At 44.7% G+C, this 115343-nt stretch carries 115 protein-coding genes and 1 other annotated feature (1 of these 116 only partly in view); of the genes, 36 read left to right on the top strand and 79 right to left on the bottom strand.

Translation table 11 applies throughout. The annotated features are described in order from the left end of the window. From arsA to QMA04_RS07415, 4 genes are all read right to left on the bottom strand, one after another. Positions 1-1099, bottom strand: the 5' portion of a protein-coding gene (arsA, locus tag QMA04_RS07400; RefSeq protein ID WP_191715720.1) for an arsenical pump-driving ATPase. It extends 689 nt beyond the left edge of the window; only the first 1099 of its 1788 coding nucleotides appear in the window; it begins with the start codon at positions 1097-1099; the stop codon falls past the left edge of the window. Next, positions 1096-1473 carry an arsenite efflux transporter metallochaperone ArsD gene (arsD, locus tag QMA04_RS07405; protein WP_191715721.1) on the bottom strand — a complete coding sequence of 126 codons (378 nt, stop codon included), beginning with the start codon at positions 1471-1473 and terminating at the stop codon, positions 1096-1098. The genes arsA and arsD overlap by 4 nt, the downstream gene beginning before the upstream one ends. A 20-nt stretch (positions 1474-1493) precedes the next feature. Next, positions 1494-1913 carry an arsenate reductase (thioredoxin) gene (arsC, locus tag QMA04_RS07410; protein WP_290184874.1) on the bottom strand — a complete coding sequence of 140 codons (420 nt, stop codon included), beginning with the start codon at positions 1911-1913 and terminating at the stop codon, positions 1494-1496. Between the two features lie 66 nt (positions 1914-1979). After that, entirely contained in the window at positions 1980-2327 is a 348-nt protein-coding gene (locus QMA04_RS07415; protein ID WP_191715723.1) for an ArsR/SmtB family transcription factor, read from the bottom strand. Between the two features lie 171 nt (positions 2328-2498). Between QMA04_RS07415 and QMA04_RS07420 the strand changes: the two genes are divergently transcribed. Next, complete coding sequence (locus QMA04_RS07420; RefSeq protein ID WP_191715724.1) at positions 2499-2819, top strand: ArsR/SmtB family transcription factor; 321 nt, start codon at positions 2499-2501, stop codon at positions 2817-2819. An 84-nt stretch (positions 2820-2903) separates the two neighbouring features. Beyond that, on the top strand, positions 2904-4187 hold the full coding sequence (locus QMA04_RS07425) for an NAD(P)-binding domain-containing protein (protein ID WP_290184878.1): 1284 nt from the start codon (positions 2904-2906) through the stop codon (positions 4185-4187). A gap of 180 nt (positions 4188-4367) precedes the next feature. Here the strand turns inward: QMA04_RS07425 and QMA04_RS07430 are convergent, their stop codons facing one another. The 6 genes from QMA04_RS07430 to QMA04_RS07455 are packed head-to-tail and all read right to left on the bottom strand — an operon-like array spanning position 4368 to position 10962. Further along, positions 4368-5444, bottom strand: coding sequence for an ABC transporter ATP-binding protein (locus QMA04_RS07430; RefSeq protein ID WP_290184880.1), 1077 nt, complete (start codon positions 5442-5444; stop codon positions 4368-4370). Positions 5445-5456: 12 nt separating this feature from the next. Then, positions 5457-6272, bottom strand: coding sequence for an ABC transporter permease (locus QMA04_RS07435; protein WP_290184882.1), 816 nt, complete (start codon positions 6270-6272; stop codon positions 5457-5459). After that, positions 6272-7156 carry an ABC transporter permease gene (locus tag QMA04_RS07440; protein ID WP_290184883.1) on the bottom strand — a complete coding sequence of 295 codons (885 nt, stop codon included), beginning with the start codon at positions 7154-7156 and terminating at the stop codon, positions 6272-6274. The genes QMA04_RS07435 and QMA04_RS07440 overlap by 1 nt, the downstream gene beginning before the upstream one ends. After that, on the bottom strand, positions 7140-8387 hold the full coding sequence (locus QMA04_RS07445) for an ABC transporter substrate-binding protein (protein ID WP_290184884.1): 1248 nt from the start codon (positions 8385-8387) through the stop codon (positions 7140-7142). The genes QMA04_RS07440 and QMA04_RS07445 overlap by 17 nt, the downstream gene beginning before the upstream one ends. Positions 8388-8434: 47 nt before the next feature. After that, positions 8435-9082 carry a TVP38/TMEM64 family protein gene (locus tag QMA04_RS07450; protein ID WP_290184885.1) on the bottom strand — a complete coding sequence of 216 codons (648 nt, stop codon included), beginning with the start codon at positions 9080-9082 and terminating at the stop codon, positions 8435-8437. Then, positions 9079-10962 carry an FAD-dependent oxidoreductase gene (locus tag QMA04_RS07455; RefSeq protein WP_290184886.1) on the bottom strand — a complete coding sequence of 628 codons (1884 nt, stop codon included), beginning with the start codon at positions 10960-10962 and terminating at the stop codon, positions 9079-9081. Before QMA04_RS07455 ends, QMA04_RS07450 begins: the two co-directional genes overlap by 4 nt. Positions 10963-11151: 189 nt before the next feature. Between QMA04_RS07455 and QMA04_RS07460 the strand changes: the two genes are divergently transcribed. Then, positions 11152-11733, top strand: a complete 582-nt coding sequence (locus QMA04_RS07460) for a CDP-alcohol phosphatidyltransferase family protein (RefSeq protein WP_290184887.1) — start codon at positions 11152-11154, stop codon at positions 11731-11733. A gap of 16 nt (positions 11734-11749) precedes the next feature. Then, positions 11750-12841 carry an FAD-dependent oxidoreductase gene (locus QMA04_RS07465; RefSeq protein ID WP_290184889.1) on the top strand — a complete coding sequence of 364 codons (1092 nt, stop codon included), beginning with the start codon at positions 11750-11752 and terminating at the stop codon, positions 12839-12841. 90 nt (positions 12842-12931) lie between these two features. On the opposite strand, the gene QMA04_RS07470 is transcribed toward QMA04_RS07465, so the two are convergent. From QMA04_RS07470 to QMA04_RS07485, 4 genes are all read right to left on the bottom strand, one after another. Continuing rightward, a complete protein-coding gene (locus QMA04_RS07470; RefSeq protein ID WP_290184890.1) occupies positions 12932-13318 on the bottom strand; it encodes a hypothetical protein in 387 nt (128 codons plus the stop codon). 22 nt (positions 13319-13340) lie between these two features. Then, positions 13341-13643, bottom strand: a complete 303-nt coding sequence (locus tag QMA04_RS07475; RefSeq protein WP_290184892.1) for a hypothetical protein — start codon at positions 13641-13643, stop codon at positions 13341-13343. Between the two features lie 149 nt (positions 13644-13792). Next, on the bottom strand, positions 13793-14725 hold the full coding sequence (locus QMA04_RS07480) for a DUF5996 family protein (RefSeq protein WP_290184894.1): 933 nt from the start codon (positions 14723-14725) through the stop codon (positions 13793-13795). A 241-nt stretch (positions 14726-14966) separates the two neighbouring features. Next, positions 14967-16118, bottom strand: coding sequence for a hypothetical protein (locus tag QMA04_RS07485; protein ID WP_290184896.1), 1152 nt, complete (start codon positions 16116-16118; stop codon positions 14967-14969). A 332-nt stretch (positions 16119-16450) separates the two neighbouring features. Between QMA04_RS07485 and QMA04_RS07490 the strand changes: the two genes are divergently transcribed. Further along, positions 16451-17077: an RraA family protein gene (locus tag QMA04_RS07490; RefSeq protein ID WP_290184898.1), complete on the top strand. Its 627-nt coding sequence runs from the start codon at positions 16451-16453 to the stop codon at positions 17075-17077. 186 nt (positions 17078-17263) lie between these two features. Then, a complete protein-coding gene (locus tag QMA04_RS07495; RefSeq protein WP_290184900.1) occupies positions 17264-17740 on the top strand; it encodes a DUF948 domain-containing protein in 477 nt (158 codons plus the stop codon). Positions 17741-17818: 78 nt separating this feature from the next. Here the strand turns inward: QMA04_RS07495 and QMA04_RS07500 are convergent, their stop codons facing one another. Continuing rightward, entirely contained in the window at positions 17819-18337 is a 519-nt protein-coding gene (locus QMA04_RS07500; RefSeq protein ID WP_290184901.1) for a tubby C-terminal domain-like protein, read from the bottom strand. Positions 18338-18398: 61 nt separating this feature from the next. Here QMA04_RS07500 and QMA04_RS07505 point away from each other — a divergent pair, with 61 nt between their 5' ends. After that, a complete protein-coding gene (locus QMA04_RS07505; RefSeq protein WP_290184902.1) occupies positions 18399-18629 on the top strand; it encodes a hypothetical protein in 231 nt (76 codons plus the stop codon). A gap of 136 nt (positions 18630-18765) precedes the next feature. Here QMA04_RS07505 and QMA04_RS07510 read toward each other — a convergent pair whose 3' ends face one another. Further along, positions 18766-18969 carry a hypothetical protein gene (locus QMA04_RS07510; protein ID WP_290184904.1) on the bottom strand — a complete coding sequence of 68 codons (204 nt, stop codon included), beginning with the start codon at positions 18967-18969 and terminating at the stop codon, positions 18766-18768. A 210-nt stretch (positions 18970-19179) separates the two neighbouring features. Between QMA04_RS07510 and QMA04_RS07515 the strand changes: the two genes are divergently transcribed. From QMA04_RS07515 to QMA04_RS07525, 3 genes are all read left to right on the top strand, one after another. Beyond that, complete coding sequence (locus QMA04_RS07515; RefSeq protein ID WP_203339923.1) at positions 19180-19641, top strand: universal stress protein; 462 nt, start codon at positions 19180-19182, stop codon at positions 19639-19641. Positions 19642-19995: 354 nt separating this feature from the next. Further along, a complete protein-coding gene (cyoE, locus tag QMA04_RS07520) occupies positions 19996-20907 on the top strand; it encodes a heme o synthase (RefSeq protein WP_290184906.1) in 912 nt (303 codons plus the stop codon). Positions 20908-21184: 277 nt separating this feature from the next. After that, positions 21185-23608 carry a PAS domain S-box protein gene (locus QMA04_RS07525; protein ID WP_290184908.1) on the top strand — a complete coding sequence of 808 codons (2424 nt, stop codon included), beginning with the start codon at positions 21185-21187 and terminating at the stop codon, positions 23606-23608. Positions 23609-23698: 90 nt separating this feature from the next. On the opposite strand, the gene QMA04_RS07530 is transcribed toward QMA04_RS07525, so the two are convergent. The 6 genes from QMA04_RS07530 to QMA04_RS07560 form a co-directional block, all read right to left on the bottom strand. Next, on the bottom strand, positions 23699-24160 hold the full coding sequence (locus QMA04_RS07530) for a DUF3916 domain-containing protein (RefSeq protein WP_290184909.1): 462 nt from the start codon (positions 24158-24160) through the stop codon (positions 23699-23701). Positions 24161-24236: 76 nt separating this feature from the next. Continuing rightward, complete coding sequence (locus QMA04_RS07535; RefSeq protein ID WP_290184911.1) at positions 24237-24530, bottom strand: hypothetical protein; 294 nt, start codon at positions 24528-24530, stop codon at positions 24237-24239. 139 nt (positions 24531-24669) lie between these two features. Beyond that, positions 24670-24813, bottom strand: a complete 144-nt coding sequence (locus QMA04_RS07540) for a hypothetical protein (protein ID WP_290184913.1) — start codon at positions 24811-24813, stop codon at positions 24670-24672. 476 nt (positions 24814-25289) lie between these two features. Then, positions 25290-25868 (bottom strand): histidine phosphatase family protein, encoded by a 579-nt coding sequence (locus QMA04_RS07550; RefSeq protein WP_290184914.1) that lies wholly within the window; start codon positions 25866-25868, stop codon positions 25290-25292. Between the two features lie 338 nt (positions 25869-26206). Next, positions 26207-29041 carry a YhgE/Pip domain-containing protein gene (locus QMA04_RS07555; protein ID WP_290185241.1) on the bottom strand — a complete coding sequence of 945 codons (2835 nt, stop codon included), beginning with the start codon at positions 29039-29041 and terminating at the stop codon, positions 26207-26209. Between the two features lie 2 nt (positions 29042-29043). Next, complete coding sequence (locus QMA04_RS07560) at positions 29044-29550, bottom strand: RrF2 family transcriptional regulator (RefSeq protein ID WP_191715749.1); 507 nt, start codon at positions 29548-29550, stop codon at positions 29044-29046. An 85-nt stretch (positions 29551-29635) separates the two neighbouring features. Between QMA04_RS07560 and QMA04_RS07565 the strand changes: the two genes are divergently transcribed. From QMA04_RS07565 to QMA04_RS07575, 3 genes are all read left to right on the top strand, one after another. After that, positions 29636-30586: an MFS transporter gene (locus QMA04_RS07565; protein WP_290184916.1), complete on the top strand. Its 951-nt coding sequence runs from the start codon at positions 29636-29638 to the stop codon at positions 30584-30586. A gap of 158 nt (positions 30587-30744) precedes the next feature. Continuing rightward, positions 30745-31638: an SDR family oxidoreductase gene (locus tag QMA04_RS07570; protein ID WP_290184918.1), complete on the top strand. Its 894-nt coding sequence runs from the start codon at positions 30745-30747 to the stop codon at positions 31636-31638. A gap of 211 nt (positions 31639-31849) precedes the next feature. After that, on the top strand, positions 31850-32302 hold the full coding sequence (locus QMA04_RS07575; RefSeq protein WP_203339915.1) for a universal stress protein: 453 nt from the start codon (positions 31850-31852) through the stop codon (positions 32300-32302). A 325-nt stretch (positions 32303-32627) separates the two neighbouring features. Here QMA04_RS07575 and QMA04_RS07580 read toward each other — a convergent pair whose 3' ends face one another. Continuing rightward, positions 32628-33068, bottom strand: coding sequence for a hypothetical protein (locus QMA04_RS07580; protein ID WP_290184920.1), 441 nt, complete (start codon positions 33066-33068; stop codon positions 32628-32630). 362 nt (positions 33069-33430) lie between these two features. Between QMA04_RS07580 and QMA04_RS07585 the strand changes: the two genes are divergently transcribed. Beyond that, positions 33431-34327, top strand: coding sequence for a LysR family transcriptional regulator (locus tag QMA04_RS07585; RefSeq protein ID WP_191715754.1), 897 nt, complete (start codon positions 33431-33433; stop codon positions 34325-34327). Between the two features lie 67 nt (positions 34328-34394). On the opposite strand, the gene tcuA is transcribed toward QMA04_RS07585, so the two are convergent. Beyond that, positions 34395-35897: an FAD-dependent tricarballylate dehydrogenase TcuA gene (gene tcuA, locus QMA04_RS07590; protein ID WP_191715755.1), complete on the bottom strand. Its 1503-nt coding sequence runs from the start codon at positions 35895-35897 to the stop codon at positions 34395-34397. Positions 35898-36231: 334 nt separating this feature from the next. Here tcuA and yyaC point away from each other — a divergent pair, with 334 nt between their 5' ends. Then, the gene (yyaC, locus tag QMA04_RS07595) at positions 36232-36732 is read left to right on the top strand and encodes a spore protease YyaC (RefSeq protein WP_191715756.1); all 501 of its coding nucleotides are present in this window, start codon (positions 36232-36234) and stop codon (positions 36730-36732) included. Positions 36733-36775: 43 nt separating this feature from the next. On the opposite strand, the gene QMA04_RS07600 is transcribed toward yyaC, so the two are convergent. Together QMA04_RS07600 and QMA04_RS07605 are read right to left on the bottom strand one after the other, a co-directional pair. Continuing rightward, entirely contained in the window at positions 36776-38083 is a 1308-nt protein-coding gene (locus QMA04_RS07600; protein ID WP_290185243.1) for a CitMHS family transporter, read from the bottom strand. 184 nt (positions 38084-38267) lie between these two features. Continuing rightward, positions 38268-39131, bottom strand: coding sequence for a LysR family transcriptional regulator (locus QMA04_RS07605; RefSeq protein ID WP_191715757.1), 864 nt, complete (start codon positions 39129-39131; stop codon positions 38268-38270). Between the two features lie 129 nt (positions 39132-39260). Here QMA04_RS07605 and QMA04_RS07610 point away from each other — a divergent pair, with 129 nt between their 5' ends. Continuing rightward, entirely contained in the window at positions 39261-40388 is a 1128-nt protein-coding gene (locus tag QMA04_RS07610; RefSeq protein WP_191715758.1) for a 2-methylaconitate cis-trans isomerase PrpF family protein, read from the top strand. A gap of 119 nt (positions 40389-40507) precedes the next feature. Here QMA04_RS07610 and QMA04_RS07615 read toward each other — a convergent pair whose 3' ends face one another. After that, positions 40508-40849, bottom strand: a complete 342-nt coding sequence (locus QMA04_RS07615; protein ID WP_290184924.1) for a hypothetical protein — start codon at positions 40847-40849, stop codon at positions 40508-40510. Between the two features lie 83 nt (positions 40850-40932). Here QMA04_RS07615 and QMA04_RS07620 point away from each other — a divergent pair, with 83 nt between their 5' ends. Then, on the top strand, positions 40933-41217 hold the full coding sequence (locus tag QMA04_RS07620) for a hypothetical protein (RefSeq protein WP_290184926.1): 285 nt from the start codon (positions 40933-40935) through the stop codon (positions 41215-41217). Positions 41218-41355: 138 nt separating this feature from the next. On the opposite strand, the gene QMA04_RS07625 is transcribed toward QMA04_RS07620, so the two are convergent. The 3 genes from QMA04_RS07625 to QMA04_RS07635 form a co-directional block, all read right to left on the bottom strand. Then, the gene (locus tag QMA04_RS07625; RefSeq protein WP_290184928.1) at positions 41356-41754 is read right to left on the bottom strand and encodes a VOC family protein; all 399 of its coding nucleotides are present in this window, start codon (positions 41752-41754) and stop codon (positions 41356-41358) included. Between the two features lie 160 nt (positions 41755-41914). After that, positions 41915-43384 carry a glycoside hydrolase family 32 protein gene (locus tag QMA04_RS07630; protein ID WP_290184930.1) on the bottom strand — a complete coding sequence of 490 codons (1470 nt, stop codon included), beginning with the start codon at positions 43382-43384 and terminating at the stop codon, positions 41915-41917. Between the two features lie 521 nt (positions 43385-43905). Next, positions 43906-44667: an MBL fold metallo-hydrolase gene (locus QMA04_RS07635; protein WP_290184931.1), complete on the bottom strand. Its 762-nt coding sequence runs from the start codon at positions 44665-44667 to the stop codon at positions 43906-43908. A gap of 117 nt (positions 44668-44784) precedes the next feature. Here QMA04_RS07635 and QMA04_RS07640 point away from each other — a divergent pair, with 117 nt between their 5' ends. Further along, positions 44785-45195, top strand: coding sequence for an Lrp/AsnC family transcriptional regulator (locus tag QMA04_RS07640; RefSeq protein WP_290185244.1), 411 nt, complete (start codon positions 44785-44787; stop codon positions 45193-45195). A gap of 128 nt (positions 45196-45323) precedes the next feature. Here QMA04_RS07640 and QMA04_RS07645 read toward each other — a convergent pair whose 3' ends face one another. The 10 genes from QMA04_RS07645 to QMA04_RS07690 all read right to left on the bottom strand — a co-directional run bounded on the left by QMA04_RS07645 (position 45324) and on the right by QMA04_RS07690 (position 56855). Beyond that, positions 45324-46187, bottom strand: a complete 864-nt coding sequence (locus QMA04_RS07645) for an AraC family transcriptional regulator (protein ID WP_290184933.1) — start codon at positions 46185-46187, stop codon at positions 45324-45326. Between the two features lie 227 nt (positions 46188-46414). Further along, the gene (locus tag QMA04_RS07650) at positions 46415-47500 is read right to left on the bottom strand and encodes an MBL fold metallo-hydrolase (protein WP_290185245.1); all 1086 of its coding nucleotides are present in this window, start codon (positions 47498-47500) and stop codon (positions 46415-46417) included. Between the two features lie 334 nt (positions 47501-47834). Then, positions 47835-49748, bottom strand: a complete 1914-nt coding sequence (locus QMA04_RS07655) for an ABC transporter permease (protein ID WP_290184935.1) — start codon at positions 49746-49748, stop codon at positions 47835-47837. Beyond that, positions 49726-50538: an ABC transporter ATP-binding protein gene (locus QMA04_RS07660; RefSeq protein WP_191715774.1), complete on the bottom strand. Its 813-nt coding sequence runs from the start codon at positions 50536-50538 to the stop codon at positions 49726-49728. Before QMA04_RS07660 ends, QMA04_RS07655 begins: the two co-directional genes overlap by 23 nt. Before the next feature lie 102 nt (positions 50539-50640). After that, positions 50641-51663, bottom strand: a complete 1023-nt coding sequence (locus tag QMA04_RS07665; protein ID WP_290184938.1) for a sensor histidine kinase — start codon at positions 51661-51663, stop codon at positions 50641-50643. 12 nt (positions 51664-51675) lie between these two features. Further along, the gene (locus tag QMA04_RS07670) at positions 51676-52359 is read right to left on the bottom strand and encodes a response regulator transcription factor (RefSeq protein ID WP_290184940.1); all 684 of its coding nucleotides are present in this window, start codon (positions 52357-52359) and stop codon (positions 51676-51678) included. 220 nt (positions 52360-52579) lie between these two features. Continuing rightward, positions 52580-53005, bottom strand: coding sequence for a hypothetical protein (locus tag QMA04_RS07675; RefSeq protein WP_191715776.1), 426 nt, complete (start codon positions 53003-53005; stop codon positions 52580-52582). A gap of 130 nt (positions 53006-53135) precedes the next feature. Then, positions 53136-55010: an asparagine synthase (glutamine-hydrolyzing) gene (gene asnB / locus QMA04_RS07680; RefSeq protein ID WP_290184942.1), complete on the bottom strand. Its 1875-nt coding sequence runs from the start codon at positions 55008-55010 to the stop codon at positions 53136-53138. Positions 55011-55065: 55 nt separating this feature from the next. Then, positions 55066-55644, bottom strand: a complete 579-nt coding sequence (locus tag QMA04_RS07685; RefSeq protein ID WP_191715778.1) for a lipoprotein BA_5634 family protein — start codon at positions 55642-55644, stop codon at positions 55066-55068. Positions 55645-55949: 305 nt separating this feature from the next. Then, a complete protein-coding gene (locus tag QMA04_RS07690) occupies positions 55950-56855 on the bottom strand; it encodes a LysR family transcriptional regulator (RefSeq protein WP_290184945.1) in 906 nt (301 codons plus the stop codon). A gap of 105 nt (positions 56856-56960) precedes the next feature. Between QMA04_RS07690 and QMA04_RS07695 the strand changes: the two genes are divergently transcribed. Then, positions 56961-57995 (top strand): YeiH family protein, encoded by a 1035-nt coding sequence (locus tag QMA04_RS07695; RefSeq protein ID WP_290184947.1) that lies wholly within the window; start codon positions 56961-56963, stop codon positions 57993-57995. 79 nt (positions 57996-58074) lie between these two features. Here the strand turns inward: QMA04_RS07695 and QMA04_RS07700 are convergent, their stop codons facing one another. Together QMA04_RS07700 and QMA04_RS07705 are read right to left on the bottom strand one after the other, a co-directional pair. Beyond that, a complete protein-coding gene (locus QMA04_RS07700; protein ID WP_290185246.1) occupies positions 58075-58629 on the bottom strand; it encodes a GNAT family N-acetyltransferase in 555 nt (184 codons plus the stop codon). 80 nt (positions 58630-58709) lie between these two features. Beyond that, entirely contained in the window at positions 58710-59591 is an 882-nt protein-coding gene (locus tag QMA04_RS07705) for a DMT family transporter (RefSeq protein ID WP_290184949.1), read from the bottom strand. Between the two features lie 800 nt (positions 59592-60391). On the opposite strand from QMA04_RS07705, the gene QMA04_RS07710 reads away from it, so the two are divergent. The 3 genes from QMA04_RS07710 to QMA04_RS07720 are packed head-to-tail and all read left to right on the top strand — an operon-like array spanning position 60392 to position 62814. Continuing rightward, positions 60392-60547, top strand: coding sequence for a cytochrome c oxidase subunit 2A (locus QMA04_RS07710; protein ID WP_191715782.1), 156 nt, complete (start codon positions 60392-60394; stop codon positions 60545-60547). Positions 60548-60590: 43 nt separating this feature from the next. Beyond that, positions 60591-61058: a cytochrome c oxidase subunit II gene (locus tag QMA04_RS07715; RefSeq protein ID WP_290184951.1), complete on the top strand. Its 468-nt coding sequence runs from the start codon at positions 60591-60593 to the stop codon at positions 61056-61058. A 58-nt stretch (positions 61059-61116) separates the two neighbouring features. Further along, positions 61117-62814, top strand: a complete 1698-nt coding sequence (locus QMA04_RS07720; RefSeq protein ID WP_290184952.1) for a cbb3-type cytochrome c oxidase subunit I — start codon at positions 61117-61119, stop codon at positions 62812-62814. 125 nt (positions 62815-62939) lie between these two features. On the opposite strand, the gene QMA04_RS07725 is transcribed toward QMA04_RS07720, so the two are convergent. Next, positions 62940-64991, bottom strand: a complete 2052-nt coding sequence (locus tag QMA04_RS07725) for a GAF domain-containing sensor histidine kinase (RefSeq protein ID WP_290184954.1) — start codon at positions 64989-64991, stop codon at positions 62940-62942. A 170-nt stretch (positions 64992-65161) separates the two neighbouring features. Then, positions 65162-65545, bottom strand: coding sequence for a hotdog family protein (locus QMA04_RS07730; RefSeq protein ID WP_191715786.1), 384 nt, complete (start codon positions 65543-65545; stop codon positions 65162-65164). A gap of 303 nt (positions 65546-65848) precedes the next feature. On the opposite strand from QMA04_RS07730, the gene QMA04_RS07735 reads away from it, so the two are divergent. Genes QMA04_RS07735 through QMA04_RS07745 form a run of 3 tightly spaced genes read left to right on the top strand, consistent with a single transcriptional unit; the run spans position 65849 to position 67451 of the window. Beyond that, positions 65849-66274, top strand: coding sequence for a DMT family transporter (locus tag QMA04_RS07735; protein ID WP_290184957.1), 426 nt, complete (start codon positions 65849-65851; stop codon positions 66272-66274). Next, the gene (locus QMA04_RS07740; RefSeq protein ID WP_290184959.1) at positions 66268-66945 is read left to right on the top strand and encodes a Crp/Fnr family transcriptional regulator; all 678 of its coding nucleotides are present in this window, start codon (positions 66268-66270) and stop codon (positions 66943-66945) included. The genes QMA04_RS07735 and QMA04_RS07740 overlap by 7 nt, the downstream gene beginning before the upstream one ends. A gap of 11 nt (positions 66946-66956) precedes the next feature. Then, positions 66957-67451: a DMT family transporter gene (locus tag QMA04_RS07745; protein ID WP_191715789.1), complete on the top strand. Its 495-nt coding sequence runs from the start codon at positions 66957-66959 to the stop codon at positions 67449-67451. A gap of 94 nt (positions 67452-67545) precedes the next feature. On the opposite strand, the gene QMA04_RS07750 is transcribed toward QMA04_RS07745, so the two are convergent. Continuing rightward, on the bottom strand, positions 67546-69477 hold the full coding sequence (locus QMA04_RS07750; RefSeq protein ID WP_290185247.1) for a fructose-1,6-bisphosphatase: 1932 nt from the start codon (positions 69475-69477) through the stop codon (positions 67546-67548). A gap of 368 nt (positions 69478-69845) precedes the next feature. On the opposite strand from QMA04_RS07750, the gene QMA04_RS07755 reads away from it, so the two are divergent. Continuing rightward, positions 69846-70058 carry a hypothetical protein gene (locus QMA04_RS07755; protein WP_290184961.1) on the top strand — a complete coding sequence of 71 codons (213 nt, stop codon included), beginning with the start codon at positions 69846-69848 and terminating at the stop codon, positions 70056-70058. A gap of 145 nt (positions 70059-70203) precedes the next feature. Here QMA04_RS07755 and QMA04_RS07760 read toward each other — a convergent pair whose 3' ends face one another. The 5 genes from QMA04_RS07760 to QMA04_RS07780 all read right to left on the bottom strand — a co-directional run bounded on the left by QMA04_RS07760 (position 70204) and on the right by QMA04_RS07780 (position 77405). Next, complete coding sequence (locus QMA04_RS07760; protein ID WP_290184963.1) at positions 70204-70764, bottom strand: DNA-3-methyladenine glycosylase I; 561 nt, start codon at positions 70762-70764, stop codon at positions 70204-70206. A gap of 121 nt (positions 70765-70885) precedes the next feature. Then, positions 70886-72175: a threonine ammonia-lyase IlvA gene (gene ilvA / locus QMA04_RS07765; RefSeq protein WP_290184965.1), complete on the bottom strand. Its 1290-nt coding sequence runs from the start codon at positions 72173-72175 to the stop codon at positions 70886-70888. 304 nt (positions 72176-72479) lie between these two features. Next, entirely contained in the window at positions 72480-74906 is a 2427-nt protein-coding gene (parC, locus tag QMA04_RS07770) for a DNA topoisomerase IV subunit A (RefSeq protein WP_290184967.1), read from the bottom strand. Next, positions 74903-76873 (bottom strand): DNA topoisomerase IV subunit B, encoded by a 1971-nt coding sequence (gene parE / locus QMA04_RS07775; protein WP_191715793.1) that lies wholly within the window; start codon positions 76871-76873, stop codon positions 74903-74905. The genes parC and parE overlap by 4 nt, the downstream gene beginning before the upstream one ends. A 118-nt stretch (positions 76874-76991) precedes the next feature. Beyond that, the gene (locus QMA04_RS07780) at positions 76992-77405 is read right to left on the bottom strand and encodes a CoA-binding protein (protein ID WP_290185249.1); all 414 of its coding nucleotides are present in this window, start codon (positions 77403-77405) and stop codon (positions 76992-76994) included. A gap of 130 nt (positions 77406-77535) precedes the next feature. Between QMA04_RS07780 and plsY the strand changes: the two genes are divergently transcribed. Both plsY and QMA04_RS07790 read left to right on the top strand, forming a co-directional pair. Beyond that, on the top strand, positions 77536-78126 hold the full coding sequence (gene plsY, locus QMA04_RS07785) for a glycerol-3-phosphate 1-O-acyltransferase PlsY (protein WP_203339881.1): 591 nt from the start codon (positions 77536-77538) through the stop codon (positions 78124-78126). A 22-nt stretch (positions 78127-78148) separates the two neighbouring features. Next, the gene (locus QMA04_RS07790; RefSeq protein WP_191715795.1) at positions 78149-78448 is read left to right on the top strand and encodes a HesB/YadR/YfhF family protein; all 300 of its coding nucleotides are present in this window, start codon (positions 78149-78151) and stop codon (positions 78446-78448) included. Between the two features lie 250 nt (positions 78449-78698). Here QMA04_RS07790 and QMA04_RS07795 read toward each other — a convergent pair whose 3' ends face one another. From QMA04_RS07795 to QMA04_RS07810, 4 genes are all read right to left on the bottom strand, one after another. Beyond that, the gene (locus QMA04_RS07795; protein WP_191715796.1) at positions 78699-78998 is read right to left on the bottom strand and encodes a hypothetical protein; all 300 of its coding nucleotides are present in this window, start codon (positions 78996-78998) and stop codon (positions 78699-78701) included. Beyond that, positions 78982-79422 (bottom strand): acyl-CoA thioesterase, encoded by a 441-nt coding sequence (locus tag QMA04_RS07800; protein WP_191715797.1) that lies wholly within the window; start codon positions 79420-79422, stop codon positions 78982-78984. The genes QMA04_RS07795 and QMA04_RS07800 overlap by 17 nt, the downstream gene beginning before the upstream one ends. A 99-nt stretch (positions 79423-79521) precedes the next feature. Beyond that, the gene (gene acnA, locus QMA04_RS07805) at positions 79522-82236 is read right to left on the bottom strand and encodes an aconitate hydratase AcnA (RefSeq protein ID WP_290184971.1); all 2715 of its coding nucleotides are present in this window, start codon (positions 82234-82236) and stop codon (positions 79522-79524) included. Between the two features lie 141 nt (positions 82237-82377). Next, positions 82378-82881: a DinB family protein gene (locus QMA04_RS07810; protein WP_290184973.1), complete on the bottom strand. Its 504-nt coding sequence runs from the start codon at positions 82879-82881 to the stop codon at positions 82378-82380. Positions 82882-83090: 209 nt separating this feature from the next. On the opposite strand from QMA04_RS07810, the gene QMA04_RS07815 reads away from it, so the two are divergent. From QMA04_RS07815 to QMA04_RS07825, 3 genes are all read left to right on the top strand, one after another. Continuing rightward, positions 83091-83951, top strand: coding sequence for a site-specific integrase (locus QMA04_RS07815; RefSeq protein WP_191715800.1), 861 nt, complete (start codon positions 83091-83093; stop codon positions 83949-83951). A 272-nt stretch (positions 83952-84223) separates the two neighbouring features. Further along, positions 84224-84766, top strand: coding sequence for a cysteine hydrolase family protein (locus QMA04_RS07820; RefSeq protein WP_191715801.1), 543 nt, complete (start codon positions 84224-84226; stop codon positions 84764-84766). 90 nt (positions 84767-84856) lie between these two features. Then, positions 84857-85117 carry a GlsB/YeaQ/YmgE family stress response membrane protein gene (locus QMA04_RS07825; protein WP_146557340.1) on the top strand — a complete coding sequence of 87 codons (261 nt, stop codon included), beginning with the start codon at positions 84857-84859 and terminating at the stop codon, positions 85115-85117. Positions 85118-85157: 40 nt separating this feature from the next. Here QMA04_RS07825 and QMA04_RS07830 read toward each other — a convergent pair whose 3' ends face one another. Further along, the gene (locus QMA04_RS07830; protein WP_191715803.1) at positions 85158-85796 is read right to left on the bottom strand and encodes a lytic transglycosylase domain-containing protein; all 639 of its coding nucleotides are present in this window, start codon (positions 85794-85796) and stop codon (positions 85158-85160) included. Positions 85797-86069: 273 nt separating this feature from the next. Here QMA04_RS07830 and mscL point away from each other — a divergent pair, with 273 nt between their 5' ends. Further along, on the top strand, positions 86070-86459 hold the full coding sequence (gene mscL, locus QMA04_RS07835; protein ID WP_191715804.1) for a large conductance mechanosensitive channel protein MscL: 390 nt from the start codon (positions 86070-86072) through the stop codon (positions 86457-86459). Positions 86460-86467: 8 nt separating this feature from the next. Here the strand turns inward: mscL and QMA04_RS07840 are convergent, their stop codons facing one another. From QMA04_RS07840 to QMA04_RS07855, 4 genes are all read right to left on the bottom strand, one after another. Then, positions 86468-87031 carry an SCO family protein gene (locus QMA04_RS07840; protein ID WP_290184978.1) on the bottom strand — a complete coding sequence of 188 codons (564 nt, stop codon included), beginning with the start codon at positions 87029-87031 and terminating at the stop codon, positions 86468-86470. A gap of 94 nt (positions 87032-87125) precedes the next feature. After that, a complete protein-coding gene (locus QMA04_RS07845) occupies positions 87126-87254 on the bottom strand; it encodes a YvrJ family protein (protein ID WP_006831430.1) in 129 nt (42 codons plus the stop codon). A gap of 56 nt (positions 87255-87310) precedes the next feature. Beyond that, positions 87311-87526, bottom strand: a complete 216-nt coding sequence (locus QMA04_RS07850) for a DUF2922 domain-containing protein (protein WP_191715806.1) — start codon at positions 87524-87526, stop codon at positions 87311-87313. A gap of 21 nt (positions 87527-87547) precedes the next feature. Next, positions 87548-87766, bottom strand: a complete 219-nt coding sequence (locus tag QMA04_RS07855; RefSeq protein WP_191715807.1) for a DUF1659 domain-containing protein — start codon at positions 87764-87766, stop codon at positions 87548-87550. Between the two features lie 120 nt (positions 87767-87886). Here QMA04_RS07855 and QMA04_RS07860 point away from each other — a divergent pair, with 120 nt between their 5' ends. After that, positions 87887-88321, top strand: coding sequence for a DUF2621 domain-containing protein (locus QMA04_RS07860; protein ID WP_191715808.1), 435 nt, complete (start codon positions 87887-87889; stop codon positions 88319-88321). Positions 88322-88335: 14 nt separating this feature from the next. Here QMA04_RS07860 and QMA04_RS07865 read toward each other — a convergent pair whose 3' ends face one another. From QMA04_RS07865 to QMA04_RS07905, 9 genes are all read right to left on the bottom strand, one after another. Then, positions 88336-88836 carry a CcdC family protein gene (locus tag QMA04_RS07865; protein WP_191715809.1) on the bottom strand — a complete coding sequence of 167 codons (501 nt, stop codon included), beginning with the start codon at positions 88834-88836 and terminating at the stop codon, positions 88336-88338. Beyond that, a complete protein-coding gene (locus QMA04_RS07870) occupies positions 88829-89152 on the bottom strand; it encodes a thioredoxin family protein (RefSeq protein WP_191715810.1) in 324 nt (107 codons plus the stop codon). The genes QMA04_RS07865 and QMA04_RS07870 overlap by 8 nt, the downstream gene beginning before the upstream one ends. Positions 89153-89177: 25 nt before the next feature. After that, positions 89178-89888 carry a cytochrome c biogenesis CcdA family protein gene (locus tag QMA04_RS07875; RefSeq protein ID WP_191715811.1) on the bottom strand — a complete coding sequence of 237 codons (711 nt, stop codon included), beginning with the start codon at positions 89886-89888 and terminating at the stop codon, positions 89178-89180. A gap of 287 nt (positions 89889-90175) precedes the next feature. Beyond that, positions 90176-91960 carry an ABC transporter ATP-binding protein gene (locus tag QMA04_RS07880; protein WP_290184980.1) on the bottom strand — a complete coding sequence of 595 codons (1785 nt, stop codon included), beginning with the start codon at positions 91958-91960 and terminating at the stop codon, positions 90176-90178. Further along, the gene (locus QMA04_RS07885) at positions 91960-93714 is read right to left on the bottom strand and encodes an ABC transporter transmembrane domain-containing protein (RefSeq protein ID WP_290184981.1); all 1755 of its coding nucleotides are present in this window, start codon (positions 93712-93714) and stop codon (positions 91960-91962) included. Before QMA04_RS07885 ends, QMA04_RS07880 begins: the two co-directional genes overlap by 1 nt. A 362-nt stretch (positions 93715-94076) precedes the next feature. Continuing rightward, complete coding sequence (gene argH / locus QMA04_RS07890) at positions 94077-95450, bottom strand: argininosuccinate lyase (protein ID WP_290184982.1); 1374 nt, start codon at positions 95448-95450, stop codon at positions 94077-94079. After that, complete coding sequence (locus QMA04_RS07895; protein WP_191716058.1) at positions 95447-96682, bottom strand: argininosuccinate synthase; 1236 nt, start codon at positions 96680-96682, stop codon at positions 95447-95449. Before QMA04_RS07895 ends, argH begins: the two co-directional genes overlap by 4 nt. Before the next feature lie 141 nt (positions 96683-96823). Then, complete coding sequence (locus tag QMA04_RS07900; RefSeq protein WP_290184983.1) at positions 96824-97375, bottom strand: DUF3221 domain-containing protein; 552 nt, start codon at positions 97373-97375, stop codon at positions 96824-96826. A 157-nt stretch (positions 97376-97532) separates the two neighbouring features. Further along, positions 97533-98480: an MBL fold metallo-hydrolase gene (locus QMA04_RS07905; RefSeq protein WP_290184984.1), complete on the bottom strand. Its 948-nt coding sequence runs from the start codon at positions 98478-98480 to the stop codon at positions 97533-97535. Between the two features lie 118 nt (positions 98481-98598). Beyond that, positions 98599-98804: a binding site (T-box leader), on the top strand. 49 nt (positions 98805-98853) lie between these two features. Between QMA04_RS07905 and proC the strand changes: the two genes are divergently transcribed. Next, on the top strand, positions 98854-99657 hold the full coding sequence (gene proC, locus QMA04_RS07910) for a pyrroline-5-carboxylate reductase (protein WP_290184985.1): 804 nt from the start codon (positions 98854-98856) through the stop codon (positions 99655-99657). 46 nt (positions 99658-99703) lie between these two features. Further along, entirely contained in the window at positions 99704-100720 is a 1017-nt protein-coding gene (gene namA / locus QMA04_RS07915) for an NADPH dehydrogenase NamA (RefSeq protein ID WP_290184986.1), read from the top strand. Between the two features lie 388 nt (positions 100721-101108). Here the strand turns inward: namA and rnz are convergent, their stop codons facing one another. The 5 genes from rnz to mce form a co-directional block, all read right to left on the bottom strand. Then, the gene (rnz, locus tag QMA04_RS07920) at positions 101109-102068 is read right to left on the bottom strand and encodes a ribonuclease Z (protein WP_290184987.1); all 960 of its coding nucleotides are present in this window, start codon (positions 102066-102068) and stop codon (positions 101109-101111) included. A gap of 7 nt (positions 102069-102075) precedes the next feature. Next, positions 102076-103317: a DNA polymerase IV gene (locus QMA04_RS07925; RefSeq protein ID WP_290184988.1), complete on the bottom strand. Its 1242-nt coding sequence runs from the start codon at positions 103315-103317 to the stop codon at positions 102076-102078. 86 nt (positions 103318-103403) lie between these two features. Beyond that, positions 103404-104525, bottom strand: a complete 1122-nt coding sequence (locus QMA04_RS07930) for a M20/M25/M40 family metallo-hydrolase (RefSeq protein WP_290184989.1) — start codon at positions 104523-104525, stop codon at positions 103404-103406. Positions 104526-104548: 23 nt separating this feature from the next. Next, a complete protein-coding gene (locus QMA04_RS07935; RefSeq protein ID WP_191716059.1) occupies positions 104549-106090 on the bottom strand; it encodes an acyl-CoA carboxylase subunit beta in 1542 nt (513 codons plus the stop codon). A gap of 18 nt (positions 106091-106108) precedes the next feature. Then, positions 106109-106507 (bottom strand): methylmalonyl-CoA epimerase, encoded by a 399-nt coding sequence (gene mce, locus QMA04_RS07940; protein WP_290184990.1) that lies wholly within the window; start codon positions 106505-106507, stop codon positions 106109-106111. Between the two features lie 168 nt (positions 106508-106675). On the opposite strand from mce, the gene prli42 reads away from it, so the two are divergent. Next, a complete protein-coding gene (gene prli42 / locus QMA04_RS07945) occupies positions 106676-106771 on the top strand; it encodes a stressosome-associated protein Prli42 (protein WP_185960040.1) in 96 nt (31 codons plus the stop codon). Between the two features lie 384 nt (positions 106772-107155). Here the strand turns inward: prli42 and QMA04_RS07950 are convergent, their stop codons facing one another. The 6 genes from QMA04_RS07950 to QMA04_RS07975 all read right to left on the bottom strand — a co-directional run bounded on the left by QMA04_RS07950 (position 107156) and on the right by QMA04_RS07975 (position 115072). Then, on the bottom strand, positions 107156-108157 hold the full coding sequence (locus QMA04_RS07950; protein WP_191715823.1) for an aromatic acid exporter family protein: 1002 nt from the start codon (positions 108155-108157) through the stop codon (positions 107156-107158). 55 nt (positions 108158-108212) lie between these two features. Further along, the gene (locus QMA04_RS07955; protein WP_290184991.1) at positions 108213-108653 is read right to left on the bottom strand and encodes a BrxA/BrxB family bacilliredoxin; all 441 of its coding nucleotides are present in this window, start codon (positions 108651-108653) and stop codon (positions 108213-108215) included. A gap of 65 nt (positions 108654-108718) precedes the next feature. Then, entirely contained in the window at positions 108719-109786 is a 1068-nt protein-coding gene (meaB, locus tag QMA04_RS07960; protein ID WP_290184992.1) for a methylmalonyl Co-A mutase-associated GTPase MeaB, read from the bottom strand. Next, entirely contained in the window at positions 109786-111933 is a 2148-nt protein-coding gene (scpA, locus tag QMA04_RS07965; RefSeq protein ID WP_191715826.1) for a methylmalonyl-CoA mutase, read from the bottom strand. Before scpA ends, meaB begins: the two co-directional genes overlap by 1 nt. A gap of 1 nt (position 111934) precedes the next feature. Further along, positions 111935-113629 (bottom strand): methylmalonyl-CoA mutase family protein, encoded by a 1695-nt coding sequence (locus QMA04_RS07970; protein WP_290184994.1) that lies wholly within the window; start codon positions 113627-113629, stop codon positions 111935-111937. 99 nt (positions 113630-113728) lie between these two features. Then, complete coding sequence (locus tag QMA04_RS07975; protein ID WP_290184996.1) at positions 113729-115072, bottom strand: dihydrolipoamide acetyltransferase family protein; 1344 nt, start codon at positions 115070-115072, stop codon at positions 113729-113731. Positions 115073-115343 lie beyond the last annotated feature (271 nt).

The raw sequence follows: 115343 nt of genomic DNA on the forward strand, positions 1-115343 counted from the left end.
TCGTCAAGTGCACAGGATGGCCTTTTTCAGCCAGACCGACCGCAAGCAGCGATGCAACCGTTGTCTTGCCGACTCCGCCTTTGCCCATTGTCAAAATGACACGTGTATTGTTCACTGAATAATGGTCGACTAAATCCTTCAACTGTTCAAGTCCGGCTGGCAGTTGCTCCCCAATTTCCAGTGGTTCGGGACGCCAATCCGGTTGAGTGAACAAACGCCGCAAGTTCGTGATGCCGGTCAATGGGAATGCCACGAACGGCAGTCTGTGTGCCGGCAAGTTCTTCAAAGCTTGAGGCATTTGCTGCAAAGCCTGGTGATGCTGAAGGGCAAACGCCTGTGACACCGGGTCTTCGTTTTGTTTCGGAGAATAGATACCGTTCAAAATCAGCAGCTGATTCTCGATGCCGATGGATTGAAGCTCCTGGGACGCACGGGCAGCTTCCTTGAACGAAGCCGTGTCCGGACGCGCCACCAGGATCAATGCAGTCTGGCTCGGATCGGACAATGCATCCATAGTACTGGCATACAGTTCCTTTTTGGCATCCAGTCCAGCGAGCGGCCCGAGGCAAGACGCCCCATGTGTGGACTCATCCAAAAATCCGCTCCAGGCAGTCGGCAGCTTCAAGAGCCGCAAGGTATGGCCGGTCGGTGCCGTATCAAAAAGAATATGATCGTAATCGTCCATGACGCGTTTGTCGGCCAAGAGCTTGGTGAATTCGTCGAATGCCGCGATTTCTACCGTGCAGGCACCGGACAACTGCTCTTCCATCCCTTTGATGACCGCTTCCGGCAATTTGCCGCGGTAAGGCCCCACCACTGAATTCCGGTAGGCGCGCGCCGCTTCTTCCGGATCGAGGTTGCAGGCGAACAAGTTCTGGATCCCTTCTATCGCCTGTGGTTCGTTGGTCAGTTCCACATTAAAAACGTCCTGCAGGTTGGAAGCCGGGTCCGTACTTACCAACAGTACCCGTTTGCCGGAATCCGCTAAAGCGACAGCAGTAGCAGACGCAGTGGAAGTCTTGCCGACTCCGCCTTTGCCTGTGAAAAACAAAAATGGTGTTCCGCTGATATCAGCCGGTTTAAAGATATCGCCGGTCATTTTGCACCGGATGATGCAATTTTGACGTTCAGTGGAATCCCGGGTTGTTTAACCGGCTGCAATTCCGTTTCCTCCACTTTGAACCAGGCAGCAAATTCCTGGGCAGTCGGGTATTCTCCGGTTTTAGCCACTTCCCCATCAACGATTGTGAGCGGCAACGATTCGACACCTTTGTCGAACAATAGCGCATTGACCGTTTTATTTTCCACAAAAGCAGCAGGGTCAGTCCCTAAATTAAAACGCTTGATGTCGAAGCCTTTTTTCTCCAACGAAAAAACAGCGGCTGCCACTGCAGTCAGTTTCGGGTCTACTACCGGACCGCAAACACCGGTATCACAGCACATAGCTGGATCGTATATCGTCACTTTAGTCATCAGACATTCTCCTTTAACATTCAGTTTCCCGTTTTGGCAAAAGTTTCGATACGGGTGCCGATTGTATCACGGACTGTTTGGAACACTGTCCATTTTTCTTCATCTGTCCCTTGTGCTTTCGCTGGATCTTCAAAGCCCCAATGTTCACGTCTGACGTGAGGCGGAGTCATCGGACATTTATCGGCTGCATCGCCGCAAAGCGTCACAACGAAATCCGCGCTATTCAACAATTCTGGATCAATGATGTCAGAAGTTTGGGTTGAGATGTCGATGCCCACTTCATTCATGGCTTTTACCGCGTTCGGATTTAAGCCATGAGCTTCGATGCCGGCACTGTAAACATCCCACTCTCCAGCTAAATGTTGTTTCGCCCAGCCTTCAGCCATTTGGCTGCGGCAGGAATTTCCGGTACATAAAAAATAAATCGTTTTTTTCGGCATAATTAGGTTCTCCTCAATTGAGCAGCTTTTGGCAGCCGCTTATTTTTGTCTGCGATTCTCTTCTTATCAGCAGCAATCCACTGGAGCTTCTTTGGCGCGCAGCGCTAATAGCTGGGGGTCTGCCTCTTCAATATGGCTCAAAATATTCTGCAGCAGCGGCGCATGCACCGAATCCTGGTTCAAGGAATAAAAGCGCCATTGCCCTTTTCTGTTTTCTTTCACCAGTCCTGCTTGTTTCAGCTTACGCAGGTGCTGGCTGATGGCCGGCTGGCTCATGCCGAACATCTCGACAAACTGGCAGACACATAGTTCATTGGTCTCCACCAGCTTCATCATCAGCAGGCGTGTGGGATCGCTGACGGCTTTCAGGCAAGCCGTGACGTCAGCTGCAGTTGTTTTTGCTAAAGTCTCCATGAAGATCCACTCCTTTGATTTCAGTATATAACCATTTCGTTATATAAGTCAATTGCGATAAAGATTCAATCCTTAAATCAAGAAAATTTGATTTAAAGCTTGAAAACAGCTGTTTAGAGTTCTATACTTGATTCATCAAATAAAATTGATTTAATGAAAGGTGTGTTAAGCATGGCTTACCAGCTGGAAAAAGAACTCAGAGCTCCTGCAGATTACGAAACCTATGCCATACAATTCAAAGCTCTGGCCGATCCGAAACGGCTGGAATTGCTGAAACTGATCGGAAAGAAAGGTTCTGTCTGTGTCTGCGATCTTGTTGAAGAGATGGCAATGCCTCAATCAAAGCTATCCTACCATTTGAAGATTCTGTTGAATGCCGGCCTTTTGACTAAGGAAACCAAAGGAACATGGAGCTATTACGCGCTGGAATCCGTTGAAATGGAACGCCTGCTCCCTAAGCAGCTGTACAGCTCCCTCATCAACGTGACATGAATGTCCGATTCAGCCAATGATGTTTTGCATGGACAGAAAGCGATATAGGATCATCAATTTTTAAAATAAAAGGAGTCCTTTAAAATGACCACCACTTTACCCATAGCAATTATCGGGGGCGGACCTGCAGGGTTAGCAGCGGCCGCTCAGCTGGTCCAGTACAAGCAGCCATTCGTCTTATTTGAAGCCGGTTCCGGACTTGGGACACATTTTCTTGAATACGGCCATGTCCGTTTGTTTTCCACATGGCGCTATAATATTGACGCGGCTTCCAAAGCTTTATTCAAAGAGCATGGAATCGCTTTGCCGGATCCGGACCGGCTGCCTTATGGACGGGAAATCGCCCAGCAATACCTCCAGCCGCTTGGCCAACTGCCGGAACTGGAGCCTTTTATCCACTTGAACAGCCGAGTTGTTCATGTGCAGCGGCAAGGATTGGATAAAATGAAAACAGCCGGCCGTGAAGAAAAACCATTCGAACTGCTTATCGAAATCGGATCCGGTGAACGCCGGACCGTATTGGCACGTGCAGTCATCGATGCAACCGGTACGTGGCAAAACCCCAATCCGATCGTGTCTGGCGGTGTGGCGGACAAAACTTCAGGATTAGTGGATTACGGTATTCCAGCGATTCTTGGAGAGGACCAAAAGCATTATGAAAACAAACGGATTGCGGTAGTCGGCAGCGGCCACTCCGCTTTGAATTCCTTGTTGGATTTGGTCGGCCTGAAAGCGGCATTTCCAGAAACGCAGATTACATGGATTGTCCGGAAATCTTCGGTTGAAGAGGCTTTAGGCGGCGGAGACGCTGACCAATTGCCGGAGCGTGGAGCACTTGGGCAACGAGTCAAAGCATTGCTGGATGCTGGGCAAATCGATGTGCTGACATCCTGCTTTATCCAGTCCGCGCAGTTAGGCAATGGCCTGGCCATACTGACAGCATTTCGATATGGCGAAGAACTGGAGCTTGGCCCATTCGACCGGGTAATCGCCAATACCGGTTCCCGCCCAAGCTTTGATTTCTTGCGTGAGATCCGCTATGCATTTGATCCAGCTTCTGAAAGTGTGCCTGCACTGGCGCCGCTCATTGACCCGAACGTCCATAGCTGCGGCACGGTGCGGCCACATGGCGAACGGGAACTGCGCCAGCCGGAAAAAAACTTCTATATTATCGGTGCGAAAAGCTACGGACGGGCGCCTACCTTCTTGATGGCCACCGGCTTTGAACAAGCCCGTTCTGTCGTTGCCCACCTTTCAGGCGATTACGAAGCAGCAGTGCGCGTTGAATTGGATTTGCCTGAAACAGGCGTCTGCAGCAACCGGCCGTTAACATTCACCATTGCCGGAGCGGGAAATAACTGCTGTTAAATTAGAGCGAGAACAAATAATTCTATTCATTAAATTATTCACGAATAACAAATAATATCATCCAACAAATTATTCATTGAATTTTCGCAGTCTCGAAAACCCTGAGTGAATATATACGAATATCAATAAAAGCCGGCACTCATTTAGAGTACCGGCTTTTATTCATTATTATTCATAAACTTATTCAGAAGTTAAATGAATTGCATCCAGCTCAACCACCAACAGAATTTCCTGTCCGACGGCCATGCCCTCGGCTTCTTGGTTGGAAAAATGGCTTTCCAATTGATGTCCCTCAACTTGTACGGTTGCTGTATAGAATCCGTGGTTAAAGCGCAGCTGCTGTATCGTTCCCCTTAAGTACAAGGAATCAGGGGACTGCAAGTCATGGCGATGGGCTGCCTTCAACATTTCCGGGCGCAATACCATGTAGGAAGCACCTGACTTAATGCTCTCGCCTACCGGAAATTCAATGGCCTGATCCATTGAAGCGAAGCGGCCGTTTGCAACGTTCCCTTCAATGATATTTTTCAGTCCAAGGAATCTGGCAACTTTCTTGCTTTCGGGCTGTTCATAGATGTCTTTCGCCTTTCCAACCTGCAGCAAACGTCCTTCGCTCATGACTCCGATTCGGTCGGACAAATGGAAAGCTTCTTCACGGTCATGGGTAACGAACAGCACCGTAACACGAAATTCTTTATGGATGCGGCTGAGCAGGTCCCTCATTTCTTCCCGAAGGCCGGGATCCAAGGCACTGAACGGTTCATCCATCAGCAAGACACGCGGGTTGGATACCAAGGCTCTTGCCAATGCTACACGCTGCTGCTGGCCGCCGCTCAATTGATCCGGAAAGCGGCTGCCGAACCCGTCGAGCCCGACATGAACAAGCATGTCACGCGCCTGGGCCAAGCGCTGTTTTTTGCCGATTTTCTGCATTTTTAAACCGAAGGCCACATTTTCCTCCACTGTCATATGCGGAAACAGCAGGGATTGCTGAAACACCATGGCGAATCTTCTGGCTTCCGGTGGAACTGCCGTTACATTGGCGTCTCCTATCCAGATTTCGCCTGCGTCCGGCTCCACCAGGCCCGCCACCAGTTTCAAAAGCGTTGTTTTGCCGCACCCAGAAGGGCCAAGCAGAGAAAAAAACTCGCCTTCGTTTATGGTCAGCTCGACCGGCTTCAAAGAAAATGCCGGATTGTTCTTTTCTGGCGTCTGGCTGTATTGTTTTTCAAGATTGATGATGCGCAGATCGCTCATCGTCCCACTCCTTTAGCCCTTCTCTATGGCGGTTTTCTTGTTTTGATAGTATTTTTTCAAAGCGGTATCCATTACGGCCAAAGTCACGATGGCGATGCCCGCAAACAGCAAGGAATAAGCGGAAGCCACTGCCGGATCCCCACCACTGATGAACGGGAACAACAGTATCGGCAACGTCACCACTTGGCCGGACCCGATGATGAAGGTGATCAAGTACTGGCTTAAAGAAATCAGGACGCTTAAGCTGGCCCCCGCAGCAATGCCTGGCAACAGATGGGGCAGCACCACATAATAAAAACGTGAAACCGGGCCAGCCCCAAGCATGCGTGCCTGATTTTCCCAATCAACTGACAAAGTGGAATAGCTGATGATGATCGCTCGCACCACATAAGGCAAAGTCGGTGAGATATGCGCCAGGACTACACCCCAGATGGTTTCCGTCAGTCCCAATCTCAGAAACGTCAAATGGATGCCCATCACCGCAACAAAAGGCGGAATCACAATCGGTGCAAAAAGGATCGCTTCCCAAAGCCATTTGGCGCGGAGTTGATGGCGAACAAGAGCAATGGCAGCGGGTATTGCAAGCAGAATATTCACAGCCGTGACGGTAAATGCAATTAATAAGCTCATCCAAACGGCTTGCCACGTACCGGAGCTTCCAAATAGCACATATTCCCAGGCACGGAAACTGAATGACTCAGGCAGAATGTGCGGCCATTGCCAGCCAAACGACAGACTCGACAGTACCAACGGGATAAACGGTAGACCAATGACTATGAATAAAAGAATGAATAAAAAAGTTTTTAATAAGACTCGGGGTTTATTCATCAATCCCACCCCTTCATTACATTCCAGCGTTTGCTGAAATAATAAACGACCAGCCCCAATAAAATGGTTAAAGCCGCCAAGATGATATTCACAGCTAACGCTTCCGGCCGGTCCGCCAATGTACCGCTTGTGTAGAGTTGATACGAATAGACCGGCAACATGCTTGGGTACGTTACCCCCAACAAGAATGGAACCTCAAAAGCAGAAAACGTGAAAACAAAAACGATGAATGCCGCAATCGTCCATGCCGGCAAGATCGCCGGCAGGACAATTTCACGGATAAAACTCAAGTTTCCTGCACCGTAGACACGGGATACATCACGCCACGACCGGTGGATCCGAGACAATACCGGATAAATCATCAAAGATACAAAAGGGGCCTCTTTCCAGGCATAGGTTAAAATAATGCCCCAGCCGAATGGATCATTGACCAGCACGGGAAACTCCTGGATTTCCTCAATCCATCCAAAGTTTGCAAAAATCTTTGACATAAAACCGCTTTGCATAAACAGCAGCACAATAATATAGCCGCCGACCAGATGTGGAATGGTTAACGGCAATTGGAACATTCGGTGCCAGAGCTGTGTATTTCGCGACTTTGCAGATTCATTCAGCATAAAAAGCGACACCGCAATTGCTGCACCCAATACGGCTGAAATCAGAGACGACAAGGCGGCCACACGTACGGTCAAGGATAAGGATTCCCAAAATGCAGAAGAGCGGAACAACTCCGTATAGGCGGTCAGTTCAAAACCGGTTTCCCCGATTGCCGGAAAATAGCCGAGGCTTTTCAGCAGCCCATCAAAAAGTCCTCCAAAAAACAGGAGGACAATGGTGCCGATGGCTGGCAGCAGCAAAAGATAAGGCTTACTCTTTTGCCACATTTTCCATCCAACCTTTTTCGATAATTTCGATATAATCTGCAGACAATTCAGGAAGGCGGTGTTCTTCCAGGTCTTCTAATGGAAGAGTTGCCTCGCCCATGTCCACATTATTCATGGCGTCTTGTTGTTCAGGAGACAGTTTCTCCAAATCCAACGCCGACAGATCTCCCCAGTTTTCAGGAGACAGTTTAGCGGTTTGGGCTTCCGGCGACATCATTTCGTTGATGGCCACCATTGCTCCCGCTTTATCAGAAGAATTAAAAGGAATCGACAGGAAATGCGTATTGGACAGTGTTCCGCCTTCCAGCACGAATGTGCGCGTGGATTCGGGGAATCGCCCTTTCAATACTTCGCTGGCAGCTAGCGCCGGATCATAACTCATGGTCATTCCGATTTCACCGCTCGCAAACAATTGATCTTGCTTGGCCAGGCTTTCAGGATAAGTTGTTCCTTCACGCCATAAATAAGGCTCGATTTCATTCAAGTACTGCCACATCGGTTCCAGACGTGCTTCCAAATCTTCGATGTCTGCAGCCGGCTGCTGGTATTGCTCATAACCGCCTGTCGTTTCATAGAGCACGTGGCGGATAAATGCACTTCCTGTAAAATCAGGCAAGGCAGGGTAAGTGAACTGGCCTGGGTTTTCTTTGACCCATTGCGCCAGCTCATCCATTGATTTCGGTGGGTTTTCCGACTTCAGTTCATCGTGGACAAAAACAAATTGGGCTTTGCCCCACGGCGCTTCAAGCCCGTCGACAGCTTCCCCGAAATCGGTTGCAATTTCCGGTGCTTCTGCATCGACATAGTCATTGAAATTCGGCAACTGGCCACTGAAATCTCCCCACAGCAACTCATTGTCTTTCGCCGCTTTAAAATTTTCGCCGTTGATCCAAATGATGTCCATGCTGCCGTCATTCTTGCCGGCAGCTTTTTCATCAACCAATTGATTGATGATGTCCTGCGCGTCATTCACAGGCACACGGGTTAATTCCACGTCGTGCTCTTCTTTCAACCGGGGAGCCACCCATTCATCGAGGTAGCGGTTTATGTTATCGTTCCCGCCCCACATGTACATATTGACTTCCTGCCCCTTAGCCGCTTCTGAAACTTCGTTCCAGTCGTCCGTCAATAAGCTGCCTGTTTCTTCCGCTGCCCCGCTCCCGTTTTCATCAGAACATGCAGCTAGTGTGAGTGCCAACAATCCTGGCATTAACAATGTATACTTTTTCACTCTTTCCACTTCCTAAACGCTTAGTAAAATTCACTTTATCCGTCGAGCTATTGCTTTTTATTCCATTTATTGCGAATCAAAATCGGAACTGCGGTCAAAACGGCAAAAACCAGGACCGCCAAGATCATAATCCGTGGATTTCCGCTGATAAAACTGCTCCCTAAGAAATTATAGGCGAAGGTACCTGGAATGATACCAATCAATGTCGCTAAGGCAAAAGATCCAAAGCGAACTTTCGCGAATGCGGCTGCGTAGCTGATCAAGTCGAAATTGATGACCGGAATAAAGCGGAACAACAGAACATAGAGAAAGCCGTTTTGTTCCATTTGCGATTGGATTTTCCCAGCATTTCCAGTCCATTCTTTGCGGACCAGGCTTTTCCCTACTGATTTGGCGATAATAAAGGACAGCATAGCACCGAGTGTCGCTCCGATAATGGTATAGAGCGTACCTTGCCAGGCGCCAAACGCCAGGCCGCCAGCAATCGACAGTACCGATGCCGGGAAAAAGACCAATGGCCTGATGGTATAAATCAGCATATAGATGGCCGGTGCCCAAAAGCCGAATGATAAAATCCAGCTGCGGATGCCATTTGCGTCAACATCAAAAACGGAACGACTTAACCAGACAATCAGGACGATGGCTGCTGCTGCCAGCAACCATTTCCCGATTATTGGAGCGGTGCCTTTCTTCATGAATTGCGCGTATGCGCCGAGATGTTGTAATACCGGTTTTTCATTTCATCGTAGCGTTTTCGGTTGACGCCTGCGTCTGAATAGCCGATTCGTGAAGCTGAACGGAATTCGATTCGTTGGTCGGCATCGTTAAAATAAAATTCGATGTCGTCTTTAAAGCGCATCGTTTTGGATTTCGCGACAGCGTATACGTAATTTTCGTCGTTTTGGACGATCGTCACACCTTCATAGCCTTTCAACATCCCGATCAAGTTCTTTTTCGCCTGGCTTTTCGTGCCATTGTATGGCCACGCAGGAACAAATTTGTCTTTAGAACCAGACTGGGATGACACGGCGTTTGGTGTTGACGGCATTTCTTTCAGACGGCCGTTTTCTACGCCGAGCTTCGGTTTGACATTGTTTTTGATGGCCATGTTCGCGATGCCGATCCCCGCTGCAGTTGCCGCTCCGTAAATGGCGACTTTTTCTGCCGGAATTTCTCCCGCTTTCGCTTTATTGAATGTTTTGACGACCGGTTGGTTCAACAAGTTATCAACATAGACTTTCTTGCCGATCTTCACCAGCACTTCGCTGTAAGTCGGATAGGGATGGATGACACCTGACAGTTTGCCCATGTTGATGTGCAGGGATTTGATGGTCTGGATCTGGCTGATGATTTCCCCGGCGCGGTCGCCGAGAATGCTCGCCCCTAAAATGTAGCCTTTTTTATCCAGAATGATCTTCACTTTGCCGATGCTGTCTTTTTTGGTATTGGCACGATCGATGTCAGCGTAATCGTGTTCATAAACCCGGATCGATTCGCCGTATTTTTCGCGCGCTTCTTCTTCGGAAAAACCGGATCTGCCGAGTTCTGGATCCGTGTATGTACACCACGTGACATGCTCGTAATCCATTTTTTTGTTGATGGGTAAGATGGCATTCTGCGTAGCCGTAATGCCTTGCGCATTGGCCATATGTGATAATTGGTACGGTCCGACAACATCGCCGATTGCATAGATGCCTTTAGCGGTAGTTTCCATATGGTCATCCACTTGGATGCTTTTCGAATTGTATTCGACGCCTGCTTTTTCCAGATTGTAGCCTTTGACATTCGCTTGGCGTCCAAGCGCTACCAAAAGCCCTTCTCCGGTTACCGTCATTTCTTTGCCATCTTTTTCGATTGTCAAATCGATTTGATCGCCTTTTTGATCAGCTTTAACGGCAGTAGCACCTGTATGGATCGTTACGCCTTCATCGATCAAACGCTGTTGGATCATCAAGACCAATTCTTCTTCATCTTTCGGCAGGATTCGCTCGAATTTCTCGACCAGCGTTACTTTCACGCCGATGCGGTTCAGTGCCTGGCTCATTTCGACGCCGATAGCCCCTCCACCAAGTATAGTCATGGATTTCGGGAAGGTTTTCTGGGTAAAGAGGGTTTCATTCGTCAAATACGGCACTTTATCCAGTCCGTCGATTGGCGGTACCATCGGTGATGAGCCTGTGGAAAGGATAAACTTCTTCGCTTCAATGCGTTCGCCAGCCACTTCTACTGCATGCGGACCCACGAATTTGGCATAGCCGTTGATGAAATCAATGCCTGACTGTTTCAGCACTTCCGGTGATTCTCCCGCATAGACTTTCTGTATCACTTCCTGGATATCTTTCAGGACGGCAGATGTGTCGATTTGGAGGTTGGGTGAATATTTTTTGGCATGATGGACTTCTTTTGCCGTATTGATCAGCGATTTACTTGGAATACAGCCTGACCAAGTACATTCTCCGCCCGGTAAGTTCTTGTCGATCAAAACCACTTTTTTCGAGAATCCCGCTCCTGTAAATGCAGCGGTCAAACCGGCTGCGCCAGCTCCAATTATTGCGATATCATATTTTTTTACCATCTTTACCATTTCCTTTCTTATTCTAAATTAGTATCATCTTAACAAACTACTGAAAAAACTTACTCCTAATCAGACTCGGATCGCGAGAAAAAATGAAATCCCCTTTTTCGCCTTCGAGTGGGATTACGGGTTTGAATCAGGAACATATACTATACTGAAAGTAACTTGAAAATGAAAAAGGTGAACTGAATGTTGGATACACACGCTCGAAAACATGTTCAACCAGTCGTAGAAAAGACGGCTGATTTCTTGCTGTCAAAGGGTTTCACGGCCGACGGTGTTACAAAAATCGCTTTTGCAGTCGGCATGTCTTCAGGTATTTTCATTTACCTGGACCAGCCTTTCTGGGCTGTTTTCGTTCTTTGGTTTTCCGGCTATCTCGATGTCGTTGACGGCACCATGGCACGCAAAACCAAACCATCTTCATGGGGGACCTTGCTGGATATCAGCTTTGACCGCTTGGTGGAAATCAGTGTAATCGTGGGGTTGGCATTCCGTTTTCCCGAATCGATGTGGGCATTGCTGCTGTTGAGTGTCTCCATCATCATTGCCATGACCGTGTTCCTGACGGTAGGTGCTTTGTCCGATAAACAAGGGATGAAGTCGTTCTATTACCAGGCTGGCTTGGCTGAAAGAACAGAAGGCTTTATTCTCTTTACCCTAATGATTATTTTTTCAACATACTTAACTGCAATTACTTTATTTTTTTTCGCTGTGCAAATCATCACGATCTGCCAGCGGATGGCCGAAGCCCGGCGCATTCTGAAGTAGATAGGAGAAGAGACGGATGAAGAATCTTGTGCTGGTCGGAGGCGGACATGCACATTTGCATTGCCTGGAACAACTGAAAACGGATTTCCCGAAAGACTGCCGTGTTGTAGTGATATCCCCCTCCCCTTACCAATATTATTCTGGCATGTTTTCAGGATTTGCTGAAGGTGTTTATAGCGAAGATGACATTCGCATCCATCTTCAAAAACTAAGCGAGCATGTCGGGGCGGAGTTTATCGAGGATACTATCATCGCTGTCGATGCTATGGCAAAAGAGCTTACAGGTTCAGACGGAGCGGTTTATCCCTATGACCTGGCATCGTTTGACATCGGTTCGCAAAGCGATGTCCCCCAAGCTGCAGAAGATTATGCTTCCTCCATTAAACCCAATTATCGGTTTCCGGAGCAATTGCTTCAGCTTAGAAATACGGCGCATCCTGTAGTCGTTGGAGGAGGTGCTTCGGGAGTGGAATTGGCATTCTCCATTTCAGCCTGGAGAAAGCGTAATATGCTCCCTGCCAATGTAGCACTATTCAGTTCGGCTTCCCTCCTCCACAGCCAAAGTAAAGCGGCTTCAAGAAAAATTGAAAATGTCGCTAAACAAAAAGCTTTGCCATTTATGACGGGGGTGTCGGTGCAAGCCATCGACAGCATCAGCGTGACGGCGAGTGACGGCAAAAGCTATCCCCAATCAGGTGTATTGTGGCTGACGGGTCCGAAAAGCGCAGCTCTCTTTAGGCTTTCCGGCTTGGCTACAGATGCCGGCGGATTTTTGCTGGTCAACGACAAGCTGCAAAGCATCCGGCACCCTGATTTATTTGGAGCCGGAGACTGTATAACCATCGATCGTTATCCGGTCCTCGCCAAAAATGGCGTTTATGCGGTTCGCCAAGGTCCAATTTTATGGACAAACCTAAAGAATAGACTTTTGGGAGATGCGTTGTTGCGCTTTGTTCCGCAAACGCGATATCTCTCCATTTTGTCGACCGGCGAAGGTCAAGCATTCCTGACATACGGAAAACGGGCTTTGCATGGCAAGTTTCCTTGGAAAATGAAGCAACGGATTGACCGGAAATTTATGAAGCGCTACAAAGATCTTTATGAATAGAGAACGGAAATACAGATTGTTATTTCTGACATGCAAAAGCCCATTCCTGTGACGACCTGTAAAGTCAGCATAGGAATGGGCTTTTTCTTTTTAATTTTCTTCACCTAGAGTCGACACGCGATCAAATGCTGTTGACTTTCCATTGATGAAGACATCAATCACTTCATGGTGATCATCCAAAGTCAGCTTGTAGACATGCTGCTTTGCAGGAATGCTGCTGCCGTCCGCTTCACTGATCAAAATTTTAAGTGTGTCGTCCTGTTCTTCAATATCGGTAAGAGGATCTCCTGCAGATTGATAAATTACGTAGGCTGTTTGTTCACCTTCATAGATGAGCTGCAGGGGTTCATGTGGATTGATCAGCTGTTTTAAATTGTCCGGCACGGTTTCGACTTCACTGAAGCTGAGGATCGAATCGTCCGAATTGCAAGCGACCAATAAAAATGTTGCTAAGACCACTAACATCATCTTTTTCATCAAGCAAACCTCCTGTCCTCTCTTATCTTTTCGGCTGCTGCCTACCTTCCGTTTCTGTCCGGCAAGGCAAGGAAGTCAGTTTTTTATAAGCGATCAACATCAGTCCGCAAACAAGAGCCGTTGCCAAGAACGTTCCTATATAGAAAACAGGGGAAGTTACAGTCCCAAAAGACACTGTACTCTGGAGATTCCCTGTATTTTCCCACGCACTTGAAAAATTAGGTCTATAGGTGACGGTCTTTACATAACCGACTGCAAGCGACGATAAAAAATAAAGAATATGAAACATTGCCGCTCCCAATAAAGCCTGCCCAATTATTTTCATATCCAACTCCCCTTTTATATTCCATTATTTAGTATATCAATCGATTCCATCTCTGTACATGAAAAATATCGAATTTTCTAATAGTAATCATCCTAAAAACAGGCCATACTTTTATAGCACAGCCAATTCAGCAGTATTAATCAGCTTTGTTACCCCTTATCCGTGCGATCGGCATCATTTTGTTTGTTCATCTTCAAGGGAATGAAATAATGGGCGCTGTCTGCCCACAGGAGTTCCCGAGACAAAATATCGAAACTGGAATGAAAAAAATCCTGTATTGGCTGACCTGCACCATCAGAACTAAAGGCATTTTCTAAACTGAGAAAGTATTCACTCACTGATTGATCATAGTAAGCCTCTTTGGGTTTCAGGGCGTCAAAATTTAAGTCTTTATAGATGAATGGATAAGGCAGCACAAAAAAAGTCGGAACATCGACTTTATCATCTCCCAACCAAAATCCATATTCGATCATCTGTTCATCAAAAGCCGCTTTTTCGATGATTTTGTTTTCCGGAAATGGGTCCATTTTGTTTTTGACAATCAACAAAGACACATCAAATGTTCCCCAAAACAGTTGAGGTTTCACTTTCCGGCATCTGAGTGGGCCTATAAACTTCAGTTGTTCACGCTGTGCCAAATGGAATAGTTGCAGCCCCCTCATCGCTTGCTGGCGATTAAAAGTTAAGGGAGTGCTGTCTTCGTTCAAGTTTTTCTGATAGGCCATTTCCTGCGGTTTAGGATTGATCGTGACGCGGATGCCATTTGAATTCAACGCTTCCATTATTTCTTCAAAATAATCCTTTATGGCTTTGGAGGATTTCAATTCCAGGGATCGGACGTTGCCGTCCACATTGATAAGGATTTGGCTGTTGCGGATGTCTACATCCAGTTGAAAAGCTGTATTCTTTTGAAACAGCATCCCTGTCGAAAATCCATCAGTTGTTAAGCACAGTCCGACATGCGCCCACTGCGGCTCCTGTTGGGCAGTTTCCAGTTTTATTTTCCCCAGAATCTGTGAAATCAAATGCAATGTGAATTTGGTATCAGCCCACTCGGAATGCTTGATCCCATCAACCTTCATTCTGTTCGCCTCCTGGATCCGTGTTGTTTTAACTACTATACCAACCGTCACCAAATAAGAAACATAATGTACCAGAGACTGCCCATGTCCGTAGCAAGTTAGAAGAATATTAAGCGAAAGAAATCAAATCTTTTGGACAAATAGAAACTAATCGGCAACCATTCATACATAGATGCTGAATAGTAGTATATTTTTTAAACTTTTCTCTATTATGCAAGGGTCCCACACTGATATTTCAGGTTCACCAATTTAAACTAACCAATCGTTCAGCTTCTTTGCAGCAGCCCATTTCCTTCAATTCTTCGATGAGAAATGCCTTTAGTTCAGGATCTTCAAAAACCAATCCAGTGAATTGTACATCTCTGATCAAAGCCAATTTACTTTCCTTTGGAGCAGAAACAAAAAATGTCATAATTTCTTCTAAAGCCGGGTCTTCATTTCTTGTTAAAGGAAAAAGGGGAGAATGATCCGCTATATTTTCTGTAGCGGCTATACCAAGGCCATCCATTGTCGGCAGAACGACCTGCGTACTTCTTGACGCAGTTACTATCTTCTGAATGTACTCGTAGACGTTGGCTATATCCACACAGCCCATGACTTCTTGCAATTTCGCTGCCACTTCTTTTCGTACTCTGTAAAAATCCGTTTCCGTTGAGGCGTCCTTTTCTGCATTTTGCTTCATTATTTGGTAATCATCAATCGACTCAAGCATCGATCCATTAAATAAAAACAATAATTCCTCATCACTGTAGAGATAATCAATAAATTCTTTTGCATTTCTGGCAAGCAACTTCACTTCATTTTCAAAATCCATTGGTGAAATACTGACGATAAATGCCTGTTCCAGATCGGTGACTTTACCAAAATCCGTCAACAGGCCAATATGAATTCCATCTACACCTGTCCCCATGAAAGGGAGCACGTCGAGCGGCGTCTGCTGGTAGGCCTTTGTATCATCTATCCAATGCAAGCCCATATACTCATCCAATGATTTTCCATCCCTATGCAGCACCTCATCAAAAGATTTCAAACGCTTCAATGTCGGGGGAAGAAAACTTAAATCAGTAATCACTTCCACTCCTTCTGAAATAGACTGACAGCATGAATTAATTTCAAATTTCTGTAGTTCGGGGGCAGCCATTTCCAAATTCAGTACATCATCAAAAGCCTCCACTTTTCCTTCTGCACTTAGAACCAACTGTCTCTTTCCGTTTGTAAGTTCACCGCAGATTTTGCAGCTTATTTGAGGATTGACCCGTTGAAGCCTTATCGTCAAATTGTCCAACTCTTTATCTCTGTCAGGTAGCTGCAAGTCCCAATAGGTCTCTTCTCTAACTTTGAACCAATCCCAAAATGCTTCGAATCTGTTCTCAAATTTTGTCGTCCATAGCATAATCTTCCCTCCCTTAATCCAACAATTAATTCATTTATTATACCCATTTCCTGGATATAAAGGAATTAAACAAACGGGTATTTCCCTTACACTTAATTGAAAATAACTTATTTATAAAGCATTGCCTATACCTATCCTTGTGAAGAATTTTGCTTAGGAATAGACAGATTCATTTTTCAATATTCAAGTAGTACTTATTGATATTCACTAATAGATTCGATTTTACTTATTCTTCAGTTAACGATATGCTTTTATCTAATAAGAGAAAGTAATCCAGATTTGAATGGCTATTCTTCAATTTCTTTTCTGAAATCAAAAGGAGTGTTGTCAAAATGCCGAATAAAGCGATCAGTGAACAATTCAAATCCATTCCGACCACCGCAATTTCCGATGCAATGAAAGGGATGAATAATCTGGATCCATCCATTAAACCGCTTAAGGACACCTACAAAATCAGCGGAAGAGCCCTTACCGTCAAAATGCCTATCGGAGACAATTACAGTATTATGAAAGCGTTGGATGCAGCCGAACCTGGGGACATTATCGTCATTGATGCAAAAGGTGATTTGTCACGTGCTGTCGCAGGTGATTTTGTCATCGGCATGGCCAAGACCTTGGGCATCGCCGGCTTTGTCGTAGATGGTGCCGTTCGGGATCTGGAGGCATGCAAGGCATTGGATTTCCCGATTTTCTGTAAAGGCACCACAATTGCAGCCGGCAACAAGGCCGGACAAGGAGAGATCAATACGGCAATTTCCTGTGGGGGCGTTCCGGTTCAGCCCGGTGACATCATTGTCGGAGACTGCGATGGCGTCACTGTGATCCCTCAGGCCAAGGCAGAAGATGTTTTAGCCGGTTCACTGGAGAAACTCAAAAAAGATGATGAGCGTGCCGCTTCCGTTTCAGAAGATATTGTCGCTGTTAAGAAGTATTTAAAAGAGCAGATCGGGAAAGCTTAAATGACGAAAAGACAATGGCCACTAGGAGCTTTTCGAAAAAAATCATGGGTTTTTTGATAATGACAATGCCCATCCTTCCAAAACCTTTGCTATACGGGCAAAAACCACCCTTTGATGGGTTAAGCGATGGGACATAACGGGTATAGCATATCCAAGACATCAATAAATTTAGAGGAGGAATACACCATGGATTCAACAATGTGGCTGTACATAGCACTTGGAATCTTCGTGCTGGGCCTGATTATCGCAATCGTCGGCGTTGTTATGCTGATTTCGGGAATCAAAGAACCGGTGAAAAAAATGAAAGGTTCCGCAAACAACTTGAAAGAGCGTGTGGACAAACTTAACTTGGAAGCAACGACTTTATCGCATACTGCAAATGAATTAAAAGAAGATGTGCAAGTAAAATCTGAAAAAATCGGAACTTTGGTTGATGCCGCTAAAGGCACCCTGAATTCGGTTGTTGACTTGAACGCAACCGTCCGATCGATTACAGGTGATATTACGACTCGAGTGGATCGGGATAAACGCAATATCGCAGAAGTTAATCAATACAGCAATACGGCAATCGGTTTAGTTGACATGATCAAAAACCGTAAGTTGCCTAATAAAAGCAACTCTACTTATTCTCCAACCAACATGCCGGACGTAAAAGAATATTAATTTGTTAATGAAAATACACTCTGTGTTGGGTATCCGATACAGAGTGTATTTTTTCTGCGTTATCAACTCTGGATTTCACTACGGGTTGTAATAAAAGAATGTGTGAAATAGCACTGCAGCTAATGACGCCTTATCCTGATTTACCGCCTCGACATGGACCACATCAAGCTCAGAGTTGACGATTAAGTTGGACATTGATACAGCCGCAATTTCTGTGTCATTGCATTTCAAATGGCCCGTCCCAGCAAAGTCTTTCTCAAAATAATAGCTGCGGTTGTCCAATTTAAATGAATAAGCTATTTCTATCAATTGAATGCGATGTTCTGCAACCAGGACAGATTTGTGGGTTTGATGGTCTAAAATACGATAACCGAAACCTGGAAACGAACATTCGATGCTGTAAAAGGGTTTTCCATCCAACTGTGTAATTAAATATGTATAAGGCAAACCGGAACTCAGCAATGCATTGAAAATCCCTGCTATAAATGGATGGCGCTTTCGGTGCAATAAGAACAACGCTTGTCCCGATTCGTCTCTTAGCGTCATTTTTTTCGGCCGCTGAAACGTTTTGTGGACTCGATAAGTAAACTGCTGCATCCCCTGCCTCCTTACATTATTTTAATCTACAATATGAATTTTCGATCAGGAGGAATTATTGATGAAAAAAGGCTGGCTCTCAATTGTTATAGGCCTGGTTTTAGGTTTGACGCTATCCTATTTTCTGCTTAGCTATAATGGGTGGACAATGGTTTCAATTGGAAAAGATGGAGAAACCTTAAGTTCAATCAATGAACTGGACGTTGATTTGATTACGAATGCATTCAGCATTACGATACTTTGCATCGCTGTGGTTTATGGCACGTTTTCTGTCTTCAATAAACGTTTGTAACTTTATTTAGATGGGGTCTTTCGAATAAGTTGATTGTTTATAAATCACCATTGTGCTGAAGAAAAAGAAATGAATAGCCTATTTAATATCCACAATCTCCAATGTGGAATCTTCGAGAATCCATTCACTTTTTGATCTAAGTTGCTTTCGCTCCATCCAACAAACGTCTTGATTCTCCTGATAATCGCTCCTTAAATGTATAATTGATAGTAAATATACGAATGATTCCACTGCAAGTTTCATCTGTTTTTCTTTTCCAATATATCCATAAGGTTGTAATCGTCCAGTAAACAATCATTCCTGCAATGAAATTCAGCAGATACTTTAATATTCTTCCCATGCGATTCACCTCCTGGAATGTTGGTGGGTTGACGAATTTTGCTGATCATCCATTTTATCCCCAAGATGTAATAACTGGAATGAAACACACAGCCTCAATCGCAAAAGTGCCGGTCTATTTAGCTAACCCAATTGCTCCGTTTAACTGCAGGAGTTCTCCCGTTCAACGGAGAAGTACTTAATACTACACAAATTGACAGGAGGGTAAACAATGGCTTTAGCTTACAAAGAGATTCTCGTAGCAGTTGACGGCTCGGACGAAGCAGGACTCGCATTCAAAAAGTCGATCGGCATCGCCAAACGAAACAATGCCAATTTGAACTTGATTTACGTTGCTGACCCCCGGACCTATACGCCCATCAGACTCCACGGCGTTGATACCGAACAGCAGGCTTTTAAGTACGGCAGAGAACTTCTGGAGAAATACAAAGCCGAAGCCGTGGACGCCGGAGTGGAAAATGTAAACAACATCGTCACTTCAGGTTCACCTAAGAGGGTTATTGCCCGAGACTTTGCTAAACAAGTTGAAGCGGACCTGATCATATGCGGTGCATCCGGAATCAATGCCTTGGAACGTTTCATGCTTGGAAGTGTTTCGCAGCATATTGTCCGCAGCAGCCCCTGCGATGTACTGGTGGTCCGTATTCCGGACCCTGAAGAAGAGGTCAATTAAGGATTCCATTTCCTGCTGTTAGGCACCTATCAATGACGTTTCATTTTTCAAACCTTTCATTGGCTCAAAGCCTCTTTCCTGCAACAAGGAAGAGGCTTTTTGATTTGTGATAAAGTGAAGCACATCCGATGCTTTCTCTCCAGTCCTCTCCTGTCCCGCAGGCAAAGCCATCCCTTGCGATTGAATTTATTGCAATTTCAACTCAAATCTTACGTTTAAACTGTGGCATATTTTTACATGTTTCACAATAGACTTGAAATGTTCAAAAATGATTTGGCAAAAATGCTGGTTTAATGGAAATTTGCCTGTCAGCTGAGGTATATTAATAGTCGTGGACATAAGAGGAGTTTGAAAATGAAAATAGAACTAACTGCACCATCTCAGAAAACATTATGGGCACAAGTCGTGAAAACAGGAATTATCAAATCGAATTTGATTCCCATGCTCGCAGGATTGATGCTCGCGTTGTATACGTACCAAGAAAGCTTTACAGAGAATATCGGCAATATCCTTTTAGCCTTAATAGGTACAGCAGCTATTATTGCAGCAGCTGGTTCGTTCAATAATCTTTACGACCGTGACATCGATGCTGTCATGAACCGGACCAAAAGCCGCCCGACGGTAACAGGATCTATAGCGATCAAAAAAGTCTTATGGGCTGCAATTCTGTTATTGGTTATCGGCTTGGCTTTATTGTATGTGGCTTCCCCACTAACCGCATTCCTCGGATTTCTCGGCGTGTTTTTCTACGTGGTGCCTTATACCATGTGGACAAAGCGCCGGACAATCTGGAACACGGAAGTGGGAAGTATTTCAGGCGCTATGCCTCCTTTGATCGGCTGGGCCGCTGTAGCACCTGATATCTGGCATCCTGCCTGCTGGGCGTTATTCCTGATTATGGTGATCTGGCAAATGCCCCATTTTTACGCAATTGCCATTCGTAAGCAAGAGGATTATACAGCAGCAAATATTCCGATGCTTCCCGTCGCCAAAGGTGCAAAGCGCACTTATTTACAAACTAATATCTATTTAGTTTTATTGGTGATTTCAAGCCTGCTGTTTTTGCCCTTAAGCCTCGGCTTGACCTTGGTTTCTCTAGTCATGGGACTTCTATGGCTGGGCTTAAGCCTTTTCGGATCCCAGAAATACGGCATTAAAGTATGGGCCGATAAAATGTTTTTATTCTCCTTGGTGCATATGGTCGTTATTTATTCAACGGTAATTATTTATGCTTCCATCGGGATGATTCTTTCCGGAATTTATTGACAAACAATCCAGTAAAAAATGTTACGTGACGAAACAGGTAGACAGTATCGCAGCTGATCTACCTGTTTTTTTATTGCCATAAATCTCCTTCTAAATATTCTAAATTATTGTATTAAGTTTTAGAAATCCCTATCTTGCTGTTGCTTAATCTAGTAAACTTAAATTACATGGGAATTAATTACTTTTTAAGAATCTTGGAGAACTAGTCTAATAGACCCCCGCGCATAAACTATCCATACATAAAAGAAGAAAAGTTATGATTGGAAGGAGATCAATAATGATGAAATATTTGTCAAAAGAGCTGGGACAGGATATTTTAGCTTCCACTGCTCTTTTTGATTTGATTCAAGACCCCATTTTCCTGATGGCGAAAGACGGAAATTCCTATCGTTATCTTTACGCTAATCCAGCAGCGTTGGCTATCATGCCCCCACAGAAAATTATCGGCTGTCTGATTGAAGAAGTTTTCCTTCCTGAGCAAAGTCAAGCAATAATCCGACAACACCAAGAAGTAACAGCTGCGCAAAAACCGAGAGAATTTATTGAAAAGATTCAAACAGACAATGGGTTTTTTATCGGTGAAATAATGTTGAGTCCGGTACTAGTCAAACCTGATCAATGCCAGTATATAATGACTGTCGTGCGGGACGTCACCGAAAGAGAACAGAGAAAGGAAGCTCTGCTGAAGACTAAAAGGGAAATCGATGTCGAGAGAAAACGATTGAACTCACTGGTCGAAAACAACGGAAATGCGGTATTTGAATTTGATCAAGACAAAAATTTCATCAGCATCAACCATACAGTCACAGAAGTTACAGGGTTCTCTGAAAAAGAGCTGATTGGCCAGTCCGTTGTTTCAATGGTCGTCGATCGCTATTTAGAGGACACGCTCTCTCATTTTGAAAAAGCCTTGACCGGAGTTTCTGTTGAATTTGAAACGGTGATCTATACAAAAAAACGACAGAAGGCTGTCTTTCAAGTGAATACCATTCCCATCATCATTGAAAATCAAGTGAATGGAATTTATGCCATCGCCAAAGAAATTTCAGATCAGAAAAAAACAGAGCGATTGTTGCGCGAGAATGAACAGCGGTATAAATCGCTATTCGACAATCACCCGCATGGAATTTTCACGTTTGACCGGACCGGCAACCTGGAAAGCATCAATGCGGGTACCGAAAACATCACCGGTTATACGTTTGAGGAATTAAAGGCAAATTCATTTTTATCGATCGTCATGCCTGAAGAAATAGAAAAAGTACGCGACTATTTTTACAAAGCGATTAACAGCGAACAGCCGGAACGTTATGAAATGGCTTTCCATAAGAAAAATGGCGGGTTGATTGATTTGCAGGTCCTGAATATCCCTCTGATCGTAGATGGACAAATGCTTGGAATCCACGGCATCATCACCGATATCACTGAAAAAAATTTAGCTGCTAAGGCGCTGACAAAGGCAAAAGAAGAACTCGAAGTTTTCTGGGAAAACTCAACCGATCCCCTCTTTTATATTGATACAAAAGGAGATATTTTAAAAGTAAACCCGGCCTTTGAAGAAACATTCGGCTTTACAGAAGACGAAATGAAAACTGGAAAAGGAACAATCATCCCATCTCATATGAGATCTGATCAAGACCATATTATAGGACGGATATTGGACGGAGAAACGGTCAAGTTTCATGATACACTGCGCATCGACAAAACCGGGAAACCGTTGAATATCATTTCTTCCTATTCCCCAGTCCGAAATTCGGATAGAAAAGTCATTGGCGCGACAATCGTCTATAAAAATGTGACCGAATTAAAAAAAGCAGAACAGGAACTACAGAAAAGCCAGGAAAAATACCGGCTGATTACAGAAAGCACTTTTGACATCATTACATTGATCGACCTTTCCGGAAAAGTGGAATACGTATCGCCCGCCAGCGAAAAAGTGTTGGGATACTCGGATCAAATCTTTATCGGAAGCCCTTTTACTACGAACGTTCATCCGGAGGATACTTGTAATTTAATTGAAAGTGTCGCATCCCTCATTGATAGAGGAGAATCTACCACAGTAGAAGTGAGGTGTATGCATCGGAAGGGACATTATGTCTGGATGGAGATATCCCCCACCCCAGTCTTGTCGAATGGGGAATTAAAGCAATTCTTCACGATTGCAAGGGACATCACAGAACGCAAGAAGCTACAGGACAAAGTAGAGAAGATGGCATTTTATGATCATTTAACCGGTATCCCCAACCGCCGGACTTTTGATGACAAATTAAAGAAAGCTATTTTCCAAGCCGACGCCACCGGAAAAAAAGTAGCTGTACTTATGTTGGATGGCCGCAAGTTTAAACAAATCAATGACCAGTTCGGACACGATGCAGGAGATGCAGTCATCAGGGAAATGGCGATGCGGCTAGAGTCCAGCATCCGATCTAGCGACACGGTTGCCCGTTTGGGCGGTGACGAAATGGGGATTGTTTTACCGGGACTTGATTCAGTCGAAGTGGCCGAACAAACAGCAAAGCGAATACTGAAATCACTCGAATCTCCCCTGCTCTTTAACGGTTGTGAAATTAAAATTGGAGCCGAAATCGGCATTTCGTTATACCCCGACAACGCTGATAATGAAAAATCATTGGTTAAATACGCAGATATGGCTCTTTACGAGGCGAAAACATCAGACCACGATCATTATCGGATTTACAATTAAAAACCAGGCAGCTTAACTGAGAGCAGAACGAAAGAAGGAGAAAAACCATGCGTTGGCATCGTTTTTCTCCTTCTTTCATTTAAATTTCGTTTATTTACTATCACCGATAAACCAAATTTCATTTTCATAATAGCCTTCTTCATCATCGATTATTTCCTTGAAACCGGAAATGGATAAGTCTTCAGGAACGTCCAAATTCCATTCTGCCCGAACATTTCGAGTCTCCGGAAGCGGAATCCATTTCTGGTCCTCATCTTCACGGATAAAGAAATCTTGGAAATGTTCGTTCCCTTTAAAAACAATGATTTGTGAATTCCACAAACTCGGAAAATCAATTGAAGCTACAACACGGTATTCCACTTGGTCATAAGGCTTTAGATCTTTAAGGTATGCCACCCGTTCTATAAGTGTTTGCATACAAAGTTGTTTAACTTTCCGAGATGTTTGATCGGAGTTGATAAAACCTTGGTGAACCGGCAAATGCATATGCCAGTATCCATTATAGAAATCCGTTGGAAATACCGCTGTGTTTTCTTTAATCCGTTTGACCATGTTTTCCGTCTTCTGTTTAATCCCCCGAACTTTTTTTCTCTCATGTCAGTTCTCCTCAATTTACAGTTAGATAAAACTAAAGATAAAACACCATGAAGAGGCTAAACAAAGCAATAGCTCCCATCATGCCAACTACCATAGTTCTTCCAAAATCGCTTATAAAATACAGATTCAGCATCATAAAATAAAGAACACCAATGATCAAAATAAAAAGCAGAAATCCGTTTGTGTCTGCAATTTCATGCGTAAAGATCGAAAGCAGCAGTCCTGAAATAAGAAACACACCGTACCAATTTAGAACTTTTCGCACGGAGAATACCTTTGGATTTTCAGGTCCTGGTTTAGGCGTCGCCTTCGGATATGGGTTCATTTTATCAACTCCCTGTCGTCCCTACTTCTTTTACGAAATAATGGAACCGATAGTTTCAGAAATTGAAATAAATGATTTGCATCATCTTGTTGAGTTCATCAGCATCGATCAAATCATTTTTTCACAGCACCCTAAAAATTCATTCCACAATGACATCTGAAGGAAGAATGCCCGAAAAATCTTTCGGTACATCAAACGGAATGACGCGGACTTGATCGCCCACTTCCAATTCTTTGTAGGAACTTATGGCTCCTTTAAAAACGGCACCATCATTCAGATGCATTTCATATGCTGCGGTTTTTCCTTCACCAGTTGAAGGTACTTCGATAATGAAACTAGTCTCTTACTTTTCTGTCACTGTCCCCTCATAGTTTCCGCAGGCCGATACCACCAGCAGGAGAATGACCAGCACTCCGAACAATCGCTTCATATGGGCTCACTTCCGTTTCTATAAGGTACCTAAATCATCTGTTATTCATCAAATTTAATTCCTCTCTTTTCGTTTTCCAACTAAATTGTATTCTTAACGAATTCCCTGAATTTATTTTCCTCTTCGGAAAACGGATTATGATTACTCTCTTCGAATACAGTCAGTTTGGCTGTTGGAATATGGGTAACTACCAGTGGCACACATGGACTCTTTCAAAAATTTTAAAACTTCCCCTTGCCGTTTAAAGCATTCCTTCTTGCCACATTATCCATTCCTCTTCTTATTTAGAGGTTTTACTTACAAGGTTTGTTTCTCGATATGATCGCCAATTAGTTAATAACCAACCTGAAAAATTCCGTTTCATTCAGAAAATCTTGTCTTGTAAGCAATCGCCCTGATATGAGTTGCCGGTAAGAAGTGATGGTCCCATCATGTGTAATAATGTAGATTCTCTTTCGTTGAAAACTTCGGCAAAAACCAAAAAAGTCTTCGGCCAAGCAGCTGAATTCATATTCTGGCAGTATATTGATACCTGTTTTCCACAACGAAGAATCCTGATTTTGAGCAAAATGAAAGGCAGGAAATTCTTCTTGCATCGTTTGTGTATCGAGCAGCTCATCACAGCGAGATGTCACAGCATCCGCGTGGGCAGGAAATATCCGGGGCGCCGCCAACGGGTGGACAACTTTAATACAATCCACATTTCTGCTCCACACAGAAGCAGTCTGGAGCGTTCTCAGAGTAGGGCTGACAACCACAACATCCTCAGCAGTCAAAGGCAGTGCAGACCTTAATTTTTTCGCCTGGTCCATGCCTTTGCTGGTTAGCGAAGGATTTCTCATTCCAAGACTGTTCGGCAAATTACTCGTATGTGTTCCTTGGCCATGACGAATAAAAATCAATTCCATATTCCCTGCCTCCCCATTTTAAACAGTAATTACCATTTAAAAATGACTCCATACGTCAGATTCCCACTTCCACGACTTAACCCTGTTGGTCAACCGCACAACTTCCGGAAGAACCGTTGGCAATGTTCCCGGTTCCATTCTATAACCTTGCCGTCGGAGCTCCCGGAAGATGTTGATTCTATTCTTAATATACCAAATAAAACCAATAAAAAACAAAGTGATTGACTATTCTTTTCCTTTAAATTGATTGGTGTTTGTTCTTATCCAAGATTTTTGTCTGCACAAAAAAACCTCTCTCGAACATCCATTTTTGCGGACGATCAAAAGAGGTTCATCAATTAATTTTCTTCTGCCAACCTAAATGCTTTGCGGCTTCTGATGCTTAGAACAAGCCATAGCAGCACGTTGAAGACCAGAATAAACCCACCGAGCACCCATATGCTCATCATAAACGTTTCATTTCCATATGCTGAAGACATAGCTTCCCGGAAACCAAGAAGCGCATAGCTCATTGGAACAAAGTCATGGACTTTCTGGAAAAATCCATTGGTCAGTTCTACCGGGAACATGCCACCGCTCGCACCCAATTGAACGACGAGCAAGATCATGGCCATAAAGCGGCCTGGATTACCGAATGTGATTGCCAAGAACATGATCAGGAACATATAAGTAAGTGAGGTGATCACAGAAACTGCGATGAACTCTCCGATATGTTCCACTTGAAGGTGGAAACCGAACAACATGATGGCATCGACAATCAATGCAGCAGCAGTCGCCTGGACAAAGCCAATCGAAAACTTGCTGAGCCACCAAGCTGTTCCGGAAGTCGGACGCCCTGCCGGCGCATTGATCGGAAATACCAGATTGAACGATAAAGCACCTACGAAGAGGCCAAGCGATAAGATGTACGGGGCTAACGCATGGCCATAGTTTGGCACTTCACTGCGCTGGCTCTCAGTGGCTATTGCCGGAGCAGCCAGCAGTTTAAAGTTCGCATCCTTCAACTGGGTGCCATTGATGTCTTCTGCTCCCTCGCCCAAGCTTGCAGCGAGTTCAGATGATCCCTCTGATAGTTTACCTATGCCTGCTCCCAGCTCACCTGAACCATCTTGTAACCGTCCTGCCCCATTGCGCAGCTCAAGTGCACCGCCGGCAAGTTCACCCACTCCTCCGGAAAGCGCCGGAAGCCCTTGATCCAAACGATTGGCACCCTCTGCCAATTCGCTGGAACCGGAAGTCAATTTTTCGGAATTTACAGCTAGCTGCTCGGTACCTTGCTGAAGTTGCCCCGCTCCTTCTGCTGCTTCGGCAACCCCTTCTGCATAAGCAGCAGTTCCACTTTTCAGCTCCTGCGATCCTTGCTGTAAGGCACTTGCCCCTTCGACCAATCCAGCTGAACCATCAGCAAGAGACGATACGCCTTTAGTCAACGAAGAACTGCCTTGTGCCAAACGATCAACTGCCTCTGCCAATTGCGGCAATTTTTGTGTGGTTGTCTCTATACCAGCCAATAATTCCCCACTACCTTGCTTGGCTTCATCTGCACCTGCAGCAAGAGCAGCAGCGCCCGGAATCAATCGGCTGCTCAGCGCATCCTGGACAGCTGCATAACCACCGAGTGCCTGCACCGCTTGTGGATTGACACGCTCGACCGCATTGTTCAATTCGGCGATTTGTCCCGGCAATGAACCGAGTGATTGAAAAGCCGGGATCAATTGATCGTTTAAACCGGATGACACCGCGCCAAGGCTAGTCTTGAGTGTTTCAAGTGTAGCTTGCTGCACCGCTGACTGTTCTTCCAAACTGTCATTGACAGCAGCTTTCAGCTCTGCCTGCTGCTCTTCTGTTAAGCTGCCAAAAGCGGGAGACGCCTGCAGCGACTCCACAGCTGAGACGGAAGAAACTGGCGTCAGTTCCTCTAAACTTTGTTGAGCTGCAGCTAATTTTGCTTGCAGTCCGGATGCATCTTGAGCGTTCCCTGCAGAAACTGCACTGTTCAATTGGCTAAGGCTTTCTTGAATACCGGCGAGCCCTTGCTGCAAGCTGGCGATTTGATCAGCCGCTGGCAGTTCATCATTCAATTCGTTTAACCCATTCTTCAATGCCGAACCTCCTGCAGCTAATTCTGCAAGTCCATCATTGAGCGCGGCTTGACCCGAAACCAATTGCTGCATGCCTGAAGAGCTGTCTGCCAGTTGACTGGTTTGTGACTGCAATTCGTGCAGGCCATTGTCCAGCTCTTCACTACCGCGCTGAGTTTCCGACAATCCATCATTCAGCTGCTGAGCTCCAGGAACCAGCGAACCTAGGCCATCTGCCAACTTCACGGACCCTTGAACCAATGCAGAACCATTACTGTTCAACTCGGCTGTGCCTTCAACCAGTCCAGCTACTCCGCTTTGAAGTCTTCCAACGCCTTCAGTGTACTCAAAAATTCCTTTGTTCAACTGGTCTGCCCCTTTGCGCAGTGCAGTTGTTCCCGCTGAAAATTGACCAACACCAATTTCCAACTGCTCGGCCCCTTCCTTGAACGTCAAACTGCCTTCTGACAATTCCATTAGCCCTGCAGTCAGTTCCTTATTGCCATCCTGGAGCTCAACAGTTCCTTCATTGAGCTGTTCGGCACCTTCAGCTGCCTGCCCTACTCCTTCACCAAGTGTTTCAATTTGCGCAAATACTGCTTTTACGTATTCTTTTGTTACATTTTCTGCGATTTCTTCTTTAATGGCCATGGTCGCCTGCTTGCTGACAGCTTCAATGAAAAAGCCTCGGCCAGGATTGGTTTCATACTGCAAATTCATGGCTTTCGGCTGATCATCCATAATGGACGCCGCATTTGTTGAAAAATCCTTCGGAATGGTCAACACCATAAAATATTTTCCGTCATTCATGCCGCGTTCAGCTTCTTTGGCATCTGTAAAATGCCAGTCCAGTGTTTCATTTTCTTTTAAGTTACCGACCAATTCGTCCCCGACAGCGAAAGTAGTGCCATCGTAATCTGCAGCTGTGTCTTCATTCACAACAGCCACCGGCAAACGATCAGTTTTACCGTAAGGATCCCAGGACGATCCAAGGAAAAACCCTCCATAAATAATTGGGATAAACATCATAACAATCATTGTTCCCAATAACAGCGGTTTGGAAAACAATTTTTTCCATTCCAATCTAAGCATGTTCACTTGTCATCATCCTGTTCTTTACCGATTACGTCACTTAAAGTTTCACGGTTCCAGTTTAAAGTCGGCAAGTTTGCCGTTCCAAGTCCTTCTTTCAGCAAATCCGCTGCAGTCAAATTAGAAAAGTACTCAATGAGCAAACGATCTCCTTGCGCAAACACATTACGCAGAAGTTCCTGTCCTTTTTTCGCATATTTTCCGTCATGAAATGCCAAGCCGATCAACCCAGTATCCGGATACATTTGAATCGGCCCTTCCATCGCTTCGATGACATCCAGCAAGGTAATATCAGTTGCAGGCTTCGCAAGTGAAACGCCCCCATTATTTCCAGAGACCGAAACCGCAATTCCCTGGACAACCAATTTTCGGATGATTTTTTTCATATACGAAGGCGACACGCCCAGTCTTTTGCTGATTTCATCGGAAGCAAGCGGCGCGCTGCTTTCCTGTGTGGCCAGCAAAACAATAATGCAAAATGCTTGCTCTACCCCTTTTGTCAATTGCATATCCAACACCTCTTTTTCATCTACTTCAGATATCCATTATGGACATCTGATATCTATTTAGGAATTCTACACCTTTTTCAAAAAAATGCAAGAGCCATATCTAACTCGGACTAACGAATCTGAATCATTTGGAATTTTATGCTATAATTTAAATAAAGATACATTTAATTGCATAAAAAACGAGTGGACATTGCCGAACGATTTAGGAAGCGGATGGGTATCGCCGGCTTTTAGCCAAGTGGTAGCACAATCGATGAGTTCTGACTTGCAGGATAAGGGAAACACCTGGATTAATACGGGGACGAGTTTCGGTATTTTATTGACCGGTCCTGTAGCTTTGGCATTTGGGGAACAGTGGAGATGGAGTTATGTCTTATTCGCAATCATTGCTTTAATAATTTGTTGGTGGAACAGTTATTCAATCAAAGAAGAAAATCAGAGAGTTCGAATGTTCAAGCAAATTAAATTCAAATTTAAGCCATTGGTTAAGGCGCGCTTTCTGATACTGGCTTCCTTCGGGGTCGGTTTCAGCTCAGCAATTTATTGGACCTTCTCAAGAAGTTATATTACCGCTATTCACGACTTATCAGTAAGTGAAAGTGTAGGATTTTGGACCATTATGGGAGGTGCGGGCATTATTGGAGGCATAGCCGGAACCATCATCCACTCAATTGGACTGCACCGCTCCTACCAATTAGGTGTGCTGATGGTATCAGCCGCTATTTTCGGTTTAACTCTATCACATTCTGCAGCTATCCATGTATCGGCTCTGCTTTTTGGCGTATCGTTTATTTTTATGAATGGCCTCTTTATCGTCTGGGGTACCCGACAATTTCCTGATTCGCCTTCGACCGGCGTCAGTATTTCATTTTTCTCATTGGGAATTGGCCAGTCCGCTGGTTCTATAGCTGCAGGCATGTTGGTCGAAGGCATTTCCTATCCTTTTGCGTTTATCCTGTTTTCAATCATCGGTCTTCTTTTTCTTTTTTGTAGAACCACCATTCTTCCTTTATCTTCTGATATAAAAAAGCAATGAAAAGTCCGATGCGAAAGCATCATGAACAGTCGCCATTGCCGGTTTTAGCCTTTTTATATTTAAAAACGCTTACATTTAGCGATCTATGTTTCGCCTTATTTTTAAGTGGTAGATAAAGAAAGAAACTATCCATTATCAACCACTAAGGAGAGAGTTAGATGACAAACTTGCCGAACCCTAGAACACAATACACAACAGATGATTTCCCAAAACAATTTCAAGAGCCGCCAGGCCTTCAAAATCAAATGGATCCCCTGCCCGATTGCGGTGAAACAAGTTATGTCGGTTCCGGCAAACTAGCTGGGCGGAAAGCGCTTGTAACCGGTGGCGATTCTGGTATCGGCCGCGCAGCTGCAATCGCTTATGCCCGTGAAGGAGCGGACGTTGCGATCAACTACTTGCCAGTGGAACAGCCTGATGCAGAAGAAGTCAAAAAGCTGATTGAAGCCGAGGGTCGGAAAGCCGTCTTGATTCCAGGAGATCTGAGCAATGAGGCTTTCTGCCAGAAACTGGTCGAGCAGGCAAACGCCGAACTTGGCGGATTGGACATCCTGGCACTGGTTGCCGGAAAGCAACAAGCGGTCGAGGATATTTTGGATTTGCCTACTGAACAACTTGAGAAAACATTCCAGATCAACGTCTATTCAATGTTCTGGACTGTAAAAGCAGCGCTTCCGCACCTTCCTGCAGGAGCTTCCATCATCACAACCAGCTCAGTGGAAGGATTCGATCCGAGCCCGATGCTGGTCGATTATGCAGCGACGAAATTCGCAATTATCGGTTTCACAAAATCCTTATCGAAACAATTGGCGGAAAAAGGCATTCGCGTCAATTCCATTGCTCCGGGACCAATTTGGACTGCTCTTCAAATTTCCGGCGGCCAACCGCAGGAAAACATTCCGGAATTCGGAAAAGGTACACCTGAAACTCCTCTTGGACGTGCAGGGCAACCTGTGGAATTATCACCCGTTTATGTATTCCTGGCTTCTCCCGAATCCAGCTATGTAACGGGTCAGATTTACAGCATCACGGGCGGCATGCCGACTGCCTAATCCCTCAAAAAATACTAAAAGCTTACAGCCCTTGTTTTTCTTGGGCTGTAAGTTTTTTTAGTGTATAGCTGAAATCTTCAGCACCATTTAAAAATCATGTTTCTAACTCTTTAATTCATTTAAATTAATTGAATTTTCAGTTTTAAAAGGTTTTATTAAAGAAGTGAAGAATTAACTATAGGAGCGAGTGAAAAAACGAGGAGGCGTAAGTATGACACTGGAATACAACAATATTTTGGCAGCTGTGGACGGTTCACATGAAGCGGAACTGGCATTTAAAAAATCGATTGAGTTGGCTAAACGGCATAATGCCGTTCTCCATCTGCTTCACGTAGTAGATACCCGGGCCTACACTACGATGACGAAACACGTTCCGGATATTGATGATGAAGTCTTCGAGGATGGAAAAGAACTTCTTAGTAAATACAAAAAAGAAGCTGAAGCAGCTGGCATTCCGGAAGTGAATGTCTATATCACGCCGGGTTCTCCTAAAAAAGTCATTTCGCGTGATTATGCGAACCGTTTAGATGCAGACTTAATTGTATGCGGCGCCCAAGGCTTGAATGCATTTGAACATTATCTGATGGGAAGCGTATCGCAACATATTGTCAGCAGCAGTCCTTGCGATGTTTTAGTGGTTCGGGGCAATAAAAGAAGGAAATGAGAAGAAAATCGGAAATGAAGAAATGATATGAGCATGTATTCTTTATCATAATACTTTTCTATGCCCGGCTAACTTATCGTTTAAGTTAACCGGGCTTTTAGATCTGTGTATTTTCTTAACCGCAGATGCCTGAACGAATAGACCTGCTTTTAAGAATGCCAGAGATCGGCAATTTGTTGTGCCTGTTGTTGTGTCATCACTTGAAATGAATATTTCACAGATTCTCATCTTCTTTCGTCTAATTTGAAGTCCAATAGAATTCCCGATTCGGCATTTACTAGCCAAACACCAGACAAAGCCACATTTCTATTCCAATTCTTAATAATCAAAGGTGCGTGTCAACAAGAGGATAAATAAAGAAAAACACGAAATGTAGGATTACGATGCTCCATCCGATCAGTTTGCTTTGCATGTTTTGTACTGCTAAAAATGCAAGGGATCCCACGACGCCGCCTATCAAGAAGAACGGCGATGCACCAAAGTCGGTTAACCATTCAAGACCCAACCCGATCAAGAGACCGACAATGGCAAAAACAGCGAGCTGGCGCTTGTTGAAAACGCCTTTGTCTGAGAAGTAGCTAACGACGCCGATTGCAACTACCCCTCCGATATAGCCAAAAAATGTGGCTATATAGAGATATGAATAAAATCCATATAATGCGTCGCTTAAGCTGAAGTCCGAACCGAACAAAATCATAAATAAGAACATGACAGCGATAGAAGAAAGCACGGATGCAGAGGATCCTTTCAAGTAATTGAGTAACATCGATTTCTCCTTTTAATTACGGTTTTTATGTTTCAAATAACGAGATATCCTCGTTATGAGAACCGATATCTTTCTGAAATCATCTTCAAGGAAAATTCCTTTCTTTTTAAAAGAAATTTGAGAAGAACTTGCAATTGTTTCTTATTATATAGTATGCGCCATTGCTTACTGCTTATGTTAAAAATTATGCCGGTTTACCATAAAGACGATGTTAAAAATTCCTTCTCGGCAGTTTAGGTAATTCAAAAATTAATTTTTTTAATGCTTAGTTACAACTGGGCAGAAAGCGAAACTCTCAGAGAGATTCAATTTTAGAATTTGATTTCTTTAATTAGAGTATACTTTCTGTAGGGGGGATAAATATGGATGAAAAAGACTGGCTAATCATTACAACGGTATATGAAGAGAAAAATATCACTAAAGCGGCGAATAAACTGTTCACCTCTCAACCCGCCATTACTTATCGATTAAATCAATTGGAAGAAGAAGTCGGTGTTCGACTCATATGGCGCGACAAAAAGGGCATCAAGTTCACTCCTCAAGGCGAATACATTGTAAAGTACGCAAAAGAAATGCTTGTAAAGCTCCAACAGACAAAAGATCATTTGCTGAATACTACTGAAGAATCTGCTGGAATGATTCGCTTAGGCGTTTCCAGTAATTATGCCCGCTTCATCCTGCCTGATGTGTTAAAGGAGTTTTCCGAGAAATACAGCAACATCCAGTTCAAGGTTTTTACCGGCTGGAGCTATGAAGTGCTGAAGGAAATCGAGCAAGACAATATTGCACTTGGAATTGTGCGAGGCGATATCTACTGGCAGAACAATAAAGTTTTGTTGAATCGGGAAAGTTTGTGCATCATTTCAAAAGATCCTATTGATTTAACAGGCCTGCCCCAAGAACCACGCATCGTTTTCAAGACCGATCCCAAACTCCAGCAAATCATGGATAGCTGGTGGTACAGCAATTATTCACAACCTCCGGCTATTAATATGGAAATTGATAATATCGAAACGTGCACGAAGCTCGTCTCCAGAGGGTTGGGATACGCCATTGTACCCGAGCTGGCTGTGACGGATATGACGGACCTCCACAAGGTAGTTTTGAAAGATGGAAACGAACAGCCACTTAACCGGCCAACTTGGCTGATTTACAAAGAAACGGAAGTTTTATATCCTGCGGTCCAGAACTTCATCGACTTTTTGACACGTACCTATACTCCTGCTGAAGCGGAATCAGCAGATCGTTCAGTTGAATAATATAAATCCTTCTGAAAACGATAACCCCCTAGCTATATAGTAGCCAGGGGGTTATCGATGCGATTTTCTATACAGTTATCTTTGATTTTTTTGAACGGGATGCGGCTGTGGCTCCCGCAATTTTCCCGAATACGGCACCGGACATCAGCCCGGATCCACCAGGGTAGTTGTCGTAGAAAATACCACCAACCATTTCACCTGCTGCAAACAATCCATCAATCATCTCTCCGTTTTCACCCAATACTTCACCGTTCGGGTTCACATGCAGTCCTCCAAAGGAGAACGTTACGCCGCAAGTGACCGGATACGCATAGAACGGTCCCTGTTCAATTTTCAGTGCCCAATTCGATTTTGGCGGTGTGATGCCGGTAGTCCCTTTTCCATCTTTTTCATTCGGGCTGTATTCACCTTCTTGAACCGCTTCGTTGTATTGTTGGATCGTTTCTAAAAATTGTTTCTGGTCAACCGGCAATTGCGCAATCAATTCTTCAAGCGTATCCGCTTTGTATTCTGATGCCTCTTCCAGAACATATTCTTTACGCAGAAGCGGCTTTACTTGAGCGTCGAATATCTGGATTGCCATCTGTCCAGGTTGTTTCAAGATTTCTCGGCCATACTTGGCATAGGTGTAATTTCTTAAATCCGCTCCTTCATCAACAAAGCGCTTGCCTTCTTTGTTCAGCATAATTCCAAGCGGATATGAGTGTTTTTTGAAGATATCTCCCGGTTTAGTGAAGTCTCCGACCTTTGGGGCATTGTAATCTGTACCGATTGAATGACAGCCTGACCACTGGCCGAAAGTGGCTGCACCAGCTTCAATTGCCATAGAAAGTCCTTCACCAGTATTGAATTCCGTTCCTCTAACTATGGCTGCCTCCCATTCTTCCCCTAAATGTTCCATTCTCATTTTTTTATTGGCTTCAAATCCGCCACAAGCCAGCACCACAGAGTTTGTGTTGACTGTCAGCTCGTCGCCTTTTTGATTGATGAGGATCCCAGTAATTTGGCCTGCTTCTTTTTTCAACCTAACTGCCGCTGATTCGTACCAGACGTCGATTCCAAGTTTGCTGACACGCTCGTTCAATTGCTTGATCAGGCCAACCCCTTTGTCCGCTGTCTTTACCGGCAACCCGCCCCAGAAATGGCGTTTGCCGTCCTTTTCGAACGACTGATTATCATAAATCAATTCAAATGTTATATCGTTGTCTTTCATCCATGCAATTGTTTCATATGATTTTGAGACGAGTTGGCCTGCCAAACTTGGTTCGCTGCGGTTTCCGGTCACCCGCATGAGATCATTGTAATAATCTTCTTCGCTGTAATTCGGCATTTCAATCTTTTCCGCCTCTTCTTCTGTGATTGCAACTATCTCTTTTATGGAATCCAGCCCATTATAGGCAAATCGGATTGCTCCATCCGTGAAAAAGGAATTGCCTCCTCTTTTTTCTTTCGGACCTTTTTCCAGAACCAGGACATTCGCTCCCGATTCGTGTGCTGAAATTGCCGCACATAACGCCGCATTCCCCGCTCCTACAACCACTACATCATACCCATTCGTTTTCTCTGTCATTGTTATTCCTCCTTAATATTCTTCCTACTTTTATAATAGAGTCAAGTTGTCAGAAAATAAAATCGAAAATATCTATGTTTAATCATAAAATAATTATATCTTAATTTGTTTTTTTAATAGCATTTACTTATCTTTTAAAACCTCTTTTGAAAAACAAAGCAATTTTCTACACATCCAAACAGTTCTAAAGCTATAATGAAGTCATAGTCAGTCCGGCAAATCTAATCGAGGGTGGTATGAGTTTATGCATACTTTTCGGAAATATAAAAACTCACATTTACAAGTGCCCATAAATGCACCTTTACACTTTAATGAACAGACCCATGGAGAAGAAATGACTCTGTTGAAATCAAAATTGAAGGAAATCTTTTCAAAAGCGAAACAGCAACAGCGCGAGGTAGTTTTTTTGTGTATCGGTTCTGACCGTTATATCGGCGATTCTCTCGGCCCATTAATCGGCAGCATGATGCTGGAAAACGGGATTTCCCGTCCTGTGCATGGCACATTAGAGGAACCGGTTCATGCGTTTAATTTAAAACTTGCTTTAAAAGACATTCACAAGAAAAACGAAAATCCAATCTTGATTAGCATTGACGCCAGTCTTGGAACGAAAGAACAAGTCGGAGATGTCCTGTTCAAGGAAGGCCCTCTAGTTCCCGGAAAAGCCCTTAAGAAAATGCTTCCGGAAGTAGGAGATTATCATTTCCAAGGGATTGTCAACTACCTCGACCCATTTCCCAGCTCCCAATTTTTGAACGATACGCGACTCCACACAGTCATGAAACTGGCGAAGCTGATTACCCAAATTATTATAGACAGCGACAAAGAAGAGTAAAAAGTAAAAAAAGGATCCAGCCATGAATGGCTGGATCCTTTTTTTAGATTGCTCCGGTGATAAATGCCACTGCAATGATAGCGATGCAGCAGATAAAAGCCCATTTAAATGCAAATTTTTGAAGTTCACCAATATCTTTTTGAACCATTCCTGCAACCAATAGCGTGGATGCCACAAGCGGGCTCAAGAAGTGGATTGGCTGACCGAGTACGGAGGCCCGGGCAATTTCCAGCGGACTGACACCGTATGCGGCTCCTGCCTCTGCCAAGATCGGCAATACGCCGAAATAATAGGCATCATTCGAAAGTGCAAATGTAAATGGCATACTGGTAATTGCTACTATCAGCGGATAGTACGAACCAACTGAAGCTGGGATGATGGAAATCAAAGAATTTGAAATGGCATCAACCATCTCGGTTCCGGAAAAAATGCCGGAGAATATGCCGGCTGCAAAAACCAGAACTACGACAGTAATGGCATTTCCAGAATGGGCAAGAATTCGTTCTTTTTGAAGACTTAAATTAGGGTAATTAATGGTTGCTGCTATGACAAAACCGATTAGGAAACTGATTGGTGCTGGCAATAAGCCCATGATCAATATTGTCATAATTGTAACGGCCAATATCAAGTTGAGCCAGATTAGTTTCGGCCTTTTCAAATCGTTTTCCACAGCATGAGTAGCAGCTACCTGAAGCATGCTTTCTGAAGAGACTGGAACCTTTTCCACATTTATGATGCCAAGACGGGCACGTTCTTTTTTGCCCATGAGATAAGCTACTCCTAAAATACTGAGCATCCCTCCTAACATCGTAGGAAGTATGGGTATGAAGAATTCGTTGGCATCCAAACCAAGCGATGCGATGGCCCGTGTTGCCGGCCCTCCCCAGGGTGTCATGCCGCTAACGATACTTACAGATAATATAGAAATTGTCGCTAAAACCAAGGGATTCATGCCTAAGCGCAGATATAGCGCTAACATCGCTGAGATGGTAATCATATGGGTAGTCGTCCCATCGCCGTCCAAAGAAGCAATCATCGCAATTACGGCTGTCCCTACTGCAATCTTTACTGGATCCCCTTTAACAATTTTCATGACCTTGTTGATCAGTGGATCAAACAAGCCGGCATCGATTAAAATGCCGAAGAACAAAATCGCAAATAACAATAAAGCCGCGGAAGGAGCAACCTGTTTCAATCCTTCCATCATCATATCCCCTAGCCCTGACCAAAATCCACCTATCAGTGCAAAGACTATCGGAACCACTACTAATGCCGCAACTGGCGACATTTTTTTCGACATAATTAGATACGTAAATATAACAACCATCGATACTCCTAAAAATGTAAGAATAGTAATTCCCCCTTTTAATGTATTCGCTTACAATTATTCCAAAGCATAATACCCTTGGCCGTTTGCTTTTCGAATTAGTTATAAGAATATTTCATCTAATCAAATAAGTAAAATAGATAAATCTTATTAGAAATGAACAAAAAAACTTATAATCTAATCTCTAATTGTAAAATCAACAAACTTTTTAAAAGGAGGGGTGGGTATCAAGAAAGTTTGTGAATTTTTGAACAGTTGATAGTTTTAGGAATTCTTGATTGTACATTAACCAGGTGTCCCGCGTGACCGGTTCTCCGTTCTCGTAATACAGAGGGTATTTGTAAAGTTCATCGGAAGGTCGAAGGCAAATTTCCGGCAAAATAGCGATTCCTAAATCATTTTTAACCATTTCTTTGCAGGTTTCTTGTCTGTCTGTTTCCATAGTGACCATCGGTGGTTCGATATAACGGTTATGCCACCACTTGCTGATGATGTCTTTTAATGAACTATCCGTTTTGTAATTGATGAAAGGCAGTTCCGGCACTTTCTCCATATCCACTTCTTTTTTGGAGATTAAAAATAATTGCTCTGTCTGTAACAATGTTTTCGATCCCGTCCAATTGTAATCACCACGTAAAATTCCCAGATGGACGCCCGAAGAATTAAGCAACCCCATTACATCTGCACTCCATCCGGTGTTAACACTAAACTGGACATTGGGATAAATAGTCAAAAATTCCTTCAACAATGGAGGCAATTTGTATTGAGCGAAATTACTTGAAACGCCTAAACGGATTGTTCCCCGGATATCCTGCTGCATGTTTTGAAGGTAATCTTTCGTATTTTGAAGTTTTGTCGTCATTTCTTCAGCATAGTGCGCTAAATAGATTCCCTCAGATGTCAGTTCGATCCCTTTTTTCGTTTTAAAGAAAAGTTTTGTCCCTACTTCTTTCTCCAAGTTTTTTAAGCGGTACGTTAAAGCAGGTTGAGAAATATAGAGACGTTCTGAAGCTCGGCTGATATTTTTTTCCTCATATAAAACTTGCATGGCTTCCCAATCTTTTTCATCCATTTCAATCACTCCTTTGTGTTATAAGTTATTTTTATAGGATACTCATTAAAATATCTATTTCATTTATGATCTAAATTACCATATTCTATTTTTAGAAGCAATAGAATTTTCAGAAAGGTGGTTCATCTTATGAAAGTACCGATTGCCGTCATGCGCGGCGGAACTAGTAAAGGAATATTCATCAATTATAGTGAAATGCCGGAGGACCGTAAGCTTTGGGACAATTTCTTATTGGATATTATGGGAAGCCCTGACCAACGGCAAATTGATGGTCTTGGAGGAGGAAACTCCTTAACGAGCAAAGCTGCAATCATTAAGAAGTCGGAGATGAAAGAAATCGACGTGGAATATACCTTTGCACAAGTGAGTATCGAAAATCAGTTGGTCGATTTTAAGGGAAATTGCGGGAACATCTCTTCCGCGGTTGGTCCGTATGCCATAGAGCAAGGGCTGGTTGCAGCAGTGGAACCAGTGACTGTCGTAAGAATCTTTAATACGAATACACAGAAGGTAATCATCGCTGAAGTCGAAGTGGAGAATGGACAAGTAAAGTCAGACGGACAGTGCTCGATTCCTGGTGTTCCAGGGACTGGTTCACCCATCTATTTATCCTTTACAGATGCACAAGGCGCTGTTACTGGAAAACTGTTCCCAAGTGGAAATCCGATTGATTTGTTGGAAACGAAGAAAGGACTTCTTGAAGTATCCATCATTGACGTCGCCAATCCTTTGGTATTTGTGAAAGCACAAGATGTAGGCTTGACGGGATCTGAACTGCCACATGAATTTACAGTTGAAAAACTGGCAGAATTAGAAGAAATCCGTTCAGCTGCAGCTGAAATTTGTTTATTTTCAACCAAAGAAGAAGCTACTGTGAAATCACCTGCTGTTCCTAAACTCACAATTATCGCACCTCCAGAAAATTATCTGGATATTAACCATGTTGAAAGGAAAGCAGATGATATGGATTGCCGAATTCGAATGATGTCCATGCAAAAACCTCATCAGGCATTAGCAATCACTGGCGCTATTTGCACAACAGCAGGAGCGTTTTTAACAGATACCATTTTAAATGATGTTATCCAAGTCGAAAATACCGTGTTGCGCCTAGGCCATCCTTCAGGAATCATTGAAACGAAAGTAGATTTAATTGCTGGCCACATTGGGAATATAAAAGTCGTTCGCACCGCTAGATTAATTCTAGAAGGATATGTTTATACTAAAAACAGCTATAATAATATTAAAGCTTTAGCTTGATCAAACAACTTTGAAACCTTTGATACACCCATTTATCTGCTAATGAAGCCGAGATTCCGAAATCTAACCAAATGACGTGGAAACTAACAAAAAGGGAGCCAATTAAGGTTCCCTTTTTGTTAGTTTATTGACTCGTATACCGCATCTAGTTTCTCTTCAAACACAGTAAAGTTAGCCTCTTTCTCTTCCTCTGATAACATTCCTAATTCTCCGCCTATCAGCCCTGATATCTTTTGGAGTTCTGCTATTTCTCTACTCAATCCCAGCGCTTCCATTTGCTTAGCGTCAATCGTCCTAAGCGCAATAAAGGTGAGATTCTTTTCATAATTTTCGTCAGCGAAACCGCCTCCGTAGTTCCAATGAATCCACGCTGTTTCTATGTATTCTTCCCCATTAAACTCCTCTGTGTCTTCTTTGGAATAATCTTCTGGGATTCCCTCTTCTACCGCAGCAAGGTTCACCCAAGCGATGACAGTCGCCAAAGAAACAAGAATGACAAAAGGTGCTGCAAAAGCATATTTTCAGATTAGGGGCCATTTCCTTTTTGTTGATTATTGTTGGATTAATATTGATGTTTTCTAGTGTTGCATTTGGAACTTCTTTAGGGGAATCTTGGCTCATAAACCAAGAAAATAGTATCGCTGACACCAGCCAATACATGATGATTATCGAAACTTATACAAATACCTTTTTAATTTCCGGCAGTATTCTCTTTGCCGCGGGTTTCCTGACAGCTATACTTACATATTTCACATGCCTATTTTTCAGTACCAGAGAATCCAAAATAGCACCTGAAAATAATATAAACGGAACAATCAGCAACCAATAATAAAATATGATGTTTCTCAAAAATAGACCTTCCTCAAGTTACTTAATTAACCTTCTTATTAGATGAAAAAGAGCGCTAATCTTTATTGCTAGATTAGCGCCCGCTAACAAGATGTTTCATACTCCATTTACAACCAGATTATTCCGGCAAATTCAACTGCCAAGATACGCCGAACTGATCAACCAGCCATCCGAACTTTTTGCTGAAACCATAGTTATTTATAGGCATAAGTGCTTTGCCATTCTCCATCATTTTATTGTATAAGCTGTCAATTTCCTCTTCGGTATCACACGTAAGATAGATGGAAAAAGACGGGGTAAACGTAAAATCGTGGTCCACATGACTGTCAATGCACATGAATTCTTGCCCCTTTAACGAGAATACAGCTTGTATAACTGTTCCTTCTTCACCCGGCCCTTCAGCTCCGTATCGAGTGATGTTTTTAATTTCTGAATCCTCTATAAGGGATGTGTAGTAATTTATAGCTTCTTCCGCAATACCCCCTTGAAACATTAAAAATGGTTTTAAGCTCTTCATATTTAGCTCCCCTATCTTCACTTAAATTTTTTTGGAACCAGTCGGCATTTACTTCTGTGGCTCCAAGAAGCAAATCTGTGGAAAGATTCTACAAAATGAAAAGCCATACTCTCCATTTTCATGCAAATTCAGTACATCATCCGCTGAAGACTCTCAATTATTAATAATCCCACTTCACTGCTTTGAACGCCGCAGTACCGCCAGTTGCAAAAAAGCGAATATCCTGGCTTCTAATTTCCGGGAAAATCCGGGCGGTAAACGCTTCTTCTCCATCGTCCACGAAAATTTCTACCGATGAAGAATCAACAAACAAATGAAACCTGTGAACATCTCCCACAATTTGGCACTTCCTTACTGTTCCATACTTGCTTCCAATCACTTTGCCCGATAGTGTACGGTCCATTATAATTTTGCCCTGGGCTGCATCATATTTAATCACCGTTTTTTCTTCAGCACCAGCACGGAATTCTATGCCATATTCCAGGGCGTCTCTTTGTTCAAACTCACAGATAAGCTCATAAGTGACCCCTGAGATTCCCTCATACATTTTCTTTTCATCTGTAATTTCATCTTCTGCTTCGACTTTATTTTTCCGGAGTGACTGAAGTTCAGAAACCGGTTTTTGTATCAGTTTTCCGTCGCGAAGCGATAATTCTCTCATGATGGTCAAGCAGTTGGCCCATCCATTGATATCGCTGGGGTATTCGATTTCCGGCAACCCCATCCAAGCGACCATAAGACGTCTGCCGCTCGGATCCTTCATTGTATGCGGAGCATAAAAATCAAAACCGCGGTCAAGTTCACTAAAACTTCCGTGAGTCAATACCCGCCGTTTCAGATCAACCTTTTCACCCAGCACATAACCCGCCTGGTATATGTTTTGGTACAGATCCCCAATAGGATCAAGTCCCTGCGGAGAGAAAACCAGGATACCCTTATTTTCCATTTCAAAATAATCCGGGCATTCCCACATAAAACCGAAGTGGTCCAAGTTTGTGGCCAGCTCTCCTTCAAAATTCCATTCCAGCAAATCAGATGAACTTAATAAACAGACACAGCCTGTTTTATCGGTTCTTTGCGCGCCTATTACCGCATAAAACTTGTCGTCTTCTTTCCATAATTTCGGATCACGGAAATGCTCTGTATACCCCGCTGGGACTTTATCAAGAACTGATTTTTTCGATTTAATGATATTCCCGTCATCATCCATTAAGGCTATACACAGATAAGGATGCCTTTCAAGATTCTCATCTCGTGTATTGCCTGTGTACAACAAATATAAGTTTCCGTTATGCTCAACGGCACTTCCTGAATATGCGCCATGGCTGTCAAAATATTCATCCGGCTTAATCGCAATTCCGACATTCGTCCAGTTTACGAGGTCTGTTGATTTGGTATGATACCAATATTTCAAGCCATGAAAAGGCCCTAACGGATGCCATTGATAATACAAGTGATATTCACCATGATAAAAACAGAAACCGTTGGGATCATTGAGAAGCCCAGAAACGGGTTGGATATGAAACGTTTGCCGCCACGAACAGCTGTTAACCCTGACAATCAACTTATCTATATCTTCTTGGCTGACCTGGTCAATTCGAATATAACTTTTCCCCCGTGGTAGTTCCATCTGATGAATGCTCCTTTTAGTAAAACTTGAATGTAGCCTTGACCGAAAGCGCTTTCTTACTTAAATTATATTATGTCCAAGATTTATTATCAACGCCGTCTCCTTAGATGAACTAATATTCTGACAACATTATGGGCAGAATGTGTCTGCCGTTCTTTGAGTTGTCTAAATAAAAAAATCATATGATAATCAAGGTGTCATTATTAGTATATTCAAGCTTTAACAATTGCCTTGATTGGCGTAGGTTAGAGTGAACCGCCAAGACCAGCACCCGCAAAAAATGCTCTCATTTACTTCTATCATACAGAATTAAAGGAGCGGGTTGAACACGTCATCTCTTACTGCAACGATGAGTCTAACAAACAAAAATTGGCCAGCAAGAGTCCGGTACACTTCCGGGCTCACGCCAGCCAACTAACTATGTAACTGAAACTCCACCTTGAAGGGCCATTTCCTATTTGAGCTTCTTCTTTCTTTTATAAAATTAGATAGGCTTTTTGTCTTTTCCATTGAATGCTACGTCAAAATGAAAAAGATTCTCCATCATTTGGCACCAACACATTTGAAGACATGTCTTTTTCTTGAGCAAAGTTTTTCAGTTCTTCTCGAGATAATGTCCAGTGGTTGACCGCCTCCATGTGAACAGCAATTATCTTCGCTTTCGGGGCAGCTTTATGCACTTCGTAAACATCTTCTTTATTCATGACAAGTGAACCGCCTTGAAGGAATTGGTTGTCTCCTGCATTTACTATGATAATTTCCGGATTCTGGACAGCGATGGTTTTCTGTACTTCTTCATACCATACCGTGTCTCCAGCTACATAAAGGGTTTTTTCATCTTCATGCTTAAAGACAACGCCGCATACAAGGCCGGCCATCTTCAAGATCTCGCCTCTCCCATGTTCCCCTTTTGTTTTGATCAGTTGGATGCCTTCAAATACCGTATCTTCCTGAAGAACTTCGATGTTAGTAAAACCAGCACTTTCAATCTCGGTTTTGTCTTCTTCATTTTGCGTGAACAATTTCATGTCTTTCGGCAACGCATCTTTTGCTGCATCGTCCCAATGGTCCAAATGGGTATGCGTAACAATTGCGGCGTCTACTCCACCAATTACTTCATCAATGGATACGGGTAAGCTCTCGAGCGGATTTTTCTGGTCTTGCCTTGCTGAATTCGGAAAAGGCGGAAGCGTTCCTTTCTCTGATAAAAATGGATCTACTAAAAACTTTTTTCCTGCATAGTCTACAACCAAGGTTGCGTTACGAATGTGGCGGATGTTCATAATTCCAACTCCTTTTGTTTGGTGTTCAACCATTGTATACTATAGCCAATTCAAATTTATATAGATTAAATAAAGTCTTTTGCCGCTTTGACTTTACAAACGAAAGGAATTGAAAAAATCTTGGATCAAACGGATTTGCGAATTTTAGAAGAACTTTCTCAGAATAGCCGAATCACCATGAAAGAGTTAAGTGAAAAAGTTCATTTAAGCAGCCCCGCCACCTCTGCAAGGGTGTTGAAATTGGAAACTGCGGGCATAATTGAAGGATATACCATTAAAGTGAACCAGTTGAAGATGGGCTACTTTGTACATGCAATGATCAGTGTAATCATGAAAAGCAACCACCACGAGCCTTATCTTTCCTATATAAATGCACAAGCTCCTTTTGTCATTCAGAACTATAAAATCAGCGGAGACAGTTGCTACCTCCTGGAATGCAAATTTCCCTCCAACGAAAGACTGGATGAATTTTTGATAGGGTTGAGTGATTTTGTAAATTACAAGTTATCAATCATCATTAGTAAATAAATCCTACTAACCAAGACGCCGGTGTAATGAAACTTTCTTAACGGAATAAATAAAGATGATTGTAAAGTGATCTATCCACTGTACAACCATCTTTAAATTTCTTAATAACCCCTGGCAATTCCTTCCCCTTACATCTTTCGTTTTAATGGAATCCAGATTTCCGATACATAATCATCACTGTATGGATCTCCTTCAGGATAAACTTCCATCTCAGCGTTGCCTGCGTTCTCGTATTGATTGGATGGGAACCATTCTGAAAAAATTTGTTTCCATACTTTTTGAATGGCATCAGGCATAGCTCCCCGCACTTCGAAAACACCCCATTTAGCCGCTGGCACCTTCAGCTGCATAAAGCCTTCCGGTACTTGCTGTGAGCTTTCGGCAGCAATCCAATAGTCCATCGTCTTGCCATCCTGGTAGTCCGTACAGATACCCAACAAGCCGTCAATCTCTCCGTCTTTCAGTGCAGCAATCTCTTTACTCGTTCCATCTCCGTTTAACTCTATCCACATCTTTGATATGCCCGTCATGTTCTCTCCATCCCGTAATGAGAATTCTCGCTTCACCCCAATTGCCCGGAAGCTTTCCTTTTCCACAATGCGGTATTTCATCGGGTCCACTCCTTTCAAATTCACCTGGATTACCAGGCGGTTAAATGATTGCAGATCTCCAACATGCTTTCTGGCTTCACTCGGAGACACCCCGTGCTGCCGCCGAAACGCCTTTGAAAAAGCTTCAGGGGTATCATAGCCATACTTATAAGCGATATCGATAATCTTCTGGTCAGTGGCTGATAATTCCTGGGCAGCTAAAGTCAGACGCCTTCTGCGCAAATAGTCAGCTACTGAACAATCCGTCAAAATCGAAAATGTCCGCTGGAAATGAAACACAGAAGAATTTGCCTGCTTGGCAATCTGCTCAATCGTCACCGGTTCGTCGAGATGCTTTTCCATATAATCAATGGCACGCTGCAACGATTCGATCCATCCCATAACCATCCCCCCTTATCCTGATCATACCAAATGCCGTACGCGCCATCCTGTCCGTTTGTGCTCACTATGGACAGATGAAACAATTGCTTCCCCCTTATTTAATAGGATTAATGATAAAAGAAAAATGTTCGTGATAGTCTATTTGTAAAGAGAAAAAGGAAGCGCAGTGCTGATTAGCATTGCTCTTCCTTTTGCCTTTTTCCAGTAGCATGATGGCTTTTTCCTCCTTATTCCCACCAGCCGCTAACAGGAAGCGACAGGCTTTCCTTCAATTGAAGCGTATCTCCTATTTTCGGCGTCAAGAGCTTCACCTCTTTGGCTTCCGCTTCTTTTACTGCCCGTTCTATCGGATCCGACCAACTGTGCCGCGCAAGAGTAAATGCTCCCCAGTGCATCAACATCATGTTTTCGGACTTCAAATCGATACTGGCCTGTACCGATTCTTCCGGCTGCATATGCGAATCTGGCCAGCGGCTATCGTATTGGCCACCCTCAATTAAAGCGATATCAAAAGGCCCGTATTTATTTCCGATTTCTTTGAAATGTGCATCATACCCACCATCGCCACTGGTATAGAAACGGGTTTTGTTTCCGATAATCACCCACCCGCCCCAAAGCGTGGAATTTTGATTTAAGATTCCTCTTCCAGAGAAATGTTTGGCTGGAGCCAAGGCAATCGTCAATCCTTGGAACTCAGTTTCATCCCACCAATTCAATTCCGTAATCTTGTCTTCTTCAACGCCCCATTTCACCAAATGATTGCCGACTCCATAAGGAACAAAGAAATGGGCAACCTTGCTCTTAAGTCGTTTGATGGACTGATAATCTAAATGGTCATAATGGTCATGCGTGATAAAGACGGCATCGATAGGAGGCATCTCTTCGATCGTATCCAACAGATCATCACTATAGCGCTTTGGCCCGATAAAAGAAACAGGTGAAGCTACCGGCCCGAGCATGGGATCAATTAAAATTTTCTTATTATCGAGACTCAGGATAAAAGCAGAATGCCCCAACCAAGTCAGGCTGTCTTCTTCAGCATTGATTTGGTCCCAATCGATTTCCGATAGAGGAATTTGGCCGGTTGGGCTCCTTTCATCACTGGCTGAGTTGGGCTCTTGTTTTGTGATGGGACTGCCAGCAGCCACGATTTCCGATGGCAGATTAATGAATTTGCCTTCTTCATAATTCGCAAAGGTTTCATAAACTTCTTTTTGTTCCTTGCTTGGATTGCTCCCAAAAGTCGGATAGATATTGGTAAACACTAAAATCCCCACCCCTAAGCCAACGATCAGCATCACTAAATAAAACAGTATTTTCGTTAGCTTTCTTTTTTTGCTTATTAATGCATCCTGTCCTTTTTGTTTCGTTATTGTTCGATGGCTTTCGAAATTCGACATTCTATCCCTCGCCTCACATTATTGGCCAGTAACTGATGCTAGCTCAAACTCACTTCCAGTATACCTCCACATAAAGCCGCAAAGAAAAGATTATTGTTTATAATTTGCCAAAAAATGTTACATGCATATTTTTTATTTAAAAGTCCTTTTATTATATTACTCTCTGAATTCCTTATATGAATTAATCAATTACAATAGATGCTGAAAAAAAAGACGGAAGGAGCTGACTCCTTTCGTCTCTAAATGATTATAAGGCATTTTTTACGGTGTTCCGGTAATAGCCGACCGTCAAGAAAGCAAAAACCAGATAAATTAATGTGTACAGGGCCATAGCGACAAAAGCTGCAAAAGCGATGTCTGATTGGAAGAAAGAAGAGAGCACTTTAATGGCGAAGATGGCATGCACTAATCCAAGTACAAGCGGCAAGCCAAAAACAAATACCTGTTTTTTGATAATGCCGCGCATGATATCATTCACACTAAATCCAAGCTGGCGCAAGGTGCCATAGCTTTTCTTTTCCTGTTCAGCTTCCGTCATTTGTTTGAAGTACAAAATACTGCCTGTCGAGACCAAGAATACAAGTCCTAAAAAGCCCGATATGAAAATCAACAGTCCATTCGTTTCAATCGCTCTCTTGTAGGCGGAATAATAGTCAATGTGCCCACTTGTATTATAGCGTTGCACATAAATCTCAGACGCCGCTTCCAGATCCGCTGAATCGGTAATGGTAAATCCATCTACCCGGCTCATTTCTGCCTGGCCTGTCGCTGTCAACTGATCTTTTAATTGCTCATAGGTGTTTTCATTAACCACTAATTGAGAGTAAAGCATCGTCCCATTGATGCTGTTGCCTTCCGCATATTCTGCGATTTCGATTGTGGTCTTTTCGTCATCAGCTAAATGCAGCGTCAACGGCATTTCTATCACATCTCTGAACATGGAAATCGATGAAGTGCTATAGAAAATTGCCGATCCATCCGCAGGAGCTTCTATATCACTTCCAGCTTGCTGCAACTGCTTATCGCTGACAATGGCGATATACAATTCATTGCTTGGGACAGGCATGGCCCCTTCTTCTATTCGACCGAACAACACGATTAAGTCGATGGCCCCATGGGTATGGGAAATTCCTTTTTCATCAAACTCTTTGCTCAATTCAGTGGCTTCCGTCTCATTTTTTTCAAAAATGAAGTCGAAAGGCATTTGCGAACGGGTTTCATGTTCAGTGGCATAGTAGAAAGAATAAGCGCCAGCAAGCATCGTCAATGTCATGGCCGAAAGAATCGTGATGATGGTCAACGAATTCGCATTCCCTTTTAACCGGTGCATCAATGGAGCCAAAGATAAACTGTTCGATAAGCCTAGATGGCCTGCTTTTCCATCACGGATTTTGTAAAATACCCAACCGATGGTGACGCGGAAAATCAGGTAGGTCCCCACACCAATCGATGCTAATACAGCCAGTATATTAAAAAGAAATAAATCATTCAGCATATTGTCCGAAATGAGATAACCTAAAACGATTAAGGCGATGCCGAGAATCGCCAGAAAAGCTGCATTTCTGGTTTTCGGTTTTTTCGGGTGTTCTCCGGTTTTTTCTGTGTTGAACAAGGACAAGAGGGTGTTGCGGTAAACGGTGGAAATCATTTGAATGGTCGTAAACATGAAAATTCCAATGAAAACAAAAATGGTTTGAATAACAGCTGTCATTGAAAACGAAACATCGATCATCAGGTCATAACCGATCAGCTTCATGAGCAGCAATAGGAAAACACGTGATACCAACATTCCCACAATAATCCCTAATATAAGTGCTGTGATGCCCAGCAGGAAATTTTCAATAACCAAAAGTCGTGCAACGACTCTTTTTTTCAATCCAATCAACTGGTAAAGCCCAATTTCCCGGCTTCTTCTTTTCAGGAAAATCGAGTTGGCGTAGACCACAAAGATGCCGGCAATGAAGATCAGCAGGATTCCTGCTGCCAGAAAAGCCGTACTCATCTGTTCGTTTTGTGCAAGAACCGCAGGGTCGTGCTGCAACGTAGCGAAAACGAAGTACAGCACCACACTGAAAATGAGTGCGAAAAAGTATAAATAATAATGTTTGATGTTTTTGCGCATGCTGCGGAAAGCGAGATCAAAGAGCGTCAATGCTTTCACCTCCGAGCACAGCTTGTATATTTAAAATTTCCTGAAAAAAAGCTTGTCTCGTTTTATCTCCTTTATAGAGCTCCGTGTAGATATTGCCGTCTTTCAAAAACACGACACGGCTGCAATAACTTGAAGCCAGTGGATCATGGGTAACCATCATAATCGTTACGCCACGCTTCTCATTGATATCTGCCATGGTACCAAGCAACGATGAAGCGGATTTGGAATCGAGCGCTCCAGTCGGTTCATCCGCAAAGACCATTGAAGGCTGATTGATCAGTGCACGCGCTGCAGAAGTGCGTTGCTTTTGTCCGCCTGAGATTTCATGCGGATATTTATCAGCAAGATCTGCAATTCCCAAAATATCGGCGATTGTACGGAATTCCGCTTCCGCCAACTTCTTTCTCATTTTGCCGAGTGATACCGGAAGCAAAATGTTTTCCTTAACGGTCAAGGTATCCAGCAAATTGTAATCCTGAAAGATAAAGCCAAGCTGGTTTCTCCGGAAAGCTGCCATGGCGGCATCTTTCATCTTCGAAATATCCGAACCGCTGATGAGGATCGTCCCTTCCGTGGCCCGGTCGATCGTCGCAAGAATATTGAGCAAGGTTGTTTTGCCGGCGCCGGAAGCGCCCATGATCCCAACAAATTCGCCTTCTTCTACGCGCAGATCTATTCCTTTCAATACTTGCTGGACATTGCCCTTCGAACCGAATGATTTTCGGACGTTTTGAGCATATAAGACCGTATTTTTCGAGATTTGATCAGTAGTTTTTGATTTTCTTTTTAAAAGTGCCATGCTTTTTGCCTCCCTGTTTTCTTATATCCTTATACTACCGCGTAAAAATTCGGCAGTCGTTTGATTCGCATGACAAACAGGGTGTACAAAGTGACAATGTTGTCACCTGCGAATTTGATCAAAATCGTTTTCCAATGTGAATCCCATTTCCAAAGTCGTCCCTTTGCCTTTTGTTGAAATCGCCGACAGCCGGATGCCGATTTTGTCGGACACTGTTTTGGCCAGGTAAAGCCCGAGCCCGGTCGCAGTATTATGGAGCCGACCCATGCCCCCAGTGAAACCTTTATCGAAAATACGCGGCATGTCATGATCTGGTATGCCCGCTCCTTGATCTTTGATGGACAGAATGCAATGCCCTGCGGCTTCTGTCCGTGCTGCAATATGGATGGTCCCATCTCTCGGGCTATATTTCACAGCATTCGACAAAATCTGGCGTACTATAAAACGACACCATTTCCTATCTGTCACAACGTTCGTTTCCAAGCCTTCCATTTCAATTGCCAAGTTCTTTTCCCGGCACCAAGACATCAGCTCCCGTACTTCTGCGGCTATGATTTCTTGAAGAGGGACTCTCTCCAATACATAATCCGATTCTAAGGAGGACAGCCGGGATATGTATAATTGTTGATCGACCAATAAAAAGATGCGCAGCCATTCTGCTTCGATTTTGCGTATATGCGGATCCTTGCGGTTTGCATCAATGACGAGTTTCATGGCGGTAAGCGGGGCTTTCGCTTCGTGAACCCATCCGGCGATATAATCATCTTGGATAATCGTATTTTGCCGAACTTCACTCAATTGTTTAGAGAACGAAATGCCTGCACTTTGCAACATGTCGTTTACCTGTTCATCGCGATCAAATATTGGGTCAGGCAAGGCTTCGTACCAGTCAGTCTCCGTTTCTTCTTCCAGTAATGCCAACTGCCGAATGTACGCTGTCTCCCGGTAGTACCGCCAACTGATAAATGCAATAAAAGCAATCAGCAGTAATGCATTTACGTAAACCAGCGAAGAAATTTCCACGTCAATTCCTGGATCCAACCACAGCAACAAATCAGCTGACAAGAGAGACAGGAAAAAAAAGAATATCCAGCTTTTCATATCATTTATATAGCTGAAAAACATAAAATCCCTCCATCATGAAGTAACGGCTACATAACCCAGCCCTTTTTTCGTCAGTATCGCTTCCCCTAAACCCAGATTCGCCAGTTTTTGGCGAAGCCGTGTAATATTGACCGTCAAGGTATTGTCGTTTACGAATCGTTCATCATCCCATAAAGCTCGGATCAACTCATCACGGGAGACGATTTCTCCTTTTGCCTTCACCAAAACAGTCAAGATGAAAAATTCATTTTTGGTCAGTTCTTCTTCTTGCCCATCCAAACGAATCATGCCGCGTTTCAAATCGATCAATGCCCTGTTCCACTCCATGGTGTCAGGAGATCCTTCTCCATAAGAATACACTCTTCTCAATGTGGCTTGTATTTTCGCAAGCAGGACATCCGAGTGAAACGGTTTTTGAACATAGTCATCCGCTCCCATCTGCATCGCCATAACCATGTCCATTGGGTGATCGCGTGAAGACAGGAAAATAATCGGCACTTTCGAAATCGAACGAATCTCACGGCACCAATGAAACCCGTCGTAAACCAGCAATTGGATATCCATAATGACTAAGTGTGGTTCATCTCCCCTAAAATCAGACATGACGTCTTGAAAGTTTTCCGGTCCTGAAATGTGCATGCCCCACTTTTCCAAGTTTTCTTTTAATGATTGAAAAATGGCCAGATCGTCCTCTACAATGAAGATTTTCATTTCCATTTTTAGGCACTTCCTTTCTTTCTCCTAATTCTACTAAAAATCCGTTCAAGCAATCAATCAATAGCAAAACCGAATCCGATCCCTTTAACAGATCGAAAAGTTATTTCGCACATTAAGTTTTTAGTTATACGTAAAGCCCGGCACAAGCATTAACGAATCGCTTACGCCGGACTCTATTCAATCAATGAGTTTTAATTTCCCGTTTATTGCTTTTTTACTGCTATTTGTTGAGCAAAATGACGAAAACCAGCACTACGGCAGCTAATGCAATGATAACCGTAGCCCATCCGATTTTCACCCTCGTCAATAACCGGTCCACTGTAAAGAAGGAAATAGCGGACACCAGGCTCATCACCAATAAGATGGATCCAAATAAACAATGGAAAACGAGCGAAATAATTTCACGTGTCACCGTTTTCTTGCTAATCTTTCTGCTGATCCAGTCACTAAAGAGAGAAGCAGCCAATCCATAGGAAACAGCAAACATGAAATTCAAGTAATACATGTTTGCGAATCCATTTACTGAAAAATCAAATCCGCCAGCTACTGAAAAAATAAAGGCGAACAACAAACTACTGACAAGTGCCGTTACGATCTTTCTTTTTAAAGCTGTAATAATTCTTTCTCCCGTGTTGTGAGTGTTCAACTAAAGCGCTCCCTTGGCTGGTATCTATCATCTATCTATTTACCGCTATTAAACGGTCTTCTATATTATTCCTTATTTATCGGCATACAACAATACCAGTCAACAGATAAGATGACTGGTATGGCAATCTTTAGTTTGCTGCACCGACCAACATCGGTTCACGATGAGCTACAACTTGTTCTTCGAGGCGGAAATAGCGCTTGTACCAAATCAGAAAAGTGAAAATTGTCCATACTTTACGGCCGTTATTGGATTTCCCTTCGTAATGGTCGTTCAACAACAGCATGATTTCATCTGTATTGAAAAAGTCGGCAGCATCCGCACTTAAGAAATACTCTTGAATTTGGCGGTAAAATCGTTCTTCCCGGATCCAATTGCGGATCGGCACCGGGAAACCGATTTTCTTGCGGGCAGCAGAAAATTCAGGAAGGGCTTTCCGTGCGGCAAGGCGCATCGCATGTTTTGTTTCCGTTTTAGTGATCCGGTATTTGGAAGGAACCTGTTCTGCGATAGCCATCACTTTTTTATCCAGGAAAGGCACACGCACCTCGAGTGAATGGGCCATGCTCATCTTATCGGCTTTCAACAAAATATCGCCCACCAGCCATAGATTCATATCCAGAAATTGCTTTTTGGTCAAATTGTCTTTGTCTTTTACTTGATCGTAATAGGGAGTAACGATTTGTTTAATGGACGGACCGTGCTGAAACGGTTCTTTGACGATCCTTTTCGCATCCGTCTCACTGAATATATTCGCTTGTCCGATAAACCATTCTTCTACAGGGAGACCGGCATGCATCAAAAATTGTTTGCCGCGCATTTCGGGAAGTTTGGAAGCAACTCTTCCTGCCGGTCTACGGACGATGCTCGGGATTTTCCCATACTTTTTCATCAACGGTGTCATGTCGTAGGCTTCATAACCACCGAACAATTCATCTGCTCCTTCCCCCGATAGAATGACGGTGACGTCTTTTTTGGCCAGTTCGGCCAGAAAGTACAGCGGCACGATCGATGGATCTGCATGCGGTTCGTCCATTTGGTACTGAATATTTTCCAATTGCCCAAAGCAGGCATCCGCATCCAGTACGGCATGGTTGTTTTGGATCTCCAGTTCATCTGACAATAGTTTCGCATTGTCGATTTCCAAGAAATTTTGGTCGCTGAATCCTACTGTAAACGTTTTGTCCGGCTTTAATACGGAAGCCACATAACTGGAGTCAACGCCACTCGACAAAAATGATCCGACTTTCACTTCACTGACACGGTGGCTGAGGATGGATTCCTGAATGGTCTCATCGATTTCATCCACCAGCTGCTCCAGTTTCCGGTCGCTTGATTGAAAATCAGGTGTCCAGTATTTCTGGAGCGTAACTTTTCCCTTTTCATAGACCAAATAATGGGCAGCCGGTAATTTAAATATCCCTTTAAAAAAAGTTTCATCCAAAACAGAGTACTGGAATGAAAGATAAGGCAACAAAGCGTCTTGATTGAACGCTTTCTGGAAACCTGGATGCGGAAGAAAACTTTTGATTTCAGATCCGAAAAAGAACGTATCCTTCATTTTCCCATAATAAAGCGGTTTGATGCCGAACATATCCCGCCCTGCAATTAGTTTCTTGTTTATCCGGTCCCAAATGACAAAAGCGAACATGCCACGCAATTTGGACAGAATGGCTTCTCCATACTCTTCATAGCCATGAAGAATCACTTCACAATCTGACGCTGTTTCAAAAACATGCCCTTTGTCCATCAACTCTTTACGGAGTTCCAAAAAATTATAAATTTCGCCGTTAACCATCGCAACCAACGAATTGGATTCGTTATGAAAAGGCTGTCCTCCGGTCTCTAAATCGATGATACTCAAACGCCTGAAGCCGAGAGCTGCATCGCCTTCGATAAATTCTCCCGCTGAATCAGGACCTCTGTGTATAATCCGATCCATCATATTCGTCAAATCTGTTTTCATGTCAGCTGTTTTCCCAATAAACCCCGTAAACCCACACATTTCCATTCTCCCTTTTAATAAAAAATAAATTCCTAAACCTTTGCGTAATGCTTGTTTATTCCACTACCCTAACCAGTTGGGTGTCGTCTACATCAAAGTCCATCAGTTTGATGCTGGGATCTTTTTTGTATTCCATGATTGCCATGAACTTTTCTTCTCCTTCGATTTTCGGCCAATCAGCATCGTCGACGATCAAAAATTTCTCGACGTATGCTCTGCCATCACCGATGATCGAGTTGCCGCCATAGCTTGCCTTTAGGTTTTGGCCATCCAAGTTCAATTGTTCCTGTTCGGTTTTTGCATACACGACGGCCTCCCCTTCAGAAAGCTTTGCAACCGATGAGATGGCTTCTGTTTTATCTCCGGTGGTGACTTTTCTCAACAATTCTTTGTCCGCAATAGCTTGAGCTGTCTCTTCACTCAAAACCATCATCCATTCGCCTGCTTCGGCCACTATTTTTATCGGATATTGGCTCTCGTCGATCAACTCATCCTTCTCCTGTTCCAATGCTTCGGCTACCTTCACTTCATCCCCGTACAAAATGATTCCATTCGCTTTTTGAAAAAAACTGCAGCCAGACATTAATGCCCCTGCCATGATTGCTGCGGCGCATACTGATAAGGTTTTCTTCAATGCAATCTCTCCTCTCTTCGTTCTTTCATGAGTTGCCTTTAACATTTTATGTAAAGCTGCTCTTGCTCACGGAGCACTTTAGTAACTTTAGTATAAAAGAGGCTATTCACTTTATCGTTTGTTCCAGATGACGTTTACCTTACAATATTGCAAGATACGAATTTCAAGAAAATCGGCTGAAAAGGAAATAAAAAGAAGATGCAGTATTCGCAGCATCTTCTTTCTTTGCAATTCTATATACTTTTCAGTGCATTCATTCTTCATCTTTCCCAGACATCACTGCGAATAAATAAAACTCCTGCAGATCACAAAATTTTGAAGTCTGTCAGTTCTTTATGGTTCTTCAGCAAATCCAGAAAGGCAGAAAGGGCTTTTGTTTGGAAAGGCGATCTTGTCACGATCGAAAAATCCCTGGTGTATGGAAGACCTTCCACATTCAGAACCTTTAAGTCTCCGTAGCGCAGCTCTTTTTGAATCGCCCACTCGGAAACCAAGCTGATGCCCATTCCCGCTTCGACCATGGCTTTAATGGGTTGTGTGCTGCTGAAGTGCATGAGGGACGGAGGTAAAATCGAAAATTTCTTAAAGACAGCTTCTGATGCTTCCCTTGTCCCTGAACCGAGTTCCCGCAATATCCAGGTTTCTTCAATCAGCTCTTTTACTTTTATGGGCTTAGTGCGCTGCACCAAAGGGTGATCAGCAGCAGCGACTACAAACATCCGGTCTTCTGCAAAAGGTTCAGTCTTCAACTCCTGGACTCCTTTGAAATGGCCTTCTACAATGCCGACATCCAATTGATGGCTGAGGACGAGCCCGGCAATGGTAGTGGTGTTGCCTATGGTGACAGTTGGCTTGATATCCGGAAATTGCTCTTTTGCTTCTGCGATGATTTGCGGCAGCAAGTATTCTCCGAATGTGTAGCTGGCACCAATGGCAATCGATCCGCTCGCTTTGTTGGTGAGGTCATCAAGAAGATGATTCATTTTCGCGTAGAGCTCTTTGATTTCGATTGCATGGTGGTAGACGATTTCTCCCGCTTTGTTCAGCCGTACATATTTGTTTGTCCGTTCCAGTAATTTGACGCCTGTTGTTTCTTCCAATGAACGGATATACTGGCTGACGGCAGGTTGTGTCATGTGCAGCTCTTCTGCCGCTTTCGAAAAATTCTTCTTTTCGATTACCTTGAGAAATACTTCCAAGCGCTGATCCATCTTTATTCTCCAATCATTTATATGCTTTTGCTTATGATAATCATATTAGATCGTTATTTTACTAATGTATAGAAGTTTTTTATACTAACTGCAGGAGGTTTCATCATGTCTGCACATTATAATAAACCTGCACAATCCAATTCCACCGGTTTATCACCAACTGCTGCCTGGATTAGCGGAGTGCTATTTACTTTTCTTTTGGCTTTTCTCGGCTATTTATTGGCTCAAATCCCTGGCTTCAACCAAGTCGGCCAACTTGCTTGTGCCATCATCATTGCGGTTTTTTACCGGCAGATTTCCGGTTATCCGAATGCCATTCGTTCCGGCATTGTGTTTTCCTCAAAACGCCTATTGCGGGTCGCCATCATTCTTTATGGATTGAAACTGAACATCGACATCGTCCTCAGTGATGGACTTGGCTTGTTGCTGCGGGATATGGTTGTCATTGCTTTCGCTATCCTGCTGACGGTATGGCTGGCTAAACGCTTTAAAGCCGATCAGACCATTTCCCTGTTGCTTGGTGTGGGAACCGGAGTTTGCGGAGCGGCTGCGATTGCCGCAATCGCCCCGATCATCAAAGCTAAAGACGAAGACACGGCAATCAGTGTCGGCATCATCGCCCTTGTCGGCACGGTCTTCGCTATTTCATACACCATTCTTCGTCCGTTTTTGCCGCTTGATGATGTCCAATACGGCATGTGGGTCGGCATCAGCCTGCACGAAATTGCCCATGTGGCATTAGCCGGAGCGCCCGCTGGTGAAGACGGTCTGGCAATGGCGTTATTGGGGAAATTGGGGCGTGTCTTCCTGCTCGTTCCTCTTTGCTTGATTTTCATTTTTCTGATGAAACGAAAAGACAAAAATCAGGAAACAAACGCAAAAATTGAGTTCCCCTGGTTTCTTCTCGGCTTTCTCTTATTGAGCGTTTTAGGCAGCTATGTTTTTGGCCAATCGATTCCATTCCCGCAAGAGTTGCAGGAGTTTGTATCGACAGCGACTACCTGGCTCCTGACGGCTGCGATGGTTGGGCTTGGATTGACGGTCAGCTTGCGCGATTTGCGTGAACGTGCCATGCTGCCGCTCGCTGCAATGACCATTACATCGATATTGCTGGCAGTCTTTACATATTTCGCTGTCTGAATAATTTCAGGCTGTATTCTACCTAATTAAAAATGGAAAAGCAGATGCCTCCAAGGCCATCGCTTTTCCTTTTTTGCATTTATGATTGCGCTGGCCATTCTTCACGCAACATCCCCATCTTGATGGCATCGAAGTAGTTGCTATCCACGACGCGTGCTTTTCGAATCCGCGCTTCTTCTTTCATGCCCAGCCGCTCCGCCACTTTCATCATCCGCTCATTGCCGGACCAGGTAGACATGCCAAGACGGTGAAGTGTTGTGGAGTCGAATAAAAAATCGATCCACAACCGGTAGGCTTCGGAGCCGTACCCACCGTTCCAGTACTGGGTGTCGTATATGACAATGCCTGTCTCCACCCAATCTGTATGGCGGTCGATCCAATAAGCTCCGACGTAGCCGATCGTTTTCTCATCTGCTGTAATGACGAGCGAAGCGGGAACGCCATTTGTGATTTCCTCTTCTTCCATCCATTGTTTTCGGTGCTGGTCTTTACTCAGCCAGGGTTCCGGAATGTAAGGCCCATTCCACTTTTTCGCTTCCTGCTGTTTTTCCTCGTAACGCCAGTAATAGATGCGATCCATCTGGGCTGATGTTGCTTTTTCAAGTTTCACTTTTTTGCCAATGATATTTACCAACACCGTTTGCATCCTTTCTCGCTTGTTTTTTATTTTGTATCGATCACGTTATGTACCTGCCTTTTGTGTTCAAGCCCTTATCATGCAGCAGCTTCTTCCGCCAACTGTTTTTCCGGCCAGTTCACCAGGAAAATCCCTGCAAAAATCAAGCTTCCTCCAATTAGTAAAGGCAATCCAAGCTGCTCTCCAAGAACCAGCCAGCCGAACAGGATGCCGAATAAAGGAGCTAAAAACAGAAACGCGCTCACTTTTCCGGAATCACCTTTTTGCAGCAGGTAGAACCACACCGTGAACTGGATGATTGAAGCGGGGATGGCCAGCCATAACAAGATCAAAATGGAGCTTGAATTGATGACCAGACGGGACGTTTCCAGGAAAACCGAACCGACCAGCAAAATAAGCCCGCCAAAAAACATCTGATAGGCAGTCATGACCCAAATATCGAACAGCCCACCCCATTTCTTGATAATCAATGTCCCAACCGACCAAAAAACAGCGCTCAAAAATCCGAGAAACGTACCGATTTCAATCGTCAAATGGCTTCCCATGGCAATGAAGACCCCGGCAAAACCCAAAAGCACACCTGTCCATTGAACCACTCGGTACCGGATGCCCAGTGCGAGAGTGCCGATCATTACCACCAATAAGGGATTCATGAAAGTTAAAATTGCGGATTCACCGGACGTAATGGTGCGCAGGCTCAAAAAGATTGATCCCATGACGCCGGCTGTTTGGATGGCGCCGATCAGGATCAGCTTGCCCCATTCGCCTTTGTTGGCAGGCTGCTTTCTTTTGAACAAACGCACAAAGACCAGCATGATGCAGCCAGCAATGACAAAACGAAGACCTGCCAGCAACAAAGGCGATATGTAGGTTAAGCCGATTTTGGCTACCACAAACGAAGACCCCATCAACCCAGTCGTCAGGACGACCAGAAACGAGAATACTAATTTTTCTTTCATCTGGCCACCCCCTTTACCTGAAGCTTGCCTTCGCACTTCAGCGCTTCTCTATTCTGTATTATTACAAGGCGAGCTTTCTTGTCGACAATTTCTCAGCAGTTTTAATGACGTCAGTCGAGCGCTTAATTGGAATAATCATACCATTTTTAAGAATATAAATTGCAATACTTAATTTTTTTTGCTCACGTTGAAAGTTTACTTTTAAAACAAAAAAAGAGATTCGCTTTTATAAGCGAGATCTCTTCGTTTTCATTTTCATTCCCGCAATAATCCAAAGCTTAACAATTTGCTTTACAACTTGTCATCTGCCCCGCTGACTTCAACGGAAATGATGAGCATTAAAATGGCTGTAACAATGAGAACGAGAGACATGATTACTAGCATAGGAATCTCCTCCAAGCTTGTTTTTCTGCTTGCTTACTGTAGTATACCCAAATTTCTTATCGATAGCATTGACCTGCATCAACTTTTAGCTGTACTACTTTTTTATGGCCAAATTGACCGGAAAAGCCGATTTCCCAGTAATTTTAAAAAATAAAAATGACAGGGATTTCCTTGACGCAGGTCAAGGTTATTTGGGATGGATTTCGGTATGATAAACAATCAATGAAATCTTTTTTAGCTTTTCCTTTTACTTATTAGTCGTGCTAACTCAAAAAGAAAACAGATTCCCCTTCCAAAGAGTGTATATATTTGATAAAATTCAGATAATTCTAATAATATTATTTCCGCTTAGTTGTGCCTTAAAGAACTTGCCAGCCGGTTCTCTAATGTAAATATTAGGAAAGGAGGAGCTTAAAATGACTGATTCTTCTTCTACAAACAGAAAGAGCAACACACGCAAGAAATACGATGAAACTTCCTTGAGCGGGACTTTTGTATCCGTTTTGATTATCGCGGTTTTTATGCTTATCTCCTGGTTCAGCGTATTCTTATTATTCTTGGAGCGCAATTAAAATTAACGGTTTACTCCCGAATTTAGAAAGGAGACTGTCACGCATGCATGTCCATCGTTATGAAAAACTATGGTTAATTATCGGCTCTCTTATCTTATTGGTATTCTTGGCCATTTTAGCGATTCAAACTTTTTACCTTGAAATGGGTCCGCCCAGCCATGCTGAGATGATTGATCCGCAAACTGTCAAAGAATCGGAAATCTTTGCAGATGCCGGACTGAAGGAGATTGGCGACAACGAATACGAAATCGCCATTGTGGCTGAAATGTTTTCATTCCAGCCTGGAGACTTGGAAATACCCGCTGGTGCGACGGTGCATTTTACCTTGGCCTCTCCGGATGTCACACATGGCTTTAAGATCACCGACACCAATGTGAACGTCATGGTGGTGCCCGGCCATATCTCGAAAGTCAGCCATACCTTTGATCAGCCTGGTGAATACTTGATCTTATGCAACGAATACTGTGGCCTTGGGCATGAATACATGGCCAATACCATTACAGTCAACTAAACAAATGCAGATCGCTCTGATTTACCCGAATCAATTCTATCAGAAAGAAGGGGAAACCATGACGCATATCACCGATATACACACTCGCCATAAAGGGGCAGCCGTAAATGAAGATGTCGCAGCCGGCATCTCAAAGCGGGATTTCCATTTGTCCATTGCTAATTTGTCCATCGCTTTTATCGCTTTGCTGGTCGGCGGAGCAGCAGGCTTGTTGCAGGGATTTGTCCGCAGCGGATTTTTGGAACTGCCTTCCTGGATCAGCTATTATGCACTTTTAACGGCTCACGGAGTCCTATTGGTTTTGGTATTAAGTTCTTTCTTCAGTATCGGATACTTGTACGCAGGAACTTCGCGTGTACTGGGCGGTCTCGCCGATAAGACACTTGCTTTCGGATGGGCCGGATTTGCGCTAATGGCTGCTGGAACAATCATCGCCGCCTTCTTCATCTTGGCTGGCGACGCTAACGTTCTTTACACATTCTATACACCGATGCAGGCACATCCATGGTTTTACATCGGACTGGCTCTTCTGGTCGTTGGAATCCTGTTGAATTGCATCGGGATGTTCATCACCTACCAGAGTTGGAGAAAACGAAATCCGGGCGTGCTGACTCCACTATTTGCCTTCTTCTCGAATGCTGTTTTTGTTCTGTGGGTTTTCGCTTCTCTCTTTATCGCTGTATTCGTCGTCGGAATGGTCATTCCTTGGGCATTCGGATGGGTGCCGACCATCGATCCAATGATGGGGCGTACTTTGTTTTGGGCGTTCGGCCATACACTCGTCAACATTTGGATGCTGACATCTATTTCTGCCTGGTATGTCTCTATGCCGAAAATCATTGGCGGAAAAGTGTTCAGTGATTCACTGGCACGTGTCGCAGTCGTCATTCTTGTGGTTGCCAATGTACCTGGTGGGTTCCACCACCAGATCCTCGACCCAGGACTGTCGGTTGAATTGAAATTCTTGCATGTCATCCAAACGTTTATGATTATCTTCCCTTCCCTTATGACAGCTTTTGCAATGCTCGCAACCATGGAGCGTTCCGGAAGGGCAAAAGGCGTGACGAGTTTATTAGGATGGTGGAAAATTTTGCCTTGGTCCGATGCACGCTTTTTCGCTTTGATCGTCGCGATGCTTGCTTATATTCCCGCTGGGCTTGGTGGCATCATCAATGCCAGCAACCAGGTCAACCAAGTGGTCCATAACTCGATCTGGGTTACCGGCCACTTGCATTTGACTGTCGGCACGACGGTCATGCTGACTTTTTTCGGCATATCCTATTGGTTGATTCCATATCTGTCCGGAAGAAAACTGACGAGGAACCTTAACCGACTGGGCATCGCCCAAACCATCATTTGGGCTTGCGGCATGTTGCTTATGTCGGGTGCCATGCATGCCAATGGCTTACTTGGCAGCCCGCGCCGGACTGCGAATACGACGTATAACGGCCACAGTGCCGCTTCTGACTGGGCGCTTTATGAAATGTTCATGGCCATGGGTGGTGTTATCCTGTTCGTGGGCATTCTGCTGTTGGTCTATATCTGGATTCAATTGGCATTTTTCGCACCAAAAGGTGATACTGATTTTCCGATCGGCGAGGATTACAATCCGAAAGACGCTTCGCCTTTATTCATGGACCGCTGGTCGATATGGGTGGTGCTTGCCACACTTTCAATCGCCATTGCCTATGTGATTCCATTGCTGGACTTCGCTTCAGGCCACAGTCCGGGTTCACCGCCATTTTTGATGCCTTGATCCAGGCACTAATTTACGATATCCAAAAGAGGAAGAACCCAAACGGGCTCTTCCTCTTTTGCTGTTTCTTTTATCATCAATCTGGCATCCAGCAGTTCCTGTTATCAAAGTACAAATTTCCTCACCTAACCATCCTGTCGAAATCTGACGGAGAACACGGTCCCTTCATCGCTCGTGTTAACATCAATTTGCGCGTTGTGGCGTGCGGCGATGGCATAGGTTACCCCAAGGCCCAGTCCGGTTCCATTGTCTTTTGTGGTATAGAAAGGTGTGCCGATTTTTTTCAATACGTTCTTGTCTATTCCTCCGCCTTGATCACGGATTTCCAGAACAGGTGTATTTTCATTTTCCATATACGTTCGGATTGTCAGCAACTTGCCCGGCTCCATGGCTTCTAAGCCATTGCGGCATAAGTTAATGAGCAATTGGCGGATTTCATCCCGGTTCAGCAACATTTCAGGAATCGGCTGTGTAAAGAATTCAATCGCCTTATTTTGATTGAAAGTATCGATTTCCAAAAGAGGTGCAATGTCATAGATAATGGCATTCAGATTCTGCATTTTCATATCCGAAGAACGTGTATTGCCGATGGATAGAAACTCAGAAATAATCGAGTTGGCGCGATCGAGTTCATCAATCATCAAATCAAAGTACGTATTGTATTTCTCTAATCCTTGCTCACCTGTCAGCAATTGCAGGAATCCCCGGACGGTGGTCATCGGATTTCGGATTTCGTGGCTGATTCCGGCTGCCATCTGGCCGATCAGCTCGAGGTTCGACAAACGCTGCAATTCCATTTCATATTTCTTCTTCTCGGTGGTATTTTTGCACAGGCAGCAAATACCGTCATCAAAGGGATAGGCAACCACTTCAAAACAGCAGCCATTTGCTGAAGACACTTCAAACTGGACAGGGACTCTCTCGACCATTGCCCGATGGAGTTCCTCATGCAGAACCGGATTGAGTGTATCGGAGTAAACTGTCCAAATGCTTTCCCCGAGTACATTTTTAAAAGTTTTTCCTTTAGGCAGGTATTGATGTTCATTGATGTAAATGAACTCCCATTCCTTATTGAGTGCAAAAAATCCATCCGTGATGCTGCCAATAAGACTCGTTACTTTGTCGTTGGCAGTTGCCAACTGATTGGTCCGCCTGGCCACACGCAGCTCCAGCTGGTCCATATACGTTAGATTCGAATAAGTCAGCGCTGTAGCATCAACAATGGAATGCGCTAAATGGACCTGTGATTTTTCATCGGCTTGCAGCGTCTCCATCAGGCAAGCAATGGCGATAAATCCGAAGACCTCTCCTTTGGAAATCATCGGAATCAACAACAGCCTGCACCTGTCCTCACTTGGGATAAATTTGACTGTCCGGTTGACCATGACTTCATGAATCACATGGTCCGTCTGTTGGTTGGTTTGAATATCTTCAAGCGCTCTTTTCCATTCATCTTCAGACCACTCGGAATCTTTGCCCATTTTCTTGAAACTGAGGTTTCCTTCTTGTTCTGGGTCTCGAAGAAAAGCTGCGACGTTATTGCAATCTACCGTCTTGCCCAAATAATGAAAACACGTATCCAAGGTTTCCGGAATGGTTGAACACATGGATAGTTCCCGGTTTGCATCAAGCAACAGCTGCTTCTCCGCAATCAAGTACTCCTTCTGTTTCAAGTTGTTGGCATTCTGAATAGCGACAGCCGCCATATTGACGTACGCTTCAATGCTTTGGATCTCAATTTCCGTCAAATTCATCCGCTTTCCGCAATCAAACAAAAAAATCAGCCCGTATAAATGCTGTTCATAAATGATCGGCAGCCCTAGCAGTGATTTGATATTGAACGCAGCCACCGACCTTGGATCCGGACGCGAATCAATGGACGTATCTGGAATATAAATCGTTTGTTTAGTTTCCATGACTTGTCTAGCAAATGCATCTGCTTCAAAATCGATCAGTTGTGCAGTGATCATCTCGTTATTGATGAAATCGGGTTTACCAGCCACCCCTCTGTATACTCCATCTTCACCCGGCAAATAAATTCCGACAGAATCGCATTGGACGATTTCTTCAGATATTGCTGTAGTGACATGCTGCAGCATGTCGTTCAATTCCAGCTTGGTATTGATGATTTTCGTCAATTCAGCCAGCCTCGAATATCTTGTTTGTTCTTTTAACATGGCTATTCGCTCCGCTCTTGATCATCGGGAAACGGGGTTGCAGCTTCCCGCTGCAACTCCCTCTATTCCGTCAAGACATTATGTCAGTAGCTTACCATAAATGATTTCTCGCGGCTAAATAATTTCTGCTGAACTTGCGGTTAGTCGCAATTCTGTTAAGCTGACTGCCGTTAGACAGGGAGAATGATGCCTGCAAATCCACCGATCAACACTTCTTTAGAAAATTGGTTTTTGCAGCTGAAGGAAGCTTCTATCGCCGTCCGCCTGTTTTCCAATCGATCGTAGCGATCGATTTTCACGTCACAACGAATGGTATCTGTAGAAAAAACGGGACGCAGAAATTCAAAGTTCATGGTGCGTGCCAGTACATTGTTATCTCCACCCACTTTTGTCGGCAACGTGGCTGTCAATAGACCTTGCACAACCAGCCTGCCTTCTTCGTCGGGCGTCAGGTGATGATTTCCGTAGTCCCCAGAAACCTTAGTGAATAATTCTATGTCTTCTTTCGTAAATGTCCGTTCGAATGTAATGATATCTCCGACAGATAGTGACAAAGCATTTCCTCCTTTTTAGCAGCCTATTTCATAAAGATGACCTTAATTGTTTTTTCACCCGCTCTTACTCGGCAACTTTTTTATAGTTGAATACTTGCTTTCCTTCAAATAGGCTGTGTTCTTCTATTATAAACATAAAGAATCGATTCATCTGAAAAATTCATCGTATATTTTTTCGCTGATTATGTTCCAATCAAACTTTCTGCAAAACAGTTAATTTTTCCTTGCTCCCAAAAGGACATATGTCCTTTTTCCTTTTTTTTTGATATCGTAAACTATAGCCAAAGAAAGGGTGTGAAGCGCTTGAAAGGAATCTTTTTTGCATTAGCTGGTGGGTTCTTCCTGACCTTCCAAAGCGTCGCCAACGCCACAATCAGCGACAGCATCGGCACTTGGCAAGCTGCCACGATGACGCAGTTCACCGGCTTTGTGCTGGCAATATTGATTGTCATTGTGCTGCGTGACCGATCTTACTGGAACTTGAAAAACGTGCCGCTTCTTTACGCTTCCGGCGGGCTGCTGGCCGCCATCGTGCTCTACACCAACATGACTGCTGTCCACAGAATGGGCGTGACGCTGACCATCGGCATTTTCCTGATTGCCCAATTGCTAACAGCCGTATTGGTTGACGTCAAAGGCTGGTTTGACATGGTCAAACAACGGATCGGTGTAACGCAGATTGCCGGGCTGCTGCTGATGATCCTGGGAGTTGTCGTTCTTAAATGGTGAAAAATCGAGAACAAACCATCCATGATTACCTCAATCAATACGGAATAGCATCCGTGTTCCCGGAACGTGTCCAGCGGTCAATGCAGCTGGAAAACTTGGCACTAGGAGATTGCTTATTGTCTCAAGGCGACATTTCACAGTCACTGTATTTGCTGGTGGAAGGAAAACTGAAGATTTCCATGCTGTCTCCTGAAGGGAAGCGCCTGATTCTGGCTTTTAAAACGCCTTTCGATCTGGTTGGTGACATTGAATACATTCAGCAATGCCCGTTAATCAATACAGTGGAAGTTGTCACGGATTCACGGGTCATCCGGATTCCCTATGAGGTTTTACGTAAAGAAATGGAGAACCATGTTCCTTGGCTTCAATTCCTTCTGGGGACCATCACACAGAAGTTCAAAATGAAATCGCAGGCAATGAATTTCAATCTGTTTTATCCTGTAGACGTGCGTTTGGCGAGCTACTTATTGTCGATGACGCCAAAGCAGCCACAACTCGACTCCGCGTCGCTTATCGATATAGCCGATTTGATCGGTACCAGTTACCGCCATTTGAACCGCGTCTTGCAGCAATTCGAAAAAGCCGGATGGATCACGAAGAAGCGCGGGAAAATCACTGTCCTTGACCGCTCTTCCCTGCTCGCCGAGGCGGGTCAAAATATTTACGAATAGGAGATATGTATATGGCTATCGGCATATTACTGGCATTGCTTGGCGGGGCATTTGTCTGCCTTCAAAATACATTCAACGCCAACGTCAAAAAACAGGTCAGCGTCTGGTCTACTACAGCCCTTGTCCTGCTCCTCGGATTTGTGGCTTCACTCGCCGCCGGCCTCGCTTTTGAAGGCAGTAGCCTGTTCGAATTCCAGGCACAGCCCTGGTTCTGGTTCAGTGGCATTCTCGGTGTCGGCGTTGTCGCTTGTGTAACGCAAGGCGTCCAGCTTCTCGGACCCAGCCGCGCCATTTCCCTGATTATGGTGTCGCAGATTTTCTTCGGCCTCATGTGGGACACGCTCGGCTGGTTTGGCCTGGAAAAAGTGCCTTTCACCTGGCAGTCTTTGCTTGGCGTCCTGCTGATTAGCGGAGGTGTCCTGTTGTTTCAGCTTGGACCGAACCTTGAACAGCGCTATGCCTTGAAACGAAAATCCGTTCGCACAGACAGTTCTGTAAAAGGGTGAAATGCCTAATTATCTACGTTTTATTAATAAACCACATCAAAAAGGAAGAGCCGTTGTTGCAGCTCTTCCTCTTTGTATGCCATTCAATAATAGATCATTTCATATATCGGTATTCGCGCAGGCTGTTCAAATTGAAGATTTCCTGCAATAAGCCTTCACCGATATTCGTTTCTCGTACTTTTTTGCGTTCCAGCTCTTCATCGACGAGGCGTTTCGCCGACAAGACATCGGTCCCTTTTTGCAGGACTTCTTCTTTCGAATTGAAGAGCTGATGCGCGACCAGCTGCATGCCATATGAATTGTACAACAGCGTATAGCCTGCGATTCCGGTGGTCGATTGATAGGCTTTAGAAAATCCGCCGTCGATGACCAGCATCTTGCCGTTCGCTTTGATTGGATTTTCGCCGTCGCGTTCCTTGACTGGCGTATGGCCATTGATGATGCGCCCGTGGTCCGGATTCAAATCAAACTCCTCCAGCATTTTACGGCACATGTCCTCATCTTCACGCAAATAATAATACGGATTTTTCCGTTCCTTATGCGTGTCTTTGTCTTTGATGAAATAACGCTCGAACGTCGTCATTTCCCGTTTGCCGAAAAGCGAGGAATATTCGCCAGTCCATAAATACCAGACCATATCGGTCGCGAAATCGTCGGTTTCTTCAGGATGGGCAAATGAATGGCGAAGATAATCTTCAAACAGATCCAACAGATCACGGCCGGCATAACTTTTCCCATCTATTTCCATTTTCTCCATATTGCCTTCTTCATCCAGCGGAATACAGCCATGAATCAGCAGATTGCCATTGTACTTCAAATAAAGGCTGCCTTTTTTCATGAGGAAATTCATATGTCTTGCCAGTTTTTCAGAATGCTGTAGTGAGAACAGCAATTTATCGATGACCTGCTCTTCTTCTTCCAGCAATCCATCCGGCTTTTCCGGATTGACAGTAGCGAAACAACCGTTTTCCAGTGGATAGGTTTTCCCGTGGATAGTGGCTTCATTTTTATCATAATCCACTTTTTCAAGCAGGAGGCGATCTTCCATAGCAAAACAGGGGCGTCTCTTGATGATCGGGCTTTCCAGCTTGAACTGGATGATGGAAATGGCCTGGTGGATTTTGGTGATTTGCAGCTGTTCCTGCTCCGTCATGGTTTCCCCTGAAATTCTTTTCGGGTGGAACGCTGGATTGTCCTCATAGTATTTTTCGGCCAGGTTCAGCAACGGCCGCAGATTGATGCCGTAGACGTCTTCAATGATGTCCAGATTGTTGTAACGTGCACAAATGCGGATGATGTTCGCAAGACACACTTTCGATCCTGCAAAAGCCCCGATCCAAAGAACATCGTGATTTCCCCATTGAATATCGACGGAATGGTAGTCGATCAGCGTGTCCACGATTTTATGCGGATCCGGCCCCCGGTCATAAATGTCGCCCACCACATGCAGATGATCCACAACCAATCGCTGTGTTGTATAAGCAAGCCCGATAATCAGCTTATCGGCTTGGCCAAGCGCAATGATCTGCTCAACCATTTTGGCGTAATACTCTTTTTTGTTTTTGAATTCATCGGTTTTGTACAACAGCTCTTCAATGATATAGACGAATTGCTTCGGCAAGGCTTTGCGAAGCTTTGAGCGCGTGTATTTGGATGACGCATACGAAACAAGTTTCAGCATCCGCTCAATAACTTCTATGTACCATTCCTGCAATTCCTTTTTGCTCGTAAAATTGCTTTTGATCAATTGCAGCTTTTCTTCAGGGTAATAGACCAGTGTTGCAAATTCATTGAGCTCTTTTTCACTTAGTTCCTCTTTAAACAAGTCTTTGATTTTCACTTTGACATTGCCGGAACCATTTCGCAATACGTGCTGAAATGCCTGAAATTCCCCGTGTAAATCGCTTACAAAATGCTCCGTCCCTTTCGGCAGATCCAGGATGGACTCCAGGTTGATGATTTCAGTCGCCACTTTCTCTTCACTATCGTATTTTTGCGCCAACAGATCCAAGTATTTTAAATTCAACATGGTGCATCTCCCTTCACAACTTGCTCATAATTTTCTGTCGATTAAACCCAAATAGATTATTGCCTTAAACACCGGTATCCAACTCTAATCTTATCCGTATGAAAACCAGTTTACTTACACTTTAAATAATGGTCTTATTTGGATAGAAGGTACATTAACCAGCTTCTTTTACTGATAAAGGAGAATGGAAGCGAACTTTTGTCAATAAGACCTCCACTAACCAGATAACAGGAAAAATTAGGCTTCCTTATGATTCAGTTTACCGCAGAACCCTTATAAGCTCTAGTGGAAAAAAGTAGGATTAGAAGAACAAATTGAAAACGGTGCTGAAAAACAATGCACCACATGAAAACAGGAATGGTAAAATGATTAATTCCCCAGCAATCGTCAATACCACGGCGTTTCCACAGTGGGAAGAGATTTTAGCAACCGCATTGAACCTGGCAGATGAATTTGGCGCGGTTATCCTTGGCAGCCCATACAATCCCGAAAACCCTTTTCTTAACGGCAAACAAGAAATCTCTTCCTTGCCCAACCTAAAAGTCGGGCGTTGGCCGAATATAGTCCACTGCAGTTAAACTATTCTGCTCATTCGTTACATCATGGCTATTTCCTTTATTCGCCTCTTTTTTGGAAATTCCTTCTAGAAATAAAAAAAGCAGCAGAAAAGGATTTCCTTTTTCCGCTGCTCACTTCATGCCTCGTCATTCAAGTTTCCAGCCGCTATTCAACCAGCCGATATGCACAGTTTTCAATATGGTCATGAACCATTCCGATCGCCTGCATAAATGAATAGGTTGTAACGGGACCAACAAACTTGAAGCCGCGCTTTTTCAATTCTTTGCTCAGTTGAACGGACAGAGGCGATTGTGCAGGAATCTGTGCATCACTTGTCCAATTGTTGTAGACCGGCTTGCCATCGGTAAAGCTCCATAGAAAATCAGCAAAGCTACCCCATTCTTTTTGGAGATCCAATACCGCCCGGGCATTGCTGCGGACAGACTGAATTTTGGCGATGTGTTTGACGATTGCATAATCCTGTTTAATAGACACCAAATCCTCATCTGAAAGCTCCGCACAATAGGAAAGGTTAAAATGGTGGAACGCTTCCTGATAAGCGCTCCGCTTTTTCAACACAATATTCCAGGACAAGCCGGCTTGTGCCCCTTCAAGTGTCAGCATTTCGAAAATGTAACGGTCATCAAAGCTCGGCCTGCACCATTCTTCGTCATGATAAGCCTGCATAAGTGCATTGCTTTGCGCCCACAAACAGCGGTTTTCCATATGCGCCACCCCATTTCTTAAGTTCTTTCTACTATACCATTTTAATCCTGAAACAATAAAAGGGGGTTCAGCATTGGCTGAACACCCTTTTTACCGGATTCGCGGGTACTTGGCGCAACCGTTAAATCAATAAATTGAACAACATCGAATCGTTGTTAAGGTCTTTATAAGGGAAGCCGTTTTCCGCCATGCGTTGAACAAGCGGCTCGTAGTCTTCACGGCATTTCAGTTCGATGCCGACCAGCACCGGCCCTTCTTCGCGGTTTGTCCGTTTCGTGTATTCGAAATGCGTAATGTCATCCGTCTCGCCCAGAACCTGTTCCATGAATTTACGGAGCGCTCCTGCACGCTGAGGGAACGTGACGATGAAATAATGCTTCAAGCCTTCATAAATCAAGGATTTCTCTTTGATTTCCTGCATGCGCTCGATGTCATTATTGCCTCCGCTGATTACACACACCACATTCTTGCCTTTGATGTCGTCTTTATAAAAATCAAGCGCGGCGACAGATAAAGCTCCTGCCGGCTCCGCGACGATGGCATTTTCATTATACAGCTGCAAAATCGTCGTACAGACCTTGCCTTCGGGAACCAAAGCGATATCGTCTAAAACATCCTTGCAGATCGCCATAGAGAGATCGCCTACCTGTTTAACCGCAGCACCGTCCACAAATGTATCAATGGTGTCCAGGCGCGTCACTTGTCCATTGGCAAGTGACGTTTTCATGCCGGCAGCACCTTGAGGTTCCACGCCAACCAATTTCGTCGAAGGGCTGATTCCCTTCAAATAAGAACCCACTCCGGACGCCAATCCCCCTCCACCGATTGCACAGAACATATAATCCACCGGTTCTTGCATATCGTTCAGCACCTCGACCGCGACCGTTCCTTGGCCCGCAATGATGCGGCTGTCGTTGAACGGATGAACAAAGACTTTTTCTTCCATTGTGCAATAATCCATTGCCGCAGTGAATGAATCATCAAAAGTATCGCCGATCAAAACAACCGATACCTTATCTCCACCAAAGCGTTCCACTTGCGACACTTTTTGGCGCGGTGTTGTCAGGGGCATGAAGATTTTGCCTTCAATTCCAAGCGCAAAGCATGAGTATGCAACGCCTTGTGCGTGATTGCCCGCACTGGCACAGACCACTCCTTTGGCACGGTCTGCGGGGCTCAGACTGCGGATAAAATTATAGGCGCCGCGTAATTTAAAGGACCGCACTACTTGCAGATCCTCACGCTTTAAATAGACGTTGCAGTCATAGCGTGCAGACAACAGTTCGTTTTTCTGCAAAGGTGTCTTGATGACGACATCTTTGAGCGCTTGGTTGGCTACCATAATTTCTTCCACGGATACTCTGGCTAATGTAAGTTCTCTGTCGAGCTCTTTGATGTTGCTCTTAGTCATAGATGTCACCTTCTTATTTTTATTTATCTCACTACTCTAACACATCACAGCGTCATAATGTCTAGAAGATTGCGACAATTTGTTGAAAAGTTTTTTCATGACTGCTTGCTATGAAATTCCACACCTTTTTTCAACAAAATTCAGGCCTTACTCTAGTTCCTTACATTCATCGATATTCACTTTTCTACCCATTTGTTACCCATTGCTTTTTTAAGGACTTCACATGAATAATGAACCAATTCCCCGCCTTGTCGAATGAATGAATAAAACCCACTCCTGCATTCAAAGGAGTGGGTTAATTTGTTTATTCTTTTGTTTCAATCCGGTAAGCAGCAACTACTTTGCCGTCTGTCGCTTCATCAGCAATGAATGATCCGTTTGAATAACGGTCCACATTTTTTAGTGAGTTGGCAACCAATGGAATTCGTATTCCTTTAGCTGTTTCAAGCAGAATCTCTTCTTTTCCGGTTGCCCCAATAACGGCGACGACACGATGAGGATTTGATTTCAATTCGCGCAGCATCACTACGCCTCGTTTCGCGCGGCTGCCACTTTCGAATTCCTGAAGCTTCATTTTCTTAGCTGCTCCCCGTTGGGTCACCAGCACAAGTTCCTGTTTCACTTCCGGGTCAATCATCACAGCAGAAACAACTTCATCGCCGTCCTTCAGGTTGACGCCTTTGACTCCGGCGGTGCGAAGTCCAGTAAGCGGCACTTCATCCATCGGGAAACGAACACCATATGCTTGGTTGGTTCCGATGAACAGTTCCGTCTCTTTTGTCACCAATCCAGCGAATATCATGGCATCGCCAGATTTCAAGTTCATGGTTTTAATGGCACGCGAATACCGCTGGATATGATAGTCTTTTAAAGCTGAACGTTTAACCTGGCCGAATTTCGATACGGTCAGGATACTGGCATCCGCATCAAAGTTCTCAAATGGGCAGACGGCAAGGATCGATTCATTCGCATCCAATTGGACGATGCTTGATAAATGCTGGCCGAGGTCTTTCCATTTGATGTCCGGTAATTCGTTGATCGGCTGGTAAACGAAATTCCCGGCTGTAGTGAAAATCAGAATCATATGCTGAGTGTTCAAATTGCCTTCGAACAACAAATAATCCGATTCCTTCATCGCAAAATCTTTGCCGTTGGAAGCCGCATGCGAACGGGTGCTGGTCCGCTTGACATAGCCTTCCTTCGTAACCGTCACGACCACTTCTTCACTCGGAATCATGATTTCGCGTGTAATGGTGATTTCTTCAATTTTGTCTTCAATGACTGAACGGCGCGGTTCGGCGAACTTCTTGCGGATCGTTGCCAATTCTTTTTTGATGACGTTTTTCAACTTGGTTGCACTGGTCAGGATGCCGGTCAACTCAGCGATGAGTTTTTTCAGATCCTGCTCTTCTTTTTGAAGATCGGTGATGTCCGTATTGGTGAGACGGTATAATTGCAGCGACACAATCGCTTCTGATTGAGCTTCAGAGAAATCATACGATGTAATCAAGTTGTTTTTAGCATCCCGTTTATCTTTTGAAGAACGAATGGTTTTGATCACTTTATCCAGAATCGACAAAGCTTTCATCAAGCCTTCCACAATATGCATGCGGTCGCTTGCTTTTTGCAGATCAAATTCCGAGCGCTTGGTGATGACTTCTTTTTGGTGTTCAATATAGGCGTCAAGCATCGTTTGCAGGGTCATCATCGTTGGCCGGCGATTATGGATCGCCACCATGTTGAAATTGTAGCTGACCTGCAAATCGGTATTTTTGTATAAATAATTAAGGATGCCTATAGCCTGAACATCTTTTTTCAGTTCAATGACAATACGCAGGCCAGTTCTGTCGGATTCATCGCGTACTTCAGAAATCCCTTCGAGTTTGCGGTCAAAGCGGTGATCATCGATTTTCTTGATCATACTGGCTTTATTGACTTCAAACGGAATTTCCGTAATGACGATTTGTTCTTTTCCGCCTTTTAATGGTTCAATTTCCGCTTTTGAGCGGACAATGATCTTGCCTTTACCGGTTTCGTAAGCTTTACGGATGCCGTCCACCCCTTGGATGATGCCCCCTGTCGGGAAATCTGGTCCTTTGATGACGGTCATCAATTCAGCAACGGTTGCCTGTGGATTGTCCATGCGCATCAGTACCGCATCCAGCACTTCGTGAAGGGCGTGAGGTGGGATATCAGTCGCATAGCCGGCAGAAATACCAGTTGATCCATTGACTAAAAGGTTCGGAAAACGTGCTGGCAGAACGGTCGGCTCCATATCCGAATCATCAAAGTTCGGAATGAAGTCAACGGTGCGTTTGTCGATGTCCCGCAGCAATTCAGATGAAATCGCTGACAGGCGTGCTTCTGTATAACGCATTGCAGCCGGCGAATCGCCGTCCATCGATCCGTTGTTGCCGTGCATTTCAACGAGCATGTGGCGGATCTTCCAGTCCTGGCTTAAGCGAACCATCGCTTCATAAACCGAACTGTCACCGTGTGGATGGTAGTTACCGATAACGTTACCGACAGTTTTTGCTGATTTCCGGAACGCTTTATCATTGGTATTGCCTTCGTGGTACATCGCATATAAAATCCGGCGCTGAACGGGTTTTAAGCCGTCACGGGCATCCGGCAGTGCACGGTCCTGGATGATGTATTTGCTGTAACGGCCAAACCGATCACCGATTACTTCTTCCAGTGGCAAATCTTGAAATCGTTCGGTTTGTGTCATACAAGTTCCTCCTCAGCGTGAATCAAATCATTTTCAAGAATATTGCTGTCTTCTTCCAGTCCGAAGTCGACATTGTTTTCAATCCAGCGGCGTCTCGGCTCCACTTTGTCACCCATTAACGTCGTGATGCCGCGTTCTGCACGGGCACTGTCTTCAATGGTTACGCGGATCAGTGTCCGTGTTTCCGGGTTCATGGTCGTTTCCCACAATTGGTCTGCGTTCATCTCACCCAGACCTTTATAACGCTGCAGCATATAGCCTTTTCCGACTTTTTTGATGGATTCATCAAGATCGGCTTCTGTCCATGCATAGTCGATCACTTCTTTTTTGCCGATGCCTTTGGAGACTTTGTACAGTGGCGGCAACGCGATGAAGACTTTGCCTGCTTCAATCAAAGGCTTCATGTAGCGGAAGAAGAACGTCAGCAGCAGCACTTGGATGTGCGCACCATCCGTATCGGCATCCGTCATGATGATGACTTTGTTATAAGCAATGTCGTCGATTGAAAAATCCGAAGATACCCCGCCGCCGATGGCATGGATAATGGTCGAGATTTCTTCGTTCTTCATGATTTCCTCAAGTTTTGCTTTTTCAGTGTTGACGACTTTCCCGCGCAGCGGCAAAATCGCTTGGAATGTTCGGTCGCGCCCCTGTTTTGCAGAGCCGCCGGCCGAATCTCCCTCCACCAGGTACAATTCATTTTTTGCAGCATTTCGGGATTGGGCAGGCGTCAATTTACCGGATAGCAAAGCATCCGATTTTTTTCGTTTCTTGCCGTTTCGTGCGTCTTCCCGTGCTTTTCTAGCAGCCAGGCGAGCCTGTGATGCCCGAATCGCTTTGCGTACCAGAGATGCGCTGAGATCGGCGTTTTCTTCCAGGAAATACATTAATTTTTGGGACACGACCGAATCGACGATGCTCCGTGCTTCGCTCGTACCCAGCTTGCTTTTCGTCTGTCCTTCAAATTGCAGCATCCCTTCGGGAATGCGGACAGAAACAATAGCTGCCAACCCTTCGCGGATATCCGAGCCTTCCAGGTTCTTATCTTTATCTTTCAAGAGATTTATTTTTCTTGCGTAATCATTGAAGACTCGGGTCATCGCTGCTTTTGCGCCGGTTTCATGTGTACCGCCGTCACGAGTACGGACGTTATTGACGAATGACAAAATCGTCTCGGAATAGCCATCGTTGAATTGGAAAGAAAACTCGATTTCCATCTCATCCTGCTGCCCCTCGATATAAGCCACTGGATGCAGCACATCTTTTTCTTCGTTCAAATAAGAGACGAATGCTTCAATACCGGTTTCGTAATGGAAAACATCCTTGGCTTCTGTCCGTTGATCGAACAGCTCGATCTTCAGTCCTTTCAGCAAGAAAGCCGATTCGCGAAGACGTTCTGACAATGTTTCATAATTGTATTTGCTTACGGAAAAAATGGCGTCATCCGGCAAAAAGTGAATGACTGTACCGGTTTCTTTCGTTGAACCGATTTCTTCCAATGTGGTGACCGGTTTGCCGCCATTTTCAAAACGCTGGCGGTATTTTTTGCCATCGCGGTAAATAGTGACTTCCAAAAACTTGGACAGTGCATTGACCACTGACGCACCAACTCCGTGCAGGCCTCCACTTGTTTTATAGCCGCCTTGTCCGAATTTCCCTCCAGCATGCAAAACCGTCAAAATCACTTCTGGCGTGGGTTTGCCGCTGCGGTGCATTCCTGTAGGCATGCCGCGTCCATAATCCCGCACACTGATGCTATTGTCTTCATGGATCGTAACGGTGATTCTGTCTCCGTAGCCTGCAAGCGCTTCATCAACTGAGTTATCAACAATTTCATAGACTAAATGGTGAAGTCCGCGTGTGTCCGTTGAACCGATATACATCCCCGGCCGTTTTCTGACGGCATCTAAGCCCTCGAGTACTTGGATCGCTTCTTCGTTGTATGCCGTGCTTTGAATTTTAGCCATCTAATTCCCTCCAACAAACATCTGTTCGTATAATTCTCTCTCTTAATCGTATTCTATTCTATGGCCATCTGTCAAACTTCATAGAAAAAGAGCGCTGGGCGCTCTTAGCGGTAATGCCTTATTTCAGAATGGCGTGTTCCACTTTGATGCAGCGGTCCTTGATGACCGTATAGCCTGCATCAGCCAATCGATTAAATACATTCTCATCCACTACATTCAATTGTGTCCAAAAAACTGGACAATCGATTTTCATAAATTCATCAGCGATATCTTCCAAAAACTCACTGCGCCGGAAAACGTTGACGATATCCACTTTTTCTGGAATATCACTCAAAGAAGCGTAACTTTTTTCGCCCAGTACGGAATCTGCCTGCGGATTAACTGGGATAATGCGGTAACCGGCCCGTTGCATAGCTTCCGAAACCATATAGGATGTTCGGCTCGGATTAGGGCTGAGCCCGATTACAGCGATGGTTTTCGCATTGTCGAGTACGTTTTTGATTTCTTCACGGCTAGGATTGTTCAAGATGATCACCTGTCCTTTTTATTCTATCATACACGATTTCGTCTTGCCTGTTGAATAATCTGCCATCTATTGTTCAAAGATCTTCAGTCATGGTAAACTGATACTACAAAATAAGGTTGTTTTAAAGGAGTTTATCATGAGTACATTGCTTCCTATTCTATTAGCTTACCTGCTCGGCTCAATTCCATCTGCTCTGTGGATCGGAAAGTTATTCTACAATACCGATATTCGCACAAAAGGAAGCGGCAACCTGGGCGCCACCAACACATTCCGGACTCTCGGCAAAAAAGCAGGCATTGCCGTTACGCTGCTGGATATCCTGAAAGGGACCGCTGCTACATTGATTCCCCTGTACATTGCTACTGATATCCATCCATTGATATTCGGGGTTGTTGCAGTCATTGGCCATATCTATCCTGTATTCGCCAAATTTAAAGGCGGAAAAGCAGTTGCAACTTCAGGCGGCATTCTGTTGGGCTACCAATGGCCACTATTCATCATGGCAGTTGCAGTGCTATTGATTGCATTGAAAATCACCAAAATGGTATCTTTGTCTTCAATCATCTTGGCTGTGGTGTTCATCATCTACACCACCATCTATGGAGTGATCACCGGTGATTACTTGTTTATGGTCGTCATCTACATTTTAGCGATTTTCATCATTTTCCGCCACCGGGCTAATATTTCCAGAATCCGTGCGGGTACAGAACCAAAAATCAACTGGTAACATCTGCGAAAGGACGTGCCATATGCAAATCAAAATCAGTGACGACGCATTCAATTGGTTTAAGGAAGAAATGGAAGTGTCTCCCGGTGAGTCGGTCAGGTTTTTTGTCCGCTACGGAGGTGCAAGCAAGCTTCAGCCCGGATTTTCTTTGGGCGTCACTAAAGATCAGCCTCATGAAATGGCTGTTCAGGTGGAGGAAGACCAGGTCACCTACTTTATTGAACAAAGCGATGTCTGGTATTTTGATGGACATGATCTTCAGGTCACGGTTAATGATGACCTGCACGAACTTGATTATTCATACTCAAAACAGAACGCTTAAATGAATGAATAGTTGGTTTTTTTATACATTCTCATGCATAAAAGCTGCCGTTAACTGTCAAAATCAAGACAGTTAACGGCAGCTTTTTCGATGTATTCCGGATAAATTCAAGAGTGGTTTAGATGTTCAAGACCTGGGAATTGCAACAAAATTTATCAGTTGAATAATATTGCTACACGTACTCCCCCGAAAATCACGAGCCTTTTCGTCCGCACATCTTTCGGCAATTCGAGTAGAATAAAGAGTTTTTTTACCGATGAAATCTGTTTAATTGCTCCAGATAACCTTCAGTCTCCAAGATTTCCCGTTGCCGATCGCCGAAAAGATCGAAATGCGGGTAATCTCCCCGCAAATCCATCCACTCCCGTTTCAATCCGTATTTTTTGCCCCATTCCTCCAATTTGTCCATGTCGCAGCAACCCACTTTCGTCACGGTGCTGCAGCCGGGAAAACGCTCATCCACCCAGTAATGCGTCAAGAAAGCAATTCGGCCGTCCGTGACATCCTGTTTCCAGCGATTCAATTCGTCCCTTTTAATTCCGAACGCCATCGGCCACCTGCTTTTTGATTTCTTCGTATTTGGCGTGCCATTCGGGATAAATCTTTTTGATGGACACTGGTCGGAAGTTGTCTTTTTTGACCACGACATGTTCAGAGATTGCGGTAGCGGCGATCGTTCCATCTTCATGGAGAATTTCATAGCCATATTTGGTCCGCAACCGGCCATGCTCCTCGACCCACGTCCGGACAACAGCTTTCTGTCCATAGCGGAGTGCCGCCTTATACTGGATGGAGATGTCTGTTACGGGGGATAAATACCCGTCCTTTTCCATACCTGCATAGGTGAATCCCAGGTCTTCAATGAGCTTTGTACGGCCAATTTCCAGCCAAATGATGTAGTTGGCATGATAGACCACACCCATTTGATCGGTTTCTGCGTAACGGATTTCTATTTCTTTTTCACTTATGTACATGTCCATTTCACCTCTACATTAGTATACAAGAAATCTCATTCTTTATGTAACAGAAAAGGCTGCCGGGGAATTCCCCGGCAGCCTTCACATGAATAAATCTTATACTTCTAGCAATTTGTTGCGCAGCACCATTTGCAGGATGCCGCCGTGGCGGAAGTAATCCACTTCGACTTCAGAATCGAAACGTGCCAATACTTTGAACTCAGTCACTTTACCGTCTTCAGCAGTAGCTGTAACAGTAAGGACGTCGCGAGGTTTCACGTCATCAGTCAAGTTGACGCTGATTGTTTCGCGGCCAGTCAAACCAAGAGAATCCGCGCTTTCGCCATTGACGAATTGCAATGGAAGAACACCCATCATCACAAGGTTTGAACGGTGAATACGCTCATAGCTTTCAGCGATAACTGTTTTGATGCCTAGAAGGAATGTACCTTTAGCAGCCCAGTCACGTGAAGAGCCCATGCCGTAATCTTTACCAGTCAAGACAACAAGTCCTGTGCCTTGCTCCTGGTACTTCATAGCAGCATCGTAGATCGCCATTGTTTCGCCCGTTGGCCAGTAAGTTGTGTAACCGCCAGTTGTGCCTGGAGCTACTTGGTTACGGATACGGATGTTAGCGAAAGTTCCGCGCATCATAACTTCGTGGTTACCGCGGCGAGATCCGTAAGAGTTGAAATTACGTGGCTCTACGCCGTTTTCACGAAGGTATAGGCCTGCTGGCGTATCTTTGCCGATGGCACCAGCTGGTGAAATGTGGTCAGTCGTGATAGAGTCTGCAAATTTCGCAACTACACGAAGGCCGGATAGTGCTTGGATCGGTGCCGGTTCCTTAGAAAGACCTTCAAAGAATGGCGGGTTTTGGATATAAGTTGATGTTGCATCGAACTCATACAATGAATCGTCGTTAGTTTCAATCGCATTCCATGCTTCGTTCTCGTTGAATACGTGCTCGTATTCTTTGCGGAACAATTCTGGAGTAACTGTGTCTTTAACGACTTGTTTGATTTCTTCAGTTGAAGGCCAGATATCTTTGAAGAAGACATCTTTTCCTTCTTTGTCTTTGCCGATCGGCTCAGATTCAAAGTCGATGTCCACAGTTCCAGCAAGTGCATAAGCAACAACAAGCATTGGAGATGCCAAGTAGTTAGCTTTAACAAGCGGGTGGATACGTCCTTCAAAGTTACGGTTACCTGACAATACAGATGATACCAATAGATCGTTGTCCAAGATCGCTTCTTCAATTTCAGGAAGCAATGGACCCGAGTTACCGATACATGTTGTACAGCCGTAGCCAACAAGGTTAAATCCGATTTGGTTCATGTAGTCCAACAAACCAGAATCGTTCAAGTAACCTGTAACGACTTTAGATCCCGGCGCCAATGAAGTTTTCACGTAAGCAGGTGGAGTCAATCCTTTTTCTACTGCTTTTTTCGCTACTAATCCAGCACCAAGCATTACGTACGGGTTAGAAGTGTTTGTACAAGACGTGATTGCCGCAATCGCCAATGCACCAGTCTTCATTTCGGCAGTTTTGCCGTCTTTGAAGTTAACTGTTGCTGTTTTCGCGATTTCAGCTGCATCAAGTGCAAAACCATGTGGTCCTTCTTCGCCTGTTACAGCTTTGTTGAACTCAGGTTTCATTTGAGACAAAGGAATCAAATCCTGTGGACGTTTTGGTCCAGCAAGGTTAGGTTCGATTTCAGAAAGATCGATTTCCACAAGGTCTGTGTAGATCGGATCTTCGTTGTCAACTGTGAAGAACATGCCGTTCTCCTGCAAATATTTTTTAGTGACAGCGATTTGGTCTGCATCACGTGCAGTCAAACGCATATAGTCAAGCGCTTCTTCGTCAACTGGGAAGAATCCGCAAGTTGCGCCGTATTCTGGAGCCATGTTGGCAATCGTTGCACGGTCAGCAAGTGGCAATGTTGTAACACCAGGGCCGAAGAACTCAACAAATTTACCTACAACACCTTTTTTACGCAAAGTTTGTGTAACTTTCAACGCCAAATCGGTTGCAGTAGCACCGTTTGGAAGTTCGCCAGTCATTTTAACTCCGATAACTTCAGGAATCGGGAAATATGAAGGCTGCCCAAGCATACCGGCTTCTGCTTCGATACCGCCTACGCCCCATCCAAGAACACCGATTCCGTTGATCATTGTCGTATGTGAATCTGTACCGACTAATGTATCAGGGAATGTTTCGAAAGTACCATCCGCATTTTCAACAGCATGGACAACGTTTGCAAGATACTCAAGGTTTACTTGGTGAACAATACCAGTTGCGGGTGGAACTGCACGGTAGTTGTCATAAGCTTTTTGAGCCCAGCTAAGGAATTGGTAACGCTCAGCGTTGCGGTCGAATTCAAGTTCCATGTTAATGCGTAGTGCATCTTGTGTTCCGTAGTTGTCAACCTGTACCGAGTGGTCAATAACCAGATCCACTGGAATTTCAGGGTTGATTTTGTTCGGGTCTCCACCCATTTCAGCCATAGCTGAACGAAGTGCAGCCAAATCAACGACTACTGGTACGCCTGTGAAATCCTGAAGGATAACGCGTGACGGCTTGAATGGAACTTCAGCTTCTTTGTTAGCGTCTTTGCCCCATTTTGCTAATTCTTCAACGTGCTCATCTTTGATTACGTACCCGTCGTGCTGACGCAATACGGATTCCAATAGGACTTTGATTGAATAAGGAAGGCGTGATACTTTAGCGATCCCTGCTTCTTCTAATGCTGCTAAACGATAATAGTTAAACGTTTTGCCATTTAGCTCAAAAGAAGTGCGGCTGTTGTGCAAACTGCTCTTTGCCATTTGTGTGTTCCTCCTTTAAATCTTCTGAAAAGGCTCGTGACAGCACTTTTCTCCTCTTCCATCATACCTAATGCTTGAGCATAAGTAAATTACATTAAAATTATACAATGTGATAAGTTTTTCGAATGACTTTCTTTCGACTCAATCGAGTTTGCTTAAGGTCTCTTGCAGTTGCTTGAAATGGCGCTTTTCGTGTAAGCCCACAAATGGAAACCACTGGACCAGAGGTACTTTCCCAAAGACCGGGTGCGGCATTGATTTTTGTTTCAGCTGTTCAGGCGTAGCCTGGCTGTACACTTCGTACAGGAAATTATGGGAAGCATTCAGGCGTTCTTTCATTTCTTCGAGTGTAACAAAGTCTTCGGTGGGCACTACGTGTTTCGGAGCATCCACTTTAAAAGAACGGCTGACAGTCAACGCAATCGGTTTTTTCACCGCTTTTTCACCAGTTTCTTTTTTCAGCTCACGGGATACGCCTTTGGCGACAGTTGTCTCCATTAATTGAAGATGATCCAAGATTTGAATAGGTGACCATTCTTCAGGTGTCGGTTTTCTGTTCAGCTTTTCATCAGGCATCCCTTCTACGGCCTGCAGAATCTGGTTCCTGATTTTGGCATTGTCTTCTTTGAACATATCAGTATGCACCTTCGTTTCCTCTAATTGCCTATCCTTATTAACATACCCTAAATCGAATGGTTTATATACATTTATGGCGATAGATTTTCTTTTCTCTTCTATAGAAAGAATAAAAATGAGATTGGTTTCTTCAAAATAGGAACGAAAGGGAAAATACGTTCTATTTACCTGTATTAATGGTATAATTTAAGGAAATCCCTTAGAAGAGGTGACGCTTTATGCCTTATGGTTACGAGAAATTCCGATTGGACAACGGCATCAGCCCCAACACGGTTGTCCATGAAGTCCAATTGATCCGCTCGCTCTTCGCTTTTCTTAGGCATACGTACAAAAGACCGGTGGAACCTCACGAAATCCGTCCTTCCGATATTCAGCAATTTCTGCAGGACCAGCACGCTGCCGGCATCAAAGACAGCACACTGAACCGAAAACTGATCTATATAAGAAGATGGTTCGATTATATGTGGCAGATCGGACGCATTCCCAACGATTTTATGCCCAAGTTCAAATTCAACAGAAAACTGGATTTGACCCCTTCCGATATTCACTTGGATTACGAAGACCTGCTGAAAAAGAAAGACGCGGTGCTCGAAGCCGATCACCTTTCATTAAATGCTAAGATTTTATATATCCTTTACCTGCGCGGCCTTCGCCTGCGGGATATGGTGGCTATTGATATCGATAACTTTGATGACCGAGATGGTCAGCTGGCGTTGGCAGTCGAGAAAAAAGACGGCTATCAATGCCGCCTTGAATTCACAGACAAAGAAATCCCTGTTATGTTGGATGGAATTGAACGCGCCGTCTTTCGCGGTACGCCTTACCTGTTATCTTCGAAAGTGAAAAATGAATACACCATGTTCCAGATGGGTTCATTGTCCGATTACACCGAAGCCCTTTCCTCGTTTGTCGGCATGCCCATGAGGTCAGGTGATATTCGTTTTGCTTATGTATATTACCTTTACTCTGTGGAGCATAAGAATTTGGAAGAAATCCAGGAAATTTTAGGAGTTTCACTCGACTCCGCATCCCGAATCCTAAAAGATTCTTTGGTCCGCCTGAAAAGAGGCACCCATTAAAAAAGCCTATCCCATTGAAAACGGGATAGGCTTTTGCTTGTTTCGCTTCATGTCAAGAAACCGAAATCCAATGCAAAATTAAAAATAAGCAATGTATGAAGGACCACAAATATTAAAGCTTGTCTGTCAAGCTTCTCAACATTTTCGTATTGCATCAAGACCACCCCTCCCTTATGAATAGTCTGATTATACTGAATTCGAATGAAGATGGCAAGCATTGTTTCTTTCTCCTGCTTTTAGCTATAATCAAGAAAAAGGATTGGAGTGATTTTATGAAGAAAGCATTATTGGTTGTCGACTATACAATAGATTTTGTAGCAGATGATGGAGCCTTAACCTGCGGAAAACCAGGACAGGCTATTGAAGAAGCGATTTGCAATCTGACAGAAGAATTTTTGACTGAAAAAGAGCTGGTGGTTATGCCGGTTGATCTTCATGAAAAAACCAACGCCTTTCATCCGGAAGCAGAACTCTTTCCTCCCCACAATATAAGAGGAACTGCCGGAAGAGAACTTTATGGCCGCCTAGCAGAAGTCTATAAAGCCAATGCCGACCGGATCATTTGGATGGACAAAACCAGATACAGTGCATTTGCCGGTACCAACCTGGAATTGCTGCTGCGGGAACGAAAAATTGAAGAAATCCATATCGTAGGCGTTTGTACAGATATCTGTGTACTGCATACTGCGGTCGATGCCTATAACAAAGGCTATAAAATATTCATTCATGAAAATGCTGTTGCAAGTTTTGATCAAGCTGGCCATGATTGGGCCCTGCGCCACTTCAGCACTACCTTGGGCGCACACGTTTTATAACTTTTTTTCTCTTTTATGTTTCAAACGTCCTGATTCCGGTTATACCTAGAGTGTAGCACTTATTCATTACATTAAAAGGAGCTGGAAAAAATGGGTTTTATTTTATACCTTATTATGGGCGGTATCATCGGTTGGATCGCAGGAATGATTTTAGGTAAGGATGTTCCAGGCGGCATTATCGGTAACATCATCGCAGGTATCGTAGGTGCCTGGTTAGGTGGATTGATTCTAGGAGATTTAGGTCCTGTCATTTGGGGCGTAGCTATTATCCCTGCATTAATCGGTGCTTTGATCTTCGTATTCGTTCTTAGCCTGATTATGGGATCTATGAGAAAAGGCCGTAGAGCCTAATAAAAAAAGAGTGGACATATGTCCACTCTTTTTTTTGCCGTCAATTATAATCTTCTTCGTAAAGATGATAATAATGAAGAACATCTGCTACGTATTCCTCACTATGGTTGTACTGGAAAATCGCTCTTTCCAAATCCCCATCCGCTGCTCCATTTAGGGACAGATAGTTGGCTGCACTGTACAGTGCATCCGTTAAATTATAAGGATCTGCTATGCCGTCTCCATTGCCGTCAACTCCATAACCGCCATAATAAGCGATTACTTCGAGGTTGGTCTTGTCTTCTTCGCTGATCTCGCCTTGGCCTTTCCCAGAACAAGTCGGATGTCTCCATCCCACAAACGTACAAGGCATAAATTGCAGATGCCCTTCTGCCCCTACTGGAGACAGCAACGGATCCATTGTCGAAAATCTTGTTTCGATCCGGTGATGCGCAGCCAGCAACGTCCATGGAATGCCATATACTTCAGCCGCATCTTTGTAAAGCGGAATATTTTCTTCTGGAAATTCCATCTCTATCAAGTGGCTTGGTGCTTCTTTGAGCGTAGTGAACACAGAAGCCGAATTGGCCAGCATAAAAACAAGGATTCCTAGTGTCGCTAAGACAATGGCCCCTGGCACCAAAAGGATCAGGCAACCGATTTTCCGCTTCCATTTCATGGGTAGTTTCTTTTTTTTCATTTACACACACCTATTATCCCGTTTCAACAGACAACATAACTCCACTTTTCCAAGCGGAAATAGCTAGCTGTTAAAGCTTGATTAAATACTGACAATCAATAGAGACGAGTCCCTAATGATTTAAGTTGCTTTTTATCTATATCTTTTAGTGTAACATAGCTTCCAGACTATATCGTTCCATACACCGGTGCTCTTTCAAAAGCACTCTTGTATTTCTTTATTTTTCAGAATATTTCTGATAAACTAAACAAATGAACAGAGGAGGTGAATACTATGTGGGAAGATTTTAAAAAGTTCGCCTTAAAAGGAAATGTCCTTGACCTTGCAGTAGCAGTCGTTATCGGTGCCGCTTTCGGGAAAGTTGTTTCTTCTTTGGTGGAAGACATCATTATGCCACTGGTCGGGATTTTGGTCGGTGGAATCAGCGTGGAGAATTGGAGCTATACCTTCAATGACGTAGTCTTGAATTACGGGCTATTTATCCAAGCTATCATCGATTTTTTTATTATTGCATTCTCCATCTTCATGGTGATCCGCGTTTTCACCAAACTGAAACGCAAAAAAGATGTACCTGCCGACGAAGAACCGGAAGTCCTGGACAAAACTCAGGAAATCCTTCTCGAAATCAGAGATCTTTTGGGCAAAGAAAAAACCGGTCTTTGACCGGTTTTTTACTTCCCTTCAATTAATCCGCGCAAGTCTTCCTTGATCTCTTCTACCGGCACATCTTCAAAACCGTCGTAATTATGGGCAACGGTTCCTTCTTGATCCACTAAATAAAAAGCGGTACCATGAATGACCTGATCACTTTCAGGATCATTTTTGACAAAAGAACTGAAATTATCTTTCGCAAATTCAGCTATTTCGGGTTGTGTATACCCCGTCAACAGGTGCCATTTTGATTCATCAGGAACCGAATACTTCGCTAAATAATCTTGCATCGTCTCAGGCGTATCCACAGTCGGATCGACACTGAACGCTACTATTTTATAATCTTCAATTCCCTCAGCTTCCAACTCTTCCTGAATCCCGCTTAAATTGAAAGTCATTGGCGGACAGACAGTTTCACAATTCGTGAACATAAAAGTCGCCAGCCATGGCGTTCCTTTTAAATCTTCAAGAGACACCGGTTCTCCCCGATGGTCTGTATAGGAGAAATCCTCAATTGTTGAACTGCCGCATGCTGTTAACAGCAGAACCAGGCTGAGCAAAGCCAAAAAGTAAGTATATCGCATAAAATGCCCTCCACTCTTCCGTCATCCTTATCATAGCGAAAGCGCAGAATCCGCACAATACATATCGCGCTGCCATTGTCACGAATTTGTGAAGTCAGGACAGCTTTAATGTAATCAATGCGTCATGAATCGCGACCAGTTTCGTTTCCACACGATGCATCAAATAAAATGACACAAAAATGGGGAATCCGAGTTCTTGGATCCATTGCATCCACTCAGCCATAGTTTCACTCCTTTCTACTGAAAAAGAAGCTCTCCCAAATCAGGAGAGCTTCTTGCTTATACTGCGTACTCTACAATATTCCGTTCAACCACACGCGCACCTTTTACCGATGCGAATGAAGAACCTTCCACTTCAAAAATATCCTGAGCGATGATTGCCTGCATTCCTGCCAGCAATTCTGCATCGTTGATATTTTCCCGTGGCTCTTCTACAGTCAAAGTGACGTCTTTCCCAGCAGTGGTTGTAAAAATCAATTCCAATGTTTTAGCCATTTTCCATTCCCCCTATGCCGATTATTGGTAGATCGTGATGGTCGATTGTTTCTCGACATCCATCAACGTTCTTGTTCCGAAATTTGCCAGTACAGCTGTTGCTCCGAAAATGTTGTCTGTGGCTGCTGTTTCTTTCACATTGTGGTACGCTTTAATCTTTTTCTTTACTTTGCCGTTGGCATCCAAGCCGTTTTCGTAAGTGCAACGGATGCTGGCGTTTTTAAAATCACTAAAGGCCATGTTTACCACCTCCTTTCATTCGCTATATAGACACAGATGAAAAAAAGAGATACATTTTTAATGAATTTCTTTTCAAACCCTTCTATAATAGAAGTAATGGGAAAAACGAGGTGAAACAATATGGAACTGAGTGGCTGGTTTTTATGGTTTATCCTATTTTGGGTTGTGGTGCTGGTTGGGTTATTCGCGATTGGCGGATATTTCATGTTCAGAAAGTTCCTCAAGTCCATGCCAAAGGAAGATGGCCTTTCAGATTTGAACTGGGAAGAATATTATGTCGATAAAACCATCCATTTATGGGGGGATGAAGAAAAAGCGATGTTGAATGAGCTGGTGCAACCTGTTCCTGATTTATTCCGTCCGGTTGCAAAACAGAAAATCGCGGGCAGGATCGGACAGGTTCTGCTTGAAGAAAAAGCTAAAAAGATGAAACTGGAACATATTATCCGTGGATACATCCTGGCAACACCAAAGCGTGACCATAAGTTTTTGCGGAAAAAGTTAGCTGAACTCAAGATTGACGTAAGCCCTTACGAGCAATATTTTGAACAATAAAAAGCGCTGCTCCCTTAGATGGGAACAGCGCTTTTACCTTTTGCTGCGATTTTTTTATATTGCCAAAGCATGCTCAAACGCCATGGCCAAAGCATTCCGAATGCCAGAATCCAGAACATGCCTCCTAATTCGCCGACATCAATGCTAGAGCTTAATACCACTTTTCCAACTACGCGCAGAAGCAATAGCCCAAACAGGATGAAAACAAAGGCTTTCGATTGTTTCAAATAAATTTCACCATCACGGACTTCGAATTTCGAAGTCCAAATCAAGACAGTCGAGAAAAGAATACCGACACCTAATGCTTCGAGAATCTGTATAGGTGCTACACGAAAGATTGGAAAAATGAACATTAACGCACCAGTCGACATGAAGAAAGGCGGCAGAATGATTTTTTTGACCGATGCCGGTTTTTTTGCCGATTTCGAACGGACAAACATGGCTAATAACCCCATAGCGAATGCCCCGGCGGTAGTGATAATCAAATAGACTTCTGAAGGAATCTGATCAAACATTCAAACTCTCCTCCAGTTCATCCAACCGGTGGCGCAATTCATCGATAGGCACGAACCGCGCCCATCGTTGAATTTCTTTCCCTTGACGGAACAACAGGATAACCGGTGCAGTAAAAAGCATCAACTGTCCTGCCAATTCCGGCACTTTTGCCGCATTAACCAAATAGAAAGGCAGCCCGTAATCGGATTCGAACGCTTCGACCTGCGGACGCAACCCTTCACAAACCGAGCAATTTTCCGTTTTTACAAATAACAGAAATGATTGCTCTTGTGCAATTTTTGATTGATATTCTTCTATCGCAGAAATGATTTCCATCTTGCTCACCTACTTAGTTGTTGTTTTAAAATCCTTGGAAATCACCAAAGACTGGGCTCATGATCCGGATTAAATACGTCAAACCGTCGAAGAACAGCAGAATTCCGACTGCAATCATAATGTAACCGCCAATATTCATGATTTTCTTGTTATGCTTGCGCAGCCAACCCATACGCGTCACGAAGAACGATAGGACGAAGAATGGAATCGCAAACCCTAAAACATAAGCCAGCATGTACCAGACACCTGATCCCGGATTGGTGGCAGCAAGAGCGTAAATAGCTGCTGTAATCGGTCCTGTGCAAGGTGTCCATCCAGCTGCAAATGCCAATCCGATAACAAATGTCCCAAAAAATCCGGAAGGCCGGTTTTTAAATGAGAACTTGCGGTCCTGCATAAGGAATTTCGGTGAGAAGACACCAACAATCATCAATCCGAATAAGACGATGAAGATTGCGCCTACCTGTCGAATCAATTCATCATATCGGATAAACCATTCATAGAAAAATGAAGTACTGAATCCGAGGGCTATAAAAATTGTTGAAAACCCTAAAAGGAAAAACAAGGTGTGGAACATGCCCCGGCGTTGCATGACTTTTTTATCGTTTTTGATTTCATCCATGGTCATACCTGTTATATAGGATAAAAATGCAGGATACAAAGGCAAAGTACAAGGTGAAACAAAACTTAAAAAGCCGGCTCCAAAAGCCAAAAATAAATTGATATCAGATGCCACTGGTAATTCTCCTTCCTATACTTCTCCCATCTTACCAAATATTTATGCGAAACACCGCCCTTGCGCCTGTGAAATCTTTGTGGACAAATGCCTAATTGTTCTCTTTGGTAGCTTAAACCCCTGCTGAATGTCTCTTTTTCTGTTTTGCCACTGTTTTTTTCTTGTTGACGTGTTTAGGTTTTAGCCTAAAACCTTTTGTAGTTTACTACATAGTAAGTAAAAAAGAGCATTACTTAAAATCGGATAAAATTTATGAAATAAAAAAGAACGGCCTGAGCCGTTCATTTTCACTCAACAATACCATTCTGAAGCAAATACATTTTGTGGTACAGTCCGCGTTGATAAAGCAGCTGCTGATGTGTTCCTTGCTCGACGATTTCGCCGTTATGCAGCACCAAAATCAAATCCGCATCCTGGATGGTGCTGAGCCTATGCGCAATCGCAATCGTCGTTCGTCCACGCCGCATGCGCTCCAAACTGGCTTGAATAGCCACTTCAGTTTCCGTGTCAATGTTCGCGGTGGCTTCATCGAGCACCAGAATCTTGGGATCGGTTGCCATCGTCCGCGCAAATGCCACCAATTGACGCTGCCCGCTCGAAAATGTCGAGCCCCGTTCTGTAACTTGCTGGTTATAGCCTTGCGGCAAAGTTTCAATAAACGGGTTGGCCTGTACAAATACTGAAGCTTTTCGGACCTCATCGTCCGTCAGTGTTTGATCATACAACCGGATGTTGCTGGCGATCGTTCCGTAAAACAAGAAAGGATCTTGCAGCACCAACCCCATTTTCCTGCGCAGTTCATCTGTTTCATATTCTTTTACTGAGTTGCCGTCAATCAGGATTTCCCCTTTTTCGAATTCATAAAAACGCAGCAATAAATTAATGATGGAACTTTTTCCGCTGCCGGTGTGGCCGACTAAAGCGATCGTTTGCCCTGGCTTAGCTTTAAAGGAAATATTCTTCAGCACTTCCTTATTGCCATCATAGGAAAAACTGACATTGCGAAATTCGATTTCGCCATTTGTGATTTCACCAGCAGTGCCAAACTGCCGGGGTGCTTTCTCCTGTTCATCCAGCAGCAAAAAGACGCGGGAAGCAGCCACGATCGCTTGCTGAAAAATCGACAGCCGCTGCATCACTTGATTGATCGGTTCAAAAAAGCGATCGATGTATGTCACGAATGCATAGATGACGCCGACTTCCACCGTGTTTGAAAATGAGGTGATGCCGAAATAACTGAGCAGCATGATGAGCGCCAATGCGTAGACGAGGTCAATCGCTGGACGCAGCAGCAGACCATCAATTTTGATATTGCGTTTTCCGGCCTGCCAATGTTTGTCGTTGATCTCATTAAACTCATCTTTCAGCCTTGTCTCCTGGCCAAAAGCCTGGATCATCCCCATCCCCTGAATTGATTCGGATAATTTGGCATTCAATTGCCCGAGGCGTTCCCTTAGATCCTGGTAAAATACCGAGCTGTATTTTCGGTACAGGTAAATGATCCACCCAAGAATCGGCAACAGCAGAAGGGTAATAAGGGCCAATCGGAAATTCAGGAAAAACATGGCGATGTAGACGCCGACAATCAAAAAGGCGCTTTGGATAAAGCCGATAAGGACAGTGACGAACATTTCCTTGATGGCTTCGGTGTCATTGGTGACGCGAGAAACGATGCCGCCTGCTGGAGTCTGGTCGAAATAACGCATCCCCAACCCATGCACTTTCGCAAAAGCATCAATCCGCAACTGCTGAATAATCTTTAATGCCGCTTCCTGAAATTTCAACAGTTGAAAATAACTGATGATGACATTGGATGTTTGAATAAACAAATAAGCGCCTGCCAATCCTATAATCGGCCCTGTCGGAAAGTTTCCGGGCGTCAAATAATCATCGATGAATATTTTAATGAGCAAAGGGCCAAGGACATCTCCAAGCACCGTCAAAATCAACAGCCCCATCGCCAAAATCAGCATTTTCTTATGCGGCACCAAGTATTTCAGCAAGCGTCTGAACACAATCAATTGGTCCCGTCCGGTAAGTTCCTGTTGTTTTTGAGTTTCTTTAGCCAACATTACAACTCGCCTCCCTGTTCGACGAGCGCTTCCAATCGCTGCAGCTCATACATTTCATAGTATTGCCCTTTTTTCTTCATCAATTCTTCGTGCGAACCGATTTCCGCAATGGTGCCTTTGTCCATCACCAAAATCTGATGGGCATGTTGGATGGCGCTTAAACGGTGTGAAGTGATGATGGTGGTTTTTCCGCTCCGTGTCGTCTTCAGTGACTGCAAAATCGCTTCTTCTGTCTTGGCATCCACGGCAGACAGCGAATCATCCAAGATCAGCAGCTCCGGCTCTTTCAGCAATGCCCGTGCAATCGAAATCCGCTGTTTCTGCCCACCAGACAACGACACGCCGCGCTCTCCCACCATTGTTTCATAGCCTTCCGTAAAGTTCTCGATGTCTTCATGAATATGGGCCAATGATGCAGCTTCCTGAATTTCCTGGAGACCGGCATTTGGCTGCGCGAATGCAATGTTACCGGCAATGCTTGTCGAAAACAGGAAATGGTCCTGTGGGACATAGCCGATCGCCTGACGCAAACGCTGCATTTTATAGGAATCGATCGATATTCCGCCAAATAGGATCAAACCTTCATAATCATCAAATTCCCTTAGCAGCAGACGCAGGATAGCGGATTTCCCCGAACCGGTCTTGCCTGCAATTCCCAAAGTTTCACCTTGTTTGACAGTAAAGTGGACATCTTTAAGCGCCGCCCGCTCGTCACCGGTGAATTTGAATTGGTAAATTGAAAAGGACAAGCTTCCCGAAGGTTCTTCATCGACGGCATCATCGCGGTCATCGATATCAACCGGTTCTGCCAGCAATGCCCGAATGCGGTCATAAGAGGCACGCCCGCGTTCCACAATATTGAACAGCCAGCCGAACGCCAACATCGGCCATACCAAAAGCCCGAGATAGGCAGTAAAAGCGACCAAATCTCCGATGGTCATCTCCCCATTCACGACGAAATAAGAGCCGAAACCGATGGCCAGAAAATAACAGATGCCGATAATCGCGGAAATTGTCGGATCGAATAAAGAGTCGACACGCGCCACTCGGATATTCTCTTCCACCACACGTTCCGATAAACTTTTAAAATCATCGATGTCTTGTTGTTCCTGGCCGAAGGTTTTGATGACCTTCATTCCGGAAATGCTTTCCTGGGTTTTGTCATTAAGCCCTGAAAAAGCCTGCTGTGCCCCGTGAAACCGCTCGTGCATCAATTTTCCGTAATAATTGGTCATATAAGCCATCAACGGCATCGGCAACAGCACAATCAAAGTCAATTTCCAATCAATGGTGAGTGCCATGGCCGCGATGACGAAGCCGCCGGTCGCGATGGAGTCGACCAGCGTCAGTACACCCGCACCCGCTGTCTGTTGCACCCCCTGCAGATCATTGGTGGCATGTGCCATCAAATCACCGACACGACGTTTTTGATAGAAAGCCGGAGACATCTGTGTAAAATGCTGAAACAGCTGTGCCCGCAGATTACGTGCCAAAATGATGGAGGAACCGAATATCAACAGACGCCAAATGTAGCGCAGCACGTACATCACTAAAGCGGCGCCAGCCAAAATGGCCAACCATGTCGCAAGGTATTCCGGCGTCAAGCTGCCTTCACTGATGCGGTCCACTACAAATCCGATAATGCGCGGAGGCAATACACCAAGAAATGCCACCATCAGCAACAGCAGGATCCCCAATGTGTATTGCTTTTTGCGTTCTTTGAAAAACCAGCCTAGCTCCCAAAAGACTTTCATCGCATCTTGCCCCTTGCTTTTTAATGTTTTACTCATAACCCACTGAGCCATTTTTTAGTTACGTGAATAATGGGACTTTTTTTGCCTGCCGTTCATGCAAAACATAGACAAATTCAGCTGGTACCGATATTTTTATCTCATATATTTTACCAAAGCCTGTTAACTATTGGAAAGAGAATATTTCGATTTGCAAAATAAATCAGTCTTGCGGCTGAACTTCTTTTTCTCTGTATACCTCAATCATTCTTCAGAAAAAAAGGCAAAAAAAATAAAAGCCGATTTTCCATAGGGGAAGAGGAAAATCGGCTTTTATGGACCGGCAGCGGGTACCAACCGCCAACGGCTTTATAGAGATGGACTTTTTACCCGATGAGCTGCTTGGCAAGTCCCAATTGATGATGTACTTGTTCAAAACCAGTGCCGCCCAGTGAGTTTCTTCGCTCTACTGCAGTTCTCGGCATCAACGTATTGTATATGTCTTCATCGATCAATGGACTTGCTTCCTGCAAATCTGCAAGAGGCAGGTCTTTTAAGAAATAACCGCGCTGGATGCATGTGAAAACCAGTTTTCCGGTTACATCGTGCGCTTCGCGGAACGGCATGCCTTTGGCAGCGAGGTAATCCGCCAATTCCGTCGCATTGGAGAAATCCGAATGAACGGCTTTTTCCATGGAATCGGTACGGACGGTCATGGTGCGGATCATGCCTTCGAAAATCGGCAGCGATCCCATCAGCGTATGGACCGTATCGAACATCCCTTCTTTGTCTTCCTGCATGTCTTTATTGTAAGCAAGCGGAAGGCCTTTCAAGGTAGTCAGCAAGCCAAACAGATTGCCGTAGACACGGCCTGTCTTACCGCGGATCAACTCCGCCATATCCGGGTTTTTCTTTTGGGGCATGATGCTCGATCCCGTTGAGAAGGTATCATCCAGCTCGATAAAGCGGAATTCTTCGCTTGACCACAGAATGATTTCTTCCGCAAAACGGGACATGTGCATCATCAGCATGGACGCATTGCTGAGGAACTCCAAAATAAAATCACGGTCGCTGACAGCATCCAAGCTGTTCTGGTAAACGTTTGAAAAGCCCAATAGCTCGGCTGACAATTCACGGTCAATCGGGAAAGTCGTGCCCGACATCGCTCCCGCTCCAAGCGGAGAAATGTCAATACGCTTCAACGATTCCGTTAACCGCTGTTTGTCGCGCTGCAGCATCCAGAAATACGTCAACAAGTGATGGCCGAAGGAAATCGGCTGGGCACGCTGAAGATGGGTATAGCCCGGAACAACCGTTTCTACATGCGTTTCCGCTTGTGCCACAATAGCATCCTGGAACGCCGTGATGGCTTCGATGATTTCCTGGACGCGGTTTTTTAAATACAGATGCATATCAGTTGCTACCTGGTCGTTTCGGCTTCTTGCAGTGTGCAGCTTGCCGCCGACAGGTCCGATTTCATCTATTAAATGCTTTTCCAAGTTTAAGTGGATGTCTTCATTCGATACACTGAACTCCAAATCGCCGTCCCGTGCTTTTTGTTTCAGCGTTTTAAGACCCGATAAGATCAGATTTGCATCTTCTTCCGGAAGGATGCCACAGGCAGACAGCATTTTTACATGCGCCGTACTGCCTTCCAGATCCTCCATCACCAATTTTTGATCGTAGGAAATTGAAGCACCGAACTCATCGACCCACTGTTCGGCCGATTTTTGAAAACGGCCGCCCCACAGTTTGGTCATGCTTTCACCTTCTCTTTCAAATCTTCAGGTACTGTAACTTCTTTTTTATTGACCATCGAGTTGACAACTGTTGGAAGGCCCCATAATTCGATAAAGCCGACTGCAGATTCATGGTTGAATGTATCATCCGTAGAATAAGTCGCCAATTGCTCACTGTATAGAGAATTAGGTGATTTACGGCCTTCAATGATTGCATGTCCTTTAAACAATTTCACACGTACAGTTCCGTTGACATAAGCCTGTGTTTCTTTCAAGAATGCTTCGAGCGCAACACGCAATGGAGAGAACCATAGTCCTTCATAGATCAATTCTGTCAGTTTCTTCTCAATAACCGGCTTGAAATGAGCCATTTCTTTTACCAATGTGATGTCTTCCAACTCTTTATGCGCAGCAATCAATGTCATGGCAGCAGGAGCTTCATAGACCTCACGCGATTTGATGCCGACCAATCTGTTTTCGATATGGTCAATTCTTCCCACTCCATGCTTGCCGGCAATTTCATTTAGTTCAAGGATCAAGTTAGAGAATGAGTACGAAACGCCATTCAATTGAGTCGGTACGCCATTGACGAATTCAATTTCGACGATGTCTGCTGTGTCTGGGGTGTTTTCAAGTGAAGAAGTAATGTCATAAGCTTCTTCCGGCGGTGTAGCCCATGGATCTTCCAATACGCCACATTCATTTGCGCGGCCCCATAAGTTTTGGTCGATAGAAAACGGGCTGTCCAAATTAACCGGAATCGGAATGTTATGCTCTTTTGCATAAGCGATTTCTTCATCACGTGACCAAGCCCATGCACGCACAGGCGCTACCACTTCAAGGTTCGGATTCAATGACTTGATGGATACTTCGAAACGTACCTGGTCATTCCCTTTTCCAGTGCAGCCGTGTGCTACAGCAGTAGAGTTTGTCGCTTCAGCGATTTCTACCAATTTTTTCGAAATCAATGGACGCGATAACGCAGATACTAACGGGTACTTGCCTTCGTATAGCGTATGCGCCTGCAATGATATTAATGCATATTCTTCTGCAAATTCGTCTCTTGCATCGATCATATAGCTTTCAACCGCTCCGACTTGAAGCGCTTTTTGTTTAATGAAGTCCAAATCTTTTCCTTCCCCGATATCCAGGCAAACAGCGACGACGTCGTAGCCTTGTCCCTTCAGCCACGGAATGGCCACTGATGTATCTAATCCACCTGAGTATGCGAGTACAATCTTTTTATTCAATATGAAAACCTCCAATGTATTTTTATGCAATGTTTGAAATGAATATACAAACTATATCATGGATTTTTGCCCAGCGCAAGAGATACAACTATAATTTTTCATGAAAAAAAGCAGCCGCAGCTGCTTTCTTTTTCTTAATTTACTTTATTCTCCGTCAATTGTATAGTCATATGTCTCGAGATCGATCCGCACTTCGGAAATTTCCCCTGATTCCATATTGTTGAAAAGGAAGCCGATTTCATTATCACGGACAATGGGCTGGCCCATCATGATCAGGCGCGGCAATTGTTCCTTGGTAATGAATGCTTCAAGTGCTTCCGATTGTTTGGCTGAATCCTCATCGGTCAGAATCGTCACCGTTTCCGCCTCTCCCTGCATTGGAAAGGACTCTTCAAGAGGCCCCTGGTAATCCAGGCTCACTTTCATTCCAGTTCGTATATCCCGCACTTCAGCTTCCGTCGCTTCGGCGCCATCACTAAATTGAACTTTCACATCTTCGGGAATGCTGAAATAAATACTGTTGATTAAAATATCGGTTTCATTGATCTGTGTAATAAAACCTTCTTCTGTCATGCTTTTCTGTTCGACAGCCATCTCGGCTTGATCGGCTTGTTCTTTTTCAGCCGGCTCAGCTTCTTCATTTGAACATGCTGCCAATAACAGGACACTTGCTAAAAATAAACTCCATTTTTTCAAAACGACCCAATCCTTTTCCTGTAATTTCGTGATGCCAAAACCTATCGACCAGCTAATTTTACCTGTTGTACGGAATAGTTGCAATTGTCAGCAATGAGCCGATTGGCGTTTTTCTTACGCCTGAAAACCAACATATCGCTACGCGCGAATTTTCAATTCATACCTTATTATAATAGAAAATTCCATCCTCACCCAAACGCTCTGTAATCAGACCGTCTTCCAGCAGGTAATCGATTTGCCCGATGGTTTCCGATAGCGTCAGGCCAAGTTCTTTTTCGTAGGCATGGGCAAACAACTCTTTTGTCAGCCCATAGACAGTACGCTCTTCGTCACCGATCATCCCCAACGCTTTCATGGCCCGCTGATGCTGTTTGGTGAGGCGGGCTGTAATCAATTCATCAACATTTCGGATTTCTTCACCGTGCCCGCTGTAGATTACATCCACCGGCATTTTCAGCAAGCGGCTGAGAGATGCATTGTATTGCAGCAGCGATTTCGGCCGCCCTTGTTTCGGATCCAACGGCGGTTCAATCAAAGGATTTGAGGAAACTTTGGCTATAACGTGGTCACCACCGATCATTTCATGCGTTTCTTTATTCCAAAAAGACAAATGGCTCTGTGCATGGCCCAATGTTTCAAGGACTTGCCATTCAGGGTGGCCTGGCAGCGTATCGCCTTCATTAATGGACATATCAAGCGGACGGCTCCCCATCAGATTTAAGGGGCGCTTCATCTTCTTGACCCAAAATTCCAGATCGCCTGGAACCCCTTCTTCTTTTAACCGCTCCAAATAGAAGGCATCATGATAATCAAAGAAATTTTGGTCACGGCGCAACCAAGGATCGTTGTAAGGATGCCCATATAATTTTGCATTTTCGAAGCCGTCCACCCACCCGGCATGATCAGGATGGTGATGCGTCAACACAACTTGTTCTACGTCACCTGGTTCTGCACCAAATTCTTTTAATCCTGCTTTAATGGCCATCCAGGCTTCCGGTGTTTTCGGACCAGCATCAATCAACGTCAGCATATCCCCTTTTAATAGATAGGAATTGACGTCTCCTACCGCAAAGGGTGTCGGAATAATAATCTTATGTAAAGTCAATATGGCCATCTCCTTTAAATGAATCGCTATTCATCCATCATACATGGAAAACGGAATGCCGTCACTTCTTTCAGGCATTTGACAACAAGCCGATTTATCCTCTATAATTCACTATCATATGTGAGCGAAGATAAAGATCAGTACACGGAGTGATGGAGTAAAGAGAGTGCAGCTTTTGCTGAAATGCGCACCCCCTCTCCTCTGTGGAACCTGCTTTTGAGCTGCCGTGAAAACACGGCCGTTTGTCCGCGTTATGGACATCGAGTGGTGTCTTTATGGCAAACTTAGGTGGTACCGCGGAAACAAAGCGTTTTCGTCCTTGTAACAACAGGGATGATTGCGCTTTTTATTATGAAGAAAGTTGGTGAGTCGAATGAAAATCGTATGTGTAGGAGCCGGCTCTATGGCCGAATCGATGATCCATGGCTGGATCAATAAACGAATCATGAAACCGGAAGAAATTTCCGTTATGAACCGATCCGATCATGACCGTTTGGAATTTTTGAGTGATGAATACGGCGTCAATATCGTCTGTCCGGAGAAAACGGAACTGAAAGATGCCCACTTTATCCTCTTGGCGATGAAACCGAAAGATGTGGAAGCAGCGCTAAGCGGAATTAAAGATAAACTGGTTGGCAATACCGTCATCTTGTCAGTCGCAGCCGGTGTATCCATCGACACCATCCAACGGCATGTCGGGAATTTCCCGGTTGCCCGCGCTATGCCGAATACATCTGCTAAAATCGGCAAGTCGGCTACTGGAGTTGCCTGGAGCAAACACGTGTCGCTTGAACAACAGCATGAATTGCGCAAGCTCCTGTCTTCCATCGGCAGCGTGACCGTTGTAGCAGAAGAACAATTGCATGCAGTGACAGGCGTTGCCGGAAGCGGCCCTGCTTATATCTATTATTTCGCAGAAGCGATGACAGAAGCGGCAGTCGCCAATGGATTATCCCATGCCGATGCAAAAAAATTGGTGCGCCAAACTTTTTCCGGTGCAGCCGAAATGCTCCAACAGGAAGATTTCGCGGAACTGCGGATAAAAGTGACGAGCCCGAATGGTACAACAGCAGCCGGCCTCAAGACACTCGAGGAAAATCATTTCAAGGAAACGATTGGAGCTTGTGTGACAGCAGCTTCCCAGCGTTCCCAAGAGCTCGGAAAAGAATTTAAGTAAACTCTTCTGTATAATTTACAGTTGTATCTATAGAGGAGGTTGTCTAATGGCTAAGTTATTTGAACCGTTTGAAATTAAAGATGTCGTTTTTAAAAACCGCATTGTAATGGCGCCGATGTGCATGTACCGAAGTGATAAGGAAGATGGAATGGTGACGGACTGGCATCGCATCCATTACCCAACCCGAGCAGTCGGCGGCGTCGGGCTCATCATCACCGAAGCGACGGCTGTCCAGCCACAAGGACGCATTTCAGCACAAGACCTCGGCATTTGGGATGATCGCCATATAGAAGGGCAAGCAGAAATTGTCCGCCTGATGAAACAGCACGGGGCAAAAACCGGCATCCAATTGGCACATGCCGGAAGAAAAGCAAGAGTTGATGGCGTCATCCATTCAGCGAGTGCATTAGCATTTGATGAGAATTATAAAAAACCGGCAGAAATGGCTCCAGCAGATATTGAAGAAACCATTGAAGCGTTTAAAAAAGGAGCAATCCGCGCCAAAACTGCAGGCTTCGATGTCATCGAAGTCCACGCCGCACATGGCTACTTGATCAACCAGTTCCTATCCCCATTAACAAACAAGCGCACCGACGAATACGGCGGCAATGCAGAAAATCGCTATCGCTTTCTGCGTCAAATTATCGATGCTGTCAATGAAGTATGGAACGGTCCGTTATTCGTCCGAATTTCCGCCCATGACTACAGCAATGGTGGCATGACACCGGAACAATACGTGGAAATGTGCCAATGGATGAAACAACAAGGCGTTGATTTGATCGATGTCAGTTCAGGCGCGGTCGTACCCGCACAAATTTCCGTCCATCCCGGGTACCAAGTGCCGTTTGCAGAGACCATCAAAAAGCAGACTCCAATAGCTACTGGAGCGGTCGGCTTGATCACCAGTGCACTGCAGGCAGAAGAAATCCTTCAGAACGGACGCGCGGATCTGGTCTTCCTAGCCCGTGAATTGCTTCGTAATCCTTATTGGGCATACACAGCTGCGCAGGAACTTGACGCCGATTTAGAGGCTCCAGTGCCTTATAAACGCGGTTGGGTATAAGGCGGTTGCAAAATGTTTGAGATTTAGTATACTAAGGGTAACGTAAAAAAACCGAATGCGTGAGCATTCGGCCAGCTGTATGCCGCCACGAGAGCGGTTGGCTGGAATATAGGCTTAAAAGATAACCGTCATTCCACGCCACATGGGACGGTTATTTTTTTTTGTTGATGACCAAAATCATGGAAACGACAAGTGTCAGAGCGCTGATCGTTATCCCGATACTCGTAAACACGAGACCGAATGATTCTGCTATGGTCATGTTACCACCCCCTTTCCTGGGGAATGGCCAAACCGCCCTCATACAGCTGTACCTTTATTTTAGCACAAAGGGAACATTTGTTCTATTATTTCCATTAAATATTTTAATGCAACCAAAAAAAGCCATCTTTTAGAAACGGCTTTCTTGTTTTTTCCTTATTTTTTTAGCTTGCTGCTGCCACTCGAATTCCGAAAAATCATGTGCAATAAATCCATGCGGATGAACTTCCTTCATCTGCTTCAACAGCATCCGCTCGTCTTCCGGAAGGAAGCGTGCGCTGATATGCGTCATGATTAGCGTATCCACTCCTGCTGCACGAGCCGTTTCCGCCGCTTCGTGGACGGTTGAATGGCCGTATTCAGCGGCCATTTTCTTAGCGGTTCCGTCAAAGGTCGCTTCGTGCACCAGTACATCTGCACCGCGCCCCAATTCTATTGCTGCTTCGCAAAAACGGGTATCCCCGAGAATCGTGACAACAAAACCGGGTTCTTCCGGTTCTGTTACATCCGCACTTCTGACCCAATGCCCCTTAGCTGTTTCAACATCTTCCCCATTTTTCAACTTTGCCAGCAGCGGACCTTTTGGAACGCCCAGCGCCAAAGCTTTTGCAATCAATAATTTAGGCGGTAACGGCTTTTGCGTGATCCGAAAACCATAGGACGGAATCACATGGTCCAACAAGCGCGTTTCCACCACCATCAACTCATCTTCAAACAGTAAACCGTCTGCCAGTTCATGATAAACAATCGGGTATGTCAAGTGGGTTCGACTGAGCGTCAAAGCCATTTCAACAAACTCCCGGATTCCAGCAGGTCCGTATATATGCAGTGTCTCATCGCCCCCTTGGAAAGAACGTGATCCAAGAAGGCCAGGCAGACCGAAAATATGGTCGCCATGCATATGTGTAATGAAAATCTTTTCAATTTTACGCGGTTTCACCGTCGTATGCAGAATCTGGTGCTGTGTCGCTTCTCCGCAGTCAAATAACCACACAGTTCCCCGCTCTTCGAGTAATTTCAAAACCAGTGCAGATGTATTGCGCTGTTTAGAAGGCATTCCGGCACCTGTGCCCAGAAATAATAATTGCATGCTTCCCCTACTTTCTCTCGTGGTCGTGATCATCCAAAAAATCCTTGCTGAAGCTTGTTTTGGAGTCGTAATTCGTTTTTTTGATTTTTGTCCCCCGCGTGAGGACACTTTTGCCGAAACGGCTTTCGAGTTGTGCCATCAAGTCGAGAATCGGCTCTTCCTTGGCATGTTCCTGAAAATTAAAGATTGATAATTGTTCGGTCATATCGCCTTTGTCCGCAACGTTCGATACTGTAACTCCGATTAGCCGCAGGGGTTCTCCGTTCCAATGCCGTGTGAACAATTGCCAGGCATTCCGGTGGATGTCTTCTGCTTTCCAAACGGTATTGTTCAGCGTGACGCTGCGTGATCGGTTTTTCCAATCGGAGCTGCGGGTCTGAATACTGACAGTTGGGCCCGCCAGTTCTTTCGCTTCCAAACGATTGGCCACCTTTTCACTGAGCTGGCGGAACAATGCCTTTAGATTCTGTTCATCCGTTTCATCAATCGGCAAGGTTGTGGATGTTCCGACACTTTTGGTATCGTAAATGGAATCCGGATCCACCAGCCGATCGTCCAAACCGTTCGCACGAGCTTGCAGCCGGATGCCGTTTTTGCCCATTTTTTCCTTGACCAGGCCTTCATTTGCTGTTGCCAGATCTCCAATGGTCTCAATTTTCAAGCCCTTTAATCTGGCTGCCGTACTTTCGCCGATGCCATGCATATCAATTACTGGTTTAGGCCACAACATTGCCTGAATATCCCGTTTCCTTAAAACAGTTATGCCCATGGGTTTTTTCATATCGGATGCGGTTTTGGCCAGGAATTTGTTCGGTGCAATGCCGATTGAACATGGCAGATCCAATTCACTTAGCAGACGCCGTTGGATTTCATCCGCAATTTCCAATGCATGGCGCTGCTCTGTCAATTCCGTCACATCCACATACCCTTCATCTATCGAAACCGGTTCCACCAAATCGGTATAGGAACGCAAAATTTCAAACATCGCTTTGGATGCTGCCCGGTAACGCTCGAAATTCGGCGGCAGCAGCAAAAGTTCCGGATATTTCCGCTTGGCTTCATGTACCTGCATGGTCGTGTAGATCCCATGCGCGCGCGCTTCATAAGAACAGGTAACGATAATGCCTCTCCGTTCTTTCGGATTCCCGGCAATGGCAATCGCTTTTCCCTTCAGTTCAGGATTATGCGATTGTTCGACAGAGGCATAAAAACTATTCATATCGATATGAAAAATAACTCGGCTGGCCATGAAAATCGCTCTTCTTTCCGTTTTCTTTCAGTGTATCAAAAAAAGAGAGAACATACATCCTGTTCTCTCTTTTTTGAAGGCGCTCTTTATTCGATTGATGTTGATTCTTTGACAATTTCAACCAACAGTTCAGCCAATTTCTCAAGCTCTTCAATCGGCATGCGTTCGTTTTTCGTATGGATTTCTTCGTATCCGACACATAGGTTGACGGTCGGGATGCCAAAACCATTGAAGATATTGGCGTCGCTTCCGCCTCCGCTCGTTAGGACCGGAGAAGGACGACCGATTTTCGCAGCCGCTTTCTGGGCAATCTCTACGACCGGGTCCATGTCATCAAAATGGAAGCCCGGATACATCAACTTGACTTCCGTTTCAGCACGTCCACCCAATAGTTCAGCCGTCTGTTCAAAAACGGATTCCATATGGATGGTCTGTGCCGCCAATTTATCTTCGCTGATCGAACGTGCCTCCGATAAAATATTCACTTCATCGCAAACAATATTGGTGGCTTGTCCGCCTTCGAATCGTCCGATATTGGCCGTTGTTTCTTCGTCGATGCGCCCAAGCGTCATTTTAGCAATGGCTTTGGCTGCAATTGTAATGGCAGAAATGCCCTTTTCAGGAGCAACGCCAGCATGGGCTGTTTTGCCATGGATGGTCGTCCATAGTTTCGCCTGATTTGGAGCGGCTGTCACAATACCGCCCACTTTGCCATCGCTGTCCACGGCATAACCGTATTTGGCGATCAATAGAGATGAATCCAATTCCTTGGCGCCGACCAATCCGCTTTCTTCTCCAGCTGTAATCACCAATTGAATATCTCCATGGTCGATTTGCTGTTCTTGAAGAGTGCGGATCATTTCAAACAAAGCGGCAATTCCGGCTTTGTCGTCAGCCCCCAGAATGGTCGTTCCATCCGAATAGACATAGCCATCACGGATTTCAGGTTTGACGCCGACTCCAGGAGTCACCGTGTCCATATGGACCGTAAAGTAGATAGCAGGAACCTGGCTTAACGTGCCGCGCAAAGTTGCAATGATATTGCCTGCGCCATGCCCCGTCACTGCCGCTGATTCATCTACTGCTACATGGAAACCCATCGCTTCAAGTTTGGTCTGCAAAATGGCAGCGATTTCGCCTTCGTGTTTGGTTTCTGAATCGATTTGCAGCAATTCCAGAAACTCGTTCATCAGTCTTTCATTGTTCATTTCTAGCACCTCTTCTATTTCTCTTAAAGCGGCATATTGCCGTGTTTTTTAGCTGGACGTGTATCTTTTTTATTGCGCATCATTTCCAATGCCTGGATCAGTTTGATGCGTGTTTCGCGTGGATCGATGACATCATCGACCATTCCACGTGCTGCAGCCACATAAGGATTGGCGAATTTCACACGGTATTCCTCAATTTTTGCTGCACGTGTTTCTTCCGGGTTATCGCTTGCAGCGATTTCACGTGCAAAAATGATATTCGCTGCGCCATTCGGCCCCATAACCGCGATTTCAGCATTCGGCCATGAGTAAACCAAGTCGGCACCGATCGATTTGGAGTTCAATGCCACATAAGCCCCTCCATAAGCTTTTCTCAAAATCACCGTCATTTTAGGCACAGTCGCTTCCGAGTAAGCATAAAGAATTTTCGCTCCATGGCGAATGATGCCGCCGTGTTCCTGTTTGATGCCTGGGAAGAATCCAGTAACATCTTCAAAAGTGATCAATGGAATATTGAACGAGTCACAGAAACGGATAAAGCGTGCTGCTTTATCAGATGAGTCGATATCAAGTCCGCCAGCCATCACTTTCGGCTGGTTACAGATCAAGCCGACCGTTTCGCCTTTGATGCGTGCTAAGCCGATCACGATGTTGCGCGCAAATTCAGGCTGCACTTCCATAAAGCTGTCCTTGTCGACCACCTGCTCAACCACTTTCCGTACATCGTAAGGACGGATCGCTTCATAAGGAACGACGTCAGCCAAGTCGGGACGGTAATCGTCTTCTTCTCCACCTTCCAGGCGAGGCGGCATTTCCGTATTGTTCTGTGGCAGATAGCTGATCAGTTGGCGTACCATTTCCAGTACTTTCTGTTCTGAATCGCCACGGAAATGAGCGTTTCCGCTAATTGCAGTATGTACTCTCGATCCTCCAAGATCCTCAGAGGAGATTTTTTCACCCGTAACCGTTTCAATGACTTTCGGTCCTGTGATGAACATTTGGCTGGTTTTATCAACCATGAAAACAAAATCAGTGATTGCAGGCGAATATACTGCACCGCCGGCAGATGGTCCCATAATGACTGAAATTTGTGGGATGACGCCAGAATAAATCGAGTTGCGGTAGAAAATTTGGCCATAGCCATCAAGTGACAAGACCCCTTCTTGAATCCGTGCTCCGCCTGAATCATTCAATCCGATAAACGGTGCTCCATTGCGTGCTGCCAAATCCATTACATTGGCGATTTTCTTTGCATGCATTTCTCCAAGTGCTCCACCAAAAACCGTGAAATCCTGTGAGAATAAATAGATTGGCCGGCCGTTTACTTTACCGTAACCAGTGACAACTCCTTCGCCAGGCCCTTTAGCCATACCGAAATCTGTTGTGCGGTGCTCAACAAAAGGACTCAATTCAACGAATGTGCCTTCATCAAGCAATAAATCAATACGTTCACGTGCTGTCAATTTGCCTTTTTGATGCTGTTTGTCTATACGTTCTTCGCCTCCGCCAAGCTCAATTTCACGCTTGCGGTCATACAATTCATTGATTCTTTCGTAAATGTCCATTTCGCCAATCACTCCCAATCACTCTTTTTCACAAAGTTCGTATAATACTCCATTCGATGATTTCGGATGCAAAAATGCCACCATGGCTCCGCCAGCTCCAGGGTTCGGCTTGTCGCTCAAAAGGCGGATGCCCTTGTCGCGCAATTCTTCCATACGCTGTTCGATGTTTTCGACACCAAAAGCGATATGATGAATGCCTTCACCTTTTTTTTCTAAAAATTTGTAAATGGCGCTCTGATCATCCATCGCTTCCAACAATTCCAATTTGACATTGCCGGCATCGATGAATGCGACCCGCACTTTCTGCGACTCAACTTCTTCGATCTTCATAAGCGGAAGCCCAAGCGTGTCCGTGTAATAGGGAAGGACAGCATTCAGATCCCGTACAGCGATTCCAATATGGTCTACTTTCTTCATCCTTTTTTCACTTCCTTTTTTAGCTTCTCTCTTATTGTACAGATACAGAGCCAAAAACTCTAGGCTCTTAGCGAATATTGTGAATTCTATATCTGCCTCTCTTCAAATATGTTGGAAAATATGGTATGATTCATTCAAAGATTTGATTGATAAAGGAGTTTATTATTAATGAGAAACGCAGCTTTCCGTAAGTTTATCGTCTACGCGATGATTGCCATCATGCTGTTATCCAGTTTATTGATGGGATTGAGCTTTGTAATTTAATAGGAATGATAAAAGACAGCTGGAGCTTTTTGCTCCAGCTGTCTTTTATGGTTGAAAATGTATCAATCCTGCTCCAGCAAACAGATCTAAACGGCTGCTTCCGCTTTTCATATTGTCCAGCTCCAGCAGCCAGCTCTTTGGGTCATAAGCCAACCCGGCTGTGCGGCAAAAAGCGCCGCTTCGCCGGTCCGTCTTATGCCCTGCAGAGCTACACGGGCACCTCAGCTTTTCTTATTGTCCAGCTCCAGCAGCCAGCCACTCGAGTCGCTTCAGCCTTACCGGCAATTGCAAAGAACGCCATTACCGGTAAGGCTTCCAGCGCTTGTCGGAGGCCCGCAGGATGCGGGTCAGCTAACCGTTGCGACAGGAAGTCGCGTTCTTAGGTTAGCTTCTACTGACGGCTGCTTCCGCTTTTCTTGTATGAAAGCCTTTATATGACTGCTTGATTTCCAAATATTTTTCCATTTCCTGAATGACTTGATACAGTTCGGCCATGGCCAAAAATTTCTTATGGCTGTCCGGCAATGGCAGCTTGGCAAAATTTTCTTTCACGATGTCCAGCTTCGAAATATAGCGGTATGCTGTATTGCCGGAGTGGACGTGTTCCGCCAAATCTTCCAGGAAATCCGCAACCAGGTCTGTTTGGTCTACAATCACAGGCAGTGCGGTGATTTTCGGCAAGATGCGCTCGATGATTTCTAACTGCTGCTCCCGCATTTCAAAATAATGATAGTATTTATTTTCATGTCGGGTGATGTGATTCTCGACATCCTGGTAAGCCAGCGCTTTCGCCTTCTCCAGCAATTTCCTGGCATCCATCAATTCTTTGCCGCTCCAACCAGATTCACCTTCCCGCAAATAAATGACGATTTCACGGAAAATGGAAGCGTATAAATTTTCAATTTCGTGCCGGTAATTATCCAGTTTCTTCTCAATGCTCGGCATGTACATATTGACCACCAATGCTGTACCGAAACCAACCAGCATTAAAATCAACTCATTGGTCAGCAAATCAAAATTCAAATTTTTTGCATCATATAAATGCAGCAAAATGACTGAACTCGAGACAAAGCCGTCCTGAAACCGCAATGTCACCAATAAAGGAATAAAGAGCACAATCAGAATGCCGAGCATGACCGGATGATAGGCGATGCCTTCAAAAAAGATGAAAGCGTAGGCAATCCCGATAATGCTCGCAATAAATCGGGAAAAAGCGGCCCGTATCGATTTCTTTTTGGTCGGCTGTATGCAGAGGATGGTCAGGATGCCGGCAGATACATAATAATCCAGTTGCAGCCACTGTGCCATGGTTATAGCGATTGCCACACCTAAAGCAGTCTTCATCGTGCGGTAGCCAATTGAATAAGACCTCAAATTCAGCTTCATCTTCCCCCTCCAAATTTCGGCATGAAAAAAATGCCCCTAAAAGAGGCATTCCTTCTTAAACTTCTTCGCAATGCTGTTCGAAAATGGCTTGGATATGCGTAATGACAGACATTGGGTCATGGCCTTCAATTTCATGGCGGCCAATTTCATCAACCATTTTTCCATCTTTCATGAACACGAAAGAGGGAGATGATGGCAAGTGATCGTCCCCGAAAATCGCACGTGCCTGAGCTGTCGCTTCTTTGTCTTGACCAGCGAAAACCGTATACAGGTTATCCGGGCGTTTGTCGTAATGAATCGAATGCAAGGCTGCTGGACGGGCGATGCCGCCTGCACATCCGCATACAGAATTGACCATGACAAGGCTTGTACCTTTTTGTGAAAATGCTTCATTCACTGCTTCAGGTGTTTCAAGCTGTGTGTATCCACCATCAATCAATTCCTGGCGGGCTTGTGTAGCTATATCGTTCATCAGAAAATTAAAATCCATGCTCATCAAATATCACTCCTTATTGTCGCTTCTTTTATCATAGCAGGTGTTTATCCCACTTGCAAAAAAGCTTACTCAAATAGACGCATAATTGCCTGTGCCACGGTCAATTCGTCGTTCAACACCTGCGTTTCCAATGTTTTGACCAATTGGCGCCGTTCTGCGTGATCGAAAAAACGGCTATGCAGTTCATCCGTGATCATCGAGCGGAACCAGTCCTTGGTCTGTTCCTGACGGCGTTTTTTCCAGTAGCCGCTGACTTTCACTGTATCTTCGAATTCTTTGACCATTTTCCAAACTTCGGGAATGCCCGTTTCTTCCACAGAGGACACCGCAAGCGAACGCGTTTTCCAACTGTCCGTGGCCGGTTGCAGGAAATGCATCATCTGTTTGTATTCTGAAACGGTCTTTTTCGCCAACTGGGCGTTTTCCCCATCCGCTTTGTGGACGATGATGGCATCGGCCAACTCCAGGATGCCTTTTTTCATGCCCTGCAATTCGTCTCCGGCACCGGTCAACACCAACAACAGGAACATATCGACCATTCCACGGACCAGTGTTTCGCTTTGTCCAACACCGACCGTCTCCACCAAGATGACATCGTATCCTGCAGCCTCGCACAATAGCATCGTTTCACGGGTCTTTTTATGGACGCCGCCAAGCGTTCCCGCTGTAGGGGAAGGGCGGATGAATGCTTTTGGATTCCGTGCCAGTTGTTCCATCCGCGTCTTGTCTCCAAGAATGCTGCCGCCGGTAAGCGACGAACTCGGATCGATCGCCAAAACGGCGACCCGATGCCCAAGCCCAGTCAGCATTTCACCAAACGTTTCTATGAAGGTGCTTTTCCCGGCACCGGGAACACCGGTGATGCCGATGCGGATACTATTGCCGGTGAATGGCAGCAATTGGTTGAGCAGTTCCTGGCCATTTTTCTTATGTTCGGCACTCGAACTTTCCAGCAAAGTGATCGCTTTGCCCAAGTACAGACGCGAACCACTCCGGACTCCATCCGCAATAGCCTGGATATCCATGGTTGCATCAGCCGGTTTCTTGAACTTTTTCCGAGGCAAGGCTTTCATGCCGTCATGTGCAGCTTGAACACCCTCCATCACATGCCTGGAATTTTTCTTGCGGCTCATCAGTCTGCCACTTCCTCGTAACCAAGTCGCACGTAAATCTCTTCGATGACTTTCTGTGCCGCTACCGGAATCACTGTCCCCGGACCGAAAATTGCGCTGGCCCCATTATTGCGAAGGAATTCATAATCCTGTGCCGGTATAACTCCACCAACCACAATCAGAATGTCTTCGCGGCCAATTTTCGCCAGTTCCGCTTTCAGATCCGGAACCAATGTCATATGCCCAGCTGCCAGCGAACTTACGCCGATAACGTGGACGTCATTTTCTGCTGCCTGTTGTGCAGTTTCAGCCGGCGTTTGGAACAATGGCCCGATATCCACATCAAAGCCTAAATCAGCAAACGCTGTTGCTATGACTTTCGCTCCGCGGTCATGTCCGTCTTGCCCCATTTTGGCAATCAGGATACGCGGGCGGCGTCCTTCGTTTTCAATAAAGTCTTCCGTCATTTCTTTGACGATTTCCATTTCCTTCTGGTTAGAGAAATTCGAACTGTAAACTCCGCTCACTGAACGAATCACCGCCTTATGTCTTCCGGATGCTTTCTCGATGGCATCGGAGATTTCACCTAATGAGGCACGGTGACGTGCTGCCTCAACGGCGCAAGCCAAAATATTGTCTTCTCCGCTTTGTGCCGCTTTTGTCAATGCTTCCAGCGCGTCTGCCACTTTATCGCTGTCACGCTCTGCTTTCATGCGTTCCAAGCGTTCAATCTGTGTTTTGCGGACCATCGTGTTGTCGATGTTCAAAATATCAATCGGATCTTCCTGGTCCAGGCGATAACGGTTAACCCCGATGATCACTTCTTCATTGGAATCGATTTGTGCCTGTTTTTTCGCCGCTGCTTCTTCAATGCGCATTTTCGGCAAGCCGGTTTCGATGGCTTTTGCCATACCGCCCAATTCTTCAACTTCTTCAATCAATGCCCAAGCTTTTTCCGTCAATTCCTTGGTCAGCGATTCGACATAATAAGAGCCGCCCCATGGATCGATGACATTCGTCATCATGGTTTCTTCCTGAAGGAACAATTGTGTATTGCGGGCGATGCGTGCCGAGAAATCAGTCGGCAAGGCAATTGCTTCGTCGAGCGCATTGGTATGCAGTGATTGTGTATGCCCCATAGCTGCTGCATTCGCTTCAATCAAGGTACGGGTGACATTATTAAATGGATCCTGTTCCGTCAAACTCCAGCCGGATGTTTGGGAGTGCGTACGCAATGCCAAAGCTTTGCTGTTTTTCGGATCGAAGGTTTTCATCATTTTCGCCCAGATCTCACGGCCGGCACGCATTTTCGCAACTTCCATGAAATAGTTCATGCCAATGCCCCAGAAGAAGGATAGGCGCGGCGCGAAATGATCGATGTCGATGCCTGCTGCAAGCCCGGTACGGACATATTCAAGCCCGTCCGCTAGTGTATAGGCCAATTCAAGATCGGCGGTTGCTCCAGCTTCCTGGATGTGATAGCCCGAAATCGAAATGGAGTTGAACTTCGGCATATGGTCGGATGTATATTTGAAAATATCTGCAATGATCTGCATCGACATGGCCGGCGGATAAATATACGTATTGCGGACCATGTATTCTTTAAGAATGTCATTTTGGATGGTTCCGGCCAATTGTTCCGGAGACACACCCTGCTCTTCTGCTGCCACAATAAAGAATGCCATGATCGGCACTACGGCGCCGTTCATTGTCATCGATACGGACATTTGATCCAATGGGATGCCATCGAATAGGATTTTCATGTCTTCAACACTGTCTATTGCAACGCCGGCCTTGCCGACATCTCCAACAACTCGTTTGTGATCGGAATCATAGCCGCGGTGAGTCGCAAGGTCAAAAGCAACAGACAAGCCTTTTTGCCCCATCGCTAAATTGCGTCGGTAAAACGCATTACTTTCTTCCGCTGTTGAAAAACCGGCATATTGGCGTACAGTCCAAGGACGCGACACATACATGGTCGGATAAGGTCCGCGGACATTCGGTGCAAATCCAGGCAGGCTTTCTTCAAGGAAATCTATGTCCTTTTTTGTATATGTCGGTTTGATGTCAATGCCTTCATTGGTGGTAAAGGCGCTTTGCTGCTGAACTGTCTGTGAAGCAATAGCTAATTGGTCGAGTGTGACTTTTGAAAAATCGGGTTTAGCCATCTTATAGCGCCTCCTTTCCTAGAGCGAGAATTTTCTCCAGTTTCGCGGTCATCTGCTTGCCGGAATACACGGTATCTTTAATGCCATAGGTTGCCCATTCTGCTAATTGCTCTTTCGGATATTTGCCTGCAAGATCGATGCTGGCTTGACTGTCCAATCCTGGCACAAGTGCTGATACAGCTTCTTTTGATCCGCACAAGATGGCATAGTCCATTTTCTCGTCAGCTAGAAATTGATTAATTTCTTCAGCCGTAGCCAAATGCGGGCTGACTAATGCTTCGATTCCGCCAACTGCTAAAAAGCCGGAAACGAAATCTACTTGAGGCTTGATTTTCTTCAATGGTTCGATAAGGATGATTGCTGACTTAAGACTTGTTACTTTGCTCTGGGCACGTAGATTTTCAAATGGCGTCGCCAGACGTTTCGCTGTCATGTATTCAAGGTGGCCATCATCGATTTTCGCATCTTTTACCGGCTCTTGAGGATTGGCATAGACATTGGTTCCAATCAGCGATTGTTTGCGGGTAGCCACATTTTTTTCGCGCTCCACCCATTTCGCCTGGATGTCATCTGTCAACCAGCCTGATTTGATGACTTCTGAATAGCCGCCAGCTTCTTCAATTTCAAGGAAATAGCTCCATGCTGCCTCAACGTATTCTTTTGTCAGCGTTTCGATAAAGTAAGAGCCTGCTGCTGGGTCGATCACATGCGACACATGGGCTTCTTCTTTTATGACTAATTGGACATTGCGGGCGATGCGCCGGCTTGAAGGATCCGGTTCTGTCAAAAAGTCATGCGGATGTACGGTGTGGGCATCGGTTCCTCCCAATACTGATGCAAATGTAGAATTTCCTGCACGCAGCAAGTTCACATAAGGATCCAGTTTAGAGTATGAACGGACAGACGTTTCCGTAAACAATGGAATTGTCGGAGCTTCTTCGCCATATGCAGAACTGAAGGCTTGCCATAATACGCGGAAAGCACGCAATTTAGCGATTTCCTGGAAAAATTGTGTATCCACCGCAAAGCGGATCCAGCTATTTTCAGCACTTTCTTTGAAATTGTCTTCTGACATACGCTCAGACAAGATGCTGAGTGCGACTCCAAGTTCATGGATCACGGTTCCGCCAGCATGGTGGATTGGAATCGTGTCTACAACCTGTGTACGAATACTTGCCGGTGCCTCAACAGGTTCTTCAGAGAAAATAACCCCTTGGAGTTTCGGCAATTGTTCTGGAGTTACAAAATCGAAAACACGCAGAATGTCTTTATCGTCCCCTGTCAGTTTAAAGTACAAAGGATATTGGACAATCATTTCTGCCAATTCAGCCAATTGGGCATCTGTCCAGTCAAACTTACGGAATCCTTTATAGACAATAGTTTCATTGCCGCGAAGAATATCATCTTTCATCAAGGCCAAATATTCTTTCGCCGAATCCGCCATCACTTCCTGGGACACGAGCCAACTTGGCTGATGTTTTCCTTGTTGGACAGCTGCTGTTTGAGCTGTGATATAGCTCCCTAATTGTTCAAGCATGTCTTTGGTATAAAGAGGTTCCAGTGTTACATCTTCAATTGTAGGGGTCTTTAATGTTTCTTCAAACGGCTTGCCTTTAATCGCTTTTACTGCCGCTTCTTGCCATTCAGCATATGTACGGATTGGAAATTTCGTCTTTTTCATCGATTCGATTGTCAAACTGTTCCCTCCTTAAAGGCTTTCTAGTTTCATTTTACCCGACTCACGACAGACATTAAAGAGGAAAAAAAGCTGGAAGTCCGAAGACTCCAGCTTTTCTTAATATACAGACGTATTTTCTTTGGACATATTCTCCAATATTTCTTTGACGCGCGCAAGGAATTGGCCGCATACCAAACCATCAAGTACACGATGATCCAGTGACAAACAAAGATTGACCATGTCGCGTGCAGCAATCATGCCGTTGTCCATGATGACTGGGCGTTTGACGATCGATTCCACTTGCATGATAGCTGCCTGTGGGTGGTTAATGATTCCCATAGACTGAACAGAACCGAACGATCCGGTGTTGTTGACGGTGAAAGTGCCGCCCTGCATATCTGCAGATTTTAATTTTCCAGAGCGTGCTTTAAGTGCCAATTCATTGACTTCTTTGCCGATGCCTTTCACCGATTTTTCATCAGAATTCTTGATGACCGGTACGAATAAAGCACTATCCGAAGCGACAGCGATGGAAATATTGATGTCTTTCTTCTGGATGATTTTGTCTCCAGCCCACATCGAGTTCATCATCGGGAATTCTTTCAATGCCTGTGACACAGCTTTGACGAAGAAAGCAAAATACGTGATGTTAAAGCCTTCTTTTTTCTTGAATTCGCCTTTGATTGAGTCGCGGTACTGGACAAGGTTGGTGACATCCACTTCGATCATCATCCATGCATGCGGTGCTTCGTGTTTGCTCTTCAGCATATTCGCAGCTATCGCCCGGCGGACGCCGGTTACTGGGATTTCGATATCTCCCGGAGCACTTTCAATCGGTGCAGCTGCTGCTTTCGGAGCTTCCTGGACAGGCGTTTCCTTAGGTGCTGGTGGCTGTTCCTGCTGCTGAGCCTGAGGTTGTGCCGCCGGAGCTTCTCCCGCTTTTGGAATATTGCCGCTGTCGATCAATGCCATCAAATCTTTGCGTGTAATGCGCCCTTCGTTGCCAGAGCCTTCAACTTGTGACAAATCGATGTCATTGTCTTGAGCAAGACGCAAAACAGCTGGTGAGTAGCGCCCTTTCGCCCCTGAAGTTTTAACCGGTTGCGAAGATCCTTTCGTCCCTTCCAGTTTTTCCGTCGGTTTTGCGCCGGCTGCCGGCATTTCGGTCGCTTTCTCGCTGCTGGCAGGTTTTGCTTCTTCTACAGGAGCCGCGTCGCCGCCTTCGGTTTCAATCGTGCAGACGATTTCGCCTACCGCTAAAGTTTCGCCTTCTGAAGCAATCAATTCCTTGATTGTGCCGGTAAACGAAGATGGAACCTCCGCAGTCACTTTGTCTGTATTGACTTCAGCAAGCGGATCGTATTTATTCACATGGTCGCCTGGCTGGACGAGCCATTTTTCTATAGTGCCTTCTGTAACACTTTCACCCAGCTGAGGCATTTTAATGTTTTCAATAGCCAAGGGAGTTCCTCCTTTACTTGATGGTGTTTGATTGTTCTATTGGAGCTTCAGTGCCCGCCGAGGGACCGCAGGATGCGGGTCAGCTAACCGTTGCGACACGATGTCGCGCTTTTAGGTTGGCTTCTGCTGTTGGGCACTTACGCTTTTCTTACTGTCCAGCTTCGGCACCCAGCTCTTTGCGTCATAAGCCATCCCAGCTGTGCGGCAAAATGCGCCGCTTCGCCGGTCCGTCTTATGCCCGGCAGAGCTACACGGGCGCCTACGCTTTTCT

It is taken from the genome of Planococcus sp. APC 3900 (assembly GCF_030407735.1).
In the GTDB taxonomy this organism is placed as follows: Bacteria; Bacillota; Bacilli; order Bacillales_A; family Planococcaceae; genus Planococcus; species Planococcus notacanthi.

What these genes read in the sequence shown, in the direction of transcription:
- arsD (WP_191715721.1), bottom strand. Translation starts at nt 1,473, where the DNA reads ATGACTAAAGTGACGATATACGATCCAGCTATGTGCTGTGATACCGGT.
- arsC (WP_290184874.1), bottom strand. Translation starts at nt 1,913, where the DNA reads ATGCCGAAAAAAACGATTTATTTTTTATGTACCGGAAATTCCTGCCGC.
- QMA04_RS07415 (WP_191715723.1), bottom strand. Translation starts at nt 2,327, where the DNA reads ATGGAGACTTTAGCAAAAACAACTGCAGCTGACGTCACGGCTTGCCTG.
- QMA04_RS07420 (WP_191715724.1), top strand. Translation starts at nt 2,499, where the DNA reads ATGGCTTACCAGCTGGAAAAAGAACTCAGAGCTCCTGCAGATTACGAA.
- QMA04_RS07425 (WP_290184878.1), top strand. Translation starts at nt 2,904, where the DNA reads ATGACCACCACTTTACCCATAGCAATTATCGGGGGCGGACCTGCAGGG.
- QMA04_RS07430 (WP_290184880.1), bottom strand. Translation starts at nt 5,444, where the DNA reads ATGAGCGATCTGCGCATCATCAATCTTGAAAAACAATACAGCCAGACG.
- QMA04_RS07435 (WP_290184882.1), bottom strand. Translation starts at nt 6,272, where the DNA reads ATGAATAAACCCCGAGTCTTATTAAAAACTTTTTTATTCATTCTTTTA.
- QMA04_RS07440 (WP_290184883.1), bottom strand. Translation starts at nt 7,156, where the DNA reads ATGTGGCAAAAGAGTAAGCCTTATCTTTTGCTGCTGCCAGCCATCGGC.
- QMA04_RS07450 (WP_290184885.1), bottom strand. Translation starts at nt 9,082, where the DNA reads ATGAAGAAAGGCACCGCTCCAATAATCGGGAAATGGTTGCTGGCAGCA.
- QMA04_RS07455 (WP_290184886.1), bottom strand. Translation starts at nt 10,962, where the DNA reads ATGGTAAAAAAATATGATATCGCAATAATTGGAGCTGGCGCAGCCGGT.
- QMA04_RS07460 (WP_290184887.1), top strand. Translation starts at nt 11,152, where the DNA reads ATGTTGGATACACACGCTCGAAAACATGTTCAACCAGTCGTAGAAAAG.
- QMA04_RS07465 (WP_290184889.1), top strand. Translation starts at nt 11,750, where the DNA reads ATGAAGAATCTTGTGCTGGTCGGAGGCGGACATGCACATTTGCATTGC.
- QMA04_RS07470 (WP_290184890.1), bottom strand. Translation starts at nt 13,318, where the DNA reads ATGAAAAAGATGATGTTAGTGGTCTTAGCAACATTTTTATTGGTCGCT.
- QMA04_RS07475 (WP_290184892.1), bottom strand. Translation starts at nt 13,643, where the DNA reads ATGAAAATAATTGGGCAGGCTTTATTGGGAGCGGCAATGTTTCATATT.
- QMA04_RS07480 (WP_290184894.1), bottom strand. Translation starts at nt 14,725, where the DNA reads ATGAAGGTTGATGGGATCAAGCATTCCGAGTGGGCTGATACCAAATTC.
- QMA04_RS07485 (WP_290184896.1), bottom strand. Translation starts at nt 16,118, where the DNA reads ATGCTATGGACGACAAAATTTGAGAACAGATTCGAAGCATTTTGGGAT.
- QMA04_RS07490 (WP_290184898.1), top strand. Translation starts at nt 16,451, where the DNA reads ATGCCGAATAAAGCGATCAGTGAACAATTCAAATCCATTCCGACCACC.
- QMA04_RS07495 (WP_290184900.1), top strand. Translation starts at nt 17,264, where the DNA reads ATGGATTCAACAATGTGGCTGTACATAGCACTTGGAATCTTCGTGCTG.
- QMA04_RS07500 (WP_290184901.1), bottom strand. Translation starts at nt 18,337, where the DNA reads ATGCAGCAGTTTACTTATCGAGTCCACAAAACGTTTCAGCGGCCGAAA.
- QMA04_RS07505 (WP_290184902.1), top strand. Translation starts at nt 18,399, where the DNA reads ATGAAAAAAGGCTGGCTCTCAATTGTTATAGGCCTGGTTTTAGGTTTG.
- QMA04_RS07510 (WP_290184904.1), bottom strand. Translation starts at nt 18,969, where the DNA reads ATGGGAAGAATATTAAAGTATCTGCTGAATTTCATTGCAGGAATGATT.
- QMA04_RS07515 (WP_203339923.1), top strand. Translation starts at nt 19,180, where the DNA reads ATGGCTTTAGCTTACAAAGAGATTCTCGTAGCAGTTGACGGCTCGGAC.
- cyoE (WP_290184906.1), top strand. Translation starts at nt 19,996, where the DNA reads ATGAAAATAGAACTAACTGCACCATCTCAGAAAACATTATGGGCACAA.
- QMA04_RS07525 (WP_290184908.1), top strand. Translation starts at nt 21,185, where the DNA reads ATGATGAAATATTTGTCAAAAGAGCTGGGACAGGATATTTTAGCTTCC.
- QMA04_RS07530 (WP_290184909.1), bottom strand. Translation starts at nt 24,160, where the DNA reads ATGGTCAAACGGATTAAAGAAAACACAGCGGTATTTCCAACGGATTTC.
- QMA04_RS07535 (WP_290184911.1), bottom strand. Translation starts at nt 24,530, where the DNA reads ATGAACCCATATCCGAAGGCGACGCCTAAACCAGGACCTGAAAATCCA.
- QMA04_RS07540 (WP_290184913.1), bottom strand. Translation starts at nt 24,813, where the DNA reads ATGCATCTGAATGATGGTGCCGTTTTTAAAGGAGCCATAAGTTCCTAC.
- QMA04_RS07550 (WP_290184914.1), bottom strand. Translation starts at nt 25,868, where the DNA reads ATGGAATTGATTTTTATTCGTCATGGCCAAGGAACACATACGAGTAAT.
- QMA04_RS07555 (WP_290185241.1), bottom strand. Translation starts at nt 29,041, where the DNA reads ATGCTTAGATTGGAATGGAAAAAATTGTTTTCCAAACCGCTGTTATTG.
- QMA04_RS07560 (WP_191715749.1), bottom strand. Translation starts at nt 29,550, where the DNA reads ATGCAATTGACAAAAGGGGTAGAGCAAGCATTTTGCATTATTGTTTTG.
- QMA04_RS07565 (WP_290184916.1), top strand. Translation starts at nt 29,636, where the DNA reads ATGCAAGAGCCATATCTAACTCGGACTAACGAATCTGAATCATTTGGA.
- QMA04_RS07570 (WP_290184918.1), top strand. Translation starts at nt 30,745, where the DNA reads ATGACAAACTTGCCGAACCCTAGAACACAATACACAACAGATGATTTC.
- QMA04_RS07575 (WP_203339915.1), top strand. Translation starts at nt 31,850, where the DNA reads ATGACACTGGAATACAACAATATTTTGGCAGCTGTGGACGGTTCACAT.
- QMA04_RS07580 (WP_290184920.1), bottom strand. Translation starts at nt 33,068, where the DNA reads ATGTTACTCAATTACTTGAAAGGATCCTCTGCATCCGTGCTTTCTTCT.
- QMA04_RS07585 (WP_191715754.1), top strand. Translation starts at nt 33,431, where the DNA reads ATGGATGAAAAAGACTGGCTAATCATTACAACGGTATATGAAGAGAAA.
- tcuA (WP_191715755.1), bottom strand. Translation starts at nt 35,897, where the DNA reads ATGACAGAGAAAACGAATGGGTATGATGTAGTGGTTGTAGGAGCGGGG.
- yyaC (WP_191715756.1), top strand. Translation starts at nt 36,232, where the DNA reads ATGACTCTGTTGAAATCAAAATTGAAGGAAATCTTTTCAAAAGCGAAA.
- QMA04_RS07605 (WP_191715757.1), bottom strand. Translation starts at nt 39,131, where the DNA reads ATGGATGAAAAAGATTGGGAAGCCATGCAAGTTTTATATGAGGAAAAA.
- QMA04_RS07610 (WP_191715758.1), top strand. Translation starts at nt 39,261, where the DNA reads ATGAAAGTACCGATTGCCGTCATGCGCGGCGGAACTAGTAAAGGAATA.
- QMA04_RS07625 (WP_290184928.1), bottom strand. Translation starts at nt 41,754, where the DNA reads ATGAAGAGCTTAAAACCATTTTTAATGTTTCAAGGGGGTATTGCGGAA.
- QMA04_RS07630 (WP_290184930.1), bottom strand. Translation starts at nt 43,384, where the DNA reads ATGGAACTACCACGGGGGAAAAGTTATATTCGAATTGACCAGGTCAGC.
- QMA04_RS07635 (WP_290184931.1), bottom strand. Translation starts at nt 44,667, where the DNA reads ATGAACATCCGCCACATTCGTAACGCAACCTTGGTTGTAGACTATGCA.
- QMA04_RS07645 (WP_290184933.1), bottom strand. Translation starts at nt 46,187, where the DNA reads ATGGGATGGATCGAATCGTTGCAGCGTGCCATTGATTATATGGAAAAG.
- QMA04_RS07660 (WP_191715774.1), bottom strand. Translation starts at nt 50,538, where the DNA reads ATGGCACTTTTAAAAAGAAAATCAAAAACTACTGATCAAATCTCGAAA.
- QMA04_RS07665 (WP_290184938.1), bottom strand. Translation starts at nt 51,663, where the DNA reads ATGTTTTTCAGCTATATAAATGATATGAAAAGCTGGATATTCTTTTTT.
- QMA04_RS07670 (WP_290184940.1), bottom strand. Translation starts at nt 52,359, where the DNA reads ATGGAAATGAAAATCTTCATTGTAGAGGACGATCTGGCCATTTTTCAA.
- asnB (WP_290184942.1), bottom strand. Translation starts at nt 55,010, where the DNA reads ATGTGTGGGTTTACGGGGTTTATTGGGAAAACAGCTGACATGAAAACA.
- QMA04_RS07690 (WP_290184945.1), bottom strand. Translation starts at nt 56,855, where the DNA reads ATGGATCAGCGCTTGGAAGTATTTCTCAAGGTAATCGAAAAGAAGAAT.
- QMA04_RS07695 (WP_290184947.1), top strand. Translation starts at nt 56,961, where the DNA reads ATGTCTGCACATTATAATAAACCTGCACAATCCAATTCCACCGGTTTA.
- QMA04_RS07705 (WP_290184949.1), bottom strand. Translation starts at nt 59,591, where the DNA reads ATGAAAGAAAAATTAGTATTCTCGTTTCTGGTCGTCCTGACGACTGGG.
- QMA04_RS07710 (WP_191715782.1), top strand. Translation starts at nt 60,392, where the DNA reads ATGACTGATTCTTCTTCTACAAACAGAAAGAGCAACACACGCAAGAAA.
- QMA04_RS07715 (WP_290184951.1), top strand. Translation starts at nt 60,591, where the DNA reads ATGCATGTCCATCGTTATGAAAAACTATGGTTAATTATCGGCTCTCTT.
- QMA04_RS07720 (WP_290184952.1), top strand. Translation starts at nt 61,117, where the DNA reads ATGACGCATATCACCGATATACACACTCGCCATAAAGGGGCAGCCGTA.
- QMA04_RS07725 (WP_290184954.1), bottom strand. Translation starts at nt 64,991, where the DNA reads ATGTTAAAAGAACAAACAAGATATTCGAGGCTGGCTGAATTGACGAAA.
- QMA04_RS07740 (WP_290184959.1), top strand. Translation starts at nt 66,268, where the DNA reads ATGGTGAAAAATCGAGAACAAACCATCCATGATTACCTCAATCAATAC.
- QMA04_RS07745 (WP_191715789.1), top strand. Translation starts at nt 66,957, where the DNA reads ATGGCTATCGGCATATTACTGGCATTGCTTGGCGGGGCATTTGTCTGC.
- QMA04_RS07755 (WP_290184961.1), top strand. Translation starts at nt 69,846, where the DNA reads ATGATTAATTCCCCAGCAATCGTCAATACCACGGCGTTTCCACAGTGG.
- QMA04_RS07760 (WP_290184963.1), bottom strand. Translation starts at nt 70,764, where the DNA reads ATGGAAAACCGCTGTTTGTGGGCGCAAAGCAATGCACTTATGCAGGCT.
- ilvA (WP_290184965.1), bottom strand. Translation starts at nt 72,175, where the DNA reads ATGACTAAGAGCAACATCAAAGAGCTCGACAGAGAACTTACATTAGCC.
- parC (WP_290184967.1), bottom strand. Translation starts at nt 74,906, where the DNA reads ATGACACAAACCGAACGATTTCAAGATTTGCCACTGGAAGAAGTAATC.
- parE (WP_191715793.1), bottom strand. Translation starts at nt 76,873, where the DNA reads ATGGCTAAAATTCAAAGCACGGCATACAACGAAGAAGCGATCCAAGTA.
- plsY (WP_203339881.1), top strand. Translation starts at nt 77,536, where the DNA reads ATGAGTACATTGCTTCCTATTCTATTAGCTTACCTGCTCGGCTCAATT.
- QMA04_RS07790 (WP_191715795.1), top strand. Translation starts at nt 78,149, where the DNA reads ATGCAAATCAAAATCAGTGACGACGCATTCAATTGGTTTAAGGAAGAA.
- QMA04_RS07795 (WP_191715796.1), bottom strand. Translation starts at nt 78,998, where the DNA reads ATGGCGTTCGGAATTAAAAGGGACGAATTGAATCGCTGGAAACAGGAT.
- QMA04_RS07800 (WP_191715797.1), bottom strand. Translation starts at nt 79,422, where the DNA reads ATGTACATAAGTGAAAAAGAAATAGAAATCCGTTACGCAGAAACCGAT.
- acnA (WP_290184971.1), bottom strand. Translation starts at nt 82,236, where the DNA reads ATGGCAAAGAGCAGTTTGCACAACAGCCGCACTTCTTTTGAGCTAAAT.
- QMA04_RS07815 (WP_191715800.1), top strand. Translation starts at nt 83,091, where the DNA reads ATGCCTTATGGTTACGAGAAATTCCGATTGGACAACGGCATCAGCCCC.
- QMA04_RS07820 (WP_191715801.1), top strand. Translation starts at nt 84,224, where the DNA reads ATGAAGAAAGCATTATTGGTTGTCGACTATACAATAGATTTTGTAGCA.
- QMA04_RS07825 (WP_146557340.1), top strand. Translation starts at nt 84,857, where the DNA reads ATGGGTTTTATTTTATACCTTATTATGGGCGGTATCATCGGTTGGATC.
- QMA04_RS07830 (WP_191715803.1), bottom strand. Translation starts at nt 85,796, where the DNA reads ATGAAAAAAAAGAAACTACCCATGAAATGGAAGCGGAAAATCGGTTGC.
- mscL (WP_191715804.1), top strand. Translation starts at nt 86,070, where the DNA reads ATGTGGGAAGATTTTAAAAAGTTCGCCTTAAAAGGAAATGTCCTTGAC.
- QMA04_RS07840 (WP_290184978.1), bottom strand. Translation starts at nt 87,031, where the DNA reads ATGCGATATACTTACTTTTTGGCTTTGCTCAGCCTGGTTCTGCTGTTA.
- QMA04_RS07845 (WP_006831430.1), bottom strand. Translation starts at nt 87,254, where the DNA reads ATGGCTGAGTGGATGCAATGGATCCAAGAACTCGGATTCCCCATTTTT.
- QMA04_RS07850 (WP_191715806.1), bottom strand. Translation starts at nt 87,526, where the DNA reads ATGGCTAAAACATTGGAATTGATTTTTACAACCACTGCTGGGAAAGAC.
- QMA04_RS07855 (WP_191715807.1), bottom strand. Translation starts at nt 87,766, where the DNA reads ATGGCCTTTAGTGATTTTAAAAACGCCAGCATCCGTTGCACTTACGAA.
- QMA04_RS07860 (WP_191715808.1), top strand. Translation starts at nt 87,887, where the DNA reads ATGGAACTGAGTGGCTGGTTTTTATGGTTTATCCTATTTTGGGTTGTG.
- QMA04_RS07865 (WP_191715809.1), bottom strand. Translation starts at nt 88,836, where the DNA reads ATGTTTGATCAGATTCCTTCAGAAGTCTATTTGATTATCACTACCGCC.
- QMA04_RS07870 (WP_191715810.1), bottom strand. Translation starts at nt 89,152, where the DNA reads ATGGAAATCATTTCTGCGATAGAAGAATATCAATCAAAAATTGCACAA.
- QMA04_RS07880 (WP_290184980.1), bottom strand. Translation starts at nt 91,960, where the DNA reads ATGTTGGCTAAAGAAACTCAAAAACAACAGGAACTTACCGGACGGGAC.
- QMA04_RS07885 (WP_290184981.1), bottom strand. Translation starts at nt 93,714, where the DNA reads ATGAAAGTCTTTTGGGAGCTAGGCTGGTTTTTCAAAGAACGCAAAAAG.
- argH (WP_290184982.1), bottom strand. Translation starts at nt 95,450, where the DNA reads ATGACCAAACTGTGGGGCGGCCGTTTTCAAAAATCGGCCGAACAGTGG.
- proC (WP_290184985.1), top strand. Translation starts at nt 98,854, where the DNA reads ATGAAAATCGTATGTGTAGGAGCCGGCTCTATGGCCGAATCGATGATC.
- namA (WP_290184986.1), top strand. Translation starts at nt 99,704, where the DNA reads ATGGCTAAGTTATTTGAACCGTTTGAAATTAAAGATGTCGTTTTTAAA.
- rnz (WP_290184987.1), bottom strand. Translation starts at nt 102,068, where the DNA reads ATGCAATTATTATTTCTGGGCACAGGTGCCGGAATGCCTTCTAAACAG.
- QMA04_RS07925 (WP_290184988.1), bottom strand. Translation starts at nt 103,317, where the DNA reads ATGGCCAGCCGAGTTATTTTTCATATCGATATGAATAGTTTTTATGCC.
- QMA04_RS07930 (WP_290184989.1), bottom strand. Translation starts at nt 104,525, where the DNA reads ATGAACAATGAAAGACTGATGAACGAGTTTCTGGAATTGCTGCAAATC.
- QMA04_RS07935 (WP_191716059.1), bottom strand. Translation starts at nt 106,090, where the DNA reads ATGGACATTTACGAAAGAATCAATGAATTGTATGACCGCAAGCGTGAA.
- mce (WP_290184990.1), bottom strand. Translation starts at nt 106,507, where the DNA reads ATGAAGAAAGTAGACCATATTGGAATCGCTGTACGGGATCTGAATGCT.
- prli42 (WP_185960040.1), top strand. Translation starts at nt 106,676, where the DNA reads ATGAGAAACGCAGCTTTCCGTAAGTTTATCGTCTACGCGATGATTGCC.
- QMA04_RS07950 (WP_191715823.1), bottom strand. Translation starts at nt 108,157, where the DNA reads ATGAAGCTGAATTTGAGGTCTTATTCAATTGGCTACCGCACGATGAAG.
- QMA04_RS07955 (WP_290184991.1), bottom strand. Translation starts at nt 108,653, where the DNA reads ATGAGCATGGATTTTAATTTTCTGATGAACGATATAGCTACACAAGCC.
- meaB (WP_290184992.1), bottom strand. Translation starts at nt 109,786, where the DNA reads ATGAGCCGCAAGAAAAATTCCAGGCATGTGATGGAGGGTGTTCAAGCT.
- scpA (WP_191715826.1), bottom strand. Translation starts at nt 111,933, where the DNA reads ATGGCTAAACCCGATTTTTCAAAAGTCACACTCGACCAATTAGCTATT.